Below are 111415 nucleotides of genomic sequence, written 5' to 3'. Positions count from 1 at the left end.
TAGCTCGTAGCTCGTAGCTCGTAGCTCGTAGCTCGTAGCTTATTTCAACCTAATTGAAGTGGCTTCAATATCAATCAAACCTTGTTTAAACAAACCGCCGATGGCTTTTTTGTAGTTTGCTTTACTGGTCGAAAAGGTTTTTCTAATTGCTTCTGGGTCAGATTTATCACCTAGGTGTAAAATACCGCCTTCGGCTTTTAATTTATCTAGAATTTTTTCGCTAAGGTCGTTTACTTTACCCATGCCTGGTTTTTCGAGTAGTACGTCAATCTTTCCATCTTCACGTACTTTTTGAATGTAACCAGTTAAGCGTTGGCCAACGAATAACTTTTTGAATACTGTGTTGTAATACACCACACCAATGTGTGCTTCATTAACCAGTACTTTGTAACCTAGGTCTGTTTTGCCCGCAACGATTAACTCAACTTCTTCCATTGGTGCATAGTTAGGCTCATCTTTTGATAAAAACTTATTAAAGTTACTTGATGCACAAATACGCTGACTGGCGTTATCTAGGTATAAGCGTACTAAATACGAAAAGCCTTCTTTCATTTTTGGCTTTTGTTCGTTGTATGGTGCAAGTACATCTTTCTCTAAGCCCCAGTCCATAAATGCACCGGTGTTGTTAATTGCTTTGACACGCAATAGGGCGTATTCGCCAACTTGAGCAAGTGGCTTTTTAGTGGTACCAGTCGGGTGGCCAGCATGATCAAGGTAAATGAATACTTGAACACTGTCGCCAGCTTCAATTTCGTATTCAATTTCTTTGCTAGGTAAAAATACTTCACCTAAATCGCGGCCATCTAAATAGGCGCCTTCGTTTGATATTTCGTTAACGAATAATGTTTGGGTAGTTCCAAGAATGCTCATTATTATTCCTGTTCTGGTTTTTTCTTACGACGCATAGGTGAAAAACCATCCACATCAATAGGGGGTTTAACTGGCGCTTTTGGTTTTTTAGGAGCGGCTTTACGTTTAGGTTTTACTGGTTTTGCAGATATTTTTTCTTCTGCTTTTTTCCAAACAGTATCCGCTTTTTTCTCGCGTAGGCCTTTAAATTTACCTACTAAGCCCTCGACGGTGAAAAAGCTCAGTTCATCATTTAAAAATGCTTTAATTGCTTTATAGCTAGGCCAGTCTTTTGGACCGACAAGCGATATTGCAGTGCCTTTAAAACCGGCGCGTCCTGTACGACCAATACGGTGAATGTATTCTTCGGCATGTTTAGGTAAATCAAAGTTAATGACGTGAGTAACACTTAATAAATCAAGACCACGTGATGCGACGTCGGTGGTAATTAATATTTTAAAATTCTCACGACTGAAAGCGTCCATGATCTCCAAACGTTTTGTTTGCGTTAAATCGCCAGCAAGCGCTTGCGCTTTAAAGCCTTTATCATTTAGCCATTGGCTTAAACGTTGGGTGTCGGCGCGGGTTGCAGTAAAGATAATGCACTGACCAACATCGTTTTGTTTTACAAAGTGCTCAAGTAGGGCTTCTTTGTGATCAAGGTGATCCGCTAAATAAAGCTTTTGCGTTATGTCGCTGTGCTGCTCGTTAGAGGCACTTAATAAAATTTGTTTTGGTGAGCGCAGTAAGTTGCGTGATAAAGCATCTACCTGTGCATGATCTAGCGTCGCCGAAAATAATAAAGTTTGACGTAAACGATGATCAGCAAGTTCGTTGATCATTTTAACTTGCTCGGTAAAGCCTAAATCTAAAATACGGTCTGCTTCATCGAAAATGAGTAATTCAAGGCCCGAAAGCTGCAATGAGCGTTGCCCTAAATGGTCAGCAAGACGACCCGGTGTGCCCACAACAAAATGAGGGTCTTTACGAAGCGCCTTAATTTGGTCGTTAAAGTTTTCACCACCTAAAATTTTCACCGCGCTTATATTTGTGCCAGCAATTAGTAGCCTAAGTTGGCTATAAACTTGAGTAGCCAGCTCGCGAGTAGGGGCCACTATTAAAACGCGAGGATCTCGTTTACTGAGTGCTTTTTGTTTCATTACGCGCTGTACAGCGGGTAATAAGAACGCCAGCGTTTTGCCCGACCCTGTTTTTGACTGTGCAAAAATGTCATGGCCCGCGATAGCTGTTGGTACCGCGTGAGCTTGAATATCGGTGGGCTGGGTGATGCCTTGATGCGCAAGTTGTTTTTCGAGGCGTGTATCAATCCCAAGTTCAGTAAAATGCAATGCTTAATCTCCGATGAGCAAAATTAGTAAATCGTGTTTATTATAACGTACTTGCCATCGTTGGAGACAGTAAAAACACAGCTATTTCGTTAGAGTTTTTGCAATTAGCGTTAATTCGCGTAAAATACGCGCCCTCAATGCGCCGGATTTGCGATTCGGTTAACGCCAATTATGGCATTTAAAGCAAAAGGTAACCTATGACTGCTGTACATAAAGACAATGTAACCAGCGAACACTTCGTTGTGTGCGCACTCTACAAATTTGTAGCCCTTCCAGATTTTGAAGCAATTCGCCAACCATTACTTAATGTGATGGAAGAAAACGAAGTACGCGGTACCTTGTTATTAGCGGCTGAAGGTATTAACGGTACGGTGTCTGCAAAGCGAGAAGGTATCGACAATCTACTTGCATGGTTAGATGCACAACCAAACCTAGACAACATTGTGACTAAAGAGTCATACGACGATGAATGTCCGTTTTACCGCACTAAGGTTAAACTGAAAAAAGAAATCGTAACCATGGGTGTTGAAGGTATCGACCCGCGTGAAGTAGTGGGTACATACGTAAAACCAGCTGACTGGAATGCATTAATTTCAGACCCTGAAGTGATCTTAATCGATACGCGTAACGATTACGAAATCGAAATTGGTACTTTCCAAAACGCGGTCGATCCACGAACTAAAACGTTCCGTGAATTCCCTGCGTGGGCTAAAGAAAACCTTGACCCTGAAAAGCACAAAAAAGTGGCTATGTTCTGTACGGGTGGTATCCGTTGTGAAAAATCAACGGCGTATATGAAAGAACAAGGTTTCGACGAAGTTTTCCATTTAGAAGGTGGTATTCTTAAGTACTTAGAAGAAGTACCAAAAGAAGAAACCATGTGGGAAGGTGAATGTTTTGTATTTGATAACCGTGTAGCGGTTAATCACGACTTACAAAAAGGTTCATACGACCAATGTCATGCGTGCCGTATGCCTATCACAGAAGACGAAAAGTTAAAGCCAGAATACATGGAAGGTGTATCGTGCCATCACTGTCACGACAGCCTAACAGAAGAGCAGCGTGCTCGTTTTGCTGAGCGTCAAAAGCAAATCGAATTAGCACAAGCTCGTGGCGAAGGCCACATTGGTAACGAAGCTCAAGAAGTACTTCGTAAACGTAAAGAAGCTAAAAAAGCGCAAAAAGAAGCACAGCGCCAACAATAAGTTTCCACTTCTAATGCATAATATACAAGCCTCAGCATAGTCTGGGGCTTTTTTATGACCTAAAAATTATTTGCCACTCATACAGCTAATTATACCATTCCGCAAAAATACTTAATCATTTTGAGTGATTAAACCAGTCGCTACCTGCGTTAAAAATTTCTGATTTAGAACAACTAAATAACTAAATTTTTGCCTTGTTATCAACGCGGTTTTATTGCCTCAAAATAGACCACTTAATTAAGCGTAATGGTATTAATGTCAGTAAGTGGCTAAATGTCACCGTGATAACACACCCCATTTAACGACTAAATAGGTGCACTGTTTTACATCGCTTTCGATAGGATTTATTACCTTGAAGCAGAGCACTTGAATATAAGCACAGGTATTATTAATTTCGCCTCATCATTTTGTTTATTAAACGAAGTCTTGTTTTTATTGATCACAAAGCTGTTACACTTCGTAACAATTAAAACGATTCTTATTTAGGTGAACTTTTGACAATTGGCAAATTATATTCATGGACCTTAATCGCCTGTATTTCCTGCATATCTGTTGCACAGGCGGCCAATGTGGTTGTTGAACCCGTTACAACTGAAAAAGCAAAACAGCAAATTAAAGCCGTTGGAAACGCAGAGGCGATTCATTCAGTTACGTTGTACCCCGCAGTGGGTGACAGAGTGACCGCGGTGTATTTTAAACCGGGCGATAATGTGTCAAAAGGTGATTTATTACTCGAACTAGACTCACGCAGACAACAAGCCGCCCTTAAAGAAGCTGAAATTACCTTAAAAGATGCCGAGCGCACCATGAAAAGGCTTGAAGAGAGTCATGCCCGAGGTGCTGTTCCGCAAAGCGATTTAGATGATGCTAAAACCCTTTATGAACTAGCAAAAGTAAAGTTAATGCACGCTAAAACGGAACGTGAAGATCGTGAGATCCGGGCGCCTTTTAGCGGCGTAATGGGCCTTACCGATGTAGAAGTTGGTGACAGGATCACCGCACAAACTGCAATAGCGACCATCGACGACATTTCTCAGCTGTATATTAACTTTAATGCGCCTGAGGCCGCAATTTCTGTGCTTAAGCAGAAGTCTGAGGTAGAGGTTATTCCATGGTTAGGTGATAAAGTGTATACCGCAACAGTGGCTGAGTTAGACTCACGTATCAATGCACAAACACGCACGATAAGAACCAAAGCCAAACTAGATAACAATGAAAAGCAGTTTATGCCAGGCATGAGTTTTCGCGTGCACATTAATATTCGAGGCGATGAATATGCAGTAGTCCCAGAAGCAGCCATGATGTGGGGTGCCGCAGGTCCGTATGTATGGAAAAGTGTCGATAAAAAAGCAACCCGTGTTGATGTAAAAATTGAGCAGCGTTTAGCAGGGCGATTGCTCGTATCAGGGGGTTTAAATAAAGGCGACTTGTTAGTGACAGAGGGGGTACAACGATTACGCCCTAACCAAGAGCTGACATTTGCTAACGACGTTAAGCTTGCCAAGGAGTAATGATGAAGCAACAACCAATGATGGAAGACTTGCCGTCAATGGCAATTCGCCGACCTGTTTTAATAGTTGTGTTGAACTTATTGATCATTATTGCGGGTATTGCTGCGATTGCTGGCGTAGAAGTACGAGAGCTTCCAGATGTAGACAGACCACGTATTACGGTGTCAGCGTCGTTTCCGGGTGGTTCACCTGAAACAGTTGATACCGAAGTAACAAGTAAACTTGAAGGTGCAGTCGCTCGTGTAAGTGGGGTAAAGTCGATTCGCGCGCAAAGTGAAGAAAACAACGCACGAATCGTGGTCGAATTTCGCCCGGGTGTTAACTTAGATGATGCTGCAAACGAAACGCGTGAATCGGTTGCACGGGTACAACGCGAACTTCCCGAAGAAGTTGAACGGGTATCAATTATTAAGGCCGATAACGACGCTGAAGCGGTTGTGTCCCTAACAGTTTCGAGTGATACATTATCTCTTGAAGCACTGACCGAACGCGTTGATGTAGACTTAGCCCCGCAATTTTTAACCATTCCCGGTGTGGCTGATGTACGTTTAAATGGTGACCGTGAACGAGTTTTAAGGGTTAGAATCGATCCCCTTAAATTAAGCAGCTTTAATCTCACTGTGCCCGACATTGCTAATGTATTACGCCAAGCGCCGTTTGATGTTCCGGCAGGGAGTTTAAAGTCGAGCGATCAACAAGTCATCGTCCGTGCTGATGCCACTTCAATTTCAGCAGAACAAGTCGCAGATATTATTGTTCGTGATGACACGCGTATCGGCGATGTCGCCGCCGTGTATTTTGGCCCTGCAGATCCTCGTTCGTTCGTAAGATTAAATGGCACACCTGTTATTGGCATGGAGATTATTCGTCAAGCCCAGTCGAACACCATTGAAATTTCAGATGAAGTATTAACACTGATTGAAAAAATGCGTGTGCGATTCCCCGAAATGGAATTTACGCTCACCTCCGACGACGCACAGTTTATTCGCAGCTCAGTAGACGAAGTAATCAACTCGTTGTTACTCACCGTGTTGCTAGTTGTTATAACGCTGTGGGTGTTTATTGGCTCTTGGCGCGCAACACTGGTGCCTGCTTTTGCGATTCCCGTTGCTTTAATTGGATCGCTCGCGCTGATATGGGCGTTGGGTTTCTCAATCAACATATTAACGTTACTGGCTTTAGTATTAGCGACAGGTTTAATTGTTGATGATGCGATTGTGGTGAGTGAAAATATTCAACGTCAACGCGGTCTAGGACTTGGGCGGCGAGCCGCAGCGGTAATTGGTACCCGCGAAGTATTTTTTGCGGTGGTGGCCACCACGGCTGTATTGGCTGCAGTATTTGTACCTATTGCGTTTTTACCATCAACAGCGGGGCGGTTGTTTCGTGAATTTGGTGGAGTGCTCGCGGGCGCAGTGATTATCTCTAGTTTTGTCGCATTGTCTTTAGTCCCTGCATTAACCTCTAAACTTAAATTAAAGCAAGGGGGATTTCATCCATTTGCAAAACTTGGGCATGGCTTAGCGGCTGTTTATAAACGCACGATTCATGGTGTATTAGACCATGCATGGATTACATTTTTTGTGTGCTTAATTGTCGCTGCGGGCTCAGGTGCACTGTATATGAACCTTGATAACGAATTATTGCCCACAGAAGACAGAGGCAAAATTCGAATTTTTGCACGTGGCCCCGATGGTGTCGGCCTTAACTTTATGGATAGGCAAGCCGTGCAAATGGAAGATATATTACTGCCTTTTGTAGAAAGTGGCGAAATTGAGTCAATATATACCGTTGTTGGGCAATGGGATCCCAATATTGTATTCATTACCGTGCCTTTAAAGCATTGGGATGAGCGTCACTTTAGTCAGCAAGAAATCATTAATAAAATACGTGGACCGCTGGGTAATATTCCTGGTGCAGCTGGTTACCCTGGTGGTTCAAACAGTCTAAATTTGCGTGGTCAAGGGGGTGGCATTGAGCTGGCGCTGCTTGGTCAAGATTACTTAGAAATATTTAAAGCAGCGCAGGCATTCTCAGCTGAAATAGAAAACGCAATTCCAGAGGTTGCGCCAGTGAGAATTTCGTACCAGCCGTCGCAGCCACAGTTACGGGTTAATATAGACAGACGCCGTGCAGAAGAGCTAGGTGTGTCTTTAAGTGATATTTCAATCACGTTAAGAGCGGCGATAAATGGTGATGATATTGCTGATTTAAACATTGGTGATCAATCAATTCCTATTATGTTGCAGGCACAAAATCAAACCATTACTAATCCAAATGATCTGGCCAACTTATACGTTGGGGCGCGAGATGGTCAGCTTGTGCCGCTCAGCAGTGTTGCAACGATTACTGAAGAAGGCGTGGCAGCTGAGCTTGAGCGCCATGCACAGCGTCGTGCAATTGAGCTAAGTATGGAACTACCCGAAAATGTCACTATCGCTGAATTGGTCACCAAAATTCGTGACATCTCCGAGACTAACTTACCGAATGGTATTAGCCTTGCTTTTAAAGGCGAAGCACTTACATTTGAAGAAACCGCTAATGAAGTACTGTTAACCTACGTATTGGCTTTTTTAATCGTTTTACTCGTACTCGCGGCACAATTTGAAAGCGTAAACAGTGCGATTGTGGTTATGATCACGGTGCCTTTTGGTATCACGTCGGCTATTTTGGCTTTGTATTTAACGGGTACGTCTTTAAATATTTACTCGCAGATAGGCTTAGTTATGCTGATTGGCTTAATTGCTAAGAATGCGATACTGCTGGTGGAGTTTGCTGACCAATTACGTGACCAAGGTCGCTCAGTGAGGGTCGCTGTTGAAGAAGCTGCGTTAGTTCGTTTACGCCCGATTGCTATGACGTTGGTATCTACCTTACTGGGTGCGTTGCCGCTTATTTTGTCGACAGGAGCTGGTGCCGAAGCGCGTAATGCCATTGGATGGGTGGTGTTTGGTGGTTTAGCCTTAGCGGTATTATTCACGCTTTATTTAACCCCCGTTATTTACCTTGGTTTAGCACGTTTTACCAAACCTCGTGGTGATGAGTCTAAACACCTTGCCGATGAGTTAGAAAACGCTTAATCGACCTTAATTGGCTATTTTTCTTTGAAAAAATAGCCAATTACCTCCACAATCAATAAAAACACCCAATCTAGGTATGCGTATGCAAGCCGAACACATCGATATTGCACAATTTTTAAGTGATCATGCTCCATTTGATGACTTACCAGAAGTGGCAATAAATAAATTAGCGTCGCAAATTGAAATTGCTTATTTTCGTGCTGGCACCGAGATATTAAATTACGGTGACGACATAGCCGATTTATATGTTATTCGTACTGGTGCCGTGGAAATGTATCGCCGTGATGGTGAATTATATAACCGCTTAACCGTAGGGGGCATATTTGGCCAAATGGGTTTGCTAATGAATCGTAAAGTACGTTTTCCGGCAAAAGCACTCGAAGACACACTTGTTTATTGTATTAATGTGGAGTTGTTTAACCAGTATTGCGACGAGTACGAACCATTTGCAGATTTCTTTGAGGCTGATGGTAATGTACGTTTGCACCAAGCTATCGTCGAGCAAGCCGATAGCAATGATTTAACTACCGCAAAAGTAAAGTCATTACTGCACAGAGATGTGGTCACGGTCGCAAAAGATGCAACAGTTCAGTTTGTTGCGCAGTTGATGACGCAAGAGTCGGTGTCGTCAGTATTGGTTACTGATGCCGATAAACCCATTAGCGATGACCCTGATGATGACGATGGCCAAGTTGTTGGCATCATAACTGACCGCGATTTACGTTCCAGTGTTATTGCACAAGGATTAAGTTACGAAGCACATGCTCAGCAAATAATGCAGACTGATCTTGTATTACTCGATAGTAACGCCTACGTGTTTGAAGCTGTACTAGCGATGCTCAGAGATAATATTCATCACTTACCCGTTGTTATTAAGAAAAAACCCATTGGGGTTATTTCGTTATCAGATATTTTGCGCTATGAATCGCAAAGTAGTTTATTACTGGTGCGTGGCATTCTTGCTCAGCAATCAGTTGAAGACTTAGCTTATTATGCGCGCCAGCTGCCTAATGTATTTGTGCGGATGGTTAATGAAGATGCTAATTCTCATATGATTGGCACTGCCATGGCAGTGATAGGGCGAACATTCAAACAGCGTCTACTCGATTTAGCCGAAGAAAAGTTTGGTCCGCCTCCTGTGCCTTATTGCTTCATTGCACTGGGGTCAATGGCAAGGGATGAGCAATTAATCGTTACAGATCAAGACAACGCAATTATTCTAGACAATAGTTTTGATGAATCTTTACACGACGCGTATTTTCAAAAACTTGCTGACTTTGTCTGTGATGGCTTGGCTGAGTGTGGTTATAAGTACTGCGATGGTGAAATTATGGCGTCATTTAAAAAATGGCGTTTAACGCGGGAACAGTGGCAAGAACAATTTGCTAGTTGGATAGCAGAGCCAAAACCACAAGCATTATTGCACAGTTCAATATTTTTTGATCTTGATGGTGTTTACGGCAAAACCAAATGGGCAGAGGAACTAAAACGGTTTATTGCTAAAGAAGGGCGCAGCAATAAGCGTTTCTTAGCGAATATGGCAGCTAACGCACGTAATAGAACGCCTCCACTGGGCTTTTTTAAAGACTTTGTATTAGAGCATAATGGTCAACATAAACGCTCAATGAACTTAAAACGTCGTGGCACAGCCCCTTTGTCTGATGTAATCCGTGTGCATGCTTTAGCGATAGGCAGCCGTAAGCAAAACTCATTTGAACGACTTGAAGATATAATTGATGCCAAGTTATTACCAGAAGGAAAAGCGCAAGACTTACGAGATGCCCTTGAATATATCGCCATGATCCGTATCCGTCATCAGGCTTGGCAAATAGAAAAGCTAGATGAAGCGCCCGACAACGATTTAGAGCCACATTTGCTATCGCCTTTTGAACAGCGAAACTTAAAAGAAGCGTTTGCGATTTTAGATAAAGCACAGAACTTCTTAAAATTCCGTTATTCAGCTAATTCAGGTGTGAAGTAATGACCTCTAATAGCGCAAAACAAAACTGGCCTGCGCGTTATAAAGCGCTATCAGCGACGAGTCGTCATCCTTGTATACAACATTTTTATCAAAGTGCGGTAAACGACCTTAATTTACCGATTAGTGAAGTACCCCTCGTAGCGTTAGATTTTGAGACGACCGGTCTAAATTTTGATAAAGACGATATTGTTAGTGTGGGGTTAGTGCCTTTTACATCAAAACGAATTTATTGCAAAGACAGTGCACATTGGCTTGTTCAACCAAGGCAAAAGCTCGATGAAGAGTCGATAGTCATTCATGGCATTACACACTCCGAGTTAACTGGCGCGCCTGACTTCTCGTCGATAATTGAGCCGTTATTAGCCGCATTAGCTGGTAAAGTGATTGTTGTGCATTTTGCGCCTATTGAACGCCACTTCCTGTATCAAGCGTTAAACGCACGATTAGGTGAAGGTTTAGAGTTTGCAGTAATAGACACCTTAGAACTTGAAAGAAGAGCGCTTAAAGCGAAACAGGGATTACTTGGTCGGTTATTTAACTCCAAACTTGGCTCGGTAAGATTAGCTGACTCACGAACTCGTTATTCGTTACCCGCATATCAAAACCACAATGCTTTAAATGACGCCATAGCCACTGCTGAATTATTACAAGCACAACTCGCTTACCATTACCGACCTGACACTGAATTATCTCAACTCTGGTTTTAGATTTTAGTAAGGAACAATTGTGAAAATAGATGATATTAAGCTCTTTATGCTGGTGGTTGAGTTACAAAGCTTTTCAAGTGCCGCAGAAGCGCTGAATCTACCAAGATCAACCGTGAGCAGACGAATTAGTGAACTGGAAGCAAAGCTGAGTGCCAAATTACTAATTAGAACAACACGTAATCTAACGCTTACGACGACGGGGTTAGATTACTACAACAATATGCTTAATATTATTCCTCAATTTGATAAAGCGAATGAAGTTGTAAGAACCCAAAGCCACAGTCCAACAGGGCGTATAAAAATAGGCTTTATAAATGAATCAGACATTCTTTGCCATGATATTTTGCAAGGGTTTTTACGCCAATACCCGAACATTCAGATCGAAACACACCTAAGTAGTTTGGGTTATCATGACATTATCAGCTATGGTTTAGATGCTAGCATTCATATTGGGCCAATAGCAGACAGCTCCTTTGTAGCGCGGCAAATAAAGCCTTTTAAACGTAAGTTATATGCGGGTAGGCAATACATGGAAAAGTTTGGCAAACCTGAGTCATTAAATGAGCTTAAAGATCATTCCATAATTTTACTGCGTTGGCCTGATGGTCGGCTAGAAAATACCCTGCAATTTCAAACTGAAAGTGTAGTTGTAAACAGCCAATTAATTGTTAATAACTCCTATTTTATAAGGCATAGCGTTTTAGCTGGCTCAGGAATAGCATTGATGCCTGAGATTGTCGTGAAAGAAGCGTTAGCCACTGGGGAGGTCGTTGACATACTGCCTGAACACGAAACCATGATTGAGGATATCTGGTTAGTTTACCCAAGTAGGCAGGGTACCTCTCATGCCGCTAGGTTATTTATTGATTATTTCTTAGATGAAATAAACAAGTGGCAGGAATTGTCTCAATAAATGGAATAGTGTTTGCCGCTACAGGCTAATTATCTCACTATTAATAAATAATATAATCGCTTTCCCAAAACAACATATGGAAAGCTATATTATGAATAGTTTAAAAACGTTATCTATCTTAGCTGTGGCAATCGGGGTTACGGGTTGCCAAGCTGAGCTTAAAACACCAGAAAAACCACTTAGACCAGTCAATGTTATTAAATTAGAGCATAAGGAAAACCACAGAAATTTCAGGCTCAGTGGTGTAATACAATCACAAAAGCAGGCTGATTTATCGTTCCGGGTTGCTGGTAAAGTTGAAAGTATATATGTAAATGAAGGCCAGTTTGTCAGAAAAGGTCAAATACTTGCGTCGTTAGATAGCCATGATTTTGAAGTGCAAGTCAGTGAGTTACAAGCACGCTTAGATGAAGCCGTTGCGAGTAAAGAGCTTGCAGGACTTGAGCTTTCTCGTATTCGCAATGCCAGTAAAGATGGCGCAATAGCAAGTATAAAGCTAGACCGTGCTCAAACTATGTATAGCCGTGCAATTGCTAATGTAAAATTAGTAACACAAGCCCTGCAAAAAGCAGAAGACTCGCTACGTTATACCAATCTTAAAGCCCCATTTGATGGTGTTGTCGCACAGATTGCTATCGATTCATTTGAACAAACATCACCACAGTTTTCTGTTTTAACCCTTCATCAACCAGATTTACTCGAAGCGGTCACTGATGTGCCAGAAGGCGCTATAAATGAAATTGCAATTGGTATGCCAGCACAGATTAATTGGCATGGGAACAGTAATTCTTTATCAGCGATCGTGACGGATATAGCAAGCGTGCCACATCAGCTTAAACGCACTTATGAAGTCACTTTTGGGGTTAATAACCCGAACAACAAGCCGCTTTTTTCCGGCAAGCCCGTGTATGTAGACCTTAATATTGTTGATGAAGAGGGTAAGTTTTGTGTTCCTACGCATGCACTGGTGCAACAATCAGTAAATAGTTTTGTGTATAAAGTTGAAGGGAATACAGTTCAAAAGCTACCGGTAGAGATAACAAACCAGAAACAATCAGTTGTGTGCATAGATGGTAGGTTAAAGCGCGGCGATTATATCGTTACTTCAGGCAGCGCATTTGTTGAAGATGGTCAGCAAATAAGTTTGTCCAAGAGGTGAAGTAAGCTATGAATTTATCTACTTTCGCACTTCGCCAACGAACATTTGTGATTTTTTTCACAATACTTTGCATGATTGCTGGTATCTACTCTTATTTTGACTTGGGTAAGTTAGAAGATCCGACCTTTACTGTTAAAAGTGCTGTTGTTGTTACGCTTTATCCAGGTGCATCAGCAGAGGAAGTTGAACAGCTCGTAACGGACAAAGTTGAAACACGGCTGCAAGAAATGGGGTCACTTTGGAAGCTTCGCTCGTTATCTCGCCCTGGAAGCTCAATGATTTTTGTTGATCTTAAAGAAAGTTATTCCTCAGATGAGTTACCCCAACAATGGGACTTGTTAAGACGAAAAGTTCAAGATGTTAAATTAGAATTACCGATTGAAGCTCAAATATCGGTAGTACAAGATGAATTTTCTGAAGTTTATGGGATGTTGTTTGCAGTCTATGGTGACGACATTCCAATGCATCAACTAGATGATTATTCAAAAGAATTACAACGTCGAATTAAAGCTGTTGATGGCATTAAAAAAGTGCAATTGCATGGTGTGCGTAAACAGGTTGTCAATATTGCTGTAAGCGATACAAAGTTAGCACAAAGTAATATCTCTATGTTGCAGCTTGTTGATCAACTTAATGCTCAAACAAGCCCTGTAAATGGAGGAGACTTTGATATTGGCAAAGAGAATATTCGTGTTGAGCAAACAGGCCAATATCAAAATCTTGCTGACATACAGAATTTAATGATCCGTACAGGTATCAATGAGCTTAAAGATAGTTCTGGAGTCGTGCGTCTTGGTGATATTGCCACTGTTACTATGGGTTATGAAACACCTATCAATACAGCTAGCCGTTTTAATGGCCAACAGGCAATTACACTGGCTGTTAGCCCTGAAAATGGCATAAATGTCGTTAATATTGGTGATGAATTAAAATCTGTACTTGCAGATTTTGAATCTGAACTGCCTATTGGTGCAAGTGTTGGCATCATCGCTTACCAGCCTGATGAGGTTACAAAATCAATCAACAACTTTGTTGCTAATTTAATTGAAAGTGTCGTAATTGTGGTTGTTGTGCTGTTGATTTTTATGGGCTGGCGCAGTGCGACAATCGTTGGCGTTAGTCTGTTTTTAACTATTTTATTTACATTAGTGTATATGAATATGACTAATGTGGATCTGCAGCGCGTGTCACTTGGTTCATTTATTCTTGCCTTGGGTATGTTAGTTGATAATGCGATTGTAATTGTTGATTTATTTGTCGCTAAGTTAAAGCAAGGTATACAAAGAACAGAAGCAGTCAAAGAGTCAATTTCAGAAATGGCTTGGCCATTATTAGGCGCAACAGTTATTGCGGCTATGGGAACAACGCCTGTGTTGTTTTCACAGACAGACTCTGCCGAGTTTTCTCTATCAATAGTGCAAGTGTTATGTAGCTCATTATTACTCTCGTGGGTTGTAGCAATGATAATTACGCCACTACTATGTTGGGCGTTTATCCGTGTTGATCACAACCAAACAAAACAGAAAGAATCTAAGTTAATGGCAGGGTATCGCAAAGCAGTTAACTGGACTGTCGATAATCCTAAAAAAGCAGTTTTAATGGTAGTTCCTTTGCTTGTAGCAACACTCCTAGCAGCACCAATGCTAAAAGTGAACTTTATGCCAAGCTCAGACCGTGCAATTGTGTTTTTAGATTATTGGCTACCCAATGGTGGTCGAAGTGATGTTGTTTCTGAGGACATGAAAAAGGTTGAACAATGGTTGCTCGCACAGCCAGAAGTGAAAAGTATTTCAAGCTACATTGGTGAAAGTGCACCCCGTTTTTCTGTAACAGTTGAACCTGAGCCTCTAGATTCAAGCTATGGCCAAATCCTCATTAATACACAAAATTTTGCAGACATAGCACCATTAGTAGAACGAGGCGACCAATGGTTAGCTGCTGAGTTTGCACATGCCGAACCACGCTTTAGGGATCTAAAATTAGCGACAAAGGATAAGTATTCAATTGAAGTTAGATTTGAAGGGTCGGATCCAGAAGTATTAAAGCAACTGTCAAAACAAGCAAAAGACATTATGAGCTCACATCCAAATACCAAGTATGTGCGTGATGATTGGCGTCAAGAAAGTAAGGTTCTTGTTCCAATTATAAATCAAGAAGCGGCAAGGCTTGCAGGTGTAAACCGTACTGATATCGCTAGAGCACTTAACCAAGCTTCAGAAGGCATGCAAATAGGCACTTTGAGCCAAGGTGATGACTTAATCGCAATTAAGTTAATCAATAGCGATAGTAGTATCGAGCAGCTTGATAATATCCCCGTAAGATCATTATTTTCGAGCCATAGCGTGCCACTTGGGCAAGTTGTCGATGATATACAAATAAAAGGCGAGCAAAGTGTAATTTGGCGTCGAAATCGTCAACCAGCCATTACTGCACAAGCGGGTGTAGTTAACGCAACTCCTGCATCAGTACGTTCTGAATTAGCGCCTCAAATAGAGTCGATGACTTTACCTAAGGGCTACAGCATGCATTGGGGAGGAGAGTATTATGATGAAAAACGCTCGATTGATGACCTTTTAGAGCAGAACCCTAAAGCGACAGTATTAATGCTGCTTATCTTAGTGGCTATGTTCAATGCGTACCGCCAGCCATTAATTATTTTTATCACTTTACCACTTGCGAGTATTGGGATTATTTGGAGCTTAATTGCATTAGATAAACCATTTGGCTTCATGAGTATTGTCGGCATGATTTGTTTGTCGGGCATGATTATTAAAAACGGTATTGTACTGATGGATCAAATTGAGCTTGAGCGAAAAAATGGCAAGCGCATTGTTAATGCCGTGAAAGATGCAACGCTCAATCGTACCATGGCAATTTCAATGGCTGCGTTAACAACGGCACTTGGCATGATTCCTTTATTATCAGACAAGCTATTTGACCAAATGGCCGCCACTATAATTGGAGGCTTGATGGCCGCTTCAGTTTTATCACTGTTTATTATGCCTGCACTGTATCGTTTGTTTTATGCAAAAGAAGAGCGATTAGAAAAGCAACTGCAACACGATAAAGGCGAGGAGTATTAAAATGAAAAAACTTACATTAACAATCATTTCTTCAGCATTACTTATTAGTGGTTGCTCTATGACGCCAGATTACGAAAGACCAAGCGTGAGTGTTGCTGATGTGTATTTACACGCATCAAATTCAAAAGAGATACAGCAGCAATTAACACAACAAAATTGGTGGTATAAATTTGCTGATGAACAACTTATTGAGCTTGTTGAGGATGTTCAACAGCAGAACATTAATATTAAACAAGCTAGTGAAAGGATCAACGCAGCTAAGGCTTATCATCAATCAGTGGCATCGTATAAAGTTCCGACTCTTTCTTTAAATGCAGGAGTGGTTGATTTACGTTTTAGTGAAAATGAAGCCGTTGCTGGTGGATTAATTGGTGATATTGCCTTACCAGACAGTTTTGGTGGGGGCTACATCTCGGGTGCCAGTAGAGATAGTAAAGATCATTTCATCGGCTTAAATGCCAGCTGGGAGCTAGATATATTTGGACGTATAGACAGTATGTCTGCCGCTGCAAAAATTAGAGCTGAACAAGCAGAGGTTATGAAAACAGCTGTTAATACAGCTGTTACAGCCGATGTTATCAACAACTATTTGCAGTACCGAGGCGCGCAGTCTCGTCTTGCTATTGCGCAGCAAAATGTAGTGCAACAAGAGCAGTCTTTAGCGCTCGTTAGATCATTATTTGAAAATGGTTATAGCTCTGAGTTAGATATAGCCAATGAAAAAACAATGCTCGCGACGACGAAATCGGCACTCTTGCCACTTAAAACAGCGCAGCAAGTTCACCTGAATCGCATTGCTATTTTGCTTGGTGAGTCTGTGAACCAAACTAAATTAAGGTTTACTGATGCACCATTACCACAAATGCAAGGACTGGTGCCAACAGGGTTACCTTCACAATTGCTTACAAGGCGCCCTGATATAGCACTGGCGGAGCGAGAAATTGCTGCCAAAAATGAAGAGGTGGGTGCGGCTATCGCCGCTAAATACCCAAGCCTTTTTCTTACTGGTGCGCCAAGCTTTGTAGCGGGTGACTTTGATGATCTTATTAATTCGGATTCAATATCTTGGTCATTAGGCGCAGGAGTAAGTTGGAATATATTTGATGGCGGTCGAGCTGAGGCCATGGTTGATATGCAAAAAGCCAGTTTTAAACAGTCAGTGTTAAGTTATCAGCACACTGTTAATGCTGCATTCAATGAAGTTGAAACAACTCTCTACGCGTATGCGAATGCTCAGCAATTCAATACTCAAATTTCAAAAGCTGTAAGTCATGCTGAAATGGCATTGAATAAAGCAAGAGTTTTGTATCGTGCTGGTTTAATTGATCATATTTCAGTTCTAAATGCGCAAAAACAGAACAATCAACTAAAAGATGCAGAAGTGTTAGCGAGATTAAACACTGCAACCACAGTCGTAATGTTACACAAAAGCTTAGGAGGGGATTGGCAGATAAAAAAATAGTTTAAGAAATTTCATATGTTGAAACAAAACCCAACAAGAACTGACTCTCCTGTTGGGTTTTTATTTTTTATCGTCCTCTTGGCTCTGTTCTAAGCCCAAGCACTAAACTCACACACATAAGCAACAGCACGAATGTAAAAGGTAAGCCTGTTGATACTGCACCAGCTTGTAACGCCTCTATGGCTTGTGTTCCACCAATCCATACTAATGCAGCCGCAATTGCGCCTTCAATGGTTGCCCAGAAAATGCGCTGTGGTACAGGTGCATCAACCTTACCGCCTGCGGTAATCGAATCGATAACTAATGAGCCAGAATCAGATGACGTGATAAAGAACACTAACACCAGCACAATAGCAATGAACGACAGCACTTGAGACATAGGTAATGCTTCAAACATTTGGAACATAGCCAGTGGTACATCGGTTAGGCCTTTTTCACCTAGTACACCGACTTTATCAACCACTTGTTCAATTGCGATACCACCATAAATTGACATCCAGAAGATAGTAACAACAGTAGGGACAAGTAATACGGCAATTAAGAACTCGCGAATTGTACGTCCTTCAGATACGCGCGCAATGAACATACCTACAAACGGTGACCATGAAATCCACCAAGCCCAGTAGAATACAGTCCAGCCGTGCATCCATGTTTCGTCTTCACGGCCATGTGGGTTACTCAGTGGAATAATGTTTTCGACATAACCCATCACCGTATTCGGGATATTACCAAAGGCTGCAGCAAAACCAACAATAGCAACAAATACAAGTAGTACAAAGGCAATCACCATATTGATATTACTTAGCAGTTTAACACCACCATCAATACCACGTATGACCGAAATCACCGCAAGCAAGGTAACACCAGTAATAACGCCAATTTGCAAACCGATGCCCGCATCAGTCCCAAATACATGATTAATACCCGCAGAGGCCTGCTGAGCGCCTAAACCAAGCGAAGTGGCAAGACCAAATAAGGTCGCAAGCACAGCCAGAATATCAATAAGGTGGCCAGGCCATCCCCATGCTTTATCGCCTAAGATAGGGTAGAAAATCGAGCGAATAGATAAAGGTAAACCTTTGTTATAACAAAAGAACGCTAGTGATAGTGAAACGACTGCATAAATAGCCCACGGGTGAAGGCCCCAGTGAAACATGGTTGCACCCATAGCCATTTTTGCGGCTTCAGGGGTATTTGCTTCAACACCGAGTGGTGTTTCATACCAACCAGTGTAGTAAGCAACCGGTTCAGCAACGCCCCAAAACATTAAACCAATGCCCATACCGGCCGCAAATAACATGGCAAGCCATGAAATACGCGAGTGAGTAGGGCGAGCTTCATTTCCGCCTAAACGAATATTACCGTAGGGTGAAATGATTAATGCAAAGCAAAACAATACGAATAAGTTTGCTGACCACATAAAAAAACCATCAAAATTATTAATAATGTCGTTTTTGATACCGTTAAGGGTTGCTTTTGCAATTTCGGGGTCTGAAACAAGTGTTGCAATTAAAAAGATTGCAATTAAACCTGCACTAATGCCAAAAACAGGGTTGTGAACATCAAACCCCCATTTTTGTACATTGTCTTGGCCGACAGTGTAATCCGTATTGTCGATGCTGTACTTGTCATGATGTTCGCTCATGAATACCTCTTGTTGTAATTTTATCTAGCAGAAAGCTAAATGGCCGGTTGGAACACGTTTGCCCAAAGAATATTTTTACGCAATAAACGTGAAAATAGTTTGAAGACAAATCAATTTAGTACCAAATAGTAGTCTTTAGTGTAGGAGTTAGAGGGAAAATGTAAATGCTTTAGGCGCTAAATAGCCGAATAAAATCAATTTTCTCAGTTTTTTGATGGGTTTTTAAACAAAGTTAAGAAAAAAGTAAAAAAGTTTAATGACAGTATTGTTTCAGAACGAACAGATTAATACTAAAAAAGCTGCAAGCTTGTGACTTGCAGCTCTCGCTATTATTTTTTATAAGCGTCGTTGTGAACGCCAGCAGCACGACCCGAAGGATCCGCATTATTTTGGAATGATTCATCCCAAGCAAGTGCTTCAGGTGTTGAACATGCAACAGATTTCCCATGAGGAACACACTTTGCTGATGCATCTCCAGGGAAATGATCTTCAAAAATACTGCGATAAAAATACGCTTCTTTTGAATCCGGTGTATTTATAGGGTATTTATATTTTGCGTTGGCAAGTTCTTGATTGCTAACTTGCATGCTCACATATTCTTTAAGGGTATCTATCCAGTTATAACCTACACCATCAGAAAACTGCTCTTTTTGGCGCCATAATACTTCATCCGGTAAGTAACCATCGAATGCTTCGCGAATGATGTGTTTTTCAATTTTACCGTCTTTGCACATTTTGGCTTCTGGGTTAATGCGCATTGCAATATCGACAAACTCTTTATCTAAGAATGGTACGCGAGCTTCAACACCCCATGCCGCCATTGATTTATTCGCACGCAAGCAATCAAACATATTAAGTTTAGAGACTTTACGATTTAGCTCTTCATGAAACTCTTGTGCGTTAGGGGCTTTGTGGAAATACAAGTAGCCACCAAATAATTCATCAGCTCCCTCGCCAGAAAGCACCATTTTAATGCCCATTGCCTTAATTTGACGTGCCATTAAGTACATGGGGGTTGATGCACGGATGGTTGTTACGTCATACGTTTCAATGTGGTAAATGACTTCACGCAGTGCATCAATACCTTCTTGAATGGTAAAGTGAATAGGGTGGTGAATAGTGCCAATCATATCGGCTACTTTTTGCGCTGCCGCTAAATCTGGCGAGCCCTCAAGCCCAACCGAAAAAGAGTGAAGTTTAGGCCACCACGCGTCTGACTCGTCGTTGTCTTCAATACGTTTTGCTGCAAAGCGTTGGGTAATTGCAGAGATAACAGACGAATCTAACCCACCAGAAAGTAATACACCATAGGGCACATCGCACATTAATTGACGTTTAACGGCTGCTTCTAAACCGTTTTTAACATCACTCACTTTTGCATCATTGTTTTTTACCGCGTCATAGCTTTGCCAATCACGTGAATAATAACGACGTAGCTGACCGTCTTTGCTCCATAAAAAATGCCCCGGTGGAAACTCTTCAATATGTTTACAAATTGGCGATAGTGCTTTTAATTCTGACGCAACATAAAAGTTGCCATGTTCGTCATGACCTGTGTAAAGCGGAATAATACCAATGTGGTCTCTACCGATTAGGTAGGCATCTTGCTCTTCATCGTATAAACAAAAAGCAAAAATACCATTTAAATCATCTAAAAACTCAGGCCCCTTTTGTTTGTACAGGGCTAATATAACCTCACAATCAGATTGAGTTTGAAAGGTAAAATCGGTTTCTAAATTTGCCGCTAGTTCTTTATGGTTATAGATTTCACCATTGACAGCGAGAATATGTGTACGCTCTGGATTATAAAGCGGCTGTGCACCACTTGACACACCAACAATGGCAAGTCGTTCATGAACTAAAATTGCTTTCTCTGATGAATACACGCCAGACCAATCGGGTCCGCGGTGCCTTAATAGTTTTGACATCTCAATTGCTTGGCTTCGCAATTGGGCAGGATCAGATTTAATATCTAATACCCCAAAAATTGAACACATAGTGACTCCTCATTCCAATTATGTGCGCAGTTAACAATAATTTTAAAACTGCGAATCTTTGTTTTAACAGAAATAATTACCTAAGTCACACAGGTTTTTTAATTATTTAAGAATAATCTATGCACCGAAAACACAGGCTTTGCACCAGATTGATCCAAAAGCTTTGTATGAACAATCGTGAACGAATTATTTTTAGTAAAAATGAAGAAATTTGATGAAATAAGCGACGTAAAAATTATTTTTGCTGCACCAATTTGGCGCAGCAAAAACAATTTATATCACTGTAAACATTGTCTCGAAAAGTAAATACACTCTTGTATAGACAACTTGGTTTAGGGGTTAGTCATTTATTAAACGCCAAACGAGTTTAAACACAGGGCATTTAGACTGTTAACTTTTGGCATTTTTGTACTTTAAAGCAATTGCAAGTTGATTTAGATGAGCAACGAGCTTTTGCTGGGCTAAATGAGCTTGCTCAAGACTAACAAACTCAAAGTGTAAGAAGTCACCGGGTTTAAGCTGAGCAAAATGACGCAAGTCAGCCTCAATAACAGTACCAATTATTGGGTACCCACCCGTTGTTTGCGCATCATTCAGTAAAACAATGGGTTCACCATTGGGCGGTAATTGAATACTTCCGGGCATAACTGCCATTGAGGGCAGCGACAATGAATGCGCTAATTTACACTCATCACTTAATAATCGAGCGCCCATTCTGTTACTGCTAGGCGAAATATGCCATGAATGTTCTGTAAACTTATCACATGTATTATCAGGTAATATTGAGGCATGCGGACCGGCAAGAATACGAATATGTGTACTCTTTGGCGGTAACATGGCACCTAATCCGATTTTAGTTGCATACTTAGGTGTTATATCGAAACGATCACCCGCCTTTAAAGCATGACCATGCAAGCCACCAAAGCCTGCTGCAATATCGGTTGAGTAAGAGTCTAAAATAGCCGTTGGTAAATGCCAGTCACCACCAATAGCTAAATAGTTTCGAAACCCATGTCGGGCTGCGTTTAGCTTTAGTATATCGCCTTTTTTTATATAAAAACTCCAGCCTGGTTGAACAGCATTACCATTCACAGAGGCTTTCATGTCGGTGCCATGTAAGGCGATGTAATAGTCGTTATCAAACTGTATTTCGGCAAGCCCAAGCGTGATCTCAATCACGGGATGGTTATCGGGGTTGCCAACAAGACGATTAGTGATAATTTGTGCATAAGGGTCAACACACCCTGATTGACCAATGCCTAAATGGCGAGAACCTACGCGGCCTTGATCTTGTATAGACATTTGCATGCCGGGCTTGAGTATGGTGATCATTTTAGCACCTCCTGAATAACAAACTCTAACGTATCACCCGGTGCAATTGCACACGGTGTCTGTGCATTTATATCAAACAGTTTGAAATCTGTATGACCTATTATTTGCCAACCACCTGGGGAGTCTTCGGGGTAGACGCCAGTTTGCTCACCGCCTATAGCAACCGCGCCTTTAGGGACATGAATGCGTGGTTTTTCGTGGCGCGGCGTGTATAACTGGGGATTTAAGCCTGCTAGGTATGCAAATCCGGGTTGAAAGCCCAAAAACAAAACATGATACGTTGCACTGCTGTGCATTTGAGCCACGTCGTCTATGGTTAAATTATGGTATTTAGCAACCGCTGAAATATCGGGGCCATAATCACCACCATACACCGTGGCGAGCTTATGATGCGTAGAGGTAAAATCATTGCTTTTAATCTCATGCCAGTGACTAAGTAATGAAGATTGCCACTTAGCTAGTAAAGATGACTCTTTTAAGTAAAGGGTGAGGTTATTATTCGCAGGCACCACATCAATAAAGTCTCCTGAATTTTGACAAAGTTGCGCGAGTGCCCAAATCTTTTTTTGTGTTTCAAGCACATCTTGTCCTGACTCATAGACATCGAAAAAAATGCAATGCGTAGTCAGTGCTGTGATCTGTGGTCGTTGAGTAGAAGCCATTGTATGTCACACTTATTATTATTTGTTGATGATAATTAGCATATAGGCCCAGTGGTGATAATGTAAATGAGTCTTTAGCGTTAATTAAAAACTCAACACTGCCAAGCCGTTATAAAATAATGATAACAGCTTGGCAGAGAGTAAAGGAAAAGGCTACTTATTGTTGTTTAGTAACCAGTTAGACAATAAGCGTACACCGTAGCCAGTACCGCCTTCAGCGAGTTCATCTTTTGCTTTATTGTTAAGTGCGTTACCCGCGATATCGATGTGTACCCAACGTGTGTCACCCGCAAAGTTTTGTAAAAAACTTGCCGCTGTTGTTGCACCAGGACCGTGAGAACCAATATTTTTTAAGTCTGCAATGTCAGATTTTAACGCATCGTCGTAGCCCAGCGGTAAGCGCCAAAGGTTTTCATTTACTTGCTTACCAGCCAGTGTTAATTGCTCAATTAATTGATCGTCTTTTGAGAATACGGCGGCGTATTCGTTGCCAACAGCCCCAATTTTTGAGCCAGTGAGCGTTGCAACATCAATCATAATAGAGGGTTTGAACTTATCGCGTGCATACCACATAGCGTCACTTAATACTAAGCGTCCTTCTGCGTCTGTATTTACAATCTCAACGCTTAAACCTTCAGCTGTGCGAACAACGTCACCCGGTGCAACAGCAAATTGTGAAACCATGTTTGCTGCCATCCCCATGACCGCAACAACATTGGTGTCGGCTTTAGCTAACGCCATTGCTTTTACAGTGCCTAGTACGGCTGCAGCACCCGCCATATCTGATTTCATACGTGCAATTGAAGCGCCAGTTTTAAGGCTATAACCGCCAGAATCAAAGGTAATACCTTTACCTACTAACGCGATAGGTGTGTTTTTATTACCTTGATAATGGGCAACAACAAGGCGTGAACCTTCTTCACTACCACGGCCAACCGCTTCGAGCGCACCCATACCCAGCTTTTTAATTTGTTTAGGTTCTAGAACCGTGATTTTAACACCTAACTTTTTAAGCTCTTTTGCGGCTTTAGCAAAGTCAGCTGGAGTCATCTCTGTCGCTACTTCACTGGTTAAGTCGCGTGCTAAAAATACACCCTGTTCAATATGTTGTAGTAAAGTGTGGTTTTTGACCGCTTGGTCTATATTTTCAACGTCGACAGTGTAATTAACTACATGGGTGTCTTTTTCTTTTTTGTATTCTTCAAAACGGTGGTCACGTAGGTTAGCACCATGAGCAAACTCGGCTGCATATTTGGCGTTTGTGTCTGTTTCTTTCAACACCGAAAAATCAAGACTAACCGAAGCTTGTTTCGCACTGTGAAGCTTAGCGTGAACATTACCTCCTAGCTTTGCCATTTTTGCAGCATTGAGTTCTGCTTGCTCACCAAGCCCAACAAGTAAAATACGTTGATGTTCACTGTTGTTTGGAGCAATGACTTCTAATGTTTTTCCGTACTTGGCTTTAAAGTCTGCAAAGTTAACCACTTTATCTAAGTGGGCTTGCGTTTCAGCGCTTAGGTAATTGAAATCAGAAACACCTGTTTTTGAATCAAAAAACAGCACTAATGTGTTGTCAGTTGGTTTAATAGATTGTGCGAAAGTGAACTCTGCTGCATTCACTTGCGTAGCAAGTGTTATACCCAATGCGAGAGCGGTTAGGCTATGTGCAATTCTCATTATTATATCCCAATGTAAAAAGGTGCTTTTTACCTTAAATATACAAAAGAGTTAAATTGTTAGCGGTGAATCACAGCTTAGACGCGTTTAAGGTGAAATGATTTATTAAACTCGCCGGTCTTTTAAATATACAGGCTTTAATGAGGAAATTAGTATGACAATTAAGTCAATGTTACTGATATTACTGACCAGTAGTGCCATGATGACTGCAAGTAAAGTGTATTCACAAGACACCATGCAAAACGCCACGCAGCATATTGAAACTATTGTACTTGGCTCTGGCTGCTTTTGGGGGGCTGAAAAACGCTACGAAGCACTGGATGGGGTAATTGATGCTGTATCAGGCTATGCAGATGGTGAGGGATTTAAAGCAACGGATAAAAATATTACCCGTCAGTCACGTCGTTTCGACGACAATAACTATGCTGAAGTGGTAAAAGTCACTTATAACAGCAATGAAATAACCACTGAAAGCCTCCTTAAGCACTATTTTGAGAATCACGATCCTACGCAGCTTAATCGCCAAGGTAATGATGTTGGTACACAGTATCGTTCTACAATTCTTACCAGCAACGAACAGCAGCAACAAACAGCCATTGAATTAAAACAGACGTACCAAGTAAAGTTAACGGCCGCAGGCTACGGAACAATTGTCACAAAAATTAAGCCGCTCAAGAAATTTTACGCAGCAGAAAATTATCATCAAGATTATTTAAAGAAAAACCCGAATGGGTATTGTCCTGATCATTCAACAGGCGTGGTATTTGATTCAACCAACAAACCCAACGTTGATAATAGTGCATTACTGACAAATAAACAGATTGTGGTTATTGATGCGAAAGGGTATTGCCCATACTGTGAAAAGTTCAAAAAAGAAGTTGCCAATAACTACCAAGGTACTATTCCCATGACCTTTCGTTATGCCGATGAGCTCGATGGGCTGACAATTAAGACCCCAACTTGGGCAACGCCAACTTTACTGTTTATAGAAAATGGTGAAGAGGTGTATGGCCGTCAAGGGTATGTAAGTAAAGATGAATTTTACAAAGCGCTCGGTGCGTTTAAGTTGGGTGACAGTGAGGCGTTTAGGGTTGCATTTCATGCTCGTACCGACAGTCCATATTGTAAGCAATATGATATTTTTAAAAATACGCCAGAGGGGGTTTTTATAGATAAACTCAGTGGTGCCCCATTATTTGATACCCGAGACCGCTTTAATTCTGGTACAGGTTGGTTATCGTTTACCCAAGCCGTTAAAGGCAGCGTCACCATGCACGAAGATAACAGTTATGGAATGCAGCGTATTGAATTAAAATCGAAAAGTTCAGGGATCCACTTAGGCCATTTATTCCCAGGTGAAGGCCCACAAGGTAAAGATAGGTATTGTATTAATGCTACGGTGCTTGAATTTGTTCCAGCAGAGTAAAATGTCGATACGCTATTAGTTCAAAGTCATTTTTTAGCCTAAGCTTGTATGTATGCCCAAAAAGTGACGTTTGAAATGTGAAAATAAATCTAATAAGTGGTTTGAGTGCTGTTGTAGTAAGCTTATTTTCGTTGCAGTTATTATGCGCAGAAAGAGCCTCGTATGTAGTAGGCGTAGAGAACATTGAATATCTACCTTATTACGAAGGGAGCGATAACAATAACTCACGGTTCACTGGATACAGCGCACAGTTATTAAAATTATTCGGTCGTAAATACGACTATAATATAGTGTTTTACCCAACGCCTCTAAACCGCCTTTATAAAGATTTTATTACGCAAAGTTACCTTGATTTTAAATACCCAGATAACCCGCAATGGCAAAAAAGTTTTAAAGATATCTACACAAAAACCAAGCAAATAGTCTATTCAAAGCCTGTTCTTACAACTGTAACCGGTATTGCGAGTCTTAATCCTGATACACAATTATCTGATTGCACCAGATTTGGTAAAGTGCGTGGTTTCACCTCACAACGTTTTAAAGCATATTTTGAAAAAGAGGGAATTGCCGTTATCGAAACTGCGGATACAACGGAGCTTATTTCTTTGCTTTTATTGAACCGAATAAATTGTATTTATATCTCGCGGGATGTTCTTAACTATAAATTACGGAAAAAGTTAAATGTAACGACCGATGTCTACTTCCATGAATTGCTCGGTGTAGATGTACAAGACTTTCATGTATCGACGATTAATCATCCAGAGATTATTACTCAGTTTAACCAATTTTTAGCTACGTATAGTGAAGAAATTCAAGAACTGAAAGAGAAATTTAGTATAGGCCAATAGGGGGTTACAGTTTGCTTATTGGTTTATCATGTAAATCAGGCGCGAAAAAAAGCCCGGTCAGAACACACAAGAACCGGGCTTTCGACAACAATTTGGTGGGGTAACTTTACAACGCTAAGTTTTGCTTTGCGCGAGTTAAGTTATGATTTACAAGTTCGTTTTTAGAAATTTGAACTGCTTCATAAAAATCAGAAAGAGCTGCAGTATCGTTTTCTGACATGATGCGTGCAACACCACGATTACTTAATGCAAACGAAGTTAATTCGCGACGTTTGTATCCAGGTACTTTACTTGTACTAAGAAGTGAAATTGCCTCGGTACACAGGCTTTCAGCTTCTGAAAAATTCTTTTCTTTTACGCTCAATGCACAACGGTTGAAAGCATTTTCGTATGTGCTGTTTACGTCGTTTGAAGAGTGAGCTTGCTCGATAACCATCAGTTTATAATCAGCTTGGTTGGCTACTGCCATCGCTGAGCAAGTTAATAAAGAGCTAAGTGCAATAGTGGTTACAAGTGTTTTAAACATGATAGATTTCCTTTGGTTAAGTTGGTGTTTCTTGCCAACGAGTGAACTTTAAAATATTCCCCAAAGCTAAACAAACGATTAAATTAAACCTGATAGATGAAGAAATTTAATCTATAGAGTAATTACTCAATTCTCAGCGATTTAGTAGTGAAAATTAGAGAGGAGAGTGTCTGAAAATTACTTTCAAACACAATAAGCTTTGTTATGTGAATGCTATTTATGTACTGATGTGATCAGTTTGGTTGAAAACACATACTCTAGATCAGCTAGTTATGATTGAAGCTATTTATTTAATGTAATATGCAAAACTAAAATATCTGCTGTATCAGTTTGTTCTTTGAGTAAGATAGTATTACCGCTTATAGCAGTTATTTGACTACATAAATCCGCACAAAACTTTTCAAAATCAATACTTAAATTTTGAACACCAAGTTCATAATCGTAAAAATTCATTGTCCTAGAGTCGTTTTCTTTGTATTGAAGATAGAAGCCATTTTTAATTGGGTAAATGCTTGAAATAAAATGCGTATTATCAATTAGATTGGTACCAGAAGCAGTCATTACTTGGCCACTTGAAAAACTAAGTAATTCGTCGTTATGATTTAAAAAAATATCTTTATCTTTCAATTGCGTTTTTAATGACACTATTTCGTCAGTAACTAAATCAAATTTAACTATTTCATCATTGTGAGTGTTCTTATCAACAAACAAAATAGCATCTGACTGTCTATACCACCCGATTGGATACCCAATGATTCCATTTAACCATTCGATTGCGAACTGGTCTTCCTCTAGCTTAATAAGAAATGGTTTGTTATTTATACTGCTTGCGATACGTGTTCCAGAGGGGTCCCATATTGGTTTTGATAAAGCATATTCTTGCTCAGTGTTAACGAACAATAATTGTTCTTCTTCAGTCTCAATATGTTTAATAAAAAGTTGTGGAAGTCCATTTTTCATTGACATGTAGGCGATGAGTTTTTCATCAGGTGAAAGTGCAGCTTCTTTATCAATGGTATTAGAGTTTACGATTTTTATAGGAGTAGAGAGTGAATCTAAAGCGCTAATCAAAATATCTTGATCAGACTTAGCCTCAATAAAATACAGTTTGTCCTTAACGATTTGTGGATAAATCAAAAAGTTATAGCTTTTAAAATAAAGAGTCGTTAATTGGCCGTTTAATTCAAGTTGTTTTAACTCACTGCCATTACTCAATAACAAAGACTCACCATCGTTAAACCAAGTCATAAAGTGCCAGTTATGATCAATTTCACCGACTGATTCAAGGTTAAAACTCGATAAATTTAATAGTTTTACCTCCGAGATTGCATCTTCATTGAAGCCAATTATCGCTAATTGTTTCTGGTTAGGTGATAAAGCGAGCTTGTAGGGCTTGAAATCATCACTTGGTTGAAGAATTTCGTAAGAATGGCCAGTAATCAAGTTATGTCGATATAGGCTTACATTACGGCTGTGTTCGGAACTGTTTTGATTTGCTAAATAGAAAAGGTTTTCTTGTTCATCTATAAAAAACAAGCTGTTCCAAGTTATATCTGTACGAGAAAAGAGTTTTTCTTCGCTGATCACGTTCGCTTCTGTATCTAATTGCAGTCGATTGAATGAAATACTCCCTTCATCTTGAAACGAATATACAAGCGTATTTGCATCTGTATCCCATGCAAGGTAGGTGAACGCTTTTAAGTCTGTACTTAATTCTTTATATGAATTTAATAGTAAATCTTTGATTAAAAGCCTTCGCTTATTAGGACGATTGGTATTTTGTATGTAAGCCATGAAACGCCCATCAGGACTAACTTGTAGGTAACGCTCTTTTTCATTGCTTGCAGTAATAGGCTTAAGATCTTCTAAAGAAATGTGTTTATCTTCGTTAAGGAAATTGAAAAGGAAGATAATGATAAACAAAGCAGGGATAATTAAGAGTGCTAGTTTTGTATTTTTTATCTGATGTATTTTTGTTAATGGAGTGCTCGTTTTTTCATCAGAAAAACGTATTTCAGCCTCGAGACTATAGCCCCGTTTTGGGTGTGTTTTTATAATGTGCTTTTCTTCATCGGATAACGCTTGTCTTAACAAAGCAATATTTCTGCGAACTGAATTAGGGCTGTAAATAGCTTGTGGCCAAACATTAGCAAAAAGCATTTCGGCTGATAACACTTGATGTGGTTTTTGCGAAAATACTTCAAGAAGTGCCATCACCTTAGGCTCTAAAACAACAACTTTACCATCTGTTTGAATTTCGCCAGTCTCAAAATTAACTAAAGAGTCATTAAGAAAAAATTGTTTTGATAATTTACTTTCACTCAAGTTGATAGTTATCCATTTGTTATTATTAGTTATTTTCAGCTTAATGTTTTCTTAAGCTTTTCTTAATCACTACTTCATCGCTTTTTGTTATGCGTAAAAGTAAAAGTATCGAAAGGCCAAGCGCCATATTATTCAATAAACAATAAAAGGAATGTAAAGTGAAGCGATATTTACTAATGCTCATATTTTTTATGTGTTTTATTAGCCATAAAGCACACGCAATGAAAGAGGTAGACTATAACAAATTGGCAAGTCAATTTATTACGGTTTTAAACACTAAAAATTTAGATGAGATCGAAAAATTTGTAGTAAAGAACTTCTCGCCAAATTCTCTTGCACGCTGGGAGGGTAAAGGTAAAGACCGTTATGTTGGGTATTCGATGAATGTAGCGCTTTTTCATGGAGAGTTGAGTGTTATTTCTACAGAACTTGATACGTCAACTAATCGCATCCGTCATATCAGTAAAGTTTATTCAAAGAATACAGATATGCAGCATCAAGTAGTGTTATTTTTTAATGATGACCAATTACAAGCAATAACAGGGTGGTCTATCGAAGAAACTCCACAAAACCAAGGTTCAAAAGGCTCTTTAACTGAGTCACAATTTATTGAAGAGATCAAAATCTATACTGATAAACTGGCGCAAAGAGGTAGTTTCTCTGGCACGGTATTACTTGCTAAAAATAATGACATTTTGTTCAGCGCTGCATATGGCTTTGCTTCACGTCGCTATGATGTGAAAAATAACTTAGAAACTAAGTTTCAAATTGGCTCAATGAACAAAATGTTTACTAGCGTCGCTATCTTACAGCTAATAGAAGCTGGCAAAGTATCGCTTGATGATCCACTCACTAAATTTATTGATAAAAGCATTTTAGGGAAAGGTGATTTTAGCAAAATTAAGATTCGACACTTATTAAGCCATACATCAGGGATTGGTAATATTTCTGGGTATGACGAGATACAAAATAAGGTGCGGTCTCTTAAAGGTATCCAACATTTATACAGTTCAATTGATGCTACATTTGAACCCGGAACTGAATGGCGTTACAGCAATACGGGTATGGTTTTACTTGGTCAGGTGATTGAGAATGTAACTGGTGAAAATTACTATGATTACATAAACGAAAATGTATATAAAAAAGCTAACATGCAACAAAGCGGAAGTTATGACTTAGATGTGCCTGTCAAAAATACTGCCCGTAATTATTGGTTTTCTGTCGAAACTGGTCAAGTAACTGAAAATTTGATGTTTCAATCGGTAAAAGGGGGACCTGCAGGCGGAGGTTATTCAACTGTAGGCGATTTACACAAATTCGCCATGGCAATGCAAAATGCTCAACTAGTAAGCCGTGAACTCTCTAATAAAGCCTTATCAGCAAAACCTGAGCTAAATGCACCAAACTGGGGATATGGTTTCTCTGTGAGAAGTTCAGCAGGGAATACAACTGTTGGTCATAATGGGTCCCATTTAGGCATGACAGCAAGGTTAAATATCTATCAAGAAAAAGGCTATATTCTAGTTGTTTTGGGGAATTTTCAATCTTCAGCATGGCCTGTTGTGGCAAAAGTAGATCAACTCATAAAGCGTTTGTAAAAATTCATTAAAAATAGGGGCGTATTAAAGCCCCTTATAAACAACCTGCAAATCTATTATTGTTAAATTTAATAACAATGTAATGGTTTTACGTTGTGGTAGTGTTCGTGTCAGTAGGCTATATCATGTTAAAAATGCGTTTTAATTATATATGTAGCAATCATTTAGTAACTTTGTTAAAACTAATCCTCTTAAATAACAGGTGTTAACATCACAAAGGAATACTGGTGCAAGGATATAAAATCAGCACGGATAAAAATTACCTCGATTTTGAAGTAATTTACGGTTTTATTTCAAAAAGCTATTGGGCGTCCGGAATACCAAGGCAGACGCTAGAAACAGCCATTTCAAACTCATTTTGTTTTGGTGTCTATGATAGCCATGATTATCAAATAGGTTTTGCCCGCCTTATAACAGACAAAGCAACATTTGCCTATCTTGCTGATGTATTCATAGTAGAGAGTCATCGAGGCAAAGGTTTGAGCAAGTGGCTTGTTGAGAGCATAGTCTCTCACCCAGAGCTTCAAGGCTTAAGGCGTATGGTATTGGCAACAAGAGATGCGCATGGTTTGTACGCGCAATATGGTTTTCAACCAATTAAGAATCCAGAGATGTTCATGCAAATTTGGAATCCAAATGTTTACCATGAGCTAGAGAAATAACAACAATTTAAAGGTTACATGGAACCAACTACTTTTAGTTTGTGGTGAACTTAGTGTTTGATTGCAGTGTTATCTTATAAGGCACTAGTATAATTAAGGACAGAATTATGAAAACAGGAATTTTATCTATCGGGTTATTATTTACATCAAATCTTGCTTTTGCTGATTGTAAAGTAGCGCTTGAAGAAAGGTTAAAAGACGATTTGAACCTCACATACCAACAATTTGATCAGACATACGATGCTGGGTTTAGATTGTTAGAAAAATCAGGTTGCCATGCTGAAGCCGCAATTCTGATAAAACGTTTTATCTCTCACAATAATTCAAAAGAAAGCTCGTTAACGTGGCATTTAGCTCAAATGGAAGGGCTAGCTGGTGATTATCAACAAGCTGTTTTTCACGCAAAAAAAGTATTGGACCCCGATGAAGAGCTAAGTGGTTCAAAAATGTATTGGAATGACTTTGTGTTAGGAAACATTGCTTTTTGGAATAAAGATAAAGAAAAGCTAAAACAACACATAGCAAATATTGAAAAGGGACAAAGCTTTAAACCTAACCAGATAAATCTGAACTACCTGAATCAGTTGCTCAAACATTTTGATTTAAGTTACAAACAAGCATTGTCTGAAGCTTAAGGTAAGCTTCGTTAGCTTAATTTCTAGATTGCTACTCGAATTTGAAAGAAGCATAAAATGATCAGTACATAAACGACAAAACCCAGCCTAAGCTGGGTCTTGAGACAACACAATTCTGTGAGAACTTATAATGCTAAGTTCTGTTTGGCTCGAGTTAAGTTGTGCTCTACCAAATCGTTACTTGAAATCTGCACGGCTTCATAGAAATCAGATAATGCGGCTGTCTCGTTTTCAGACATAATACGTGCAACGCCACGATTACTTAAAGCAAATGATGTTAATTCACGACGTTTATGACCAGGGACTTTACTTGTCGTTAGCAAGTTAATTGCTTTAGAGCAGAGTGCTTCGGCTGCCGCAAAGTCTTTTTCTTTAACGCTCAATGCGCACTGATTAAATGCTAATTCGTATTGATTGCTTTGTTCTGCAAGTGTTGTAGATTGGTCAATCACCATTAATTTGTAGTCACCCTGATCAGCCACTGCCATCGCTGAGCAAGTTAATAAAGAGCTAAGTGCAACGCGTTTCATAAGTGTACTAAACATAATTTTTTCCTCTGTTAGAGCCAGCATTTATTACCGACAATTCAACTTTAGTTGAGAGAGGAAAATCGAACAAACGATAAAAAAACACCCAATAGGTGAATAAATTTAACCTATAGACTTTAGTCGAATAAAAGGCTTAAAAAGTGAGGCTCTCATGCTAAGAATAGTGTTGCTGCAAGGCTTAAGCTGTATCAGGAGAGGGCAGTATCAAAAAAATTATATTCTTCGTTTTTATGATTAACACATTAAATACGTTTAAAAAAGTAGCATTGTCCCCATTTATCTTTTAAAGGTTTAATGGAAAGGTAAATGGATTTAATAACTATAGCACGGGTTGTTATTAGTACACTGTGTGGCGGAACTGTATTGTTTAAATACATTGTTTAATCTGCTCTTTAAGCTGGTACTCTGGGCTAAAAAGATGCCAAAAGGGGCATATTTATTTATGGCCATATTCCCACTTCTTTCGCTATTTCCTATTCCCCCCCCTGTATTTGAAAATGTGGCTAAAGCAAAGCACGAACAACGTAAAAAACAAAAACGATATGATAAACCCACTTCATGACAGGATTAGCTATCCATTCATTGTAATGACCTTATGCTTAAGTACATGGCGCATGCAATAAATAGCCATCATTCTTTTATACTACAAATAATGAAAAATAGTTAAGCATTAAATAGGGCTTTGACTATAATTACTGTTAAAACTTATTGAACTAACAGTTAGTTGCAGAATTAATAACATACTAAAGTGACCTTCTCATGAATAGTATGTTTTCAAAAGTTACAAGGTAAGTTAGTAAGCGATTATGCCTTAAAGAGCTGCTGCAAAGCGAAACTAAACAATAATAAAGATGAAGAATTTATATGCCTTTAACTCTAAAACTATTGTCAGAATGTAAAATACTCGTAGTTGATGATGATGAAATGATCAGACTTACACTTGAAACAATATTAGAAGAGCACTTTACTGTTTTACCATTTAGCGCTGGAAATAGTGTCTTAGAATACTGTAAAGAAAACACTGCTGATTTAATTTTGTTAGATGTGAATTTGCCTGATATCAATGGGTTAAATGTATGTAGGCAAATAAAAGACGATCTTGCCTTTGAAAATGTACCTATTGTCTTTATTACATCGACCTACGATACCGATTCACAAAATGCATGCTGGGAAGCCGGAGCAACAGATTTCATTGGAAAACCCATCACTGCTTCAACATTAATACACCGCACGAAGAATCATATTGAGAATAAACTTCGCCTCGAAAAGCTGGTTGAATTGACATACAAAGACTCTCTAACAGGTTTGTTTAATCGCCATTACCTAGACTTAGAAGTCTCTAATGTTTTTAAGCAAGCTATACGTGACAAAAGAGCTTTTAGCCTACTGATGTTAGATATCGATCATTTCAAGCGTTATAACGACCATTATGGCCATCCACAAGGCGACGTATGTATTAAAAAGATTGCTGAGGTATTAAATCGTTCAGTTAAACGCCCGCAAGATACGGTTGTACGATATGGAGGAGAAGAGTTCCTTGTGCTCTTGCCTTACACAGATTTTGATGGAGTAAAGCAAGTCTGCGAGCGAATTAATCATGAACTAGCGAGCGAAAATATTCGTCACGAAGAATCTTCTTTAAATAGGGTGTCAGTCAGTATTGGGGGAGTTGTGTATTCTCACCAAGAGATGAAACAGTTTGATGAACTTGTTTCATTAGCTGACGAAGCATTATATGAAGCAAAAAATGCGGGTAGAAATTGCTTTAAATTACATGCAATTGATTGATGAAATAATGAGATTTTAACGTTAAAAATTTCATCTATACTCATAGTTGCTTATTTACTAGGTGAATATGTATGGCTAACTTAAAAGACCGTCGATGTTTTCTAAAAAAAATGGGTGTGGGAGTCGCTGCTTCAACACTGGCATTTAAAGCACCGTATGTTTTTGCAAAAAACACTGTCACTTTGAGAGTGATGGGCACACATGTCACTTTGCAAGAAGAGTTACGTCAACGAGCAATGCGTGAGCTTGGCATTAATATCGAATTTACTCCAATGGGCAGTGCTGCTGTTTTACAAAAGGCGGCAGCGGATCCAAGTTCTTTTGATTTGTACGAACAGTGGTCTGATTCAATTAATATTTTGTGGCAGGCTGGGGCTATCCAACCATTAGATATTGATAGGCTTATTTATTGGAACGAAATTAACCCACTAACTAAAACCGGGCGTGTAATACCTGAAGCAAAAATAGGGGCGGGGGATTCACCCAATAAGCTTTTGTATGTTCAGCCTGATGGTCGCCTCGGTACGACGCCTAGCAAAAAAATCAGTTATATGCCGTATGTTCACAATGTTGATTCCTTTGGCTATAACACGCAATTTATTGAGCAAGGTATTCCCTATGAAACCGAATCGTGGGCATGGTTGCTCGACGAGAAAAATAAAGGGAAAGTAGGCTTAGTTAATGCGCCCACCATAGGTATTTTTGACGCCGCACTTGCTGTTCAGGCCCAAGGGCTGATGAGTTTTAATGACTTAGGAAATATGAGTATTACAGAAATTGATCAGCTGTTTAAAATTTTGCTCGAGAAAAAAAGGCAGGGTCACTTCGCTGGATTTTGGACATCGGTTCCACAGTCGATTGATTTTATGAAAACTAACCGTGTGACTATTCAAAGTATGTTTTCACCGGGAGTAAGTGCATGCAGAGGACAAGGTATCCCTGTTGTGTATGCTTCACCCAAAGAAGGTTATCGTGCTTGGCATGGGGTTATGTGTTTATCGGCCAATACGCAAGGGCATGTAAAAGATGCAGCGTACGATTACATGAACTGGTGGTTGTCAGGCTATCCCGGTGCATTTATAGCGCGTCAGGGCTATTACATTTCTAACCCAGAACGAAGTCAGCCTCTTATGTCTATACCAGAGTGGAATTACTGGTATCAAGGTAAAGAAGCGGTGACAGACTTAACAGGCACTGATGGAAAAATCTCTGTTCAAGCTGGGCAAGTAAGGGATGGAGGCAGCTACATTAAGCGCTTTTCTAATATCGCGGTTTGGAATACCGTCATGCCAAATTATGATTACAGTTTAGATAAGTGGTTTGAACTGCTTAATTCTTAAGGAACTGCCTTGTCGAATATTTTCTCACGCTCTGTTGCTGCAAAAATGTTATTAGCGTTGATGCTAATTTTACTTGCTATGAGCGCCAGTTACTACGTTATGAATAAACGTCTAAATACAATAGAGGTTGCTTTTAACGATATAAGCCGAATCAGTAATTACGCTGTAAGTATTCTTAGGATCAATAAAGACATAGTCGAAATGCAACGCGATATCTCTGTGTATGGCGGGAGTGGAAGCAGTGCTGTGTTTGAAAAAATCGTCGAAAATTTTCAAAGTATCAAAACACGTCTAAGCGATGTTGAGCTTAAAAATGAAGAGAATGAGAGTCAAATTTACCTCAACGCCATGTCTGAACTAGTAAAGAGGTACGGCGAGAATTTACAGGTCTTGACCAAGCGCTACGAAATAAGAGCAACATTGACAGAAAAAGAATTACCCCGAATTTACGCTGATGCAACGACACACCTTGATAACTTAATGCGAAAAGTAACCACTGTTGAAGAAAAGTTATTTATTTCTGAGTATCTCAATCTGTGGCATTCGTTGCATCGAGATGCGTATTTGTTTTTAACCAAAAAAGATTATGCAAAAAGAGCGTCAGTTAACGATGCTTTACGAATGATTTCGACGAAATTAAATGCCTCTGTGCATATTCAAAAAAGTGAATACCGCTCTGAAATTAACCAACTTTCAAAAATGGCAGATACTTATAGTCAGGCATTTGCGAGGAGTATTCAAGCAAATCGCAATTATTTAAGTTTAGTCAATGTTGTAATGGCCGGTGACGCAATTGAATTTAGTACTTTAGCAAATGAACTAAGAGAGCAATCATTAACAAGGTTAAGCCGTATCAAGGAAGAAGCAGAAAAAACAGTTTCTAAAACAGAACGTATTTTAAAGCTACTCGCGTGGGGAGTGTTAATTTACATTATTGCCTTGTCTGCTTTTTTCCATTTGCAGATCTCCAAGTCTATTAAACGCCTTACGGTGAGCTTTAAACACTTTCTTAATGGCGATTTATCAGCACCAATTTATGACTTACATAGAAAAGATGAAATAGGTGTACTTGCAAAAGCGGCAGATAGCTTCAGAATTTTAAGTAAAGATTTATCAGATGCCAAACAAACCGCCGAACATACCACTAAAGTTAAGTCAGAATTTTTGGCGAATATGAGCCACGAAATACGAACGCCTATGAACGGTATTTTGGGTATGGCACGTCAATTGAGTCGTACACCATTAAATGCAGAACAAGAAAAAATGTTGGCCATCATACACTCTTCAGGTGCGAGCTTATTAGTAATTATCAATGATATTTTAGATTTAAGTAAAATCGAAGCCTCAAAAATTGAACTGGAAGAACAGCCAATAGCATTAAACTTATTACTCGATGAGCTAACACATTTATTTAAAGCGCAAGCTAATAATAAACAAGTCGAACTGTTTATTTCAGTGTTGCCTGAGGACCCCAATTTTATATTTTTGGGAGATGAAACACGCCTTAAACAAGTGCTTATTAATTTAATTGGCAATGCAATTAAATTTACAGAAAGAGGCAGTGTATCGTTAAATGTGAGTATTCATCAGCTATCGAATGATGAATTTAGCATTACATTCCACGTTTCAGATACCGGAATTGGCATAGCGAAGGAACAGCTTAATAGCTTGTTTGAGGCCTTTTCACAAGCAGATGCCTCAATTACACGACGGTTTGGTGGTACAGGACTCGGTTTAGCCATTTCTAGTAAGCTATTAAAATTAATGGGGACTTCATTGCACGTTGAAAGTGAGTATGGTGTTGGCTCAGACTTTCATTTTGATCTCAATGTTATCCGAACGAATGAGTCTGTTTATAGTGAACAACAGCACATGCAAGAACCCCATGAGCAAGCAATTGATTTCTCTTGGCTGAATGTGCTGATTGTCGAAGATAACGAAATCAATCAAATCGTTATTGAAGCGATGTTGAGTGAGTTTAATATCAGCTCTATCAATATTGCCGATAATGGCGAGCAAGCTATTCTTCAGTGTGAAACACGGGCGTTTGATCTCATTCTTATGGATATGCAAATGCCTGTCTTAGATGGGCCGCAAGCGACATTAAGGATCAGAGAGATGCCTTCCTATAAAAACACTCCCATCATTGCTTTAACTGCCAATGTATTAAGTGCCGACAAACAACGCTGTATTGATGCCGGGATGAATGACTTTATTGCAAAACCAATTAATTATGAGTGCGTTAAAGCTATTTTGTTGAAATGGTGCACAAAAGCAGCTGATGAACGGTAAGGGGAGCTGAGTGAATATTTTACTAAAAGAAAATAAAAAAGCAGCCTCATTGAACCCATACTTTGCTTTAGTGTCGATAGTATTTGTTGTTTTTATAGCAATCGCCGTTAGCTTTTTTGAAGGGCAAGTAAAAGAAGATGTTTTAGACTCGATAGACCAAGAGTTCGTCGAAACGAATCAAAGGCTAAAAGAAATTGTAACAACGACACTGTCAGAATATAAATCAGATTTACGGTTTTTGTATTCAACCCCGCCAATTTCAGGCTTACCAAGAGCCCATTTTAACAATGGAATAGACCCATACGATGGCACTAGTTATCAGCAATGGAAAGAGCGATTAGAAACTATTTTTATTGGTTATATGGAAAATAACCTCGCCGTTGAACAGGTGCGTGTTATTGCAGTGACTGCTGAAGGTAACGAACTTATTCGTGTTCAGCGTGTTGGCGCATCTGTAGAAGCCTCTGCGGATTATTCATTACAATCTAAAAGTGGCGAGCCTTATTTCTTGCCTAGTACGTTGCTTGAACCAAAGCAAGTGTATATGTCACCACTGTCTTTAAATCGTGAGTTTGGTGAAATTGAATTTCCTTTTAAACCGATGATTCGGTTTTCGATACCAATATACAGTGAGAACGGTAAGCGTTTTGCTTTTTTAATTATGAATGTTAATGCCAGTACATTACTTAATAACCTTAAAGAAACAGTGTTTGATACCTCACAACTTATTATTAGTGGCTCTGATGGAGATTTTATTATTCATCCACTTGAAAGCTATCAATTTTCTAGAGATTTAAATCCCAGTGTAAATTGGCAGGCTGTTTACACCGAAAACATAAAGTACAACGGTATCTATTTAATAAAGTCAAAAGCGAATACAGAAGAACAGTTCTATGTACGTTCAGAAAAGTTGTATACCAGATCAGGTAATAAATATGGTTTTGTTAATTTTAACCTACTTGCACCTAAAGAATATGTGGATAATTTGATCAATGAAAAACGCTTGATCACCTACAGTCTGTTATTTGCAGTGATTGTTTTCACATCAATTCTTTTAATTACATTTTATCGTAATGCGATTAGAAGCCAATTACTCGCAGAAACCAGACAAGAAGCATCAGCAATTGTCGATGGTTCTATCGATGCAATTATTGCCCTTAACTTAAAAGGGTATCTGACCAGTTTAAACCATACTGCAGAGCGATTATTGCTCATTTCAAGTAAAGCGGCAGTAGGGAAATCAAGTAAGGAAATTGAATTTCTATCTAATTTACCAATCGATGAATATGTAAAAAAAATACAGAGTTCTAGAGCTCAAATAAAGGACGAGTGTTCATTTGTGCAAGGTGAATATATCGCGCATTACGCTATTTCAGTGAGTCCTGTTTTTTCTGAGCACAGTAACCTAAGTGGTTTGGCTTTAATAATTAGAGACATTAGTAAAGAAAAACAGGCTGAAATTAAAGTTAAACGTCTTAACTCTGAGCTTGAAGCCAAAGTGCGTAAACGTACACACGCACTTGCAGAAGCAAAAGACGAAGCAATTAAACACAGCGAGGTTAAAAGTGCATTTATTTCGAATGTGAGCCATGAACTGCGAACATCATTAAATGGTGTCATTGGCACGCTAAATATTTTGAAACGAGAAGCGCTAACAGATAAGTCACGCAAGCTTGTTGATATGATGGAGTTGAGCGCATCAAGCTTAAACTTATTAATTAACGATATTCTTGATTTGTCGAAAATAGAGGCAGGAAAACTCGACTTAAATATTCAGTTGATAAACCCGCTGCTACTGATTGAAAGTTTGGTGAGCTCGTGTGCTGTCAGAGCCTTCGATAAAGGGGTTGATGTGTACTTAGACACCACAGAACTTTCATGCGATAAGCTAGAAGTAGACCCCCTTAGACTAACTCAAATTATTAATAACCTGATTAGTAATGCCATTAAGTTTACTGAAAAAGGGTTTATTAAAATTAAAGTGAGTTCGGAGCATGTTGCTAATAATGAATATAAATTAAGGGTTAGTGTACAAGATACAGGAATTGGCATTGATCCTCTTTCGCAAAAACGACTGTTTGGTGCATTCCAACAAGCGAGTAGTGCAATTACCGAGAAATTTGGGGGGACGGGATTAGGGATATCGATCTGTAAGCAGTTATGTCATGCAATGGGTGGAGAAATTTACTTAGATTCAACTTTAAATCAAGGCAGTACATTTAGCTTTTATATTAAGGCACGCGCGAGTGAAAGAAACTTAAAGCAAGAGCAGGCATGTTTTTCTTCTAAACATGTTTTAGTGTGTAGTCAAAATGCACATATTATAGAAATAATTGAAAAATTGGTTGTTTTATATGGCGGGCACGTAAGCGTTTCATCGCTTAGTGAATTAGACCTACACGATGATGAGAACATTGATTTTGCCATAATAGACGACGAAGAAATCAATAATAATACGAGCTTAGATCACCTGCATGAAACACATAGCAGCACTCACGTTGTCTTATTGCATCAGTCTGATACTTCAATACCAAAAAGCAAAGCGGGCAAAGTGAGTAAAATAAGTAAACCCCTTACACAAACAGCCCTATTACGCGTTGCAGGGGTTGAGCTGCGTGATAACGAAACCCACACGTTATTACATGACAACAGTGATGGTGAGTTCGCAATTTCAAATGAACGTTTATCACAAATTAAAGGCAGTAAGGTACTTATTGTCGATGACAATAAAATTAACTTAGAAGTAGCGAAAGGGGCACTTGACGAGCTACCCATTGAAATACTCACGGCCAACAATGGCCAAGAAGCCATTGAACATTTATTGCAGAGCGAAGCAAGCGGAGTGCCTGTAAACTGTGTACTACTCGATTGTCAGATGCCAACTTTAAATGGCTATCAAGTGTCTGAAAAAATACGTTCAGGTGAGGCTGGTGGCGCTTTTATTAATGTGCCTGTGATTGCCATGACTGCGAGTGCGATGATGGGCGAAAAAGAAAAATGTTTATCAGTCGGTATGAATGATTATCTTAGCAAACCAATTAAAGCAGATGATGTGCTATCAAAAGTTGTGAAATGGATTTTATCTGATCATGAACAGCAAACAGAAGAACACGTTAGCACAGTAGATGAAGCGCAGTCATTATGGAATCGTCAAGAAGCGCTTGTACGGTTACTTAATAAAGAGGCTTTACTAAAAAGAATATGCCAAATATTTATGATCAACGCGCCGAAAAAACTCACTGATTTAAAAGAGCAGTTTGCAGTGCAAAATCATGCAGAAGTACATCAAACTGCGCATGCTTTAAAAGGGATGTGTGGTGAGCTGAGTGCCGATAAGCTCAGAAAATTATGTGAAGAAATTGAGTTAAAAGCACGCGAGCAAAACCTCGTAATCAAAGACACACTTCAAAAACTAGAGCGCCTGTTGCCACAACTAATGGCTGAGATAAAAGGGTGGTTAGAATCGCTAGAAAGATGAAATTACTCACGACAGAGCCCGTGTGAATGATGCCTGTGTTATACACAGGCATCCAGATAAGTGATTATTTTAAATGCTTAAACGTATCAATCATCCACTTTATAAATAACTCTAGCTGTGCGTTAGTTTCGCTCGGTTCGTGCTGGACTAAATAGTATTTATCTTTGGTTTTTAATGGCATATCAGTAAAATTAAATAGCCATTGCTCTTCAAACCAGGTTTGACTAATAGGCAAAGGAATAAGTGCAATTCCCATCCCTTGCTGTGCAGCTCGCGCAACCCCGAACATACTATCAACCTGAATAATTTGTTTTGGTGCGAAGTCTTCAATACCTGCATGTTCAGCCCATTGGTGCCATGCCCAAGGACGTGCTTTATGCAGTATTAGGGGCACTTCATTAAGGGCTTGAAAAGGGTTTTTGTGCCATGCTTGCCAGTTTTCTTTATTACATGCCGGTGTATACGACAACGAAAATAATTCGTGTACAACCCCTTCGTGTGGCTTAGATGACGATAATACAATTGATAAGTCACTTTGCTTGGTCAGTTCTTTGCGCGTTTTTAAGGTGTTTAGCTGTAAGTTAGTGTTTGGATGATCGGCGGTCCACTCACTCAACTTTGGCATTAATAATTCACTGGCAAAAAACTCAGGCAGAGTAATGCTTATAGTGATATTTTCTTGTAACTGACTAAATTCATTAATGGTTTTTTCGAGAGCTTTAATCAGAGGTGAGACGGAATCATAAAAGTTCTTACCCGCAGCGGTTAAACGAATAGAGCGAGTTTGACGTTCGAATAGCTCAATCCCCAATTGCTCTTCTAATTGCTTGATCTGATGGCTTACGGCTGACGGCGTAAGATAAAGTTGGTTTGCTGCATCTTTAAAGCTCAGTGTGCGAGCAGCGAAACAAAATGAGCGTAGGCCACGAATAGGTGTTTGCATAGTTAATTTCAGTAATTCTCAATAGCGCGTTTTATGAAGTTAAGAGCTAAGCAATTATTATCCCAATATTTAAAAACCAACAGACTAAAGGGTGAATATAGCTAACTTTTGCGATAACGCCTAAAAATTAAGCGTTAATTGCTTGTTTAATCTAGTTTTTCGCCTCAAAAAGCAAAAAAGGCGAGTGTAGCAGTTTTTATTTATTGGTAACAAGTAAAGTGCTCCTTACGTGTTACTCACAAGTTTAGGGCATTTTATACTAATTGTGTGACAAATTGGTGCAGTGAGGGGGATATAAAAGATAAAAAAATCCCTCTTGCGAGGGATTTTGGGTAACTCAGCGCCATTGGCACTGGGAATGAGGTCGGTACATTGGGATGTCAGTGGTTAGAAAACCATTTCAGGGACATCACCTTCAATAAGCAATTTTCCTGCCGTTTTGCTTATGATTTCATCTACTGACACGCCTGGTGCGCGCTCTAGTAGATGAAAAGCGCCGTCTTTGACTTCGAGTACGGCTAAATCAGTTACGATTTTCTTTACACAGTTAACCCCAGTTAACGGTAAAGTGCAACTTTCTAATAACTTAGAGTCGCCATGCTTACTTGCATGCGTCATCGTAACAATAATATTCTTCGCGCCAGCAACAAGGTCCATCGCGCCACCCATGCCTTTAATCAGCTTTTTTGGGATCATCCACGATGCGATGTTTCCGTTCTGGTCAACTTCAAATGCACCTAATACTGTTAAGTCTACATGACCACCCCGTATCATGGCAAAACTATCTGCACTATTAAATATTGCTGCACCTGTTGCTGCTGTCACGGTTTCTTTACCCGCGTTGATCATATCTGCATCAACTTGGTCTTTAGATGGGTACGCACCCATTCCTAACAGACCATTTTCAGATTGCAGCATGACTTCTATGCCATCGGGTACATAGTTAGCGACAAGGGTAGGGATACCAATCCCTAAATTAACGTAATAACCGTCTTGTAGCTCTTGTGCAACGCGCATAGCTACTTGTTCACGTGATAATGCCATTTTAATGCTCCTTAATCGCGAGTCGTTACACGTTCGATGCGTTTTTCAAAGTTACCCTTGATCACACGATTAACATAAATGCCTGGGGTGTGAATTTGGCTCGGCTCCAGTTCACCCGGCTCTACGATTTCTTCAACCTCAGCAACGGTAATCTTACCTGCGGTTGCAGCCATTGGATTAAAGTTCATAGCTGTGTGACGAAACACGAGGTTGCCATAGCGATCGGCTTTCCATGCCTTAACAATCGCAAACTCACCCGTAATTGATTCTTCTAAAATGTATGGGCGGCCATCAAATTCTTTAACTTCTTTGCCTTGTGCAACAGGGGTGCCGTAACCAGTTGCAGTGTAAAATGCCGGAATACCTGCACCACCAGCACGCATTTTCTCAGCAAGTGTACCTTGTGGCGTAAGTACTACGTCAATTTCGCCATTAAGTAACTGTTGTTCAAATAAGGCATTTTCACCAACATAAGAGGCGATGATTTTTTTAATTTGCTTGTCGTGTAGCAAAATACCTAAACCAAAGTCGTCAACACCACAGTTGTTAGATACAACCGTTAAGTTTTTTGTTTGTTTACGCTTTATTTCGCCGATAAGTCCTTCAGGAATACCACACAAGCCAAAGCCACCAGCGATAATGGTATCGCCATCTTTTAAACCTTCCATCGCAGCTTCGTAACTCGAAACCACTTTATCAAAACCGGCCATGAGCCTACTCCTTAATTATTCTGCGTGTTCTTTAGAGCAAGTGAAACCTTGCTGACAGGTTGTTTATTTAATGCGCTACAAATAGCCCAACCAGCTTTCGCCAGTCTTTCTAAATCAATTCCATGCTCTATGCCAAGCCCTTGCAGTAAGTAAACTACATCTTCAGTGGCAACATTTCCTGACGCTCCTTTGGCATAAGGGCAGCCACCAAGGCCTGCAACGGCACTGTCAACGGTTGAAATACCTCGCATTAGCGCGGTGTAAATATTTGTGAGCGCTTGCCCGTAGGTGTCGTGAAAATGTACAGCGAGTTTTGACTTATCAATATGTTGCAGTAATAAATCTAATAACTCGTCCACTTTTTTTGCTGTTCCTACACCAATTGTGTCACCAAGGCTAATCTCGTAACAACCCAAGTCTAATAAACGCTGCGACACCTTTAATACATCAGCGTAGTCAACGTCACCTTGGTAAGGGCAACCCATTACACAACTTACATAGCCACGAACACGAATATTATTTTCTTTCGCAAAGTCCATGACCTCTTTAAAGCGGTCAATACTTTCATCAATCGAGCAGTTAATGTTCTTTTGACAAAATGCTTCGCTGGCTGCGGTAAATATAGCAAACTCTTTAATGCCCACTTGATGAGCGGCTTCTGCACCACGTAAGTTAGGGGTTAGCGCACTTAAATTAACATTAGGTAAGTTTAATGCGTTGATCACATCACGTGAGTCAGCCATTTGCGGCACCCATTTAGGTGATACAAATGCACCCGCTTCAATATCGTTAAGACCCGCGTTGGCTAAGGCGTTAATTAGTTCGATTTTATCTTGGCTGGTGACGGCTGCTTCATTTTGCAGTCCATCACGGGCACCCACTTCAACAATACGTACACACGCAGGGAACTGTGTCATACCGCCTCCTGTTCCTCGACTATGGCGAGCATATCGCCATGGCTAACTAATTCACCTTCACCAAAACAGTAGCTGGTTAATACACCATCATGTGGAGCATTAAGCGTGTATTCCATTTTCATTGCTTCGATAATTACAACCGCATCGCCTTTAACTACTTCGCTACCCACAGCGACAAGGTGTTTAACGACTGTGCCGTTTAATGGGGCCGCAAGAGGAAGTGCATCACTTTCATGTTCACTAATGTAGTGTTTATCGATGAGTTCAATCACTGTTTGCTGAGCGTTATACATTACAGTGATATGCGTGTCTGTTTGGATAACATGCGCGACAACTTTTTCACCATTAATGACTAAGCGAGCAAGGCCATTTTCAACAGTGCCTGAACTTGTATAGTCAACTGAGTTGAGGTTGATTTTAAAACCATCGGCACACTTTTCAGCTTGCACCGCAACATCAGTAAATGGGATGTTTGTTAGCGCAGCGCTGTTTAGCATAAAGCCAGTTAATTGCTGCCATGGACTCGCACTACTGCCTTTTAGTGTGCTCATGTATGCAAATGCAGCGATTACTGTCGCGAGTGTATGTTGTTGCTCGTCTTTAGCGACTAATTGCGCACCTTGATCTTCAATAAAGTGTGTATCAGGCGCACCAGCTTGAAACGTAGGGTGGTTAGCAAGGTTGTGTAAAAAGTTAACGTTACAACTAAACCCAGCTAAATGAAATTGTTGCAGTGCTTTTGATAAACGACCAAGCGCAGCCTCACGGTTGTCATCGTGAACAATGAGCTTAGCAATCATTGGGTCGTAAAACGGGCTAATTTCATCGCCAGCGGCAATGCCAGTGTCTATGCGTACAAACTCTGATTCAGTCGGGGTGAATAGGGCATCAATACGGCCAGAACACGGGATAAAGTCATTGCTTGGGTCTTCTGCATAAATACGTGCTTCAAAGCTATGACCTTGCAGCTGAATATCCGCTTGTGACAGCGGCAGTTTTCCACCTGCAGCCACATTAATTTGCCAGCTTACTAAGTCAACGCCAGTGACCATTTCGGTTACCGGGTGCTCTACTTGTAAACGAGTGTTCATTTCCATGAAGAAGAACTCATCGCCACACAGTAAAAACTCAACAGTACCTGCACCACGATAGTTAATTGCTTGTGCACAGCGTACAGCGGCTTCACCCATTTCTTTTCGTAGCGAATCAGATAAACCCGGTGCCGGTGCTTCTTCAATTACTTTTTGATGGCGACGTTGTAAAGAACAGTCACGATCGCCTAAATAAACACAGTTGCCGTGATTGTCTGCAAATACTTGTACTTCAACATGACGGGGTTTAGTAACGTAACGCTCTAGAAGCACTAAATCATTACCAAAGCCTGCTTTAGCTTCACGCTTTGCCCCTTCAAGCGCACTGATAAAGTCTTTTGCATGCTCTACTACACGCATTCCTTTACCGCCACCGCCAAAGGCTGCTTTGATAAGGACAGGGTAGCCAATTTTTTCTGCTTCGGCTTTTAAAAATTCAGTGTCTTGGTTATCGCCATAATAGCCCGGCACTAAAGGGACATTGGCTTCGTGCATAATTTCTTTTGCACGCGTTTTAGAGCCCATTGCTTCAATACTTGATGCTGGAGGACCAATAAATGCAATGTCGTTTTGCTCACAGGCTAGGGCAAACTCACTGTTTTCAGATAAAAAACCGTAGCCGGGATGAATGCAATCAACGGAGGTTTGTTTTGCAACGTCGATAATTTTATCTGCGACTAGGTATGAGTCTTTACTTGGTGCAGGACCAATGTGATAAGCCTCATCGGCCAGCTTTACATGTTGCGCGTGTTTATCTGCATCTGAATATACAGCAACCGTAGTTAGGCCCATTTGTTTTGCTGTGCGCATAACACGGCAGGCAATTTCACCACGGTTTGCAACGAGAATTTTTTTCAACGTTTTTGTTGTCATAATGGATCCTATTTCTGCCAATTTGGGCTGCGTTTTTCAAAAAATGCGCTAAGACCTTCTTGTCCTTCGTCTGATACACGAATACGCGCAATACGCTCTGCTGTTAAATCGATTAGTGTTTCATCAATGGCTTTACCCGCAACATCATTGATTAGCTGTTTGGCTGCTTTCACTGCAATAGGCCCATTATTAACAAGGCTTTGCAAGTGCTTGTCTAATGCTGTTTGTAAGTCACCGGTCACTTGATGAATTAAACCTAATTGTTTCGCTGTGTGTGCATCAAAGATTTCTGCGGTTAAAAAGTAACGGCGTGCAGCACGCTCACCAATCGCTTTGATCACATACGGGCTAATCACAGCTGGAATTAAACCTAACTTCACTTCGCTTAAACAAAATTGTGCATCGTCTTGGCAAATAGCAATATCACAACAGGCTATTAAGCCTAACGCACCACCAAATGCAGCCCCTTGTACGGCACATAGCGTTGGATGAGGGCTTGTTGCAAGAACATGCATTAATTTGGCGAGTTGCTTTGAATCTGCGAAGTTTTCTGCAAAGTCATTGCCAGCCATCGACTTCATCCAATTTAAATCAGCGCCTGCAGAAAAATGCTTACCTTGTGTTTTTAATACCAAAGCACGTACATCACAGCTATTGGCGTGCTCAATGCACTGAATGAGTTCGCTAATCACGTCTTCATTAAATGCATTGTGTTTTTCTGGGCGGTTTAAAACGAGGACAGCCACATTTGATTTTGTTATTTGTAGTGTTACTGACATACGGCCTCCATTACATTCTAAATACGCCAAACTGAGAATCACGCTCTGGGGCGTTTTTAGCAGCACTTAAAGCAAGACCTAACACATTGCGTGTATCGGCAGGGTCGATAATGCCATCATCCCACAGTCGTGCACTGGCATAATAAGGATGACCTTGTTTTTCGTACTGCTCGATAATTGGCTTTTTAAATTCGCTAATTTGCGCATCAGTCATGCTTTCGCCTTTGCGTGCTAAACCGTCTTGCTTTACTTGAGCAAGTACGCCAGCTGCTTGCTCGCCACCCATAACCGAAATACGGGCATTAGGCCACATCCACATCATTGTTGGTTCAAACGCTCGGCCACACATACCGTAGTTACCCGCACCATAAGAGCCACCAATTAACACGGTGAATTTGGGTACGTCAGCACACGATACAGCGGTAACCATTTTGGCACCGTGTTTTGCGATACCTTCTGCCTCGTACTTTTTACCCACCATAAAGCCGGTGATATTTTGTAAGAAGACTAAAGGGATATTTCGCTGCGCGCACAACTGAATAAAGTGCGCACCTTTTTGAGCTGATTCACTAAATAAAATGCCATTGTTAGCAACGATACCAACAGGGTGACCAAAAATTTTCGCAAAGCCTGTTACCAAGGTTTCACCAAAGTAACGTTTAAACTCATCAAACGATGAGTCATCAACCACTCGCGCAATGACTTCACGTACATCAAATGGCTTTTTAAGATCAGTACCAACAATGCCGTAAATCTCGTTAATGTCGTAACGTGGAGGTTTTACGTCTTCAAGTAATGGTGCAGTAGGGCGCTGATAATTAATGCGCTCAATACATTGACGTGCAATAGACAGTGCATGTGCATCGTTTTCAGCATAGTGATCGGCCACACCCGATGTTTTACAGTGCACATCGGCACCGCCTAGCTCTTCAGCGCTAACTTCTTCACCTGTTGCGGCTTTTACAAGCGGTGGACCCGCTAAGAAAATAGTGCCTTGTTCTTTTACGATAATGCTTTCATCAGCCATTGCAGGCACATACGCGCCGCCAGCAGTACATAAGCCCATTACCACCGCAATTTGCGGAATGCCTTTACCCGACATACGTGCTTGATTATAGAAAATGCGACCAAAATGCAGTTTATCTGGGAATACATCGTCTTGTTCAGGCAGGTTTGCACCGCCCGAATCAACTAAATAAATACATGGTAAATGGCAACGCTCTGCAATGTCTTGTGCGCGCAGATGCTTTTTCACTGTTAGTGGGAAATATGTCCCTCCTTTAACAGTGGCATCGTTGGCGATAATCATACATTCAACGCCTTTAACACGACCAATACCCGCAACAACGCCTGCACATGGAATCGCTTGCTCGTAAACACCAAACGCCGCAAATTGAGAAATCTCTAAGAACGGCGAACCTTCATCTAATAATGTTTCGATACGATCGCGTACAAATAACTTACCACGGCCAACATGGCGTTCGATTAAAGCAGGGCCACCGCCTAAGCGGATATCGGCCACTTTTTCACGTAAGTCGTTTACAAGGGCAGCCATGTTATCGTGATTTTGCAGAAATTGCGGATCGTGTGGATTAACACTCGATTTTAAAATCGTCATAACTTTAATCCTTATCGGCTTTCAGTGAATAATTCGCGACCAATCAGCATACGGCGGATTTCAGAAGTACCCGCACCAATTTCATAAAGTTTAGCGTCACGTAATAAACGGCCTGTCGCGTACTCGTTGATATAACCGTTACCGCCTAAGATCTGAATTGCATCTAATGCCATCTTAGTCGCTAGCTCTGCTGCATATAAAATGGCACCAGCCGCATCTTTACGTGTTGTTTCACCGCGATCGCATGCGCGAGCTACCGTGTAAACATATGAACGCGCTGCATTCATTTGCGTGTACATGTCGGCAATTTTGCCTTGAATTAATTGGAATTGACCAATTGGGCTATCGAATTGTTTACGTTCATGAATGTACGGTACAACAATGTCCATACAGGCTTGCATGATACCAAGTGGACCCGCGGCTAATACAACACGCTCGTAATCAAGGCCACTCATTAAGACTTTTACGCCTTCGTTTAAGTTACCTAAAATGTTTTCTTCTGGTACTTCACAGTTTTCAAATACAAGTTCACAAGTATTCGAACCGCGCATACCCAGTTTGTCTAGTTTTTGTGCGGTAGAAAATCCTGGTGTGTTGCGCTCAACGATGAAAGCTGTAATCCCTTTAGGGCCTGCATTTAAATCTGTTTTGGCATAAATAACGAACGTATCAGCATCGGGACCATTGGTGATCCACATTTTGTTACCGTTAAGAACAAATACGTTGCCTTTTTTCTCGGCCTTTAATTTCATTGATACTACGTCAGAACCTGCATTGGGTTCACTCATAGCAAGCGCACCAATGTGTTCACCGCTGATAAGCTTTGGTAAGTATTTTTCTTTTTGCGCTTGTGTTCCATTACGGTTTATTTGGTTTACACATAAGTTTGAATGAGCACCATAACTTAGGCCAATTGAGGCACTTGCACGGCTAATTTCTTCCATGGCAATAACATGTTCTAAATAGCCTAAACCCGCACCGCCAAATTCTTCAGCTACCGTCATCCCTAATAAACCCATTTCGCCAAGTTGTGGCCAAAGTTGATTTGGGAACGTGTTGTCTAAATCTGTTTGTTCAGCAAGAGGGGCAATCTCTTGGCTTGCGAAGCTATTAACGTGATCACGGATCATGTCTGCGGTTTCGCCAAGTCCGAAGTTCATTTCTTTATAAAGTGAAATAGTGCTCATAATATGTGTTCCTGTGAGAGTCTGTTGACGCGTATAAAAAGGGTGTCAGGTTATTCGTCTAGGTTATTGAGGGTTTCACGACAGCGACGTTCAGCGGTGACTAATTCCATAAGAACAACTTTAATGTCGTCCATTTGTTGGCTTAAATCCGCTTTCTTTTCTGCAATAAGGTCAAGCATAGTCACTAACTGTTTAGCGCTTGATTTATCTGCGTCGTAAAGTTCAAACAAACGGCCGGTTTCGGCAAGTGTAAAGCCTAAGCGTTTACCTCGTAGGATCAGTTTTAGCCTTACTTTGTCACGTTTCGAGTAAATACGGGTTTGACCGTTTCTCTCAGGTGAGATCAAGCCTTGGTCTTCATAGAAGCGAATAGAGCGCGTTGTAATATCAAATTCTTTTGCTAGTTCGCTGATACTAAACGTTTGCTCATTGCTGGCAGGCTCGACTGCTGCACTTTCAAAGTTTGTTTGATTGTCTTGTTTCATGATTTATTTACCTCATTCGAATAACACCAATATAAGTGAAGTTTACGTAAAGGTAAAGTGTCATTGTGAAGTTATACTTTAGACTTATAAGGTTAGCGCTCAAAATTTATTGCAGCGCCTTATTTATATGGCTTTGTGAGGAAATGTTTGATTTTTAATACAGCAAAATACAGATAAGTTTACAGTTTTACCGGCCGCAAAAAAGTTGATTTTAGATTTACGTTGGCGTAAACGTAAATATTATGTATGCTGAATTAAATCGAAATTAAACTATAACAAATTAACTGTTTGGTTACACATGATTTGAACACATGATGATAACCACTAACATGGAGCCAATTATGACTACTGAAGCCGTTGTTATTGTTGCCGCAAAACGCACACCTATGGGTGGGTTTATGGGCGCACTTAGTGGCGCACACGCAACTGATTTAGGGGCGACTGCCATTAAAAGCAGTTTAGAGCACGCGGGATTATCTGCGGATAAAATCGACGAAGTGATTATGGGCTGTGTATTACCGGCAGGTTTAGGTCAAGCACCAGCGCGTCAAGCAATGTTAAAAGCGGGCCTAAATCAAGGCACCGGTGCAACGACGATCAATAAAGTATGTGGCTCAGGTTTAAAAGCGGCGATGTTCGCGCATGATCTAATTAAGTCTGGCTCTATTAATGTTGCTGTTGCTGGTGGTATGGAAAGCATGAGTAATGCGCCTTACATGCTACCTAATGCACGTGGTGGTATGCGTATGGGTCACGGTGAAGTGAAAGACCACATGATGTGTGATGGCCTCGAAGATGCTTATGACAACAAAGCAATGGGCTGTTTCGCACAAGACACCGCTGATCAATATTCAATTGGCCGTGAACAAATGGATAACTTTGCATTAAGCTCGTTAACCAAAGCCAATGCCGCCATTGAATCAGGTGCGTTTGAGAGCGAAGTTGCTGCACACACTATTTCAACGCGTAAAGGCGATGTAACGGTTTCTATTGATGAGCAACCAGGTAATGCTCGCCCAGATAAGATCCCAGGCTTACGTCCTGCATTCAAAAAAGATGGCACTATTACGGCGGCTAACTCGTCGTCAATTTCTGATGGTGCTGCTGCTCTTGTATTAATGCGTGAGTCTGACGCACACGCACAAGGTTTAACACCGCTTTGTCGCATTGTTGCTCACAGCACACATTCACAAGCCCCTAGCGAGTTTACATTAGCACCTGTTGGTGCAATGAAGTCATTACTAGATAAAGCAGGTTGGTCTGTAGAAGACGTTGACCTTTGGGAAATCAATGAAGCATTTGCCATGGTAACTATGCTTGCAATCAACGAGCTTAAACTCGACGAAAGCAAAGTGAATGTTAACGGCGGTGCATGTGCATTGGGTCACCCAATTGGTGCCAGCGGCGCACGTATTTTAGTCACCCTAATTCATGCATTAAAGAATCGTGGTCTTAGCAAAGGCGTTGCCTCACTGTGTATTGGTGGTGGTGAAGCGGTTGCGATGGCAGTCGAAGCTATTTAAGCATTTTTTAGTCTCTCACAGCCGCAACGTATTTTAAAAACTATCATGTTGCGGCCTCTTAATACCCACTGGGGAGGAGTGCCTCATGCACCAAGTACCTTTATTTATCAACGGCGAATTTACCCAATCAAGTTCAACGCAGCTTATTGATGTTATTAATCCTGCAAACCAAGAAGTTTTAGCACAAGTGCCTTGTGCAACAGATGCCGAAATGGATGCCGCAATTGCTTCGGCTAAAGAAACGTTTAAAACGTGGAAAGAAGTGCCTATTTCTGAACGTGCGCGCATTATGATGAAATATGCCGCGCTATTAAAAGAAAATCACGATGAGCTAGCAACGATTATTTGTCATGAACTGGGCAAAACATTCGAAGATGCGAAAGGTGATGTATGGCGTGGTATCGAAGTTGTTGAACAAGCCGCAAATGCGCCTTCGTTAATGATGGGCGAAACCATGGAAAACGTGGCGCGTAAAATCGATACATATTCGTATATGCAACCGCTTGGTGTGTGTGCTGGTATTACGCCGTTTAACTTTCCAGCGATGATCCCACTGTGGATGTTCCCACTGGCTATTGTGTGTGGTAACACGTTTATTCTTAAGCCATCAGAGCAAGACCCACTTACACCAATGCGTTTAGCCGAGCTGTTTGTTGAAGCGGGTGCCCCTAAAGGTGTTTTACAAGTTGTTCATGGTACTAAACCACAAGTAGACCGCTTACTAGAAGACCCTGCTGTACGTGCAATTTCATTTGTGGGTTCGTGTGGAGTCGGTGAGTATATTTACTCAAAAGGCACTGCGAATCTTAAACGTGTTCAAGCTTGTGTTGGCGCCAAAAACCACATGGTTATCATGCCTGATGCGAGTAAATCACATGTTGTAAACAACCTAGTAGGTGCTTCGGTTGGTGCTGCGGGTCAGCGTTGTATGGGTATTTCGGTTGCTGTTTTTGTTGGTCAAGCGAAAGACTGGGTTGATGAAATTAAAGCGGGTTTTGAAAACGTGCGCCCAGGTGTGTGGGATGATGCGAATGCAGCATATGGTCCGCAAACATCAAAAGCGGCAAAAGACCGTATTTTATCGCTTATTGCAGGCGGTAAAGCACAAGGTGCAACCTGTTTAATTGATGGCTCTGACTTTACTGTTGAAGGGTATGAGCAAGGTAACTGGGTTGGTCCAACGTTATTCACTGATGTGACAACCGAGATGGACTTATACAAAGAAGAAATCTTTGGTCCAGTACTGGCGTGTATGTTTGTTGATACGCTTGAAGAAGCAATCGCGCTAATTAATAACTCACCATACGGTAATGGTACGTCATTATTTACCTCAAGCGGTGCAGCCGCACGTAAATTCCAACACGAAATCGAAGTAGGCCAAGTAGGCATTAACGTGCCAATTCCGGTGCCACTGCCGTTTTTCTCATTCACTGGTTGGAAAGGCTCTTTCTATGGTGATCAACACACGTATGGCAAACAAGGTATTCGTTTTTACACTGAAACGAAAACCATTACGTCTCGTTGGTTTGAGGACGATATCGCCTCGGGTCCAAACATGAGTATTAACCTTAAATAAGCGCCGGTAAGCGCGCTTTATAAGGAATGAGCGAGGCTGTCCTCGCTCTTTAAACACCGATTTATACAAAGAATAAGACAACAATTTAAGAGGTCTACTATGGACTTTAATTTAACCGAAGATCAGCAAGCCTTTGCTGAAACAGCCCGTCAGTTTGCAGAGTCTGAACTGGCACCTTACGCCGCTAAATGGGATCAAGAACACATTTTTCCAAAAGACACCATTAAGGCAGCGGGTCAGCTTGGTTTTTGTGGTTTATACACGCCAGAAGAAGCGGGTGGTTTAGGGTTATCTCGCCTAGATTCAAGCATTATTTTTGAACAGCTTGCGATGGGGTGTACAGCAACCACGGCCATGCTAACAATTCATAATATGGCAACCTGGATGGTAGCAAGCTTCGGTACCGATGCTGTAAAAGAAAAATACTGCGAACAACTTGTCATGGGTGAATTACTTGCCTCGTATTGCTTAACCGAGCCGGGTTCAGGTTCTGATGCTGCATCACTTAAAACAAAAGCCGTTAAAGAAGGCGACGAGTATGTGATTTCAGGCTCTAAGATGTTTATCTCTGGAGCGGGTGAAACTGACTTATTAGTGGTTATGGCACGCACCGGCGGTGAAGGTGCTGCAGGTATTTCGGCATTTGTGGTTCCTGCAGATGCAGCCGGCGTTGAGTATGGTAAAGCCGAAGAAAAAATGGGCTGGAATGCACAACCAACACGCTTAATTAGCTTTGAAGACGTGCGTATTCCTGCTGCAAACTTACTGGGTCAAGAAGGCGAAGGTTTTAAATTTGCGATGCAAGGCCTTGATGGCGGTCGTATTAATATTGCAACGTGTTCGTTAGGTACGGCGCAAGCTGCACTTAATACAGCGCGCGAGTATTTAAAAGAGCGTGAGCAATTTGGCAAGCCTTTAGCCGCTTTCCAAGCGTTGCAATTTAAAATTGCTGACATGAACACGGAGCTTGTAGCTGCGCGTCAAATGGTACGTTTAGCGGCGTTTAAACTGGATACGGGCGACAGCGAAAAAACCACTTACTGTGCAATGGCAAAACGCTTTGCCACAGATGTTGGCTTTAAAGTATGTGATGATGCACTGCAAATTCACGGAGGCTATGGCTATATCAAAGAATACCCACTAGAGCGTCATTTTAGAGATGTGCGAGTACATCAAATACTTGAAGGTACAAACGAAATTATGCGTGTGATTATTGCGCGCCGTATTTTAGCTGAATCAGCTAACGACATTCTATAAGGAGCGTACTATGTCTAATCCATCTATCGATCTTGTTATTGAAGGCAACGTAGCGGTGTTAACAATGAATAATCCGCCTGCGAATACCTGGACACACGATACACTTACCGCCTTAAAAGACACGGTGACAGAATTAAATGCCAATAAAAACGTATATGCATTGGTTATCACAGGTCAAGGCGAGAAGTTTTTTAGTGCCGGTGCCGATTTAAATGTGTTTGCAAGTGGCGATAAAGGCGTTGCGGCAACCATGTCTAAAGTATTTGGTGACGCATTTGAAGCATTAACAAACTTCCGTGGTGTTTCAATTGCTGCAATAAATGGCTATGCCATGGGCGGCGGTCTTGAAGTTGCCCTTGCGTGCGATATTCGTATTGCAGAGCAACAAGCACAAATGGCGCTACCTGAAGCAAAAGTAGGCTTACTGCCTTGTGCTGGCGGGACGCAAAATCTTGCGTGGTTAGTGGGCGAAGGTTGGGCAAAACGCATGATCTTATGTGGTGAGCGTTTAAAAGCCGACAAAGCACTTGAAATTGGACTTGTTGAAGAAGTTGTTGCACAAGGCGAAAGTTTAAATGCAGCAATGGCGCTGGCTAATCAAGTAGCTGAACAGAGTCCTGTTGCTGTTACTGCGTGTAAAGAACTCATTCAAAAAGGCCGTACTCAGCCTATGGCTCATGCATTACCGCTTGAGCGTGAACTGTTTGTTCAACTTTTCGACAGCAAAGACCAACGCGAAGGTGTGAACGCATTCTTAGAAAAGCGTAAAGCAAACTGGGTAAACGGCTAATGAGTAATTTAACACTACTAAATCATCAAGATGCGCCAGTGGTGTTCGAAACTGCAGAGGCCGCCAGCGGCCTCATTGCAATTGCAACACTTAACGCGCCAAAGTCGTTAAATGCATTAAATTACGACATGATCCAGTTACTTGAGCCACAGCTTAGAAAGTGGGCTGACGATGACTCAGTAGCGATGGTTATTTTAAAAGGTGCAGGTGAAAAAGCGTTTTGTGCCGGTGGCGATGTGGTGAGTTTACACAAAGCGATGAGCACAGGTGAGCCTGCCAGCTACATTGAAGATTTCTTCACGTTAGAGTACAAGCTTGATTACCTAATACACTGCTACGAAAAACCCATTATGTTATGGGGTAACGGTATTGTGATGGGCGGGGGCCTTGGCTTAATGGCGGGGGCAAGTCATCGAGTCGTAACTGACACTTCTCGAATCGCGATGCCTGAACTCACTATTGGTTTATACCCAGATGTTGGCGGCAGTTACTTTTTACATAAAATGCCAGATCAAGTGGGCCTATTTTTAGGTTTAACGGCGGCCTCTATTAATGCTGAAGATGCATTATTTGTAAACTTAGCCGATCATTATGCAACGGCCGATAAATTTGATGCCATTTTTTCTGCTATCACTGCTGAAAAATGGGGTAAAACAGCCTCATTAAACCATGAAAAGCTGACTCAAATTTTAGTCTCTATTGATAACATTTCTGGTCGAGTACCAAAGGGGAATGTGAAAGCTAACCTAGCAGCTATTCAAAAGCTTGCTGAGTTTGAAACCCTAGAAGACAAAATTGACTATATACAAGCAATCGACACAGAAGATAAATGGCTGTCACGTGCTCAAAAATCGTTGGCACATGGTTGCCCGCTGAGTTGTGCATTGGTAGAGCGTCAACTTGCTACATCGAAAGGCAAAACACTTGCCGAGTGTTTTAAAATGGAGCTTGGTATGTCGGTACGATGCGGTGAAGTAGGTGAATTTCAAGAGGGTGTGCGTGCTTTATTAATTGATAAAGATGGCGCACCTAATTGGCAATTTAAGTCACTATCAGACATTGAACCTGATTTACTAGAAAGCTTTTTTACATCACGCTGGGATGAGCAAACTCACCCACTCAATGTGTTAACCAAGGGGTAATACAGATGGCTAAATTAACAATAGGTTTTATTGGTTTAGGCAATATGGGTGGCCCAATGGCGGCTAACCTAGTTAATGCCGGCCACACAGTACGCGTATTTGATTTAAATAAAGCGGCCGTCAGCGAGCTTGAAGCAAAAGGCGCAATGGCCGCAAGCGATGCAGCTGAATGTGCTATTGGTGTCGATATTTTTATTAGTATGCTACCAGCAAGCAAGCATGTTAAGTCGCTTTATCTTGGTGAAACGGGCTTAATTAATTTACTAGATAGTAAAACACTGGTTATTGATTGCTCAACCATTGATGCTGAATCAGCTCGTCAAGTAGGCATCGAACTGGCACAAAAAGGCATTGATTTTGTTGATGCACCGGTATCAGGTGGTGTTGCAGGTGCAACCGCGGGTACGCTGACCTTTATTGTCGGTGGTGAGCATCGTCACTTTGAAAAAGCCAAGCTTGCATTGGTTGATATGGGCAAAAATATTTTCCATGCGGGTGATATTGGCGCAGGCCAAGTGGCTAAAATATGTAACAACATGCTGCTTAGTATTTTGATGGCAGGGACAAGTGAAGCTCTGCAAATGGGCATTAATAATGGCTTAGACCCCAAAGTATTGAGTGACATTATGACCGCCAGTTCAGGCCGTAACTGGACCTTAGAGCTTTATAACCCTTGCCCAGGTGTGATGGAAACCGCACCGGCTAGTAATGATTATAAACCGGGCTTTATGGTTGATTTAATGGCAAAAGATTTAGGTCTTGCTATGGAAGCAGCCCAGCAAAGTAATTCATCAACCCCAATGGGGTCAATGGCTAAAAATTTATACACCATGCTGCAACACCAAGGTGCAGGCAGTGATGATTTTAGTGCCATTTTTAAATTATTCTCGAAGTAGGAGTGTGTTGTGGAAATTAAAAACAACAACATCGTTATTACTGGTGGTGCGCAAGGTTTAGGCTTTGCGATGGCCGAAAAGTTTGCATCGCTTGGCGCAAATATTGCGCTGATTGATATGCAACAAGACATCCTCGATACCGCGGTATCTGCCTTGGCTAAATACGGCACAAAAGTACAAGCCTATGTTGCAAATGTGACTGATGAAGAGGCAGTCGTTACAACATTCAACACGATTAATAATGACTTTGGTCATATTGGTGTGCTTATCAACAATGCTGGTATTTTACGTGATGGTATGTTTATCAAAGCGAAAGAAGGTAAAGTGGTTGATAAGATGTCGCTTGCCCAATTTCAGTCTGTTATTGATGTAAACCTGACGGGCGTGTTTTTAGCCGGACGTGAAGCAGCAAGCCACATGATTGAGTCTGGTAAAGGTGGCGTTATCGTTAATATGTCGAGCGTTGCACGAGCAGGTAATATTGGCCAAACAAACTATGCTGCTTCTAAAGCGGGTGTTGTTGCCATGACAACGGGCTGGGCAAAAGAGCTAGGCCGCTTTGGAATTCGTGTGGGTGCAATTGCACCGGGTGTTATTCGCACTGCAATGACCGATGCAATGAAGCCAGAGGCAAAACAGCGCATGATGGCTGTAACTCCAGTGGGTCGCTTTGGTGAAGCAGAAGAAATTGCACAAACGGCACAGTACATTGTTGAAAACGATTTCTTTACAGGCCGTGTTGTTGAAATAGACGGCGGTATTCGACTTTAATTTCAATTACCCATTGAATACCAAAACGGTAAGCTTAGCTTGCCGTTTTTTTGTTTTTAGATTAGGGTGAGTTTCTGATTAATAAGGAAATTACAATGACAACAGAGAACGTTAAAGCTTCACTAATGAAGGGAATAACAGCACAATTTACGTTAGGTAAGCATGTTATCGAATATTGGGGGTCAGCCTATACCGGTAAAGAGACCTTAAAAGTCGATGGTGAATTAATAAAAGAAGCCCGTAGTTTTAAAACTTCCTCTTGCCATGAATTTGATATTGATGGTAAAGCCTGCAAGCTAGATGTAATCGTAAAGCCCTTTAGAAAATCCACCGCAGTTATTTCATTAATGTGTGATGGCGTTTTAGAGCAAAGCTATCAGCTTAAGTACGGTACAATACGAAAAGTTGCATGGTATTTTAAAGCGATTCAACTTATGGGGTTTTTTGCTCTAGGCTGGATGTTTATGAGCGACGTAATAAGTGTGATGGAGTTAATTATTCTGACAGGCATCATTTTAACAGTTTCAGAACTGTTTTTTAAACAACATGGTTGGACCATTGAAAAGCAAAATTCTTGTAATTAACTTACCAACATTCAATAATTAAACGGCTAACAATGCCGTTTTTATTTTGAGAGATGCAGTGAATCCCAAACAAATCCGCAATTTTTACATCAACGAAGAACAGTCTGTATACTTACTGTCTCATCATGATGCAAAAAAGCACCGTCGATGGCTCAACATATGTATTAAGCAATTAACCTTGCTCGGTTACACCCAGGTTGAGCTAATTGGTTCAGGGGCATTTGGCTTTGTTTTTGCGGGGATTGATGATGAAGGCGTGCCATGGGTATTTAAGTTTTCGCGGATAACACTGGCACAAAGCGTTCGCGACCGCCTAGAAGACGAAGCTTACATGCTTTCTCAAGTAAATAACCCCTTGGTGCCGAAGTTTTACGCCTTTGAAAGAATAAAAAAGCAAGGCATCCTAATGATGGAGCGTGCCCTTGGCGAAGATTTAGAAAAAATATCCATCAAGCAAGGGCGTTTTAGTGCAGCAAAAATTATGTCGCTAGCGCTTAAGCTCAGGAATGTACTGGTTGATTTGCGTGAGCACAAAAATGGCATTAGCCCACAACCCATTGTGCATGGTGATATTAAGCCTTCTAATATCGTGTATGACGAACAAAGCAATAAATTATCTTTGGTTGATTGGGGCAGCTCTGTGTATGCCCAAATCGACAGTGAAGGGAATCCGGTTGCCAGTAATTTTATGGATTTAATGTCGGCAGATATAAGCACCACCAACGCACGCATGGGCGATGTGTACTTTATTGGTGATGAGCAGATGTCGGGCGGTCAATCATCGCCACGGTTTGACGAGCAAGGCGTTGCATCAACCTTGTATGCATTAGCATCTGCGCAATCATGCCGCTTTGGCGCAAAAGTTATTCCTGCCACCAGTCTTAACTTACCCATTGAGCTTGCACGGGTAATTGATGGCATGCTTTCAAAAGATAAAGCAACGCGAGATGGTGCGGGCGATTACTTTATGCGTAATATGCCAACCATGGCTAAAGCATATTTACCAGAGCTGCCCCGTGAGGTGATACGCCCCTATATTCCCTACTGGTTTAGCGACATAGACGAGCACCCTGATACCGTAGTATACAGCTCGCGTAAACAGTTTTTGCGCCAAGCTGATCATAATCAACAACTGCTCGATGTAAATGATGCACAGCTTGATAGATACTATAAAGAGTTCTTATTTGATACCGGCGATACCGAAAAAGCATTTTTGGCGGCAATCAGTCGATTAGCTAAATACCCGGTAGTAGGGGGCTTAAGTTTTCACTGGAAAGAAAACTCTGTGTTTGTTGAGTCATCCTTAATTTTGCATGACGAAAGCTTAGGCACTGCCTTTACAGACGCTATAAATAATACCGTGATGCTTGCTCAAGGTATTGAACAAAAAGGTCTGTTTAAGTGTTGCTTATTCGATGCGCGTAAAACTATTCAATTAGAACGTGACGGCACAGGGGCCTTTAAGTTTGAACATTTACCAGAGCTTGATTACGAAGTGATGGATGTACAGGCCTCTGATGTAACGCGACCACACTCGTACTTTGAAGACGGCAAAGACCCCGATGAGCAACTACAACTGCCTAAAAAAGTGATTAAATGCGTATTTGAGCTAAACCAAATACATCACACAGGCTGTATCATTTTTGAAGCTTTGCCAGATAGAATGAAAATTCACCATTACTACCGCTTACTTGACGCCAGTAAAGAACCTGAATTTAAGCGCTTACTAAGTAAGTTGATGCAATATGCTGTTAGCATTACCGATGTAGGCGTTGCTGGTTTTATGAAACTCCCGTATAAAAACACCCGTGAATTTGACTTATGTGCCAAACAACCGGATGAATTCTACCCTCGGGATCCAAAAAGAGTCGCTCTGTAATGCGCTGGGCTTAACATAGTCAAACAAAGCCAAAATACAGAACTCACTTTTTTACCTGCCACTTTATAAAGACGTCGCGTAAGTTGTTTTACCGCTCACTTAGCCATTACTAATACCAATATCAATCCGCAGTAATAGATCATCATTTTGGTATCAACGCTGTTTTATTGCCTCAAGAGTTCTTAATTTAGCGAATTGGTACAATTTTCTTACGTGCAATGCACTGATTTAAAGGGAGCAAAATTGGCTTAAGACTTAGTTTTAATTGATGGGTTTTAGGTGCAGGCACGGTAATTTACATAATACTGTGTTTATATACAGTTGCGAGTGCTTGTGCCCAATAATATTAAGTACACTGTTTTGAAATGGATTTACGAAGTCTAAATATGCTTTTTAATTATGTGTTTACAAAGATGTTTATGTGTAGAAAGATGGGTGTATAAAAAATAAGCCATCAAATGCGTTATGAAGCAGTAAAGTGGTTGGGTATTAAAGGGCATGTAAGGAGTAATTATGACATTTGAAGATGCACAAAAAGATATGAATACTTCTTACTGTGGTGGCGGAACCGGCGTTTTAGCATCTGGGGTTATCTGGTGTTTAGCGGGGATAGTTGCACTTAAATACTCATATCAATCAAGCATGCTCATGATAATTGGTGTACGTTATTTAATTTTTAATACTTTATATGGCACAAAAGTGTATTGGATTTTAGGGGCTCTGCTTATGATATCTGGCGCGCTGTGCATATATTTGGCGAGTGATTTTGTAATTGGTGCGTTTATTGGGGCTGCATTAGAAATCGTGTTTGCGGTCGTAATTTTAAATCAATCAAAAAATTTGCATCTAAAAATAACATAACACGCCTTGCTAGTGTGAATTTTAACTGGCAGTTATACAGATTGGAGAATTGGAGAAACATGGAAGAACTTTACCTAGAAATAGCGTTTACGCTCTGAACCCTTATTAAAACGCTGTTTATAGTTAAATCGGTTGTCGTTCATGCCACAGAGATAAAACTCATTTTACAAGGAAGAGAAAATTATGCGTTATTTAATACTTATCTTATTTATTCCATTTTTTACTTTAGCTGAAAGCAATCCAGAACTAAAAAAGGAATTAATGCAAATGGAAATTCAAGATCAAAGTATCCGCAATAAAATAGGAAAAGTTGGCTGGCAAAATCCCCCCAAAGAACTCATAAACCAGCTAAAGATAATAGATGAAGCTAATACAACTAAGCTAAAAGCTATTATCAAAGAACATTCATGGCTAACAAAAGAATTGGTCGGTATTGAAGGAGTGAGTGCTGCTTTTTTAATAATTCAGCATTCATCAGATATCGAATTTAAAGCAAAAATGCTCCCGTATTTAGAGACGTCATATTTAAATAATGAAGGTATAACGGGACAGCAACTTGCTCTACTAACTGATAGGGTCCTTATTGCTCAGGGCAACAAGCAACTCTATGGCACTCAGGCTGACTTAATAGAGGGTCAAATTGTATTTAGTCCTATTGAAGACAAGGCCAATGTTGATAAACGTCGAGCAAAAATGAAAATGCCACCACTCGATTTTTATAAAAAGTTAATGGAAGAAATGTACGGTATAAAAGATCACCCTGAAATAGATCTTAATTAATACAACGATAAAAGCAAAATTAAGCTCTTTTAAGACAGGTTTTCGGTGGGATCTTAATGGTAGAAATGAAAAAGTTTATTTTACTGGTTTTAGCTGTGCTTACTTTGACTTCTTGTAGCAAGCCTTTGCCAGCGGATAAGTTATCTTACGTAGGTGAGTGGGAAAGCAAAGAAATGTACTTGCTTATCCATCAAGACGGTACGGTGGTATATGAGAGGGTCCAAGATGGTGGGTCAACATCTATAAACGCGCCGTTAAAAGAGTTTATAGGAGACGACTTTGTAGTAGGTGTGGCTTTTTTAACCTCTAATTTCGATGTGACAGAAGCACCACATTTGGTTGGTGACGAATGGGTAATGGTTGTTGATGGCGTGAGATTAACAAAAAACCAGGGTTATTAGATATTGCTGTAAATATTTATAGGAACTTACTTAAATAATTAATATTAGGTTGTTTTTATTATAAGAGATTCTTACTTTAGAAGCGTGTATTTGCGTTATTTAGTGTTTCAAAAGGGATGTTATGAATAAATTATTATTTTTTATTGTTTTTTTCGTTATTAGTAATGCTCAAGCAGCTGACGCGACTTATTTCTCAGAACTAAAAGCCGAGCTTGATCAGGCTGTACCAAAGATTTTAGATAAGCATAAAGCCCCTGGTGTTGCCGTTGCCTTTGTTCAAGGCGAAGAGGTTACCGGATTTCTTTCTTATGGCTTTGCAGATATTGAAAGTCAAAAAGCCATTACAGAAAATACCATGTTTAATGTAGGCTCAATATCAAAAGTAGTGACTTCGTGGGGGGTTATGCAGTTGGTGGATCAAGGTAAAGTTGAACTTGATAAACCAATAAATAATTATTTAAAACGCTGGAAGATACCTAAGTCTGAGTTTGGAACTGAAAATGTAACGTTAAGAAATGTTCTGTCGCATACATCGGGCTTGTCTCTCGGTCCTTATTCTGGCTGGGGCTCACCTACAGATGTTCCTTCGATTGTAGATTCATTAAATGGCAAGAATAATGGTGCAGGCGATGTAAAATTAATACATACACCAAATACAAAATGGTCATACTCAGGTGGTGGGTACTCTATTGTTCAGTTACTCATAGAAGATGTATCGGGTTTAAGTTTTGAAGACTATATGCAGAAAAATGTACTTAAGCCGCTTGGAATGAATAACTCAACATTTAATGTAACACCTGCTGTTATGAGTAAATCAGCAACACCGTATGATGAAAATGCAAAGAAAACATCCATGATCTACTTTGCTGAGCAAGCCGCTGCGGGCTTACAAACAACTGCTATTGATTTAGCACGATTTAATTTAGCCGTGCTTAAAAATAAGGAAAATAAATACAATGGCTCTCGTTTTATATCACAAGCTCTAATTAAAGAAATGATTACACCTGTAGCAAATACAGGGGGTCGCTGGAGTATGAGTTATGTTGTCGATTCAGAAAATAAAAGTTTAGGGTTCGCTGGATTTAACCAAGGGTGGATAGCGTTAACACGGTCGATTACAGACCAAAATAGAGGCTACGTTATACTTACCAATAGCAGCATAGGAAGCGTTAGTAATGATATTGATAGTCTTATTTTATCTAAACTGCGCAAGCCTAAAAGTGAGTAGTTTATAGCAACTAAGATTACTTAATAGGTATTTTTGATACTTAATAAGGTGGTTATGTTGAAAAGCATAGAGATAATAACAATCTATTTAGTATAGAGCTCAATAATAGGGAGTCGTACTGATGAAACGCTTTCCCATGTCTTTATACAATTTACAACAGTGATGCTTTGGAAAGTGAAGCCGCAGGGTACGTATGCGAAATTTTATTACTAAGCAACTAATACCATTCCGCAAAAATACTTAATCATTTTGAGTGATTAAACCAGTCGCTACCTGCGTTAAAAATTTCTGATTTAGAACAACTAAATAACTAAATTTTTGCCTTGTTATCAACGCGGTTTTATTGCCTCAAAATAGACCACTTAATTAAGCGTAATGGTATAACACCAAAAAATTCCTTGGCCCTAGTTATTTATCGATAGTTAAGCTACAAATTTATGTTTCAGTTTTAAAAGCGTTTGCGGGCCGATTTTTCGGCGTAATTAATTAAATGAAGGAAAGTACGATGAATGGAAGTGAAATTTTGTCAGGTGGCGGTCAATATGTGATTGGTTTAGGGACCTTAGCATTATTAAATGCAGGCTTAGCTCAAAGTAAAAACAGAAGTGGGCTATTATGGTTTTTTATATCCTTGCCCTTAGGCCCATTAGCAACATTTTTATTAGTTGTTCTGGATAAACAACCAAACAGAAATTACTAAAAATTATTAGCATGGATACAATCAGGCAATTTGAATTCAATCACGCTTGATTACATTAAATTTATGTCGACGAATAAACAGCCCCTTATAAGGGGCTTAAAGGTGAAAATGAATCTATTATTTGTTTGCTCAGAAAATCGTTTGCGCAGTCCTACCGCAGAAGAAGTGTTTTCTGAATACGAAGGTATTAATGCGATAGGGTGCGGAACAAACCTCGATTCTGAAACACCTTTATCTGGTGATCTTATCGAATGGGCAGACGTTATTTTTATGATGGAAAAAACTCACAAAAATAAAGTATCGAACAAATATAAAGAGCTACTTAAAGGAAAGAAACTTGCCTGCCTAGAAATTCCTGATAATTATCAACGGATGCAACCAGAACTTATTAAATTGCTAACAAGCAAGGTGCCAAGGTACGTTCGATTGTAAATGATGACATGTTTTACCAATAAAGTTGGGTCTGTAGGTATATATAAATCATGTAATAGTTAGTTAAGTGAACTGCGCAAATACTTTATAAAAAGTATCTGTGCAGTCTAATTTTTAAAATTTAAGAACGATAGAGTGTTAACTTATCCTTGAGCCATTGCTTTGACGTCGTTTGCGGTCAACGTTTGACCACCGATCCCCCAGTCACCTTGTTTGACTTCATTAATTTTTACCCATGTAACACCACGTAAATTTTCACCTTCTATGGACACCATCGTGTCAGTCACCTTCTTAATCATGATTTGTTTTTGTTCAGCACTAAAAACACCTTCAATAATATCGATATTAACGAGTGGCATAGTTTTATCCTTTGTATAAGTGTTGTTTGGAAATGTAAGTCTGAGTGAAGGCGTTTGCTCTAGCTAGTGTAGAAACAGGAGCATATCCAGTACAGTTTTTGTACTAGTAGATAGGTCACCAAGCGTATACACTGGAAAATACTTGATTTTTAGCTCTGGAAGAAATGGAATGTCTCAAAATAGCTATAACCAATTTTGCCCTATCGCCAAAGCCTGTGAGGTGTTAGAACCTCGTTGGACATTACTTATTATGTGTGAAATGTGGTCTGGGTCTAGTCGTTTTAATGAAATTAGAAGGGGGGTGCCTGGGATGTCGCCAACATTACTTTCTAAACGCCTAAAAGGTATGGAAGAGCAGGGCCTTATTAATCGAAGTGAAAATTTAAAAACGGGCCATATCGATTATAAAATTACTGAAATTGGACAAGAGCTTTCACCGATTGTATTTGCGTTAGGTAAATGGGCTCATCGTAATATTGATGCTGATGTCACTTTAGAAAAACTCGATGCTAAATTACTCATGTGGAATGTAAGACGCAAAATTGATTTTTCAAAATTTACTTCCCAGAAAAAAGTAATTCAATTTGTCTTTAGTGAGTTGCCAAAAGAAAAAAGATCTTTTTGGTTAATATCGCGTCCAGATACAAGTATTGACCTTTGTACAAAGGACCCAGGCTTTGATGTGGACCTTTATATTAATGCAGATCTAAGAGCACTTACCTCAGTATGGTTAGGGCTTTCTAAAATGAATGACGAAATTTTAGAGAAAAAAATTAAATTAGTCGGGGATCAAACACTGGCTTTTACCATAAATGAGTGGATGGTCAGAAGTGCCTTCGCCGCCTAATGGCCTCCTTTTATGTATTAGGCAATCGTGTGTCCTTTTACTCGAGGTTTAATGCTTTTGTTAAATACCTCACTATGGTTATCTCTATTCTTTACAGCTTATGCTGTATCGGCTAAGTTAATTTGAACGAGAGCTTTAATTTGCACGAGAGCTTTAAACTAAAGTGCAGTAATAGATAACCCTATATAAACTGTGTGAAGCAGAACAAAAAACACAGTTGCTATACTATGTTGTAACCTCATCTATTCGTACGATGGTAATTATCTTATTGTGTAAAACATTGTTACATTATGCTTAGGTTAATTACGAATTAAGCAAAATACCGATAGAGGATGCTCTGTTATGAATCAATTAACTGAAAAAACGATTGCGTGTCCGTATTGTGGTGAACACATTGATGTATTATTAGACCCCGCTGATGTTGATCAGCAATACATAGAAGATTGCCAAGTTTGTTGTAAGCCTATTAATTTTTTGGTTTTTGAAAGCGCTGATGAAACGCTTTCAGTGACAGTGTCCAGTGATGATGCTGGTTATGGGTTTGCGTCTTATTAGATTACGGATTGTTAGCTATTTTTATGCTTAACGCCACATTAAACAAAAACCTGCATATTGCAGGTTTTTGAATGTTAGAGTTTTATGGCTTCTGAGCTTCTATAATCTCAGTGATCCCCTCAGCTGAGAGTATTTCTATCCAATATCCATCAGGGTCTTTAATAAAGGCTAAGCCTTTCATTGAGCCATCATCAGGCTTTTTCACAAACTCAACATCATATTTAGCAAAGCGTTCACAGGCTGCGTATACGTCAGGCACGCTAATACCTATATGACCAAACCCTTTGGGTTCGTTATTTCCATTATGGTAACCCTCAAAGCTGTCGTCGTTTTCAGTGCCCCAATTATGTGTAAGCTCTATGAGCGCTGGGCGGCGAAATACCCACTGTGCTTTTTCTTTATCAGTCCCTTTTGGTATAGCTTGCTCATAGCCTAAAAAGTACAGTGTAAATTCCATTGCCGGAAAATCGTACTTGCCTAATAGTTTCATTCCTAAAACGTTTTGGTAAAACTCTAATGAAGGCTTAGGATCTTTTATACGCAGCATTGTTTGTTGCATTACATAATCTTGTGTCGCATTTGCGATTTGTTCTGGCGATTCATTGTAGTCAGACATACATGTCCTTTGAAAAGTTAGAGGTGAAAAAACATAAATTTAGTGTAGTAATCATAATCAACCTTCATTTAAATTTAAACCATGATACGTAAAGGCTATCTAATAAAGTGAACTACTTTCTTTAAAATAGGTGTATCTGTTTATGCGACTTAATACACGGGCCGTTGCTATTAAAGACTGAGCAGATATTTATAAACCAAGGAGGAAATAACGATGAGGGTCTTTACGAAAACGTCTAACAAATTGACTAATAAATTGATTGGAACTTTGATTAGTACTTTTTAACCGGTACTTTTTTAACTTGTACTTTTGACTACTACTTTTGATTAGTCGTAAAAAAAGCAGAGAAACAACCTAAATAAGCCGCTCTTAAAAACGGCTAATTTAAACTTAAAACATGAAGCTAGATTAATTACCCCAAGGGTTACTTGCGCTTGAACGCTGTTTACGCGCACGGGCTTTTTGTTTCGCTTCTTTTTTCTCATGAATGCGTTTTGCATCAGTAAAACTAAGCTCACATGGCTCACCGGGTTTTTGATCTGCTGGGATCACGCGATCGCGTGGTGGTAGCTCGTAGTTAACGTCATCAGGGCGCGGTAAGTTTTTTAGGCGGTACAGATAAAAGTTCTCGACCTTTTCTTGCGCCCATTGAGTTTTTCGCAAAAACTTAACGGCAGATTTTACATCAGGGTTATTTTTAAAGCAGTTTAAACGCAGGTAGGCATGGAGTAATTCCCAGCCATACTGGTCAACAAGTTCAGTGACAACCTGCTCAATGCCCACACCCTGTAGTGGGTTATTGCTGAAAATTTCTTTATTACTCATTCGACTGTCCGGTATTTCTCAAAACTAGGGTAAGTATAATTGCCTTTACCCTAGTTTTATACCTAACGAAGCAAGAAACTGTATTTTGAGTGGTTATTCTTTACAGTTAACCACAACACGGCCACGTATTTCGCCTTTTAATAATGCATCAGCATGGCTAATGGCGTCTGATAATGGAATTTCTCGCGAAATTGTATCTAGATACTCAGGCTCAACTAACTCGCTCAGACGTTGCCATGCTTCGATACGGTCAGCTTTAGGGCGCATGACACTGTCTATGCCTATTAAGCTGATACCCCGAAGAATGAATGGCGCAACGGTTGCTGGGAAATCCATGCCTTGTGCTAAACCACAGGCTGTAACAACACCCCCATAGTTAATTGATGCACAGACATTTGCCAGTGTATGACTACCTACCGAATCAATGGCTGCCGCAAATTGCTCTTTGGCAAGTGGTTTACCAGCAGTGGAGAACTCATCGCGTGATAAAACACGTTTTGCTCCGAGTTTTTGTAAGTGTTCGGACTCGTTCATACGACCCGTTGTTGCCACAACGTCAAAACCGAGCTTATTGAGTAAGTAGATGGCAAAACTTCCAACTCCACCATTTGCTCCAGTCACTAATACTTCGCCGGTTTGTGGGCTAATACCGTGCTTTTCAAGCGCAATAATACTCAGCATTGCGGTGTAGCCTGCGGTGCCAATTTGCATTGCTTGTTTAGGGGTTAAATTAGCGGGGAGGGGAATAAGCCAATCGCTCTTCATTGAGGCTTTTTCGCTAAGACCGCCTAAATACTTTTCGCCAACACCAAAGCCATTTAATAATACGGTGTCGCCCGTTTTAAATTCGTCAGAATCGGACTCGCTAACCGTGCCTGCAAGGTCAATACCTGGGATCATAGGAAATTGTCTTACCACTGGTCCTGCACCCGTTATCGCCAGAGCATCTTTATAATTGAGGGTGCTGTAGTCAACATCAATATTAACATTATGCTGGTGGATGCTCTCAACAGGAAAATCTGTGTAATTGGCGTGATAGCCTTGATCATCTTTATTTATAACTATCGATTTGGCTGATGTTGTCATGGTTGACTCCTTTTAGACCGATCGTCTTTTAATGGTTAAATTAAAACCGTTAATTGATTTATAACGGCTTTATAAGATTAAACGTAAAAATTGTGCTGTATAAAGGGTAAGGGGGTCGCTTGATTTATCAAGCTTTGAGCGCATAACGGCACCTTCCCAGCCAATCCAAAAAAATTCAGCAAGCATTTTGCAGTCTGTCGATTTTGCGATTTGTTTTTGTTCTTTAGCTTCAATTAAACACTGCTCAACTAATTGTTGCCAATGCGTATACGCTTGTTTAATGCGGGCTATCATTGCGTCATCAAGGTGGCTGAGCTCTTGGTTAAGATTGCCAATAAGGCACCCTCGTTTAAACGCATATTTTGCCATGCCTTGTTTGGCATCGTTAGCAAATAAAACAACGCGTTCAAGTGGACTAATGGCGCTATTAGTGAGATGGCGTTTAAGCTTTGCTTGAAAGTAACTGTCGTAAGCATCGATTAAGGCTAAACCAAAATCATTTTTACTTTTAAAGTAATGATAAAAAGAGCCTTTAGGCACTTGCGCCGACTTTAAAATTAAATCGATACCTGTGGCGCTAAAGCCTTTTTCAGTTAATACAGCTAACCCTGTATTAATTAGCAATGCGCGGGTATCTGCATTTGTGCGCTCAATTTTTGGGGGCCTGCCACGACGGCTTGGCTGTATTATTTTTGTTTCCATAGCTCAATATTAGACCGATCGGTTTTTAACATGCAAGCAATTTGTTGTCTAAATTGTAATCATAATAAAAATGTCATAATTACAAATTAATGGGGAACTTTACTGAAATAGCCTGTGTCACAAATAATGGCTATGCAATTTATAGCTCGTTTTTACTGTATTTATAGGTGGTTTGAAATATAGAGGTATGACCACTTAAAGGTTTTAAATGTTAATTCAGTTGATCATCAGCACGTTACTCATTGTCAATTTATTTAATTGCTTTTGTCATTTGAATTTAACAGTTTTATTAACTATTCATTAAATGTAGATGTCAATTTCGCTACATATCTATAAATATAAAAGGTGAGGATATTACCTATGAAGAGACAGAAAAGAGATCGTTTAGAAAGAGCTCATTCTCAAGGTTATAAAGCAGGCTTGGCAGGCCGTTCCAAAGAACAATGCCCTTATCAACAAATTGACCCTAAATCAGAATGGTTAGGTGGATGGCGAGAAGCAATAGAAAACCGAAACATGTTCAAAACTTAAAATAGGCATCTTATTTACGCAAAAAAGCCCCAAGAGGGGCTTTTTTGTTTCTGCATTCTGGGGGTATTAGAATGCAGTTGTATCTTGGAAAAGACCTACTTTAAGATCTTTTGCTTCATAGATTACACGACCGTCTACTTCTACAGTACCGTCAGCCATACCCATGAACAATTTACGCTTGATAACACGCTTCATATCTAAACGGTAAGTTACTTTTTTAGCCGTTGGTAAGATTTGACCAGTAAATTTAACTTCACCTACACCCAGTGCACGACCAAGACCTGGGCCACCTGACCAGCCAAGGAAAAAGCCAACTAATTGCCACATTGCATCTAAACCAAGACAACCCGGCATTACTGGATCACCTTTAAAATGGCAGTCGAAAAACCAAAGATCAGGGTTGATATCAAGTTCAGCAACGATTTGACCTTTACCGTGTTCACCACCATCGGCAGTGATAGAAACGATGCGATCCATCATTAACATGTTATCGCTTGGAAGACGACAATTGCCTTCGCCAAACATTTCACCTTGACCACAAAGGACCAATTCTTCTTTTGTATAGCTGTTTTTAGGTTCCATAACTCTTTTTCATCGCTTAGAAATTGCCCCGTACTTTAGCGTACACTTGTACGCTAAACAACTCGGAGCAGTTAATTTTTTGCTATTTTTCGTTTGTTTTATTACCATTTAATTAAACTGTTGCTGTTAAAGGGAGATAAAACCGCGCATTGTGTATTAAAAATCATTATAATTGCTGTGATTCTTTAACCAGTCTAAAGGAAATTTATGATCCTTTTTGTAAACTCACTGACAGTGATTGATTTTTCTTACTTGTGTAATAAACGCGGCGCAGTTGGCGAGAGCTGGATTGTTGATTTAACCCTGCATGGCCAACTTAATGATGAGTCTATGGTGCTTGATTTTGGTTTAGTTAAAAAACAAATCAAAGGCATTATTGATGAATGTATAGATCACAAACTTGCCGTGCCTGCGAAACTAAACGGTTCACTTACTCAACACGATGAGCACAGCGTATTAGAGTGTCATTTTGGTGACAACCACCACTTAGCGATGAGCGCACCAAACCAAGCCTTTTGTTTAATTGATGCCGACGTGATTGATGAGCACTCAGTGACCGCGTTTTTAATTAAAACGATAATGCCGCAATTGCCTAGCAACATCGAAAAAATTGAAATTAATTTATACCCTGAGCGCAGCCAAAGTTTTTACTACCACTACAGCCATGGTCTTAAAAAGCATGATGGCAATTGTCAGCGCATTATTCATGGTCACCGTTCGCAAATTGGTATTAGCCTTGATGGCATGGCTATGCCGCGTTTGCAAAAAGAGTGGGCCGATAAATGGGAAGATATTTATTTAGCGACAGCTGAAGACGAAGTCAGCAAAGCAGAGTTAAAACATGTTACAGCAGAAGATAACGATGTGTGCTTTGCGTATACATCGCAGCAAGGCTACTTTGAAATGGCCATTGCTGAATCGCGTTGCGACATTTTACCGTGCGATACCACGGTTGAATGCATAGCTGACTATCTTAGCACGCAAGTTAAAAACGAATACCCAGAGTCTGAGGTGAAAATCACCGCGTACGAAGGGGTCGGCAAAGGATCAATTAGCTATGCGTAAGGGATTACTGCTAACCGCGTTGGCAAGTTTGTTGTCTATACATGTAAATGCGGTTGAACTAAAAGGACATTTAACTCAAGGTGGTTTAGTCACAGGCCAACTTGAAAACGTTAAAAGTGTGAGTTTTAACGGTGAAAACTTAAAATTGTCGCCTAAAGGTGAATTTGTATTTGGTTTTGGCCGTGACGCAGACACAGAGCACACATTAACGTGGGTTGATAATGACGGTGTCGCGCATGAGCAAGCCATTGTTATTACAAAGCGCGAATACAAGATTGACAAAATTACAGGCGTGGCAAAAAAGTATGTTTCGCCGCCCAAAGAGGTATCTGAGCGAATTTCTCGTGAAGCGGTTGCTGTACGAAAAGCGCGAGAAGTTAATTCTGACCTCCGTTATTTTTTAGATCCGGTTTATAAGCCAGCACAAGGCCGTATTTCGGGTGTGTATGGCAGCCAGCGTTACTTTAACGGTGAGCCACGTAGACCACATTTTGGTTTAGACATCGCAAATAAAACTGGCAGCCCTGTGTATGCGCCTGTCAGTGGTACCGTTGTTTTTGCTGAGCCTGATTTATATTACTCTGGTGGCACGTTGATTCTTGATCATGGCCATGGTGTGACTTCGACTTATATTCATTTAAGCAAATTAGATGTAAAAGTAGGGGATACCATTACCCGAGGCGATAAAATCGCTGAGATAGGTGCAACGGGCCGAGTAACAGGACCCCATTTAGACTGGCGTTTTAATTGGAAAAATGAACGCCTTGACCCTGCGCTAATGATGCAAGACACATTAGCTAATGAAAAGTAGAGACTATGACACAACAAATCGATCGTGACGCTATTATTGCCCAGCGTATTGCTGACTCAACAACGTCGGTAACAAAAACAGTATTTCCTGGCCGTACTAACCATCACAACACCTTATTTGGTGGTGATGCGTTAGCGTGGATGGATGAAGTTGCTTTTATTGCTGCAACTCGTTTTTGTCGTAAACCTTTAGTAACGATTTCGTCTGACCGTGTTGACTTTAAAGAAGCGATTCCTGCCGGTACGTTTGCAGAACTTATCTCTAAAGTAGTCTATGTTGGTAATACCAGCCTAAAAGTAGACGTAGAGATATTTTTAGAGAGGATGCATAAAGACGATAAGCATCTTGCTATCTCGGGTAGTTTTACGTTTGTAGCGGTTGATGATAACCACAGACCAACACCGGTTGTGTGCGATAAAATGATCTACGGTTTCGACAGCTAACACACTCAAAGATAGCTAAAATAAATAAGTACCTGCGGGTACTTATTTAATCAATCACTAAGAACACATCATACTATATATTGTAATATGTATTACTCAGCACTTATGAATCCTTTACCTTAAATTAAACAGGGGATACCTGAAGATGCAATTTAAGAGAAAAGCAAAAAAGTGTTTAAAATTGGCCGTAACAAGGTAATAAAAAGCCCCACATATGCAGGGCTATCGTCTTTTTAACTGACAGCATAACTTTTGAAGTTGCAGTACAGTGTTTTAATTTAAAGTACCATTGCTGCTATCCAACCCGATATCAGTAGCGGAATATTAAAGTGAATAAATGTGGGTACCACTGAATCCCAAATATGATCATGTTGGCCGTCGGCGTTCAATCCAGACGTTGGTCCTAAGGTTGAATCAGAAGCAGGGGAGCCCGCATCACCTAATGCCCCAGCAGTACCAACAAGTGCAGCCGTTGCCATAACAGAAAAGTTAAGTTCTAAGCACAGTGGTACAAAAAGGGTCGCAATAATTGGCACCGTAGAAAAAGAACTACCAATGCCCATGGTGATCAATAGGCCAACTAATAAAATGAGTGCAGCGGCAAGCGGTTTGTTTCCTTCTATCATACCAGCAGCAGAGCTTACTAATGAGGTAACATCGCCAGTTGCTTTCATAACGGAAGCAAAGCCTTGTGCCGAAATCATAATAAAGCCAATCATTGCCATCATGGCTACACCTTTACTAAAAACGTCGCTGTTCTGCTCCCACTTAACAATACCAAACAGACTAAATATCATAACTCCAACAAGGCCACCTAGAATCATAGAACCACTCACATTTTGAGCAAGCAACGAGCAAAGTACGGCAGCAATGCCAACAGCCAATACCTTTTTTGGTTGTTCGATAACAACGTCTTGCTGTTTTTCTGTTAGGGCGTGAGCCTCATAATGACGTCGCTTTTTGTAGCTAACAAATACCGCGATAATTAAGCCAACTAACATGCCAAGCGCAGGAATTATCATAGCGATAGGGACTTGTGTATTCACAAGTTCTAAACCGTTTTCAGTGAGGTTTTTATGTAATATTGAATATAAATAGATTCCACCAAACCCATACGGAAGAACCATATAAGAGGTTGCAAGACCAAAAGTTAAAATACAGGCAATGGCACGTCTATCTAATCGCAGCGTGTTAAATACAATAAGTAACGGGGGAATTAATATAGGAATAAACGCGATGTGTACCGGGACTAAGTTCTGCGACGAAATTGCACACAATAATATGATGCTTAAAATTAAGTAGCTTAGGGTTGTTTCGCCTTTGTGGCTGTTATCATTCACTTGCTTGAGCAATTTGGCTGCTAAAATACGTGTTAACCCTGATTTAGAAATAGCCACAGCAAATGCACCTAGCATTGCGTAACTTAGTGCTATTTCAGCGCCGCCCGATAACCCTTCGTTAAATGCATTAAGCGTATCTGACAAGCCAAGCCCAGCCGTTAAACCGGCAACAATGGCACTTAGTGTCATCGCGACAATGACATTAATACGGCAAAGTGTCAGTACCAGCATTAATATAACGCCAACAATTACTGCATTCATATTGTTCTCTATTTTGCTGTTTTGAGAGAGTTTAACAGAACTCGAGCAGTGGTTTTACGTTTTTGAGTAAATGCGAGCTGTTGATAGCGCACTTCGATGATTATCTGTTCAAATTTAGCCAATTCGCTGGATAAATGGGGCTTTTGTTTTTTTATATTTGCAATGTTTTGCAAAGGAGTAAGAGTGACATCGGTTTCAATACCCCGTTTATTCGCCCAACGGTAAAGCTGTTCTATTTCGTTAATAAGTGGCTCATTAGAGAGAGGCGTGCGCTTTGAATAGAAAAAGTAACCTAGAAAAACAAAGGCCAGCGTAACCAAAACTACAAGTGGCGTTATCCAGTTCGCTTTATTTCCAAATAATGATTTTAAAAAGTTTTGTTGTGATTGCTGATCAAAAGTCAGCACCCAATTTGTCCATTTATAATCTAATTCTTCAAGGTGATTTCTAAGCCAATTTATTGCTTTAAAGTGACTCCAGCGTTTTAGGCCAAACCCTAAATTTTCATTAAAGCTTTCATTTAATTCGCTTAATTGTGATAACGAGCCATTTAACCGCTCTGGAGCAACAACCGCGGTTGCATCAAACACATGCCACGCATTATTAAAATGTACTTCTACCCAGGCATGGGCATCGTATTGATAGACGTTGAGTGTTGAACCTTGCTTTTGTTCGCCGCCTAAGTAACCAGAAACTACACGCGCAGGAATTTTGGCAACCCTGAACATAAAGGCTGCTGTACTTGCGTAATGTCCACAAAAGCCACGTTTATTATCAAATACAAACTGGTCAATTGTATTCTCGCCAGTCATTGCTGTAGGTGTGAGTGTGTAGCTAAATGCTTGTTCATTAAAATAGCGCAATAAAGCATTAAAATAGGCTTCTTCGTTGGTATTTTTTTCAGCGAGAGATAATGACAGTGTGCGCGTTTTAGGGTTCACGTTGCCAGGAAGTCGCGTATAGAGTCTTTTTTCAAAGTCAGACAGAACAACATTATTTAATGAGCCGCTTTTAACGGTGTATTTTATGTTCTTATTTAAATTGCCTTTGCGTTTTAGCAAACCATTATAGGTGGAGAATACAGCCGTATTATCACTTGTTGCATACCCCAAACCATATAACCAATTAGCCGATGAAGGCTCTGCAATAACTTGATATTGAACGTAGTTTTGAGGGGCAACTGGCTTGCGAGTAAGGTTAAACTGTTGAGATTTTAAAATGTCCGATATTAACCATTCGTTACCATTAAACTCATCATGAATAAGGCTTCGCCAATAATAGGGGGGCTGCAGAGCTGTATTATTAGGCTCTTCAACTCTAAAAACTAGCTCGTCTGATTCTGCCAATTTGGCAATAGAAAACGGGTTTACCTGTTCAGACAAACCTGTTTTAGCAAGCTTTGGCCCCGGTAATTGCCAAAAAGCAGGAAGTCTTGGTAAAAATAAAATTAGAAATGCAGCAATAGGTAAAGCGAAAAAAATGGTCTTAACACTCTGTTTATTAGCCGTTTTAAAGCTATTAGGGCTGTCTAAATAGCCAAGGACTGCAAAATTAACGATATATAAGCTGCTTACCAGCAATGTTTCGAGTAAACCTTGATGAAAGAGATACAGGGTCGATAAGTTAAAAAACACGAGTAAACACACGGTTTGATATTGCTTGGTTGTTCGCGCTTGCAATAGTTTAAATGTACTTGCAAGTAGCATCATTGAAACAAATAACTTAACTGTGTCAGACACACCGACAACAACAAATAAAGCGATTAGACAGGCCGCAGCTAAAATATTAGCCACCTTACCATTGAGTTTTTTATAGAACTTTCCAATTAATAAATTAAGGCAGCTTAAAGAAATTAAAATGGCGAGAAAAAGAGCAGGGACTTCAGTAAACAAAAATCCACTCATAATGATGAATATGAATGAAAGTGCCGAATTTATTAAGCCTGCATTATGCATCTTCAGCATATTTAAAACTCCGCCAGCGCTTGAAGGCACGATTTTTGATGTTTTAAACCGCAACCCGAAGCAACCTCACTATTTGGCAACGTTAAAGAAAATGTAACGTGCTGTTCAGTGAGCTTATTGACTAAATAACATAGTTGACTGAGCCTAGTTTCAGTATTGCCGTTTAACTTATTAAAGTTAAGTACCATTTTGGCAGACGAATGACTCGTAAACTCCTTGCTGAGTAACTGCTGAGTTTTTGCGTAGTGTTTCCAAGATACTTTATTAAGTGCTGTACCGGGGATAAAAGGAGACAGTTGGTGAAAATCATCCGATCCCGGCTTTTGTTGGCTTTCATGCTCTTCGCTATCGCCTAATTCCAGTGTGTCAAGAACTAAACTAGGGTCATCGATTGGCTCTGGGTATATATAAATTGCATCACTGGGCTGAATATAACTCCATACAGACACAAGCCCAAAAGGAAAAGAGCTATAAATTTGGAATTTTTCGAAGCAATAACGCCCACGTTTGTCTAAGTTTAACGAAATATGCGTATTTACTACTTCGTTATTACCTACATCAATGAGCTGTGATTTTGTATTTTTATATCCAAGCGCAACACCTTGACACGCGCTCTTAGCTTTTATAGAAAAATGAGCGCTTGGTTGATTGGGTGCATAGCATGGCATTACGTGATTAAACTTTACACTGAGACCACGTAGATTTTTATAACCCGTTAAAATGGCGAATACTAATAAAACAACCATAAGGTACGCCATCGCTAAAATAAGGTTGTTTTGATAATTAATACCCATCACAAAATTTAACAGTGCCACAAATAAAAATTTAGCTCCTAAGCGCGATGGCAAAACGTAAATTGTATTATGACGCAGTGTAATCTCGTTTGTTTTATGCTTATTTTTTAATAACTTATTTATAAAAAAGTGCGTAAAACGAGTTGCAAAAGTAGGGCGCTTAAGCATCTTTTACAAGCTAACAGGAACATGTTTTAGTGCATAAGCACTGTCATCTTTATTCAACCCAAGACGATGATCGGTCACACTTGCAAACACCGCTTGAACGTCTTCAGGTAAAACAAAATTACGTCCCTCAATGTAGGCCCATGCTTTAGCTGCACGAGAAAGCGCAATAGATGCTCTTGGCGATAAAGGATTAACAAAGTGCTTGTCTTGGCGAGTAAATGCAACTAACTCTAAAATATAATCAACAACGGCATTGCTGAGTGTGACCTGAGTAATTTCTGTTTGAATAATAGAGAGTTGCTCAGTTGTTATACGCACGGGTAAATCGTCGTAGTTACGATTATTTAAACCCAAAATTAAATTTTTCTCAGCCTGTTTATCAGGAAACCCTAAACTAATTCGCATAAAAAAGCGGTCTAACTGTGACTCAGGTAAAGGATATGTACCAGACTGATTTACTGGGTTTTGTGTAGCAATCACAAAAAAAGGCGATGGCAGGGCGTGTTTAACAGAGTCGACCGTGACTTGCTTTTCTTCCATTGCTTCTAACAGAGCGCTTTGTGTTTTAGGACCCGCGCGATTTATTTCATCTGCAAGGACAACTTGGCTAAAAACAGGCCCTTGATGAAATGAAAAAGTGTGTTCTTTGGCATCAAATATATTTGTTCCTAATATATCTGACGGAAGTAAGTCACTGGTAAATTGAATGCGTTGATACGATAAACCTAAAACCGCCGCAAGTGCATGCGATAAAGTGGTTTTACCCATACCTGGTAAGTCTTCAATTAACAAATGACCTTGGCTGAATAAACAGGCTAATGCCAACTTAATTTGTTGTTGTTTACCAAATATTACTGTCGATAGGTCATCTATAACGCGTTCAATAGTCGAATTCATAAACTTCTTAATTTGTTATGGTTTACATCAATTCTAGACGTTTCATAACAGTATCGACTTTTTTTGCGTTAAATGGTTTAGCAATAAAACCTTTAGCGCCAAGTTCCCACGTGTTTTGTACATTTTCGAGACTGTTGTGGCCAGAGCACATAACAACATGTGTGTGTGGGTAGTTGTCGTTTAAGAATTCTAAAATCTCTGTGCCGTCTGTGTTGGGGAGCTCTATATCGAGAAAGATGACGTTAGGCGATTTTTCTTCAATAACTGTTTTAGCTGATTCAAAATCTCGGCTTTCTAAAATATCTTCAAAGCCAAGGCCTGTTAATATCTGGTTGAGATAGTCTCTGATATCTTGCATATCATCAATTATCAAAATGGGTTCTAACGGTTTCACAAATTCCATATTGTTTACATCTTATCGTTACATCTTAGTTTGATAGTTTTAATATATGCCATGCAATACCTAAGCTCAAGAAACAGTCGATAATTAAATGGATTATATAGCAAAACAACCACCTAATGTCCGATACCGTCTAGTATTGGACTTAGTATCACTGAAGACAGCGCTCAGATATATACAAACCATTACTTCCTATAATTTATATTATGTTAAATAGCATAAATATTTATATAATTAAGTTCGTTGCCTTGTAGATTTAACGTATTTTCACCTGCTTTTGTACAAAGATGCTCTTTTACATTGTGAGTTATAAAGCAATTTGTGTTTGTCATTTCTATCACGGTGTAAGGGGTTGTTCATTTCTAGAATTATGGAGGTATGGAGATTTTCGCCCTCGTGTTTTGGAAACGCCCGTAAATACTGACCTTTGCCAATCCCAAGCCGAAAATTCATGATTTTTGAATTACGCTTGTTTTTAGACTCTAACCGTTCAAACTGACTCATTACCCGATCATTCCTGCTCATTTTACGTTTAGAATTAGATCATTCCTGATCGTTTAACTTTTCTTTAAACACACTTTAAACACACTTTAAACGCCTTTTAAACGCCTTTTAAACGCTCTTTAAATATTCTCAGCGAGCAATCTTTAAATCTTTTCTGCTGCTACAACTGTATTAAAGTTTGGTCCCAGTTCGATTGTGATCATAAAGCCCTGGTACGTCATTCTAATTTTGTTATCTATATATGTGTACGCATTTGGTTTTTGAATAGCGTTCATTAGCTGGTGGATTTGTTCAACTGACAGTTGGCCAGCTAACAGCTTTTCAATTTGCGAGCTGCTAATCGTAACAGCGCTACTATATATAGGTGCATTTTTACGTGACAGCTCATTTAGGAAAAATGCGGGCAAGTGCCCTAACGTAAATTCTTGGCCATCAACCACCGGCTTTTTAAGTGCAATCTGAGCTGCTTTTAAATTTACCTGCTTTTTATAAAACTGCTGCGACTTCAAAACAGCTTCATTAAATTGCGGTACCGCTAATTGCTGTAGCTCTTTCGATAACTTTACCACTGACTTACCAGCCGCAATGTCTGCACCTAACCATGCTTTACCAGGATTATAGTCCCAACCTAGATCTATGCCAGGTAACTTATTAAGTTCTTCACCCGTTGATGCGTCAACGACTTTAAATGATTCCATGAACTTTTTAACAGACTCTGGTTTTGTGATCGATAAGCCCATACGTGCAATATCACGTTTGTTCAGTGAAACCACCTTACAACGGCAGTTATAGCCATTTGGCGGATAATGTGTGTCCCAAAACGGATGGTCTACAGGCAGTAATATATAGTTCCATTTATTGTGATCAGGCCTAACTCGGCTATCACCAGCGGTCAGGTAAAGTAAATAAGGTCTACGTTCTTTTAATCGGTTTTGTTGTTCCCAGCGCCCTGCTGCTCGCGCTGTATTTTTGTTGTTCTGGTAAATTACTTGGGTTCGCCAGCCACGCTTACCTTTATAAGACCAACCGTGATCATCAACGATTTTATCAAAGCGTTTTCTAAAGTCCGATATAGTCTCGCCATCACTAATTGCTTTATCTACTGCTGTATATAGCTCATTCAGGATCTCGATTTCTGTTGCACCTGCAACAGTGAATGCTTTGGCATGAATTAAGCCCTGTAAGTCTTTATATGACTCACTTGTCAGCTTAATTTTGTCTTGAAAGTGTGAAATGGCTTCCTTGAATTTAACAAGGTCGCCATATTGTGGAGCTGATAGAGCCATTTTAATGCTCTTTTAATGACTGTTGAATGTCTTGAATTTCATTTCGACGCGAGTTATCACGGCTATTACCAAAGAAGAAATTCAATATTGACGCTATAACAGTGCCTAAAACAAACCCTAAAATGGTATCTGCAAAGCGTGTAGAGCTCTCAGGAATAGGCATAAACGTGATAAAGCCTATATATAGAGCCGTCGTAATTGACCAAAACCACGCATAATAATAGATGAAGCGTTTAGAAAACTTATCATCTTGGTTAAGTGCTTGGATTTGCATATTGCGCGCACTCTGCGTGTTTTTAAACGCAAGTTCGTCAAGCTCTTTCTCTCGATTGAGCAATGTTGTTCTTAACTCATGCGCGTATTTATCAGACTGCTTAATACGGTTTAACGCTTCTTCTGGTGAACCTGACCCCGTTAAGGTTTGGGCCATATCAACGACTTTTGAAGCAACTGCTTCGCCATTGGTACCCCCTATCCAGTTACCTATTTTTTTATCTAGGCCAGTTAGTTTTGCAAGGCCAAGTTTAAGATAATCCATGCTGGTAAATTGTTATATAGGGTGAATAATTGCAAAGGAGCTAAGCTAGCTTGTTGGTTATAACAAAGTTGACACTGAAGATGGGTAGCGTAAAATAGTTCATGTTATAACAATGTACTTACTTAAGAGGTGAAATATGCGCACTCAAGTACGAAAAATAGGTAATAGTCTCGGCAATATAATCCCTGCCGCTTTCATCAAACAACTCGGCTTAGTTGAAGGGGCTGAGATTGAGGTTAAAGCCGATGGAAAAAAAATTATTATTGAACCAATCAAACGTCAAAAGAAGCGCTTTCCGTTCAGTGAACGAGAGCTGTTAAATGGTTTAGATGCTCATACAGCTCATGCTGATGAGCTGGCGTTAGTATCGGGTAAAGAGTTGGGTGAGTAATGGCTCAGTATGTACCTAAACGCAATGAAATTATTTGGCTAGATTTTGAGCCAGTGAAAGGTAAAGAGATCGGGAAGTATCGCCCTGCATTAGTCCTTTCAAGTAAAGAATACAATCAACAAACGGGGTTGTTAATTTGCTGCCCGATTAGTACCAGTATCCGGGGGCAAACTACCGAAGTCCCAGTAAAAAACCTCGATAAACCCAGTGTTGTAGCTTCAAGTTTGATCCAAACTCTTTCGTGGAAAGACCGCAGTGCGAAGAAAATTACCACTGCTGAAAATGGTGTAATGGAAGATGTTTTGCTACGGCTTATCCCGTTGATTGGGGCTGAATCGTTATTCGATGAATAACGAAGGGAAATCATGGCTTATAATCATCAAGCTAACGGCCTAATTTAGTGAATAATAAAAAAAGGTCAATGTCATGAGCACCCCAGAGCAGCGCCTTGCAAATATTAAAGCTAAACTGGAAGAGATTGAAACTCATAAAGCGGCGTTACTTGAGGAAAGCCGTTTACTGACCCAGCAATTGACAGCTGAACAGGCTCACTACTTTAACCAATACGCTGATCCGAGAGCTAAGGTTGCCTTATTTCAAAACTACTTTCGTGGTAGGAATAATATCTATCCTTTTCGTTGGGAATCAAAACAAGGTAAATCGGGCTACTCTCCATCATGTGCCAACGAATGGAAAGCTGGAGTCTGCAACAAACCAAAAATTGCCTGTTCTGAATGTCATCATCAAGCTTTTCACCCATTAGATGAAAATGCCATAAACGCGCATCTACGTGGACAACGAACTATTGGTATCTATCCTTTAACTGAGAAAAATCAATGCTATTTTCTAGCTTTTGATTTCGATAAAGCTGATTGGTTTAATGCGATAACTGCCTTACGGCAAGTATGTGATTCGTTACACATTCCGAATCTGGTTGAAAAGTCTCGAAGTGGTCACGGTGGACATCTTTGGCTGTTCTTCAATGCAGCAACAAATGCTAAAACTGCTCGACAGTTGGGTACAGCCCTGCTTAATCTGACCATGGATAATTATCCGACTCTTAATTTTGATTGTTTTGATCGAATGTTTCCCAACCAAGATGAATTACCAGAAGGTGGTTTCGGTAATCTCATCGCCCTACCTTTGCAGAAACAACCACGTATGCTAGGTAATGCCTCATTTATCGACAAAAATGGCGAAGTGATTGGTGATCAATGGCAAGCTTTGGCAAGTACAGCCAAAATTACTGCGGATGTCATGCTCACATTGCTTGAGCGACTTAAAGAATATATCACCATTGAACCACCAGAGCTAGACAGTAAACCATGGGAAAAACAATCGCCTTCTATTTCAACGAAAATACAAAATTGCCCTGACTCAATAGAAATAATTCAGGCTGACAAGCTATACATCGCTACCGATCCACTTCCCAACCAACTGATTGCAAGTCTCAAAAAGCTAGCCGTATTTGGTAATCCTGAATTTTTTAAACGCCAAGCAATGCGCTTTTCAACTATTGGTGTCCCGCGATATTTGTGTGCAGCGCATATTGAATCAGGCTACTTACAACTACCTCGTGGATTGCAATCTCAGGTTGAAAACTTACTGGATAAACGAGAGTGCTCTGTTTCTTATCAGGATAAACGTCAGAACGGTCAACCTTTGTCAGAGGTCAAATTTACGGGTGTGCTTCGTGCTCAGCAAGCCAAAGCATTAAAAGCGTTAATGGCAAATGAAACTGGGTTGGTTATTGCAAATACCGGGTTTGGAAAAACAGTTGTTGCTTTGGCATTAGCTGCTAAGCGTGAAGTTAACACATTAGTCTTGGTTCATAACAAAGCGCTTGCAGAACAATGGATAGAACGGTGTAAAATTTTTCTAAATGAATTTCAGATGGGCTCTTTACTCGGTGGTAAAGATAAACTCACAGGGTTATTGGATGTCGCTACTTATCAAAGCCTTATCGGTAGGAATGGCGTCGATATTAATGAGAAAGTTTATCAATATGGTCAAATCATTGTTGATGAGTGCCATCATATTCCTGCATTAAACTACGAGACATTAATAAAGAACGTATTACCAAAATATATCCTTGGATTCACAGCAACGCCTAAGCGCCAAGACGGCTTAGAGAAGCTTATGTACTTTCAATTAGGAGATGTGCTATTTGAATCAAAACCCGATAGTGTGCAATTTTCACAAACGACATATCGATGTGATACGGGTACGTCTTTTCCTAAAACCTGGTTGGATGGTTCCGAGGCAATCAAAATCACACAAGTCTATCAGTACTTGCAAGATCATGAAGCACGTAGTCTTCTTATTGCGAACCAAATATCTGAAGCGGTTCAAATGGATAGAAAATGTTTAGTACTCAGTGAGCGCAAAGAACATATCAGTATTCTATCGAAATTATTGCAAGCAAAAGGTATCTCAGCCATTGAGCTACACGGCGGTGTAACTGCAAAAATTCGTAAGCAGAGAATTGCTGATATGCAAGCAGGTTTACCGAATAAGACTGTCGTAATCGCTACAGGGAAATATGTTGGCGAAGGTTTTGATTTACCATATTTAGATGCTCTTTTTCTCGCCTTGCCTGTTTCATGGAAGGGTACGGTTGCGCAATATGCTGGCCGTATTCAAAGACATCATCCAGGCAAATCAGAAGTAACTGTATATGATTTTGTAGATGATTTGCCAATGCTTCAACGAATGTGGAAAAAGCGAGCAAACGGTTACAAAGCTGTTGATTACACTGTTTTAGAAAAAAACCAAGAAACCAATAAAAAGCTTATTTAAAACAGTTCGTGATCACTGATTGAAAACTCGACATTATTAGCATTTACATATTATATGTCTGTATATCTATTTTTTTGCAGCCCTTTATTTACGTGGCTTACAGGCTGCTTTAAGTAGGATCCAGCGTTATCATTTCAAAAACTGATTGGATCTTATCTTATGGTGTCATTATAAAAGAAGTGATCCAGTCAAAATATAAAATTCCCTCTTTAAAATCAGTGAAACTGATCCAGCTTTAAAGTGCCATTTACACTTGTAGATTTAACGTGTTTTCACCTGCTTTTGTACAAAGATGCTCTTTTACATTGTGAGTTATAAACCAATTTGTATTTGTCATTTTTACCACGTTTAATTTAAACGATCTGATTTACACTCACTCTCATTTAAGTGGCAATCTGTCATTACACTGTTTGTCTGTTTAAATACACATTGCTTTACTAGTGTTACGGTTTGCACGGTCTGGTTATTTATTAATTTTTAGAGATGGTTGTTTTTAGATATCACACGTTGAATCTTATGTGCCTTATAATTTCATCAACAAGATTGAGTTTTTACAACGCTCTGTTCGTTATAACGAAAGCCACGTAGATGCCCTACAAGCTCAAATTGAACACTTGTATGACCTACTTGAAGCCAGTGAAACCCTTAAAATCATTGGTAATGACTTAATCAAAATGAGTGATCAGCTTGCTTTAAAAGATATTGTGTTAAAGTATGGAGATAAGAAAACAGCCTAAATAATGTAGATAACTTTATGCTATCTACACCACAACTTAAAGATTAGTATATTCACATGATTTATAATAATGAAAAAATAGAGCAAACCTATGCAGATTTATACTTTACAGTGATGAAAGATGTTCTCATAGAAAAACAAGGAAAATATTCAGTAGTAAATTTTACAATGAAAACCATAACCGATAGGTTACGATTAACATGGGTTTTGTTTTATATTAAATACATTAACCCTATTATTCTTTTATTATCAGTAATTTTTTTGTTAATAGGCATTCCAGTGATTGCAACTGAAAAAGGCCCATCATTTCAGATTTTAACATCATTAGCCGGATTTGTTGGTGGTCTTTTTACTGTTATAGCTGTGATTTTAGCTGCGAAAGAGTATTTTTTGTTTAATGCCCACAGAGGGATTAAGGAATATAGGGCTTTTATTGTCACCAAAATACGACCAATCAATGACATGCTCTTATCTGATTATGCTATTTTGAAAGTGTATTTAATCAATTATTTAGCTAACGAGCATACCATAAACGATGCTGATATAAATAAAGCCTTGAAAGAGCTTTTAGAAATGTCTAACAAATATCAAAACTTAGTGAATGATATTTCGTCAGAATTTAATGACATTTCATATCACAACAATTTTCTTAGATTAAAGTCTAGAGGTGATTTCTACTCTCTTCAATCAAGGTTGCATAATTTCTCAAGTGCAATTCAAGATGTATACCTGCATTATGCTCCTTTTGCTAATGTAGAATTAAAGCGCGACAATGCTTTTATCTCTGATTGCTTAGTTGAGAAACATGACCATATACCCCAAAGTTTAGTGAAAGTTTTGAAGCTATTAAAAAAAATAGATGAAGATAAAATTTTTAATTAAACCTGCTTTTAACAGGTTTAATTAAAATAAGAATCTATTTTAAAGCTTCAGATAATGTCGCTATCATAATTTACCCTGGAATTTCGTAATACCTTCACCGTGTTTTTTGATGACTTACTTTATCCAAGTAATGTCTGTTTGCATTGCGGTGGCGAACGCGCCGCCAATTTCAACAATAATTACGAATAACAAATTGATTGAGTTTGAACCGATGGCCATACCCTACTCCTTAGCCGCTATCGTTATGATTTCAGCGTTTATAATGCAATTTTCTTATGACAACCAATTTCCTCTATAAAGTGCTGGTCATGGCTGACTATGATAAACCCGCGATTAAATGCGTGTAATGCATCGGCTAAAAGCTGTTTTGATTCAAGGTCTAGGTGATTATCGGGCTCGTCGAGTAACAAAAAAACATGCTTTTCAATATGGCTTACGATACACATTGCGAGTTTCATTTTTTCGCCACCACTTAACTGTGCGGCTTGTTTATAAACGTCGTCTTTTCTGAAGTTTAAACTAGCAAGCAGTGTTCGGGCTGTATTGTGGGTTAATTCGCGGCAATAGAACATTAGGTTATCAAGCAGGGTTAAGTCATTATTTATTAATGAAAAATGTTGATCTAAATAATAGAGTGGTTGATTAACATATATCTGCCCTGCTCTAACTGGCAATATAGCCATCATCGTTTTTAAAAGTGTTGATTTGCCGGTGCCATTGGCGCCCGATAAATGTATTTTTTCATCATTATAAAGCGATAAATTTAAGGGGGTGTTCGTTCCATACTGCAATACAATGCTCTCGAGTGTTACTGCTTTTTGGCGTTTGAATTCTGTTTGATTTAAAAAGAACTGTTGGGGTTTTATTTGCTCAAGTTGAGATATAAGCACTTGTTTATTTTTAGTGATTTGCGCCTCTCTTTTTGCTGCGTTTTTACTTTGCGATGATTGATTTGCTGAGGCTCTGTCTTTTTTAGCATCTTGAAGCACTTTGGGCTGGCTGCCTGATTTTTGAAGCTTTGTGCCTTTATTCGCGCGTTTTTCTGCTTTTTGTTTATTAACTTGCTGTTGAGCTTCAAGCTTACTTTGTTGTTTTGTCGCTGCATTAAGCTTGTTTTCTAATGCTGTAACATGTAGCTGTTTTTGGCGGATGTAATCTGTAAAGTTGCCACCATAAACAGCTAACCCCAGTGACGATAGTTCCCAAATTTCATCAACAATTTCTAGTAACTCTCGGTCATGGCTGATCAGTAATATTTGCCCTGGATATGATTCAATTTGATTTTTTAACCATGCTTTACCCTGATTATCTAAGTGATTTGAAGGCTCATCGAGAATCAAAATATCGTGGTTTAAGGTAAACAAAGCCCATAATTTTAATTGACTGAGTTGCCCGCCACTTAAGGAATTCGCACGCGCAGTGGCAGTGATGTTTTTAAGGCCTAATTTATTTAATACAGAATTAAAGCGTTGTTCTAAATCCCAATAACCATCCACAAATGCTAAGTCGTGCTCTGTGAATTGGCCTTCATTAATAGCCTGCAAGGCATTGAAGTAATGATCAAGCCCTATTGATTCAGCAAGTGTGAGGGTATTTAACCGTTTAATGTCGTCGACTTGTTTATATATACCCATTACGCCGCTGCTGTTTACTGTTCCTGACGTTGGTGAGCGCTCTTTACAAAGTAACGATGCTAAAATTGATTTACCACTGCCATTACGACCAACAAGTGCGGTTGTTTTGCTGTTAATGACAGTGTTATCTTGTTAAACAGACGTTTGCCATTGGCATGCTGAAAGCAAAGGTTAAAAGCGTGAAGTTGTGGCATAGTGCCTCCTGTAATACAGGGGCAGAAAGCGTTGGTAACGCAAATACAATTTACGTGTGTAAAGTGATAGTGAGCAACGCCTACTAACCCTGTTGGTCCAAAGAAAAAATGAAATTGGATAACAGGTTTAGTTGTTCATGTTGGCGCGTGCTCCTAAATAATGAGACTAGATAATATCCAGCCCTTGCCAAAAAGGCAACGAGTTATGTTAGGCTAATATTCATAGAACGTGAAAGGAATGCATTTTGAATTTAGTTAATTGCCAAGCCATTCTCAATAATACTGTGCAAGTAAAACTGGCACTTGATGCTAAAAAACGTGTTTTTGTTATTGGTGATTTAGATGCCGACCTACCCAAGTTTGAACGTGCGTTAGCATCGGTAAATTTTAATGCAGCGAACGATGTATTATTTGCGCTTGGCGATGTTATTGATAGAGGTGCACACAGTGTTGCCCTATTACAGAGGTTTAAAGAGCTGGGTGTTTATATGACTCTGGGTAATCATGAACATATGATGCTCGAATCAATTCTTGCCCAAGATAGTGGTTATCACGCGTTATGGGTTGAAAATGGCGGGCGTTGGCATTACGAATTAAGCGAGGCTGAACTTGTGGATGTTTGCCTGCAACTCCTAAATTGCCCTCTTTCTTACCTTATTGAATATGCAGGCATGACAATAGGTTTGTCGCACACGGTGCCACAAAATTGGCATTGGCAAAATATTCCTCGCAATCATTCTCAAGCCGTTACCGGCTTACTTTGGGATAGAGCTATTACAAAACAAGGTAAGGTTATACACAACCAAGGCGTCGACTTTTCTATTCATGGCCATAACTCGACCCCTCGGCCCTATTGGATTGGGAACACCTATCACATCGATACAAATTATTTAGGCGGTGAGCCAACACTTGTCGAGCTGAGCTCTTTAATAAGCGACTTTAAACAAGCCCAGTCAATGGATTGAAGCAAGTTCAGAGGGGATGTTTTCTTCGAGATACTGCTTGTACTTATACCTTGCGTGCCAAAGCTGTTCATCAGATTCTTGCAGGTAAATAAGTGGACCGGTATTTTTCTTTGCTAAACTGGTTAGTTTAGAATATTCACGGGTATCAATTTTGCCATCGCTAAAGTAACTATTTGAAATTGTTAGAAACTCATCGTCTTTGTACACTTCACTGTGCCAAATAAGAGAACGATACATACTGGCGGTTATTTCGGTTGGCTTATCGTTGCTTTGAAAGATTTTCACTTCAGAGTAAATTGAGTTACCCGTAATTACGATACCAATTAACGATAGCGTTGTGAGAGTCATCATCCATTTCATGCTTTTATCCTCACTATTTATTACTTTAACTATAGGAGGAAAGCGAGATGTTTGATGTTTATTTAATCAATCACAGTTCGAAAAAGTATTTTCAAAATACTTAATTACTGTTTTCTAAGTACCTATTTTGCGCATAGGACTCACTGAGCCCTATGCGCGTGATACCATTTAGTGAAGTGCGGCTGTAAACGGAATGCTTTTACAGATTTTGGCTTCAGCTATAAGAATTTCTTCTAGTCGTGTATCTACTTCATGCTTGTCGAAATACTCGTAGGCAAGTTCGACAAATAAGTTTTTATGCTTTTCTTCAGATTTCGCGATGGCCACATAAAACTCTTTTTCTTTGCCAGCAGGTAGCGCTTCGGCAACTAATGAAAAGCGTTCATGCCCTCTTGCTTCAATAACACCCGCAACGAGTAGACGGTCCATTAAAAACTCGTCGCGGCCATTTCTGAATAAGCCACGAATTTGCTTAATGTAAGGGTCTTTTTGATCGTTACCCAATGAAATATCGCGTTCCATTAATAGCTTGAGAACTTGTTTAAAATGAATCATTTCTTCAAGCGCTAAGTCGGTCATAGCTTTAACAAGTTTACGACGATCTGGGTAATGCGACAGCATTGACATAGCCATACCCGATGCTTTTTTTTCAGCGGCAGCATGGTCTTGTAAAAAGGTGTTAAAGTCCGCTAAGACACCTTCTGTCCATTCAAAGGGAGTGTGATATTTTAATTCAAACATGATAAGGAACAACTTAACTTATAATGGCGGCGATTTTAACGCATTTTGGTTATAAAATCTTGTGATTGTAACCAAGGGATTTATCTATTTTTCCATTGCGGGTTGAGGCTATTTTGTCGGGGTGTTTTATGTCATTCCAAGCCGTTACTTTACCGGCCATATTCAGTTGTTTAAAAACAATTGGTTGCTCGGTTTGTAAAAATGCTTTGAGTGCGTCAGGGCTATGCTCGTCTGAAACATCAAGTGTTAATAGTTGCTGTTTTTTATCACTAAAATAGTTTTGCACTTGCTGTTGATGCCGCTTGTAACATGCAATAAGGTACTCATCTGATTCTATATCTGCCAGTGTGTAGTGGCCAAACACCTCTAAATAACAGCGTTTTAAATGGCTATTAAAGCCGCCATCTTCGCGCATTAAATTAGTATGCATGCGCGCAAGCAGTTGTCTTATTGAGGGGATCCATTTTGATAAATCACGCTGCAAATTAATAAAAATACTGTTTGGGTAATGCTTATCAAGTAACGGAAACTCACTAAAGACGGGAGTGTCAGCTATAACCTCTGCACTTTCAATTGCCGCTTGTGTATACGCTGTGTGGGCCGTTTTATAGCCTAATTGTAAAAAGCTATGGCAAATACTGGTAGTGCCTGTGCGCGGCAGACCTATTATAAAAATTTTATTCTTCATCTTAATTCGTATTAATTATGTTGGCATGAGCACTGGGGTTGCTTAATGAGTGGCGTTTTAAACCAGTCATTTTAGTGTCATTGCTAACGTTAGCAATGACACCCGCTTTTACCTACATAACTTGTGTAACTAATAACATGAAAGCACTGATAACCAGTGTTAAAAAGGTAAGTATCATACCAAAAGCACGTAATTTCATTACGTTATCAGCAAGCCCGTAGCTGTGACAAAATCGACCTAGTAGCAACATGCTTCCTAAAATATAACAATAATGACTTGATAGACCTTGGTACTCAACCAAGAACAATAAGATCAAAGTAAATGGCACATACTCTATAAAGTTTCCATGCGCACGAATTGCTGCTTGCAAAGATGCATCACCGCCATCGCCAAGTGAAATTTGCTTGGCTTTACGAATTTTAATAACACGAAAACTTAACTGGATGTATAAAATCGCCAATATGGCGGCAAAGGTTGAAACGATCACTGTATTTCCAATTCTTATTTAAAGTTAGACGCTTAGCACTATTTGTTGCTAGGCTATAAAATAGGTATTTAAGTTAGCACACTATTATGACTCGATAATGATTAATGTCTAACTGTTCTTAAAGGATATGCATGTTTACGCCAAGAAAAATTGCAGACAATTACCGCGAGATGATCAGCAGTATTGGGTTTTACCCATCGATGCTATCCGTTTTATTTCTTTTGTTTGCTTTAATCACAACTGCAATTGAATACGCAGCTATCACAATGGAAGTTAAGCAATTTTTTGCTGTGCTATTAGTCGATAGTGAAGAAAACGCACGAACCATATTGAGTACCCTTGCCGGCAGTATCATTTCGCTAACCGTGTTTAGCTTTTCAATGGTAATGGTGGTACTTAATAGTGCGAGTGCGAGCCTGTCACCGCGAGTTTTACCTGGTTTGATCACTCGTAAATCTCATCAGCTTGTTTTAGGTTTTTACTTAGGCAGTATCATTTACACCATCATTATGTTGATAAACATACGCGCGATGGAAAACGGTGAAATGGGGATCCCCTCTTTGGGTATTTTCTTTTCTTTGCTGTTTGGCTTAGTGTCGTTGGGGTTTTTTGTTTACTTTATTCATTCAATCTCAAAGGCTATCCAAGTTGATAATGTACTTAACGATTTATTTAAAAATACCAAAAATGAACTCACCTGCATTGTCGCAATGCAAAAAGATACCGATGTTAATGAGTTTCCTAACTTTGATGAATGGCACAACATTAAGAGTGAAACAGAAGGTTATTTTAAAGGGGCTCACAGTGATAAATTATGTGCGCTGTGTAAAGAGCACGATATAAAAATTTATATTGCGGTTAAACAAGGTTTTTTCACCGTTAAAGGGTACCCATTCTTAAAGTGTGATAAAGATTTATCAGACATGCCTGAACTTGTTGATGCCCTGCTCAACTGTTTTATTTTTTATATTGAAGAGTACATAAGTGACCATTATCGCTATGGTATGACGCAAATTTCTGAAATTGCCGTAAAAGCAATGAGCCCAGGTATTAATGATCCGGGCACTGCGGTTAAGGCCATTGATATGTTAAGTATTTTACTGATAGAACGCCTTAAAATAAGCGATGTGAATTATTCGCTAAAGCATTCAACGAATAATCAACCTTATTTATACTTGCACGAGACATCGTTTGATGAATTACTGCATGATAACTTCACACCGATTAGAAATTATGCAAAAGGCGATGCTTATGTGATGGTCAATGTACTTGAAGCATTTAAAAATATTTTGTTTAGATCGGCTGATAGCAGTAAAGCGACAGAAAGCTTATTTGTTTATTTAGAGGCCATTGTTGAAGACATTAATAAGCATATAACGAATGAATACGACCGTCAGCAAGTAACCAATATGCTCAAGGCTATTGCGCGTATTTCAGAACACAAAGGAAAGGCGTTGGTGGCAAAGTTTACCACCAACTAACTGTTTAATTTTCGATATAATAAACCGCATAGCTACTTGCGGTGATGGTTATTTCACCCCCATTGTATGCATCGGGTACATAGTTACTCGGTGCTGCATCAGCCATAACCATTTTTTCAGCTCTCATGTAGGGTTGCACTCCCGTATCGAGTGGGCTGTTTGAAGCCGTATAAAGGCCTTTTAACTCAACACCATAATCATTGGCAAACTCTTTTGCTGCGGCACGGGCATCTTTAATTGCCAGTTTTTGTGCCTGCTTTTGTAGCTCTTCATATCGGCTCGATACAAACTGTGTTTGATTTATTTCATTAATACCTGAGTTTACGAGTTGTTGAAGTAAAACAGGGTACTGTTTTGTATCAGTGAGCGTGAGTGATAAATTACGAGTTACACGGTATCCAACGAAGTTTTGTTTGCCTGTTTCACGGTTATATTCCGTTTCGCGTTGAATAGAAATATTAGACGCATAAATGCCCTTTTCTTCTACCCCTTTTGACTTTGCAAGCTTCATAGCTTTTGCCATTGTATTGTCGGCTTTATTTTTAGCGGCGATTAAGTCTTTATCAATTTCTACAATTGCGACCGTTAGTTTTACGTTGTCGGGGATTGTGGTGATAGACGCATTACCTTGAATATAAATATGCGGAGCGTCTGGCGTTGCCAAGGCAAAAACATTAAAACTCATAAATGCGGCAATAGATGAAAAAACAAATTTATTCATAACCTTGTTCCTTTTGTATAAACGTGAACTATTAAATACCTTATAAGGTTAATTAGCAATGAACAAGCCTTGATTACTCTCTTAACGAAGCTGTTTAGCAGAAAATAAAAGCCGATGAAATTGCGTTACTTAATAGCAATTCATCTAGTATCGACTCATCTTAGCTCGACAATTGTGTTACTGGTGTTACTGGTGTTACTGGTGTTACTGGTGTTACTGGTGTTACTGGTGTTACTGGTGTTACTGGTGTTACTGGTGTTACTGGTGTTACTGGTGTTACTGGTGTTACTGGTGTTAGTGTTGAGTGCATGTATTTTTATACAAAAAAAGGGGACCTACTATTTTAGGTCCCCTTTGTCATTTAGCCAAAGCGCGAAGGCTTTGATTTCTATTAACATTTTAAGTTTAAATACTTAAGTTTAAATACTTTAGTTTAAATGCTTTAGTTTAAATGCTTTAGTTTAAATGCTTTAGTTTAAATACTACGTCGCTTGTAGTTGCGGTATTCAGGTAACCAATAATTCTTTTCGATAGCAGCCCACAACGCGTCGTCTGTTAGTTCCAGTGCCACACCTTCTTCCATCGCTTTTTTAGCAACGGCAAACGCAATACGTTTACTCAATGCTTGTATTTCAGTTAGTGCTGGCAATAAGCTACCTTGACCTGTGTTTGCACGTGGTGAAGACTCTGCTAACGTTTCACTTGATACAATAAGCATTGCATCTGTGATACGGGTTGCTTTTGCAGCTATTACACCTAAACCAATACCAGGGAAAATGTAACTGTTATTACATTGTGGGATTTGGAATAACTGGCCGTTGTATTCAACCGGTTCAAATGGGCTTCCTGAGGCGACAATGGCTTGTCCGTCGGTCCACTCTATAACATCTGCTGGCAGTGCTTCTACCTGCTTAGACGGGTTGCTAAGTGGGAAAATAATTGGCTGCGCACACGAGGCATGCATTGCACGAATAACTTGCTCAGTGAATAAGCCAGGTTGACCCGATACACCAATAAGGATATCTGGTTGAGCGCAGTGCATTACATCAAGAAGCGAGGCGAATTCGCCACTGTAAGTCCAGTCTTTTAAGTTTTCTTTTGATTGCGATAAAGCATCTTGGAAATCACGAAGACCTTCCATTCCTTCTGTTAGTAGACCAAAGCGATCGACCATGTATATTTGTGAACGCGCTTGCTCGTCAGAAATGCCTTCAGCAACCATCGTACTGATGATTTGCTCTGCAATACCGCACCCTGCTGAACCTGCGCCAACAAACACAACTTTTTGTTCTGATAACTTAGCACCTTTAACACGACACGCCGCAAGTAATGAACCAACTGTAACAGCTGCAGTACCTTGAATGTCGTCGTTAAAACTACAAATTTCGTCACGGTAACGTTTAAGCAGTGGCATTGCATTCGGTTGTGCGAAATCTTCAAATTGAAGTAGCACACTTGGCCAGCGACGTTTTACTGCTTTAATGAATAGCTCAAGGAACTCGTCGTATTCTTCTTGCGAAATACGTTTATGGCGAGCACCCATGTACATAGGATCGTTAAGTAGTTTTTCGTTGTTGGTACCCACATCAAGCATAACAGGTAATGTGTATGCTGGGCTTATACCACCACATGCGGTGTAAAGCGACAGCTTACCAATTGGAATACCCATGCCCCCAATACCTTGGTCACCAAGGCCTAGAATACGCTCACCATCAGTTACAACGATAACCTTTACTTTGCCTTTCGTCGCATTGCGCAAGATATCGTCGATTTGGAAACGATCTTCGTACGAAATGAATAAGCCACGTGCACTGCGATAAATATCAGAGAACTTTTCGCAAGCGTCTCCCACTGTCGGGGTATAAATAATCGGCATCATTTCTTCAAGATGGTCACGCACTAAACGGTAGTAAAGTGTTTCGTTGTTATCTTGAATAGCACGTAAGTAAATATGTTTGTTTAAGTTGTCGCTAAAACTTGAATATTGTTGGTAACAACGCTCAACTTGCTCTTCAATTGTTTCATAACGCGGTGGCAGTAAACCGGCTAGGTTGAAACTTTCCCTTTCTTTTTGTGAAAATGCACTGCCTTTATTTAATAGTGGCGTTTCGATCAGACCTGGGCCTGAATAAGGAATATAAAGATAATTCGGATCGGTATTTGTAGTCATATTTCCAAGCTTTGATGGCGTCATAATTATGATCTGACATTATTACTGTTGAAGGTTAAATTGCAATGACAATCCACCTTGTCAGACCATTGAAGAAAATGAATTTTATGCTCTAAAAGGCATAAGGCTAAGTATACATGAAAACTCAGCAGCTTTAAGGCTGCTGAGCCTATTTTTAGTGGCTTTTATCACTTAAAGCGATGCCCTCACGGCGTGGATCTGCAGCACCATAAAGTTTACCGTCTTTTAGTTCAACAGCATGTAAACCAGAGTTTAAATCTAAGATGCGAACTTGGTGGCCTCGGTTAACAAAATCGGCTTCGTGGTTGGCAAGTTCGGTGCCTTTTTCAAGACTGGTGTAATTATTACGATTTGTGATACGTGGCAAATTAATTGCTTCTTGTGCATCTAAATCCCAATCAAGAACAGCCACAACAACCTGCGCTACATAATCAATAATTCGGCTTCCACCCGGTGAACCCACGACTAATCGTAAGCTACCGTCTTTGTTAAATACCATTACTGGCGACATAGAACTACGCGGACGTTTACCTGCCTCAACACGGTTAGCGAGTGGTTTACCATCTTTCGTTGGCGATAAAGCAAAGTCAGTAAGCTGGTTGTTTAAAATATACCCGTTCACCATAACGGTTGAACCAAAAGCCATTTCAATTGAACTGGTCATTGACACGGCATTGCCTTCGCTGTCTACAATTGATACATGCGACGTTGACGGTAATTCATAAGCGTCATCCTGCGCATAGGCCAATGAGTTAGGAGGCGTTCCAGCCTCTGCGTGGGCATCTTTTTCGGTAATCAACTTAGCACGGCTTGCTAGGTAATTTTTATCTAATAAACCGTCCGTTGGAATAGCCATAAAATCAGGATCGCCCATGTATACATTACGGTCTGCAAACGCTAAACGTGATGCCTGGGTAAAGTAATGCAATGCTTGTACTGAGTTAGGTGCAAGCTTGGCCATGTCTTTGTGTTCTAGCAACGCTAAAATTTGTAATACCGCAACACCCCCACTACTCGGAGGGGCCATTGAGCATACTTCGTATTGACGGTAATCAACACACACAGGGGCGCGCTCTTTACTCTGGTAGTTAGCAAGGTCTGCTTCTGTTAACGTGCCTGGTGCAACCACTGAGTTTTGTACTGCATGCACTAATTGTTTGGCATTCTCACCTTTATAAAAGGCATCAATGCCCTGTGATGCTATGTCTTTATAAAGAGCCGCTAATTCAGGGTTCTTTTTTACAGAGCCGACAGCCAGTGGCTTACCATCAGGGAAAAAGTAATCACGAATGACGGGTAACGTTGTAACGCCAGGGTTTAGCTCTTTTGCCAGCAACTTATGCAAACGAGGGGATACAACAAACCCCTGCTCTGCCAGCTCAATTGCCGGTTGAAACAGCGTGTGCCATGGCAATTTACCATAACGTTTATGCGCGCTTGCAAAGGCATGTAAAATCCCAGGTACACCTACTGAGCGACCACCCACAACTGCTTCAATCCATTTTACTGCTTTACCATGTTTGTCTAAAAAAAGAGTTTCATCAGCATGGCTTGGCGCTGTTTCACGACCATCGAAAGTGGTTAGGCTTTTGTTTTTGTTGTCGAAATACATCAAAAACGACCCACCACCTATGCCCGATGATTGCGGCTCAACCAGTGTAAGTATCAGTTGAGTTGCAATGGCTGCGTCTACCGCTGAGCCGCCCATTTCTAACATTTTTTGACCGGCTTTTACTGCATACGGATTTGCAGCAGCAACCATGTATTTAGTGCCTTCAACGACCTGCTTATGTGCAAAGCCTGTCGCGGCTTCAGGCTCACGCGTTTCAACCTTAGTTGGGGCTGCAAAAATTGACGTTGTATAAATTAATGACGAAGAGAGCACAATAAGTGCTTTTGTTTTGAATAACATAAATAAACTTAATCCCGGTGTTTAATTGGCATCTTAAAATTAAACGTGCACAATATGCAAAATTTAAGATACAACAAAAATAACATGATCAACCTTCCTCTGAAACCACAATATGTACTGCCGCCACTGTGTTTAATGCTGATTAGTACCCTTTTTGCTGCGTTTAACTTAAATGATTATTTAGAATTTAACCGTAATTTAGTTGCAGATGGTGAATTTTGGCGTATTTTCACGAGTCAATTTGTACATGCAAACTGGCCGCATTTAGCCTTAAATTGCGCCGGAATTTTATTAATATGGGCATTGCATGCAGAACATACCTCCCCTGCTCGGTATGCTTTTAATACCGCTGTTTTGGCTTTATGGTGTGGTTTAGGCGTATGGTTATTTTGCCCTGATATAAAAATATACACTGGACTGAGTGCACTCTTGCACGGTGTTATTATTTGGGGCGCTGTCAAAGATGTGCAAGCAGGTATGCTAAGTGGCTGGTTGTTATTTATAGGCACCTGGGCAAAAGTAGTGTGGGAGCAAGTTGCAGGCCCTAGTGAATCAGTTCGCCAATTGATTGCGTCAAATGTTGCCATTGATGCTCACTTTATCGGTGCGGTTGGCGGCACTGTGCTGGCTTTGCCTGTACTGATTAAAGTTATTAAACATCGCGAGTAACTTCATAACTTTGCTCGCTTTTTTTTAGCTATGTTCTTTGTTAATACGAAAAATTGTTAACACGAAAAAGGAATTTTAAATGATAAAGAATAATGGCTATTTTTATCTTGGTCTCATCGCACTTTGCCTTTACGGCCCTTTACTGCTTAGCTTTTTAAGCTCATTTATTAATTTACAGTTTATATCGCCAAGGTATATGTGGGATGTCTCTCAGGTAAAAAATATTATTGTATTTGCCTCAGCTATTTTGGGCTTCACCTTATTACTCATGAAATACCAGGAAGTAAGTGCGCTTTTTAAAAATAGAATAATCGCAAACATCACACTTATATTGAGTTTTTTGTATGCTTGCTTGATGATTACTGGGGCAGGCTTAGTTATGTTTCTGGATGCGACCTTCGGCTCACATAAAGACTACATTTATCAAGAACACACACTTAATGACCGTACTTTCTATGTCTATACAGCGGACCCCGGTGCTTTTGGCAAAGCGCATCATTATGTGTATTTAAAGTGCCCTGCATCCTTTAATCGCTATGAATTAGAGTTTATAGCCAAGCTATCGTGGATAAAGAACTTTAAGATGAGCTTAGTGAGCGATGATTTAATTTTTAAAGGCGAATCAGAGCAGTATACAAAAGTGCTCAATGTAAGCACATTTCACTGCAAATAGAGCCATAGAAATAATCATAATGTAAATAAAAACAACCACTTAAAGTGGCTGTTTTTAAATTACTCAATAGAATTAAAGCGTTTCTTTAAATAGCTTATAAATACGACGGTATTCATCTAACCAGCTTGATGGCTGTACAAAACCATGGGGTTCAACTGGGAAGATGGCTGTTTCAAAGTTTTCTTTTTCAAGCTCAATTAAACGTTGTACTAAACGCACTGAATCTTGGAAGAATACGTTATCATCAACCATAGGCGCATTAATTAATAAATGACTTTTCAGGCCTTCAGCAAAGTAAATTGGTGAACTCTTTTCGTAGGCGATCGGGTCAACATCTGGATGATTTAAGATGTTAGACGTATAAGGTCCGTTGTAATGAGCCCAATCGGTCACTGGACGAAGTGCAGCACCCGCTTTAAATAAATCAGGTTGGGTAAATAGTGCCATAAACGTCATGAAGCCACCGTAAGAACCGCCATACGTGCCAACAGCTTGTGTATCAACATTCGCGTTTTCAGCCATCCAGCTTACGCCATCGGCTAAATCTTGAATCTCTGGTGTGCCCATTTGACGATAAATTGCAGTTCGCCAATCACGGCCATACCCTTTCGACGCACGATAATCCATATCCATGACTACATAGCCTTCAGATGCTAATAGTGAATGGAACATAAACTCGCGGAAGTAACCAGACCATCCCATGTGAGAGTTTTGTAAGTAACCTGCACCGTGGTTGAAGATAACTGCTTTACGATTTTTACCTGTTTCGCCTTCTTTATAGTCAGCGGGGTAATACACTTTTGCGTAAATAGGTTGATCAGTGTGGCTTGAAGGCACAGCAACAATTTTAGGCGCAATTAACTTCTTAGCCAAAAACTCGTCAGACACCGTATGCGTTAACTGAGTTACTTGTGTATTTGCTTTTGCATCAGCAACATATAGCTCTGGTGGCGACATAATTTTTGAGTGAGTTAGCAGTAATTTGCTTTCATCTGGACTTAACTGGTAATCAGTCATACCGTCTAGGTTAGTCACTTGCTCAGACTCACCGTTAGCAGGATTTACACGGTAAATTTCGTATAGACCAGGGTGCTCAACATTTGCTTTGTAGTAAATCGCTGAGTTATCCGCTGTTAATGTTAGGTTTGAAACAACAAACTGACCTTTAGTAAGTTGTGTTGCTTTACCGTTTAGCGGCTTTTTATAGATATGGCTGTAACCAGACTCTTCTGATAAGTAGTAAAGCGTATCTGAGTTATTTAACCAACCAAAGTCATTGTATGCATAGTTAACCCACGCATCATCGTGTAAGCGGTGTTGAGAAACAAGTGTGTTGTTCTTTGTATCAACAGTTGCTAACCAACGGTCTTTGTTGTCCCATGCTTCAAGCATAAGCGCAACCTTTGAGCCATCGGTGTTCCATTGGATTGCACTTTGATCCCAACCCCAGTCCATCATTAGATTAATTGCACGTGGTGCTTTTTCAGACTTGTAAGTTTTGCCATCACGGGCGTAGTTTTCTTTTTTAACCGCGGCAAGCACATCTTCATCAAAGCCTGGTAATGTGTCGTACGCCAGTGTTGTTTGCTCACCCGATTTAAGGTCAATGTAAATAACATCTGAGCTGATTGGTTTTTCATCTGCAACACGGCGACGTACTTTTTCTGCTTTAACTCGCGCATCATCAGCGATGTAATTAGGCATAATATCGCCTTCATCGCGCCATGGACGGCTTTCGGTGGTTACTGCAACTAATGCTTGGCCATTTGGTGAAAGCTGCACATCGGCTAAACGCTTACCTTTACCTAAATAAAACTGTGAATTTGCAATGCTGTCGTTTTGCTCTTTGATTTGTTCTTCACGCGCTTCACGATCTTTTTTATTTTTGTGCGTAAGTGCAATGTAATCAATTAATTTATGCTGTTCTTTTGCGATATACGTGTCAGGCTCTTGAACACCTTTTGGTGCATCGTCTAAATGCAGATTTACAAGCTCTACTTGACGACCTGTCGCTAAATCAACTTTATAAAATGCATTACCTTGGCGGTAAGCAAGGTTGCCGTCGGTTAAAAACTGCGGTTTTGATTGCTGTGCACTGTCGTGTGTGATCTGCGTTATTTGACCTGAGCTCAAGTTTTTAACAAAAATATTGCCTTCAAATGCATAGGCCTGTTGCTTTTTATCTGTTGAATAAACAGCATTTTTTGCACCAACAGTGTGTAGTTTATTTAACGCAACTTGAGATGCAGACTGGCTATTAACCGCTTGAACATATAAGTCACGTAATTCGTTACCTTGTTGCTTTTGCGCATAAACGATGCTTTTAGAGTCACCATTCCAAAAAGCGCGCTCAGGCTGACGACCAAGCCAATCAGGGTGAGCCATAGCTTGCTCTAATGTAATTTCAGATGAACCAGTGTCTACGGGTGTAGCAACCATTGGAGCAACTTGAGTAGGACTTACTTCTGTTGCAGTTGAGGCGGTTGTTTGACAACCAGCTAGCATGAAGCTAGATGCGACTGCGAGAGCCACTAACGTTTTGTTAGCAGTGGTTTTGAATTTCATAGTGCTTCTTACAGGTAATTATAATTCGCCTTATTTAAGCAGAAGCACTGATGAAATAGCAATTTTAATAGGATAAACAGCCAAACTTTTCCGTTTAATAACAGCTTATTTTAACGAAATATCGAGCCACACCATGCGATGATCAGAAGACGCATTACGATCTTTAATTAAACGGTACAATTCGCTGTCTTTGGTTGGCCAAAATACCCCCCCATTTTTAATTTCAATACCGTAATTTGATGGCAGTACATAATCAGCACGTGCTTGCCAATACGCGGTGTAATTTTTAGCGTAACTGTCTTTATAAGACTCTTTTGCACCTTTACTCGATGGTGTAAACGACGCATTAACATGTGGATTTTTTAATATTTGATCCGTTGTCGTTGGGCGTGCTTTATCCCCTTCTGGTGCAGCATTTAAATCACCAACAATTACAAACCGACTATTCGGTTTTAAGCCACCTTGTTGGCCTTTATCATCATAGAGGTAGTTTTCGTTGTTAATGTAATCAGCAATCAGTCTAACTTCATCATGGTTGCGCTTGCCGTTACGGTCTTCATCACCATCAAATACAGGTGGCGTAGGATGCGAAGCTAATAAATGGAATGTCTTCCCTTTTACATTTATGGGTAAATCCCAAAACGACTTTGAGCTTAAATGAATAGCTTGCCACGCTTCTTTTGAATACCAGTCTTTACCTGTTTTAGGGTCGATAGGCATTTGCGCGTTTGGCATATCTTTGTATTTGAATGTTTGCAGTGTACGGGCTTTTTCTAAATCAATAGGATAACGCGAGAGTACAGCCATCGCATAATGCCCCTCAAAGAAGCCAAAACCGTGCGCATCACCTTTGTAATGCCCCTTTACACCATCTTTATCTAGGTCAAAATTAGTGGGTAAACCAGTATTAACAGGCGCAATGAAAGCATACGGGTAATCTATAGCAACCTGCTTATTTTGTGAGACTTGTAGATAATTTTTACGAAAAACATTAATGCCTTTATCTGCATCGATGTAATCAAATTCATTGAGTAAAATAACATCAGGTCTGACGCGTTGAATAATTTCTGCGATATTACGAATTTGCTGGTGGTTACTTGCAAGCGCTTTACTGAGCGCGTCTTTATCGATTGCTTCGCCTTTGCTTGCATAGTTTGTTGCGTCCATACTGACGTTAAAAGTCGCAACGCGTAAGTCGGCAGCAACAAGGTTAGTTGCAAATAAACCAGTTGCAAGTGCAATTGAAGACGTTAATAAGGCGTTTTTCATGAAATAAATCCATCTACTATTAAAAGTAAAATAATACTACTGACGATGATCCATAAGATCATTGCCATGATAAAAGGTTTAATACCAGCTTGCTTAAGCACTGTAACAGATAAGCCACTGCCAATTAAAAATAGCGTCATAACTAATATTTGTTTCGCGCCAATATTCAATGCATGCCAAAGAGGTTGATACTCTGGTAAGCTTGAATTTATCAGTGCTGCTGCTAAAAATCCAATTATAAACAAAGGGATACTTGCTTTTTCATCGGATTTCCAAAAAACTCCCGCAATACTTGTATAAGGAATAATCCACATTGCTCGGGTTAACTTTATGGTGGTTGCAATCGCTAATGCTGATGCGCCATAAGCAGCTGATGCACCAACAACGCTACTGGTATCGTGTATTGCAAGTGCGGCCCATACACCAAATTGCTGTTCTGTTAGACCAAGATAGTGACCAATCATTGGAAATAGCACCAGACCTAGCGCGTTTAATAAAAAAACAACCGCGAGTGAAATGGCGACTTCATGATCTTTTGCTTTTATCACGGGGGCCATAGCTGCTATCGCACTCCCACCACAAATTGCCGTACCAAACGATATCAATACCCCAGTATTTTTATTCAGTTTAAATAACTGAGATAAAATTTCACCAAGTCCAATTATGGCTGTAATGCTAACAATGGTGAGTACGATAGAGCTGCGCCCTACTTCAATAACTTGATTAAAATCAACAGCAAACCCTAAACCTATGACAGCAATTTTGAGCATTATCTTACTCAATTTTTGAGAGAGAGCTGCAAAGGGGTTACCCAAAATAATAGCAAATAAAGCCCCTACAATGAGCGATGTAGCAGAACCTACAAAAGGAATAGCCGAGATTAAGAATAACGCAATAAAAAGAAGTTGTTTGGGACGTTCAGCAATCACAACGGGGCTCTTATCAGTCTGTTTGTTAATTTATGCACTAAAGGCGCGATTAAAATCACAGTAGGAAATGCAACACAAAAAGCAAAAGCCCATGCTTTTAACCAAAGAATCACAATATTATCGACAAAACCAACGTTAAAAATGCTGATCACCAATGACATAAAACCAGACATAAATAACGCCATAAAAAACGCAAATACGACTGTTTGTAATCGTGGATGGAACATAGCACGCTAATATTAGTATAAAAATAGGAGTCTATCGGAAGAATTTATAGACGCAAGCTCTTTGAGACAAGAGACGTAAATACATGTAATGGCATTAAAAAGCCGAGAAGACCTCGGCTTTTAGCAATTTAAACTGATTAGTTTAAAATCAACTGTGTACTGGTGTTTGCGACACCTGGGTAATCTTCTTCTGGTAGAATTTCGGCAAGGGCCGCTAAACGCTCACCCAGTTGATGAAGATTATCGGCAGAGACATTAATGTGCCCCATTTTGCGACCCGGCTTTGCTGTTTTGCCATACCAGTGACTCGTAACGTCGTGTGTAGCCAGCACTGATTGAGGGATAGATGGTTGGCCTAACACGTTAATCATCGCTGTTGGGCGAAGTAACTCCGTGCTACCCAGAGGTAAACCCGCCACTGCGCGCATATGGTTTTCAAATTGCGAACAGTGAGTGCCCTGCTGCGTCCAGTGACCCGAGTTATGCACACGTGGCGCAATTTCATTAACGAGCAATGTACCTTGCACGTCAAAGAATTCAATCGCTAACACACCTACATAATCAAGCTCTTGCGCTAATTTATTAAACGCGCGCTCAGCTTGCTCTTGAATGGCCGCTTTTTCTTTGCCAGCAACAGATAGCGTTAATACACCGTTGGTATGCTGATTTTCGGTTAATGGGTAAATAACCGTGTTCCCTGCTTTGTCGCGTGCACCAATGATTGATACTTCACGGTCAAATGGGATCATCTTTTCAGCAATGATTGAATGTGGCGCAGAGTCAGTACCTGAAGCAATGAAGTCTGCCATTTCAGACCAGATTTGTTCAATTTCGTCATCTGATTTTAAACGCCACTGGCCTTTTCCGTCGTAACCAGCTTGGCAAGTTTTAATTACCAGCGGTTTACCTAAACGTTCAACTGCGGCAATTAAATGTGCTTTTTCGGTGATTAATTGATAAGGCGCACACTCTACGTGTGTTTTATCGAGTAACGCTTTTTCTAATGCACGGTCGCCGCCAGTTTTTATGGCTGCTTTGCCCGGGTAAAACTTATTGCTTTGACAACACAGTGTTAAGACATCATCGGGAATGTGCTCAAACTCTGCGGTAATAGCATCTGCATTATCGATTGCTTGTTGTAATGTGCTGCTGTGAACTTCACCTGTTAAAGGGTGAATAATTTTTTCACTGCCTACATCGTAAGCAACCACGTTTAAATCAAGCGGTGCGCCTGCTAAACTCATCATACGAGCTAGCTGACCTGCACCTAAAATCAAAATATTCATATTACTCTGCAGGATTTGGGTTAGCTAAAATAGTCTCTGTTTGTTCTTTGCGGAATACTTCTACTTTTGCGAAGATTTCAGGCTGTTGGCAACCTAAAATTTGTGCAGCGAGTAGACCCGCGTTTGCCGCACCAGCTTCACCAATAGCAAGCGTACCGACAGCAACACCTTTAGGCATTTGGCAGATAGATAATAATGAATCAACACCGTTTAGCGTTTTAGATTTAACAGGCACACCTAATACAGGTAGCGAGGTAAACGCCGCAGCCATACCAGGTAAGTGCGCAGCACCACCGGCACCCGCTATAATAATTTTTATACCACGCTCAGCAGCTGAGCTTGCATAATCGGCAAGTAATTGAGGAGTACGGTGTGCAGAAACAACTTTGGTTTCGTATTCAATGCCGAATTTTTCAAGCATTAACGCCGCATGTTCCATCGTTGGCCAATCTGATTTGGAACCCATAATAATGCCAACAGTCATATTTACACCTCAATCAATTTATTTTATAAAAAAGCGATTAATACCAACTGATAATTTAATCATGCAAATTGGTATAAAAGCGGACTTTTGTCCTTATTTTGTGGCGTGTATTATATACCTAAGTCACATAAAGATGCGACTCTAGAAGCACAAAAAAGCCATGACTTGCATGGCTTTTAAGCAGTAACTTAACGATTACGCTTCTTTACTTGCTAGGTACTCAGTATATGTTCCCTTAAAGTCGATAATTTTACCGTCTTTAATCTCCCAAATACGATTTGCAAGTGATGATACAAACTGTCTATCGTGTGAAACGAACAATAATGTACCTTCGTACGCTTCAAGGGCTAAGTTTAGCGCTTCGATAGATTCCATATCCATGTGGTTGGTTGGCTCATCCATTAACAAAATGTTTGGTTTATGCATCATAATCTTACCAAACAACATACGGCCTTGCTCACCACCTGAAATGACTTTTACCGATTTTTTGATGTCGTTTTGTGAAAACAGCATACGACCAAGGAAACTACGAACAACTTGCTCATCATCTCCTGCTTGTTGCCATTGTTCCATCCATTCAAACAAGTTCATGTCTTTTTCGAACTCATCTGCATGGTCTTGTGCATAATAACCAATGTTCGCGTTATCAGACCATTTATACTCACCTTGCTTTGGTGCTAAACGCCCAGCAAGAGTATTTAAAAGTGTTGTTTTACCAACACCGTTTTCACCGATAATCGCAATGCGCTCGCCCACTTCCACTAAGCCCTCAAGGCCGCTGAAAAGCATCTCGTCAAAGCCTTGTGCAAGGTTAGTTAACTCAAGTGCATTACGGAATAATTGCTTTTCTTGTTCAAAGCGAATAAACGGGCTCTGACGTGATGACGCTTTTACTTCTTCAAGCTGAATTTTATCAATTTGTTTAGCGCGTGATGTAGCTTGCTTTGCTTTAGAAGCATTTGCAGAGAAACGCGATACAAATTGTTGAAGTTCAGCAATTTGGCTTTTCTTCTTGGCGTTTTCGCTTAGTAAACGTTCGCGAGCCTGTGTTGCAGCAAACATATATTCATCGTAATTACCTGGATAAATACGTAATTCACCGTAATCGATATCAGCCATGTGTGTACACACTGAGTTTAAGAAATGACGGTCATGCGAAATGATAATCATGGTGCAGTCGCGCTGGTTTAACACGTCTTCTAACCATTTGATGGTGTAAATATCCAAGTTATTGGTGGGCTCATCCAGTAACATGATATCTGGGTCAGAGAACAGTACTTGAGCAAGTAACACACGCAGTTTAAAGCCAGGGGCAATTTCAGACATTGGACCGTAATGCTGTTCAGTGCCAATACCTACGCCAATAAGTAACTCACCTGCTTTAGCTTCAGCAGAGTAACCGTCCATTTCAGCAAATTCGGTCTCAAGATCGGCTACTTTCATACCGTCTTCTTCGCTCATTTCGGGTAAGCTATAAATACGATCACGCTCCTTTTTTACTTCCCACAGCTCTTTATGACCCATGATAACCGTGTCGATAACAGAAAACTCTTCGTAAGCAAACTGGTCTTGGTTTAGTTTTGCGATACGTTCGTTTGGATCTGTGCTGACATTTCCTGCTGATGGCTCAAGCTCACCACTGAGGATTTTCATGAACGTTGATTTACCACAGCCATTTGCACCGATTAGACCATAGCGGTTGCCATCGCCAAATTTAGCTGAGATATTTTCGAATAAAGGTTTAGCACCAAATTGCATGGTGATATTAGCTGTACTAATGATAGCGGTACCCTCCAGCGGGTAAAAGTAAAAATAAAACTGCGTGCAATTTTAAACTAAAGCCGCTTTGCACGCCATGAAAGTTTCTTTAAATACGCGCAGTGATTTTACAATTTCAAATGGGCAGTCTACCTTTAATGAGCATGCTCACTTTTATTTATGAGCGCGCTCATTTAAAAATTTAGCAATATAAATCAATGGGCTAAACATGAAAAAGCACGATCAAACGCACTCACGGATACTGAACGAAGCGTGGAGTCTCTTTACTGAAAGTGGCTTTAACGACACGTCAACCAGGCAAATATCTACAGCAAGCGGTATTGCTGTAGGCACTTTGTTTAATCATTTTTCTGATAAGGTGGCAATTTTAGAGGCGTGTTTAGACATGCGTTTTAAAGATGTGTTAGAGCGTGCAAAAGAGACCGATATACATCGCCCGCCCCGACTTAAGCTTAATCACTATGCACAATATTTTTATCAATTTTATTGTTTGCACCATTGTTTTTATAAAGTGCTTTTTAGCCAACGATTGTTTTCGCAAACATTTCAACAGCAGCATATGGATCTAATGCATTCATTAGTTTTTGCTGACCAACCACAATTTAACAAAGTAAAAGCTGCAATCTTGCTTGATTGTTATTTTATGACTTTATTGTATGGATTAGGTGCAGACACACCCAATACTAAATTAATGCTAAGAACACTTAGTCAAAAAGTGTCTATTTTTTAGTCTGACTAACACGTTGATTATTCAATGAAGTGAACTGAAAATGAATAAATATTCCACAAAGGCTGTACCTTTCATGATATTTTTTCACTTTTTACCTTATTTTAGCTTTGATAGTCTTCATCTTTTAGTTAATTTATACCTCTTAGGGACAATAATAAAACAAGGTACTCTATGAAAAGAACACTCGCTGCCACACTGATTGCTGGTTTATTCACAAGTTACACTGTAGATGCAATCGAAATATACAAAGATGAAACGAACAGTGTCACAGTAGGCGGCTTTATCGATGCGCGTATTATAAACACGCAAGGTCAGACAGAAGTTGTTAATGGTGCGTCACGCATTAATTTTGATTTTAAGCGCCAATTACAAAATGGATGGCATGCATTTGCATTACTAGAATGGGGCGTAAACCCGGTAGGCAGTAGTGACATTATTTATAATAATCGCTTTGAATCAATTCAGGATGAGTTTTTATATAATCGATTAGGTTATGTCGGTATTAAGCACGATGACTATGGTCAAATTACGCTGGGTAAACAATGGGGTGCTTGGTATGACGTTGTTTATAACACTAATTTTAGTTTAGTGTGGGATGGTAACGCAGCTGGCGTGTATACGTATAATAAAGACGATGGTGCAGTAAACGGCACCGGTCGAGGTGATAAAGTACTGCAATACCGTAATAAATGGGGTAAGTTTCATGTTGCACTGCAAGCCCAGTTAAAATCTGATGATTTTTATACATGTGATATTGCCGATATATCACGAAGTTCATGTGAAGTGCTTTGGAACCAAGGCAATAACGCTGCGCAAAAAGTAGAGTTTAATTCAACCTATGGTGCTGCCCTCACCTATTTTGCTACTGATAATTTAAAATTAACAGCGGGTGTAAACCGTGGACAATTTGATGTTTTATACGCGGGTGGGCGGAATCAATCGGTCACTGATCTAATTTATGGTGCGGGCATTACCTATGGTGACTTTTATAAACCGGGCTGGTATGCATCGGCCAACATAAACAAAAACGAAAACCACGACACCGATAACATTGGCCGCTTAATAAAAGACGCTGTCGGGTTAGAATCAATTTTAAGTTATCGATTCGACAATAATTTACGTACTTTTGTTGCCTATAACGTGTTTGATGCCGGTGACGATTACGTGATCCAGCCAAACTTTAATGCAGATCCTGAGGATGTGTTCAAACGTCAGTTTGCAGTTTTAGGCGCACACTATTTCATGGGCAAAGACACGATTTTGTATATCGAAGCGCGTAAAGACTTTAGTGACTTTTCAAGCAATGATGCAGAGCAAGAAGCTCAAATGTCGCAAACCGAAGATGATGGTATTGCCATCGGCTTCAATTACACATTGTAATTAAGTTTTAATTTAGAGCCCACAATCGTGTAATGCAGATCAGTTAAGCATATTTTTATGATCACTTGACTGATCTTTTCATAGCTTCACAATCCGATATTAGAAATAGTATCGGATTTTTTT

The 111415-nt window shown here is 40.0% G+C and carries 98 protein-coding genes; 51 read left to right on the top strand and 47 right to left on the bottom strand.

Features of this window, described 5'->3' with window-relative positions; genetic code table 11:
- Nucleotides 1-39: 39 nt before the first annotated feature.
- Complete coding sequence (locus BM378_RS00495) at nucleotides 40-870, bottom strand: CvfB family protein (RefSeq protein ID WP_036968547.1); 831 nt, start codon at nucleotides 868-870, stop codon at nucleotides 40-42.
- A 2-nt stretch (nucleotides 871-872) separates the two neighbouring features.
- Nucleotides 873-2198 carry a DEAD/DEAH box helicase gene (locus BM378_RS00490; protein WP_074988245.1) on the bottom strand — a complete coding sequence of 442 codons (1326 nt, stop codon included), beginning with the start codon at nucleotides 2196-2198 and terminating at the stop codon, nucleotides 873-875.
- A gap of 197 nt (nucleotides 2199-2395) precedes the next feature.
- On the opposite strand from BM378_RS00490, the gene trhO reads away from it, so the two are divergent.
- The 9 genes from trhO to BM378_RS00445 all read left to right on the top strand — a co-directional run bounded on the left by trhO (nucleotide 2396) and on the right by BM378_RS00445 (nucleotide 17299).
- A complete protein-coding gene (trhO, locus tag BM378_RS00485) occupies nucleotides 2396-3403 on the top strand; it encodes an oxygen-dependent tRNA uridine(34) hydroxylase TrhO (RefSeq protein WP_065979897.1) in 1008 nt (335 codons plus the stop codon).
- Nucleotides 3404-3897: 494 nt separating this feature from the next.
- On the top strand, nucleotides 3898-4914 hold the full coding sequence (locus BM378_RS00480; protein WP_036968538.1) for an efflux RND transporter periplasmic adaptor subunit: 1017 nt from the start codon (nucleotides 3898-3900) through the stop codon (nucleotides 4912-4914).
- A 2-nt stretch (nucleotides 4915-4916) separates the two neighbouring features.
- Nucleotides 4917-7994 (top strand): efflux RND transporter permease subunit, encoded by a 3078-nt coding sequence (locus BM378_RS00475; RefSeq protein ID WP_081759716.1) that lies wholly within the window; start codon nucleotides 4917-4919, stop codon nucleotides 7992-7994.
- An 82-nt stretch (nucleotides 7995-8076) separates the two neighbouring features.
- A complete protein-coding gene (locus tag BM378_RS00470; protein WP_074988244.1) occupies nucleotides 8077-9975 on the top strand; it encodes a DUF294 nucleotidyltransferase-like domain-containing protein in 1899 nt (632 codons plus the stop codon).
- Nucleotides 9975-10682 (top strand): 3'-5' exonuclease, encoded by a 708-nt coding sequence (locus BM378_RS00465; RefSeq protein WP_074988243.1) that lies wholly within the window; start codon nucleotides 9975-9977, stop codon nucleotides 10680-10682. The genes BM378_RS00470 and BM378_RS00465 overlap by 1 nt, the downstream gene beginning before the upstream one ends.
- Before the next feature lie 19 nt (nucleotides 10683-10701).
- Complete coding sequence (locus BM378_RS00460) at nucleotides 10702-11595, top strand: LysR family transcriptional regulator (protein ID WP_074988242.1); 894 nt, start codon at nucleotides 10702-10704, stop codon at nucleotides 11593-11595.
- A 91-nt stretch (nucleotides 11596-11686) separates the two neighbouring features.
- Nucleotides 11687-12754, top strand: a complete 1068-nt coding sequence (locus BM378_RS00455; RefSeq protein ID WP_177222562.1) for an efflux RND transporter periplasmic adaptor subunit — start codon at nucleotides 11687-11689, stop codon at nucleotides 12752-12754.
- A gap of 8 nt (nucleotides 12755-12762) precedes the next feature.
- On the top strand, nucleotides 12763-15837 hold the full coding sequence (locus BM378_RS00450) for an efflux RND transporter permease subunit (protein WP_074988240.1): 3075 nt from the start codon (nucleotides 12763-12765) through the stop codon (nucleotides 15835-15837).
- A 1-nt stretch (nucleotide 15838) separates the two neighbouring features.
- Nucleotides 15839-17299, top strand: coding sequence for an efflux transporter outer membrane subunit (locus tag BM378_RS00445; RefSeq protein ID WP_074988239.1), 1461 nt, complete (start codon nucleotides 15839-15841; stop codon nucleotides 17297-17299).
- A 67-nt stretch (nucleotides 17300-17366) separates the two neighbouring features.
- Here the strand turns inward: BM378_RS00445 and BM378_RS00440 are convergent, their stop codons facing one another.
- The 5 genes from BM378_RS00440 to BM378_RS00420 form a co-directional block, all read right to left on the bottom strand.
- Nucleotides 17367-18944: a BCCT family transporter gene (locus tag BM378_RS00440; protein ID WP_074988238.1), complete on the bottom strand. Its 1578-nt coding sequence runs from the start codon at nucleotides 18942-18944 to the stop codon at nucleotides 17367-17369.
- Between the two features lie 329 nt (nucleotides 18945-19273).
- Nucleotides 19274-20941 (bottom strand): asparagine synthase B, encoded by a 1668-nt coding sequence (gene asnB, locus BM378_RS00435; protein WP_074988237.1) that lies wholly within the window; start codon nucleotides 20939-20941, stop codon nucleotides 19274-19276.
- 390 nt (nucleotides 20942-21331) lie between these two features.
- Complete coding sequence (locus BM378_RS00430; RefSeq protein WP_074988236.1) at nucleotides 21332-22273, bottom strand: 5-oxoprolinase subunit C family protein; 942 nt, start codon at nucleotides 22271-22273, stop codon at nucleotides 21332-21334.
- Complete coding sequence (pxpB, locus tag BM378_RS00425; RefSeq protein ID WP_074988235.1) at nucleotides 22270-22935, bottom strand: 5-oxoprolinase subunit PxpB; 666 nt, start codon at nucleotides 22933-22935, stop codon at nucleotides 22270-22272. The genes BM378_RS00430 and pxpB overlap by 4 nt, the downstream gene beginning before the upstream one ends.
- 153 nt (nucleotides 22936-23088) lie before the next feature.
- On the bottom strand, nucleotides 23089-24612 hold the full coding sequence (locus BM378_RS00420; RefSeq protein WP_036968514.1) for a leucyl aminopeptidase: 1524 nt from the start codon (nucleotides 24610-24612) through the stop codon (nucleotides 23089-23091).
- Nucleotides 24613-24811: 199 nt separating this feature from the next.
- Between BM378_RS00420 and msrA the strand changes: the two genes are divergently transcribed.
- Together msrA and BM378_RS00410 are read left to right on the top strand one after the other, a co-directional pair.
- On the top strand, nucleotides 24812-26038 hold the full coding sequence (gene msrA / locus BM378_RS00415) for a peptide-methionine (S)-S-oxide reductase MsrA (RefSeq protein WP_074988367.1): 1227 nt from the start codon (nucleotides 24812-24814) through the stop codon (nucleotides 26036-26038).
- A gap of 77 nt (nucleotides 26039-26115) precedes the next feature.
- Complete coding sequence (locus BM378_RS00410) at nucleotides 26116-26886, top strand: substrate-binding periplasmic protein (protein ID WP_074988234.1); 771 nt, start codon at nucleotides 26116-26118, stop codon at nucleotides 26884-26886.
- 106 nt (nucleotides 26887-26992) lie between these two features.
- Here the strand turns inward: BM378_RS00410 and BM378_RS00405 are convergent, their stop codons facing one another.
- Together BM378_RS00405 and BM378_RS00400 are read right to left on the bottom strand one after the other, a co-directional pair.
- Nucleotides 26993-27412, bottom strand: a complete 420-nt coding sequence (locus tag BM378_RS00405) for a hypothetical protein (protein ID WP_036968511.1) — start codon at nucleotides 27410-27412, stop codon at nucleotides 26993-26995.
- A gap of 282 nt (nucleotides 27413-27694) precedes the next feature.
- Nucleotides 27695-29737, bottom strand: coding sequence for a winged helix-turn-helix domain-containing protein (locus tag BM378_RS00400; protein ID WP_074988233.1), 2043 nt, complete (start codon nucleotides 29735-29737; stop codon nucleotides 27695-27697).
- A 221-nt stretch (nucleotides 29738-29958) separates the two neighbouring features.
- Between BM378_RS00400 and BM378_RS00395 the strand changes: the two genes are divergently transcribed.
- The 3 genes from BM378_RS00395 (at nucleotide 29959) to BM378_RS00385 (ending at nucleotide 32632) form a co-directional block, all read left to right on the top strand.
- The gene (locus tag BM378_RS00395) at nucleotides 29959-31335 is read left to right on the top strand and encodes a serine hydrolase domain-containing protein (RefSeq protein WP_227006819.1); all 1377 of its coding nucleotides are present in this window, start codon (nucleotides 29959-29961) and stop codon (nucleotides 31333-31335) included.
- Nucleotides 31336-31562: 227 nt separating this feature from the next.
- Nucleotides 31563-31997, top strand: a complete 435-nt coding sequence (locus BM378_RS00390) for a GNAT family N-acetyltransferase (RefSeq protein WP_036968502.1) — start codon at nucleotides 31563-31565, stop codon at nucleotides 31995-31997.
- A gap of 107 nt (nucleotides 31998-32104) precedes the next feature.
- Entirely contained in the window at nucleotides 32105-32632 is a 528-nt protein-coding gene (locus tag BM378_RS00385) for a hypothetical protein (RefSeq protein WP_036968499.1), read from the top strand.
- Nucleotides 32633-32757: 125 nt separating this feature from the next.
- Here the strand turns inward: BM378_RS00385 and BM378_RS00380 are convergent, their stop codons facing one another.
- Nucleotides 32758-33177, bottom strand: coding sequence for a tetratricopeptide repeat protein (locus BM378_RS00380; protein ID WP_036968496.1), 420 nt, complete (start codon nucleotides 33175-33177; stop codon nucleotides 32758-32760).
- An 867-nt stretch (nucleotides 33178-34044) separates the two neighbouring features.
- Here BM378_RS00380 and BM378_RS00370 point away from each other — a divergent pair.
- The 4 genes from BM378_RS00370 (at nucleotide 34045) to BM378_RS00355 (ending at nucleotide 42078) form a co-directional block, all read left to right on the top strand.
- Nucleotides 34045-34968, top strand: a complete 924-nt coding sequence (locus BM378_RS00370; protein ID WP_065979906.1) for a GGDEF domain-containing response regulator — start codon at nucleotides 34045-34047, stop codon at nucleotides 34966-34968.
- Between the two features lie 71 nt (nucleotides 34969-35039).
- Nucleotides 35040-36308, top strand: a complete 1269-nt coding sequence (locus BM378_RS00365; protein WP_036968490.1) for an ABC transporter substrate-binding protein — start codon at nucleotides 35040-35042, stop codon at nucleotides 36306-36308.
- Between the two features lie 9 nt (nucleotides 36309-36317).
- Entirely contained in the window at nucleotides 36318-38600 is a 2283-nt protein-coding gene (locus tag BM378_RS00360; protein WP_083422845.1) for an ATP-binding protein, read from the top strand.
- 10 nt (nucleotides 38601-38610) lie between these two features.
- On the top strand, nucleotides 38611-42078 hold the full coding sequence (locus tag BM378_RS00355) for an ATP-binding protein (RefSeq protein WP_074988230.1): 3468 nt from the start codon (nucleotides 38611-38613) through the stop codon (nucleotides 42076-42078).
- Nucleotides 42079-42142: 64 nt separating this feature from the next.
- Here BM378_RS00355 and BM378_RS00350 read toward each other — a convergent pair whose 3' ends face one another.
- The 9 genes from BM378_RS00350 to BM378_RS00310 form a co-directional block, all read right to left on the bottom strand.
- Complete coding sequence (locus tag BM378_RS00350) at nucleotides 42143-43021, bottom strand: LysR family transcriptional regulator (RefSeq protein ID WP_074988229.1); 879 nt, start codon at nucleotides 43019-43021, stop codon at nucleotides 42143-42145.
- A 387-nt stretch (nucleotides 43022-43408) separates the two neighbouring features.
- Nucleotides 43409-44065, bottom strand: coding sequence for a 3-oxoacid CoA-transferase subunit B (locus BM378_RS00345; protein WP_065979908.1), 657 nt, complete (start codon nucleotides 44063-44065; stop codon nucleotides 43409-43411).
- Between the two features lie 11 nt (nucleotides 44066-44076).
- Nucleotides 44077-44775, bottom strand: a complete 699-nt coding sequence (locus tag BM378_RS00340; protein WP_036968475.1) for a CoA transferase subunit A — start codon at nucleotides 44773-44775, stop codon at nucleotides 44077-44079.
- 11 nt (nucleotides 44776-44786) lie between these two features.
- A complete protein-coding gene (locus BM378_RS00335; protein ID WP_036968472.1) occupies nucleotides 44787-45692 on the bottom strand; it encodes a hydroxymethylglutaryl-CoA lyase in 906 nt (301 codons plus the stop codon).
- A complete protein-coding gene (locus BM378_RS00330) occupies nucleotides 45689-47656 on the bottom strand; it encodes an acetyl/propionyl/methylcrotonyl-CoA carboxylase subunit alpha (RefSeq protein WP_074988228.1) in 1968 nt (655 codons plus the stop codon). The genes BM378_RS00335 and BM378_RS00330 overlap by 4 nt, the downstream gene beginning before the upstream one ends.
- Before the next feature lie 8 nt (nucleotides 47657-47664).
- Nucleotides 47665-48435, bottom strand: coding sequence for an enoyl-CoA hydratase/isomerase family protein (locus tag BM378_RS00325; RefSeq protein WP_036968466.1), 771 nt, complete (start codon nucleotides 48433-48435; stop codon nucleotides 47665-47667).
- Between the two features lie 10 nt (nucleotides 48436-48445).
- Nucleotides 48446-50053: a carboxyl transferase domain-containing protein gene (locus BM378_RS00320; RefSeq protein WP_036968463.1), complete on the bottom strand. Its 1608-nt coding sequence runs from the start codon at nucleotides 50051-50053 to the stop codon at nucleotides 48446-48448.
- Nucleotides 50054-50064: 11 nt separating this feature from the next.
- Nucleotides 50065-51240 carry an isovaleryl-CoA dehydrogenase gene (locus tag BM378_RS00315; protein ID WP_036968459.1) on the bottom strand — a complete coding sequence of 392 codons (1176 nt, stop codon included), beginning with the start codon at nucleotides 51238-51240 and terminating at the stop codon, nucleotides 50065-50067.
- Between the two features lie 50 nt (nucleotides 51241-51290).
- Nucleotides 51291-51725, bottom strand: a complete 435-nt coding sequence (locus BM378_RS00310; RefSeq protein ID WP_036968456.1) for a MerR family transcriptional regulator — start codon at nucleotides 51723-51725, stop codon at nucleotides 51291-51293.
- A gap of 341 nt (nucleotides 51726-52066) precedes the next feature.
- Between BM378_RS00310 and BM378_RS00305 the strand changes: the two genes are divergently transcribed.
- The 15 genes from BM378_RS00305 (at nucleotide 52067) to BM378_RS00235 (ending at nucleotide 66545) form a co-directional block, all read left to right on the top strand.
- A complete protein-coding gene (locus BM378_RS00305; RefSeq protein ID WP_036968453.1) occupies nucleotides 52067-53248 on the top strand; it encodes a thiolase family protein in 1182 nt (393 codons plus the stop codon).
- A gap of 85 nt (nucleotides 53249-53333) precedes the next feature.
- Nucleotides 53334-54824 (top strand): CoA-acylating methylmalonate-semialdehyde dehydrogenase, encoded by a 1491-nt coding sequence (locus BM378_RS00300; protein WP_065979912.1) that lies wholly within the window; start codon nucleotides 53334-53336, stop codon nucleotides 54822-54824.
- A 99-nt stretch (nucleotides 54825-54923) separates the two neighbouring features.
- A complete protein-coding gene (locus BM378_RS00295; RefSeq protein ID WP_036968447.1) occupies nucleotides 54924-56081 on the top strand; it encodes an acyl-CoA dehydrogenase family protein in 1158 nt (385 codons plus the stop codon).
- 10 nt (nucleotides 56082-56091) lie between these two features.
- Nucleotides 56092-56871, top strand: coding sequence for an enoyl-CoA hydratase (locus BM378_RS00290; protein WP_065979914.1), 780 nt, complete (start codon nucleotides 56092-56094; stop codon nucleotides 56869-56871).
- Nucleotides 56871-58013: an enoyl-CoA hydratase/isomerase family protein gene (locus tag BM378_RS00285; protein WP_074988227.1), complete on the top strand. Its 1143-nt coding sequence runs from the start codon at nucleotides 56871-56873 to the stop codon at nucleotides 58011-58013. Before BM378_RS00290 ends, BM378_RS00285 begins: the two co-directional genes overlap by 1 nt.
- 5 nt (nucleotides 58014-58018) lie before the next feature.
- Nucleotides 58019-58909 carry a 3-hydroxyisobutyrate dehydrogenase gene (gene mmsB, locus BM378_RS00280; RefSeq protein ID WP_074988226.1) on the top strand — a complete coding sequence of 297 codons (891 nt, stop codon included), beginning with the start codon at nucleotides 58019-58021 and terminating at the stop codon, nucleotides 58907-58909.
- A gap of 9 nt (nucleotides 58910-58918) precedes the next feature.
- Nucleotides 58919-59680, top strand: coding sequence for an SDR family oxidoreductase (locus tag BM378_RS00275; RefSeq protein ID WP_036968438.1), 762 nt, complete (start codon nucleotides 58919-58921; stop codon nucleotides 59678-59680).
- A gap of 95 nt (nucleotides 59681-59775) precedes the next feature.
- Complete coding sequence (locus BM378_RS00270; protein ID WP_074988225.1) at nucleotides 59776-60264, top strand: hypothetical protein; 489 nt, start codon at nucleotides 59776-59778, stop codon at nucleotides 60262-60264.
- 58 nt (nucleotides 60265-60322) lie between these two features.
- Nucleotides 60323-62143 (top strand): protein kinase domain-containing protein, encoded by a 1821-nt coding sequence (locus tag BM378_RS00265; RefSeq protein WP_036968435.1) that lies wholly within the window; start codon nucleotides 60323-60325, stop codon nucleotides 62141-62143.
- Nucleotides 62144-62656: 513 nt separating this feature from the next.
- On the top strand, nucleotides 62657-63004 hold the full coding sequence (locus BM378_RS00260; RefSeq protein ID WP_074988224.1) for a DUF7010 family protein: 348 nt from the start codon (nucleotides 62657-62659) through the stop codon (nucleotides 63002-63004).
- A 183-nt stretch (nucleotides 63005-63187) separates the two neighbouring features.
- Entirely contained in the window at nucleotides 63188-63784 is a 597-nt protein-coding gene (locus tag BM378_RS00255) for a DUF6624 domain-containing protein (protein ID WP_074988223.1), read from the top strand.
- A 56-nt stretch (nucleotides 63785-63840) separates the two neighbouring features.
- Nucleotides 63841-64185 (top strand): lipoprotein, encoded by a 345-nt coding sequence (locus BM378_RS00250; RefSeq protein ID WP_227006818.1) that lies wholly within the window; start codon nucleotides 63841-63843, stop codon nucleotides 64183-64185.
- Nucleotides 64186-64306: 121 nt separating this feature from the next.
- On the top strand, nucleotides 64307-65413 hold the full coding sequence (locus BM378_RS00245) for a serine hydrolase domain-containing protein (RefSeq protein ID WP_074988222.1): 1107 nt from the start codon (nucleotides 64307-64309) through the stop codon (nucleotides 65411-65413).
- 505 nt (nucleotides 65414-65918) lie between these two features.
- The gene (locus tag BM378_RS00240) at nucleotides 65919-66113 is read left to right on the top strand and encodes an antitermination protein NusB (RefSeq protein WP_074988221.1); all 195 of its coding nucleotides are present in this window, start codon (nucleotides 65919-65921) and stop codon (nucleotides 66111-66113) included.
- A gap of 108 nt (nucleotides 66114-66221) precedes the next feature.
- Entirely contained in the window at nucleotides 66222-66545 is a 324-nt protein-coding gene (locus BM378_RS00235; RefSeq protein WP_074988220.1) for a low molecular weight protein tyrosine phosphatase family protein, read from the top strand.
- A 143-nt stretch (nucleotides 66546-66688) separates the two neighbouring features.
- On the opposite strand, the gene BM378_RS00230 is transcribed toward BM378_RS00235, so the two are convergent.
- On the bottom strand, nucleotides 66689-66904 hold the full coding sequence (locus BM378_RS00230; RefSeq protein ID WP_074988219.1) for a tautomerase family protein: 216 nt from the start codon (nucleotides 66902-66904) through the stop codon (nucleotides 66689-66691).
- Nucleotides 66905-67073: 169 nt separating this feature from the next.
- Between BM378_RS00230 and BM378_RS00225 the strand changes: the two genes are divergently transcribed.
- Together BM378_RS00225 and BM378_RS00220 are read left to right on the top strand one after the other, a co-directional pair.
- The gene (locus BM378_RS00225; protein ID WP_074988218.1) at nucleotides 67074-67751 is read left to right on the top strand and encodes a winged helix-turn-helix transcriptional regulator; all 678 of its coding nucleotides are present in this window, start codon (nucleotides 67074-67076) and stop codon (nucleotides 67749-67751) included.
- Nucleotides 67752-68093: 342 nt separating this feature from the next.
- Entirely contained in the window at nucleotides 68094-68306 is a 213-nt protein-coding gene (locus BM378_RS00220; protein ID WP_074988217.1) for a CPXCG motif-containing cysteine-rich protein, read from the top strand.
- An 82-nt stretch (nucleotides 68307-68388) separates the two neighbouring features.
- On the opposite strand, the gene gloA is transcribed toward BM378_RS00220, so the two are convergent.
- The 4 genes from gloA to acuR form a co-directional block, all read right to left on the bottom strand.
- Nucleotides 68389-68922, bottom strand: coding sequence for a lactoylglutathione lyase (gloA, locus tag BM378_RS00215; RefSeq protein WP_036968417.1), 534 nt, complete (start codon nucleotides 68920-68922; stop codon nucleotides 68389-68391).
- 408 nt (nucleotides 68923-69330) lie between these two features.
- Nucleotides 69331-69747 carry a VF530 family protein gene (locus BM378_RS00210; protein ID WP_036968414.1) on the bottom strand — a complete coding sequence of 139 codons (417 nt, stop codon included), beginning with the start codon at nucleotides 69745-69747 and terminating at the stop codon, nucleotides 69331-69333.
- A gap of 93 nt (nucleotides 69748-69840) precedes the next feature.
- Nucleotides 69841-70833, bottom strand: a complete 993-nt coding sequence (gene acuI / locus BM378_RS00205) for an acrylyl-CoA reductase (NADPH) (RefSeq protein WP_074988216.1) — start codon at nucleotides 70831-70833, stop codon at nucleotides 69841-69843.
- 69 nt (nucleotides 70834-70902) lie between these two features.
- On the bottom strand, nucleotides 70903-71535 hold the full coding sequence (acuR, locus tag BM378_RS00200; protein ID WP_074988215.1) for an acrylate utilization transcriptional regulator AcuR: 633 nt from the start codon (nucleotides 71533-71535) through the stop codon (nucleotides 70903-70905).
- Nucleotides 71536-71895: 360 nt separating this feature from the next.
- On the opposite strand from acuR, the gene rmf reads away from it, so the two are divergent.
- Nucleotides 71896-72066 (top strand): ribosome modulation factor, encoded by a 171-nt coding sequence (gene rmf / locus BM378_RS00195; RefSeq protein ID WP_036968408.1) that lies wholly within the window; start codon nucleotides 71896-71898, stop codon nucleotides 72064-72066.
- A 66-nt stretch (nucleotides 72067-72132) separates the two neighbouring features.
- Here the strand turns inward: rmf and fabA are convergent, their stop codons facing one another.
- Nucleotides 72133-72648: a bifunctional 3-hydroxydecanoyl-ACP dehydratase/trans-2-decenoyl-ACP isomerase gene (fabA, locus tag BM378_RS00190; RefSeq protein ID WP_036968405.1), complete on the bottom strand. Its 516-nt coding sequence runs from the start codon at nucleotides 72646-72648 to the stop codon at nucleotides 72133-72135.
- A 207-nt stretch (nucleotides 72649-72855) separates the two neighbouring features.
- Between fabA and BM378_RS00185 the strand changes: the two genes are divergently transcribed.
- The 3 genes from BM378_RS00185 to BM378_RS00175 are packed head-to-tail and all read left to right on the top strand — an operon-like array spanning nucleotide 72856 to nucleotide 74967.
- The gene (locus tag BM378_RS00185; RefSeq protein WP_074988214.1) at nucleotides 72856-73713 is read left to right on the top strand and encodes a 6-carboxytetrahydropterin synthase; all 858 of its coding nucleotides are present in this window, start codon (nucleotides 72856-72858) and stop codon (nucleotides 73711-73713) included.
- Nucleotides 73706-74524 carry a M23 family metallopeptidase gene (locus BM378_RS00180; RefSeq protein ID WP_074988213.1) on the top strand — a complete coding sequence of 273 codons (819 nt, stop codon included), beginning with the start codon at nucleotides 73706-73708 and terminating at the stop codon, nucleotides 74522-74524. The genes BM378_RS00185 and BM378_RS00180 overlap by 8 nt, the downstream gene beginning before the upstream one ends.
- A 5-nt stretch (nucleotides 74525-74529) precedes the next feature.
- Nucleotides 74530-74967 (top strand): acyl-CoA thioesterase, encoded by a 438-nt coding sequence (locus BM378_RS00175; protein ID WP_036968399.1) that lies wholly within the window; start codon nucleotides 74530-74532, stop codon nucleotides 74965-74967.
- Nucleotides 74968-75245: 278 nt separating this feature from the next.
- Here the strand turns inward: BM378_RS00175 and BM378_RS00170 are convergent, their stop codons facing one another.
- The 7 genes from BM378_RS00170 to BM378_RS00140 all read right to left on the bottom strand — a co-directional run bounded on the left by BM378_RS00170 (nucleotide 75246) and on the right by BM378_RS00140 (nucleotide 83119).
- Nucleotides 75246-76568 (bottom strand): Na+/H+ antiporter family protein, encoded by a 1323-nt coding sequence (locus tag BM378_RS00170; protein WP_074988212.1) that lies wholly within the window; start codon nucleotides 76566-76568, stop codon nucleotides 75246-75248.
- Between the two features lie 8 nt (nucleotides 76569-76576).
- Complete coding sequence (locus tag BM378_RS00165) at nucleotides 76577-78532, bottom strand: transglutaminase TgpA family protein (protein ID WP_074988211.1); 1956 nt, start codon at nucleotides 78530-78532, stop codon at nucleotides 76577-76579.
- Between the two features lie 2 nt (nucleotides 78533-78534).
- The gene (locus tag BM378_RS00160; protein ID WP_177222561.1) at nucleotides 78535-79347 is read right to left on the bottom strand and encodes a DUF58 domain-containing protein; all 813 of its coding nucleotides are present in this window, start codon (nucleotides 79345-79347) and stop codon (nucleotides 78535-78537) included.
- Nucleotides 79348-79497: 150 nt separating this feature from the next.
- Nucleotides 79498-80391, bottom strand: coding sequence for an AAA family ATPase (locus BM378_RS00155; protein ID WP_036968391.1), 894 nt, complete (start codon nucleotides 80389-80391; stop codon nucleotides 79498-79500).
- 22 nt (nucleotides 80392-80413) lie between these two features.
- Nucleotides 80414-80794, bottom strand: coding sequence for a response regulator (locus tag BM378_RS00150; protein WP_074988210.1), 381 nt, complete (start codon nucleotides 80792-80794; stop codon nucleotides 80414-80416).
- 644 nt (nucleotides 80795-81438) lie between these two features.
- The gene (locus BM378_RS00145) at nucleotides 81439-82581 is read right to left on the bottom strand and encodes a phage head morphogenesis protein (RefSeq protein WP_065979927.1); all 1143 of its coding nucleotides are present in this window, start codon (nucleotides 82579-82581) and stop codon (nucleotides 81439-81441) included.
- A 1-nt stretch (nucleotide 82582) separates the two neighbouring features.
- On the bottom strand, nucleotides 82583-83119 hold the full coding sequence (locus BM378_RS00140; RefSeq protein WP_065979928.1) for a hypothetical protein: 537 nt from the start codon (nucleotides 83117-83119) through the stop codon (nucleotides 82583-82585).
- A 136-nt stretch (nucleotides 83120-83255) separates the two neighbouring features.
- Here BM378_RS00140 and BM378_RS00135 point away from each other — a divergent pair, with 136 nt between their 5' ends.
- From BM378_RS00135 to BM378_RS00115, 5 genes are all read left to right on the top strand, one after another.
- Nucleotides 83256-83510 (top strand): AbrB/MazE/SpoVT family DNA-binding domain-containing protein, encoded by a 255-nt coding sequence (locus BM378_RS00135; protein ID WP_065979929.1) that lies wholly within the window; start codon nucleotides 83256-83258, stop codon nucleotides 83508-83510.
- Nucleotides 83510-83863 (top strand): type II toxin-antitoxin system PemK/MazF family toxin, encoded by a 354-nt coding sequence (locus tag BM378_RS00130; protein ID WP_065979930.1) that lies wholly within the window; start codon nucleotides 83510-83512, stop codon nucleotides 83861-83863. The genes BM378_RS00135 and BM378_RS00130 overlap by 1 nt, the downstream gene beginning before the upstream one ends.
- Nucleotides 83864-83936: 73 nt before the next feature.
- Nucleotides 83937-86309, top strand: coding sequence for a DEAD/DEAH box helicase (locus BM378_RS00125; RefSeq protein ID WP_065979931.1), 2373 nt, complete (start codon nucleotides 83937-83939; stop codon nucleotides 86307-86309).
- A gap of 518 nt (nucleotides 86310-86827) precedes the next feature.
- Nucleotides 86828-87046: a hypothetical protein gene (locus BM378_RS00120; protein WP_218061174.1), complete on the top strand. Its 219-nt coding sequence runs from the start codon at nucleotides 86828-86830 to the stop codon at nucleotides 87044-87046.
- Nucleotides 87047-87102: 56 nt separating this feature from the next.
- Nucleotides 87103-87927: a hypothetical protein gene (locus tag BM378_RS00115; RefSeq protein WP_074988209.1), complete on the top strand. Its 825-nt coding sequence runs from the start codon at nucleotides 87103-87105 to the stop codon at nucleotides 87925-87927.
- A 257-nt stretch (nucleotides 87928-88184) separates the two neighbouring features.
- Here BM378_RS00115 and BM378_RS00110 read toward each other — a convergent pair whose 3' ends face one another.
- Nucleotides 88185-89678 (bottom strand): ATP-binding cassette domain-containing protein, encoded by a 1494-nt coding sequence (locus tag BM378_RS00110; protein ID WP_227006826.1) that lies wholly within the window; start codon nucleotides 89676-89678, stop codon nucleotides 88185-88187.
- A 322-nt stretch (nucleotides 89679-90000) separates the two neighbouring features.
- Between BM378_RS00110 and BM378_RS00105 the strand changes: the two genes are divergently transcribed.
- A complete protein-coding gene (locus tag BM378_RS00105) occupies nucleotides 90001-90720 on the top strand; it encodes a metallophosphoesterase (RefSeq protein ID WP_051501766.1) in 720 nt (239 codons plus the stop codon).
- On the opposite strand, the gene BM378_RS00100 is transcribed toward BM378_RS00105, so the two are convergent.
- From BM378_RS00100 to BM378_RS00085, 4 genes are all read right to left on the bottom strand, one after another.
- A complete protein-coding gene (locus tag BM378_RS00100) occupies nucleotides 90709-91080 on the bottom strand; it encodes a hypothetical protein (RefSeq protein WP_036968379.1) in 372 nt (123 codons plus the stop codon). The genes BM378_RS00105 and BM378_RS00100 overlap by 12 nt on opposite strands.
- Nucleotides 91081-91248: 168 nt before the next feature.
- Entirely contained in the window at nucleotides 91249-91821 is a 573-nt protein-coding gene (locus BM378_RS00095) for a MiaE family protein (RefSeq protein WP_074988208.1), read from the bottom strand.
- 49 nt (nucleotides 91822-91870) lie between these two features.
- Nucleotides 91871-92509, bottom strand: coding sequence for a sulfotransferase (locus BM378_RS00090; protein WP_036968376.1), 639 nt, complete (start codon nucleotides 92507-92509; stop codon nucleotides 91871-91873).
- A gap of 112 nt (nucleotides 92510-92621) precedes the next feature.
- Nucleotides 92622-92996 carry an MAPEG family protein gene (locus BM378_RS00085; RefSeq protein ID WP_036968374.1) on the bottom strand — a complete coding sequence of 125 codons (375 nt, stop codon included), beginning with the start codon at nucleotides 92994-92996 and terminating at the stop codon, nucleotides 92622-92624.
- 131 nt (nucleotides 92997-93127) lie between these two features.
- Here BM378_RS00085 and BM378_RS00080 point away from each other — a divergent pair, with 131 nt between their 5' ends.
- A complete protein-coding gene (locus BM378_RS00080) occupies nucleotides 93128-94477 on the top strand; it encodes a DUF2254 domain-containing protein (protein WP_065979934.1) in 1350 nt (449 codons plus the stop codon).
- A 4-nt stretch (nucleotides 94478-94481) separates the two neighbouring features.
- On the opposite strand, the gene BM378_RS00075 is transcribed toward BM378_RS00080, so the two are convergent.
- A complete protein-coding gene (locus BM378_RS00075; RefSeq protein ID WP_065979935.1) occupies nucleotides 94482-95198 on the bottom strand; it encodes an SIMPL domain-containing protein in 717 nt (238 codons plus the stop codon).
- A gap of 114 nt (nucleotides 95199-95312) precedes the next feature.
- Between BM378_RS00075 and BM378_RS20510 the strand changes: the two genes are divergently transcribed.
- Nucleotides 95313-95615 (top strand): hypothetical protein, encoded by a 303-nt coding sequence (locus tag BM378_RS20510; protein WP_083422842.1) that lies wholly within the window; start codon nucleotides 95313-95315, stop codon nucleotides 95613-95615.
- A 58-nt stretch (nucleotides 95616-95673) separates the two neighbouring features.
- Here BM378_RS20510 and BM378_RS00065 read toward each other — a convergent pair whose 3' ends face one another.
- The gene (locus BM378_RS00065) at nucleotides 95674-97368 is read right to left on the bottom strand and encodes an NAD-dependent malic enzyme (RefSeq protein ID WP_074988207.1); all 1695 of its coding nucleotides are present in this window, start codon (nucleotides 97366-97368) and stop codon (nucleotides 95674-95676) included.
- Nucleotides 97369-97543: 175 nt separating this feature from the next.
- The gene (gene ggt / locus BM378_RS00060; RefSeq protein ID WP_074988206.1) at nucleotides 97544-99301 is read right to left on the bottom strand and encodes a gamma-glutamyltransferase; all 1758 of its coding nucleotides are present in this window, start codon (nucleotides 99299-99301) and stop codon (nucleotides 97544-97546) included.
- 54 nt (nucleotides 99302-99355) lie between these two features.
- Here ggt and rrtA point away from each other — a divergent pair, with 54 nt between their 5' ends.
- Nucleotides 99356-99970, top strand: a complete 615-nt coding sequence (gene rrtA, locus BM378_RS00055) for a rhombosortase (RefSeq protein ID WP_405127521.1) — start codon at nucleotides 99356-99358, stop codon at nucleotides 99968-99970.
- 79 nt (nucleotides 99971-100049) lie between these two features.
- The gene (locus BM378_RS00050; protein WP_065979937.1) at nucleotides 100050-100643 is read left to right on the top strand and encodes a hypothetical protein; all 594 of its coding nucleotides are present in this window, start codon (nucleotides 100050-100052) and stop codon (nucleotides 100641-100643) included.
- Between the two features lie 72 nt (nucleotides 100644-100715).
- On the opposite strand, the gene BM378_RS00045 is transcribed toward BM378_RS00050, so the two are convergent.
- From BM378_RS00045 to BM378_RS00015, 7 genes are all read right to left on the bottom strand, one after another.
- Entirely contained in the window at nucleotides 100716-103208 is a 2493-nt protein-coding gene (locus BM378_RS00045) for a prolyl oligopeptidase family serine peptidase (protein WP_036968362.1), read from the bottom strand.
- 105 nt (nucleotides 103209-103313) lie between these two features.
- The gene (locus tag BM378_RS00040; protein WP_036968360.1) at nucleotides 103314-104477 is read right to left on the bottom strand and encodes an endonuclease/exonuclease/phosphatase family protein; all 1164 of its coding nucleotides are present in this window, start codon (nucleotides 104475-104477) and stop codon (nucleotides 103314-103316) included.
- Entirely contained in the window at nucleotides 104474-105406 is a 933-nt protein-coding gene (locus BM378_RS00035; RefSeq protein ID WP_036968358.1) for a YeiH family protein, read from the bottom strand. The genes BM378_RS00040 and BM378_RS00035 overlap by 4 nt, the downstream gene beginning before the upstream one ends.
- Complete coding sequence (locus BM378_RS00030) at nucleotides 105403-105633, bottom strand: DUF2798 domain-containing protein (protein WP_036968356.1); 231 nt, start codon at nucleotides 105631-105633, stop codon at nucleotides 105403-105405. The genes BM378_RS00035 and BM378_RS00030 overlap by 4 nt, the downstream gene beginning before the upstream one ends.
- 137 nt (nucleotides 105634-105770) lie before the next feature.
- On the bottom strand, nucleotides 105771-106919 hold the full coding sequence (locus BM378_RS00025) for a 5-(carboxyamino)imidazole ribonucleotide synthase (RefSeq protein WP_036968354.1): 1149 nt from the start codon (nucleotides 106917-106919) through the stop codon (nucleotides 105771-105773).
- A 1-nt stretch (nucleotide 106920) separates the two neighbouring features.
- Nucleotides 106921-107403: a 5-(carboxyamino)imidazole ribonucleotide mutase gene (gene purE, locus BM378_RS00020; protein ID WP_036968351.1), complete on the bottom strand. Its 483-nt coding sequence runs from the start codon at nucleotides 107401-107403 to the stop codon at nucleotides 106921-106923.
- A gap of 195 nt (nucleotides 107404-107598) precedes the next feature.
- A complete protein-coding gene (locus tag BM378_RS00015; protein WP_074988205.1) occupies nucleotides 107599-109185 on the bottom strand; it encodes an ABC-F family ATPase in 1587 nt (528 codons plus the stop codon).
- Between the two features lie 205 nt (nucleotides 109186-109390).
- On the opposite strand from BM378_RS00015, the gene BM378_RS00010 reads away from it, so the two are divergent.
- Nucleotides 109391-109912 (top strand): TetR/AcrR family transcriptional regulator, encoded by a 522-nt coding sequence (locus tag BM378_RS00010; protein ID WP_036968346.1) that lies wholly within the window; start codon nucleotides 109391-109393, stop codon nucleotides 109910-109912.
- Between the two features lie 171 nt (nucleotides 109913-110083).
- Nucleotides 110084-111292, top strand: coding sequence for a porin (locus BM378_RS00005; protein WP_036968343.1), 1209 nt, complete (start codon nucleotides 110084-110086; stop codon nucleotides 111290-111292).
- Nucleotides 111293-111415 lie beyond the last annotated feature (123 nt).

The sequence above is a fragment of the Pseudoalteromonas lipolytica genome (genome assembly GCF_900116435.1).
In the GTDB taxonomy this organism is placed as follows: domain Bacteria; phylum Pseudomonadota; class Gammaproteobacteria; order Enterobacterales; family Alteromonadaceae; genus Pseudoalteromonas; species Pseudoalteromonas lipolytica.
This window is presented reverse-complemented; position numbering and strand designations above follow the sequence as displayed.

Bases quoted from the DNA above. Each gene is read 5' to 3' on its own strand.
- BM378_RS00245 (WP_074988222.1), top strand. From the start codon at position 64,307: ATGAATAAATTATTATTTTTTATTGTTTTTTTCGTTATTAGTAATGCT.
- BM378_RS00140 (WP_065979928.1), bottom strand. From the start codon at position 83,119: ATGGATTATCTTAAACTTGGCCTTGCAAAACTAACTGGCCTAGATAAA.
- gloA (WP_036968417.1), bottom strand. From the start codon at position 68,922: ATGTCTGACTACAATGAATCGCCAGAACAAATCGCAAATGCGACACAA.
- BM378_RS00220 (WP_074988217.1), top strand. From the start codon at position 68,094: ATGAATCAATTAACTGAAAAAACGATTGCGTGTCCGTATTGTGGTGAA.
- BM378_RS00305 (WP_036968453.1), top strand. From the start codon at position 52,067: ATGACTACTGAAGCCGTTGTTATTGTTGCCGCAAAACGCACACCTATG.
- BM378_RS00365 (WP_036968490.1), top strand. From the start codon at position 35,040: ATGGCTAACTTAAAAGACCGTCGATGTTTTCTAAAAAAAATGGGTGTG.
- BM378_RS00295 (WP_036968447.1), top strand. From the start codon at position 54,924: ATGGACTTTAATTTAACCGAAGATCAGCAAGCCTTTGCTGAAACAGCC.
- BM378_RS00395 (WP_227006819.1), top strand. From the start codon at position 29,959: ATGAAAGAGGTAGACTATAACAAATTGGCAAGTCAATTTATTACGGTT.
- BM378_RS00285 (WP_074988227.1), top strand. From the start codon at position 56,871: ATGAGTAATTTAACACTACTAAATCATCAAGATGCGCCAGTGGTGTTC.
- BM378_RS00300 (WP_065979912.1), top strand. From the start codon at position 53,334: ATGCACCAAGTACCTTTATTTATCAACGGCGAATTTACCCAATCAAGT.
- BM378_RS00170 (WP_074988212.1), bottom strand. From the start codon at position 76,568: ATGAATGCAGTAATTGTTGGCGTTATATTAATGCTGGTACTGACACTT.
- acuI (WP_074988216.1), bottom strand. From the start codon at position 70,833: ATGACAACATCAGCCAAATCGATAGTTATAAATAAAGATGATCAAGGC.
- BM378_RS00185 (WP_074988214.1), top strand. From the start codon at position 72,856: ATGATCCTTTTTGTAAACTCACTGACAGTGATTGATTTTTCTTACTTG.
- BM378_RS00080 (WP_065979934.1), top strand. From the start codon at position 93,128: ATGTTTACGCCAAGAAAAATTGCAGACAATTACCGCGAGATGATCAGC.
- BM378_RS00320 (WP_036968463.1), bottom strand. From the start codon at position 50,053: ATGACGATTTTAAAATCGAGTGTTAATCCACACGATCCGCAATTTCTG.
- ggt (WP_074988206.1), bottom strand. From the start codon at position 99,301: ATGTTATTCAAAACAAAAGCACTTATTGTGCTCTCTTCGTCATTAATT.
- acuR (WP_074988215.1), bottom strand. From the start codon at position 71,535: ATGGAAACAAAAATAATACAGCCAAGCCGTCGTGGCAGGCCCCCAAAA.
- BM378_RS00380 (WP_036968496.1), bottom strand. From the start codon at position 33,177: ATGTTTAGTACACTTATGAAACGCGTTGCACTTAGCTCTTTATTAACT.
- BM378_RS00100 (WP_036968379.1), bottom strand. From the start codon at position 91,080: ATGAAATGGATGATGACTCTCACAACGCTATCGTTAATTGGTATCGTA.
- BM378_RS00210 (WP_036968414.1), bottom strand. From the start codon at position 69,747: ATGAGTAATAAAGAAATTTTCAGCAATAACCCACTACAGGGTGTGGGC.
- BM378_RS00315 (WP_036968459.1), bottom strand. From the start codon at position 51,240: ATGAGCACTATTTCACTTTATAAAGAAATGAACTTCGGACTTGGCGAA.
- BM378_RS00405 (WP_036968511.1), bottom strand. From the start codon at position 27,412: ATGTTTAAAACACTTGTAACCACTATTGCACTTAGCTCTTTATTAACT.
- BM378_RS00465 (WP_074988243.1), top strand. From the start codon at position 9,975: ATGACCTCTAATAGCGCAAAACAAAACTGGCCTGCGCGTTATAAAGCG.
- BM378_RS00310 (WP_036968456.1), bottom strand. From the start codon at position 51,725: ATGAAACAAGACAATCAAACAAACTTTGAAAGTGCAGCAGTCGAGCCT.
- BM378_RS00075 (WP_065979935.1), bottom strand. From the start codon at position 95,198: ATGAATAAATTTGTTTTTTCATCTATTGCCGCATTTATGAGTTTTAAT.
- BM378_RS00340 (WP_036968475.1), bottom strand. From the start codon at position 44,775: ATGGCCGGTTTTGATAAAGTGGTTTCGAGTTACGAAGCTGCGATGGAA.
- BM378_RS00420 (WP_036968514.1), bottom strand. From the start codon at position 24,612: ATGAGAATTGCACATAGCCTAACCGCTCTCGCATTGGGTATAACACTT.
- BM378_RS00235 (WP_074988220.1), top strand. From the start codon at position 66,222: ATGAATCTATTATTTGTTTGCTCAGAAAATCGTTTGCGCAGTCCTACC.
- BM378_RS00445 (WP_074988239.1), top strand. From the start codon at position 15,839: ATGAAAAAACTTACATTAACAATCATTTCTTCAGCATTACTTATTAGT.
- BM378_RS00130 (WP_065979930.1), top strand. From the start codon at position 83,510: ATGGCTCAGTATGTACCTAAACGCAATGAAATTATTTGGCTAGATTTT.
- BM378_RS00325 (WP_036968466.1), bottom strand. From the start codon at position 48,435: ATGTCAGTAACACTACAAATAACAAAATCAAATGTGGCTGTCCTCGTT.
- BM378_RS00095 (WP_074988208.1), bottom strand. From the start codon at position 91,821: ATGTTTGAATTAAAATATCACACTCCCTTTGAATGGACAGAAGGTGTC.
- BM378_RS00255 (WP_074988223.1), top strand. From the start codon at position 63,188: ATGCGTTATTTAATACTTATCTTATTTATTCCATTTTTTACTTTAGCT.
- BM378_RS00335 (WP_036968472.1), bottom strand. From the start codon at position 45,692: ATGACACAGTTCCCTGCGTGTGTACGTATTGTTGAAGTGGGTGCCCGT.
- BM378_RS00175 (WP_036968399.1), top strand. From the start codon at position 74,530: ATGACACAACAAATCGATCGTGACGCTATTATTGCCCAGCGTATTGCT.
- BM378_RS00345 (WP_065979908.1), bottom strand. From the start codon at position 44,065: ATGGCATTATCACGTGAACAAGTAGCTATGCGCGTTGCACAAGAGCTA.
- mmsB (WP_074988226.1), top strand. From the start codon at position 58,019: ATGGCTAAATTAACAATAGGTTTTATTGGTTTAGGCAATATGGGTGGC.
- BM378_RS00440 (WP_074988238.1), bottom strand. From the start codon at position 18,944: ATGAGCGAACATCATGACAAGTACAGCATCGACAATACGGATTACACT.
- BM378_RS00370 (WP_065979906.1), top strand. From the start codon at position 34,045: ATGCCTTTAACTCTAAAACTATTGTCAGAATGTAAAATACTCGTAGTT.
- BM378_RS00350 (WP_074988229.1), bottom strand. From the start codon at position 43,021: ATGCAAACACCTATTCGTGGCCTACGCTCATTTTGTTTCGCTGCTCGC.
- BM378_RS00225 (WP_074988218.1), top strand. From the start codon at position 67,074: ATGTCTCAAAATAGCTATAACCAATTTTGCCCTATCGCCAAAGCCTGT.
- BM378_RS00455 (WP_177222562.1), top strand. From the start codon at position 11,687: ATGAATAGTTTAAAAACGTTATCTATCTTAGCTGTGGCAATCGGGGTT.
- BM378_RS00475 (WP_081759716.1), top strand. From the start codon at position 4,917: ATGAAGCAACAACCAATGATGGAAGACTTGCCGTCAATGGCAATTCGC.
- BM378_RS00470 (WP_074988244.1), top strand. From the start codon at position 8,077: ATGCAAGCCGAACACATCGATATTGCACAATTTTTAAGTGATCATGCT.
- BM378_RS00430 (WP_074988236.1), bottom strand. From the start codon at position 22,273: ATGATCACCATACTCAAGCCCGGCATGCAAATGTCTATACAAGATCAA.
- BM378_RS00385 (WP_036968499.1), top strand. From the start codon at position 32,105: ATGAAAACAGGAATTTTATCTATCGGGTTATTATTTACATCAAATCTT.
- BM378_RS00005 (WP_036968343.1), top strand. From the start codon at position 110,084: ATGAAAAGAACACTCGCTGCCACACTGATTGCTGGTTTATTCACAAGT.
- BM378_RS00050 (WP_065979937.1), top strand. From the start codon at position 100,050: ATGATAAAGAATAATGGCTATTTTTATCTTGGTCTCATCGCACTTTGC.
- rmf (WP_036968408.1), top strand. From the start codon at position 71,896: ATGAAGAGACAGAAAAGAGATCGTTTAGAAAGAGCTCATTCTCAAGGT.
- BM378_RS00045 (WP_036968362.1), bottom strand. From the start codon at position 103,208: ATGAAATTCAAAACCACTGCTAACAAAACGTTAGTGGCTCTCGCAGTC.
- BM378_RS00145 (WP_065979927.1), bottom strand. From the start codon at position 82,581: ATGGCTCTATCAGCTCCACAATATGGCGACCTTGTTAAATTCAAGGAA.
- BM378_RS00135 (WP_065979929.1), top strand. From the start codon at position 83,256: ATGCGCACTCAAGTACGAAAAATAGGTAATAGTCTCGGCAATATAATC.
- trhO (WP_065979897.1), top strand. From the start codon at position 2,396: ATGACTGCTGTACATAAAGACAATGTAACCAGCGAACACTTCGTTGTG.
- purE (WP_036968351.1), bottom strand. From the start codon at position 107,403: ATGACTGTTGGCATTATTATGGGTTCCAAATCAGATTGGCCAACGATG.
- BM378_RS00115 (WP_074988209.1), top strand. From the start codon at position 87,103: ATGATTTATAATAATGAAAAAATAGAGCAAACCTATGCAGATTTATAC.
- asnB (WP_074988237.1), bottom strand. From the start codon at position 20,941: ATGTGTTCAATTTTTGGGGTATTAGATATTAAATCTGATCCTGCCCAA.
- BM378_RS00040 (WP_036968360.1), bottom strand. From the start codon at position 104,477: ATGAAAAACGCCTTATTAACGTCTTCAATTGCACTTGCAACTGGTTTA.
- BM378_RS00330 (WP_074988228.1), bottom strand. From the start codon at position 47,656: ATGACAACAAAAACGTTGAAAAAAATTCTCGTTGCAAACCGTGGTGAA.
- BM378_RS20510 (WP_083422842.1), top strand. From the start codon at position 95,313: ATGAAATTGCGTTACTTAATAGCAATTCATCTAGTATCGACTCATCTT.
- BM378_RS00065 (WP_074988207.1), bottom strand. From the start codon at position 97,368: ATGACTACAAATACCGATCCGAATTATCTTTATATTCCTTATTCAGGC.
- BM378_RS00025 (WP_036968354.1), bottom strand. From the start codon at position 106,919: ATGAATATTTTGATTTTAGGTGCAGGTCAGCTAGCTCGTATGATGAGT.
- BM378_RS00180 (WP_074988213.1), top strand. From the start codon at position 73,706: ATGCGTAAGGGATTACTGCTAACCGCGTTGGCAAGTTTGTTGTCTATA.
- fabA (WP_036968405.1), bottom strand. From the start codon at position 72,648: ATGGAACCTAAAAACAGCTATACAAAAGAAGAATTGGTCCTTTGTGGT.
- BM378_RS00150 (WP_074988210.1), bottom strand. From the start codon at position 80,794: ATGGAATTTGTGAAACCGTTAGAACCCATTTTGATAATTGATGATATG.
- msrA (WP_074988367.1), top strand. From the start codon at position 24,812: ATGATGACTGCAAGTAAAGTGTATTCACAAGACACCATGCAAAACGCC.
- BM378_RS00030 (WP_036968356.1), bottom strand. From the start codon at position 105,633: ATGTTCCATCCACGATTACAAACAGTCGTATTTGCGTTTTTTATGGCG.
- BM378_RS00270 (WP_074988225.1), top strand. From the start codon at position 59,776: ATGACAACAGAGAACGTTAAAGCTTCACTAATGAAGGGAATAACAGCA.
- BM378_RS00230 (WP_074988219.1), bottom strand. From the start codon at position 66,904: ATGCCACTCGTTAATATCGATATTATTGAAGGTGTTTTTAGTGCTGAA.
- rrtA (WP_405127521.1), top strand. From the start codon at position 99,356: ATGCAAAATTTAAGATACAACAAAAATAACATGATCAACCTTCCTCTG.
- BM378_RS00450 (WP_074988240.1), top strand. From the start codon at position 12,763: ATGAATTTATCTACTTTCGCACTTCGCCAACGAACATTTGTGATTTTT.
- BM378_RS00495 (WP_036968547.1), bottom strand. From the start codon at position 870: ATGAGCATTCTTGGAACTACCCAAACATTATTCGTTAACGAAATATCA.
- BM378_RS00165 (WP_074988211.1), bottom strand. From the start codon at position 78,532: ATGCTGAAGATGCATAATGCAGGCTTAATAAATTCGGCACTTTCATTC.
- BM378_RS00090 (WP_036968376.1), bottom strand. From the start codon at position 92,509: ATGAAGAATAAAATTTTTATAATAGGTCTGCCGCGCACAGGCACTACC.
- BM378_RS00260 (WP_074988224.1), top strand. From the start codon at position 62,657: ATGACATTTGAAGATGCACAAAAAGATATGAATACTTCTTACTGTGGT.
- BM378_RS00250 (WP_227006818.1), top strand. From the start codon at position 63,841: ATGGTAGAAATGAAAAAGTTTATTTTACTGGTTTTAGCTGTGCTTACT.
- pxpB (WP_074988235.1), bottom strand. From the start codon at position 22,935: ATGGCTTCTACTCAACGACCACAGATCACAGCACTGACTACGCATTGC.
- BM378_RS00240 (WP_074988221.1), top strand. From the start codon at position 65,919: ATGAATGGAAGTGAAATTTTGTCAGGTGGCGGTCAATATGTGATTGGT.
- BM378_RS00155 (WP_036968391.1), bottom strand. From the start codon at position 80,391: ATGAATTCGACTATTGAACGCGTTATAGATGACCTATCGACAGTAATA.
- BM378_RS00290 (WP_065979914.1), top strand. From the start codon at position 56,092: ATGTCTAATCCATCTATCGATCTTGTTATTGAAGGCAACGTAGCGGTG.
- BM378_RS00125 (WP_065979931.1), top strand. From the start codon at position 83,937: ATGAGCACCCCAGAGCAGCGCCTTGCAAATATTAAAGCTAAACTGGAA.
- BM378_RS00010 (WP_036968346.1), top strand. From the start codon at position 109,391: ATGAAAAAGCACGATCAAACGCACTCACGGATACTGAACGAAGCGTGG.